Origin of the sequence: Clostridium sp. AF19-22AC (assembly GCF_003479085.1) — a bacterium.
In the GTDB taxonomy this organism is placed as follows: Bacteria; Bacillota; Clostridia; order Lachnospirales; family Lachnospiraceae; genus Faecalicatena_A; species Faecalicatena_A orotica.
The window spans coordinates 16185-110291 of sequence record NZ_QUGN01000019.1 but is presented as its reverse complement, the minus strand read 5'-3'; the positions used below and the strand labels follow the sequence as shown (position 1 = coordinate 110291).

The following is a 94107-nucleotide window of genomic DNA, read 5'->3' as shown; positions in this document are numbered from 1 at the left end:
CGTCATCGGTTCCGGTTTTTACCAGTCCCTCAAGCGACAGCCTGATTATGATACCATATCATACCAGTTTTTGTCAACATTTTTCGACACTTTTTTGTCAGCTTTTTTTGACAGTTTTTACAACCATCCGTCTACCGTACCGTCTTATCAGGCGATTGCTTCCGCATCCCTGATTCAGTCAGTCGCAGGTATTTATCAGCGACGAATGTTATAATACCATCCCCCGTCTTAATTGTCAATAATTTTTATATTTTTTATTTAATTCATGCAATTTAGACAATTTATATCTTTAAACAACGACTAAAAGCGACACATTTGTTTTTTCTAATTGAGAAGTATGACGAGATACAGTATAATCAAACGGACAGCAGGTTTATAATACAAAATATGAGGTGACTAATATGCTGCATATAGCCATATGCGATGATGAACAAAAATTTACCGAGCAGTTGCACGAACTTCTGAAGCATTATGAACAAGAGGCCGGGGAACTGTTCAGGATAACAACATTCTGTGACGGCAGTGAACTGATTGACCACTATGACACTACAATTGACCTGATTTTTCTCGATATCAAAATGAATAAAATGAATGGTTTTAAGACAGCAGAACTGATCCGGCAGAAAGATTCCCAAGTCAGCATCATCTTTCTGACCACATTGACCCAGTACGGTCTTGAAGGTTATAAGTATCAGGCAACCAATTACATTATTAAACCTATGAAATACGCCCGTCTGAAGTCTGAGATGGACCGCTGGATCGAAACCCACCGGAAAAATGATGTTTCTTCTATAATAGTAACGAATGATACCGGAAAATATAAAATCCCGCTGAAGTCTCTTCGATATGTAGAAACATTTAACCGTAATCTGCTCCTGCACACGGAAGATGAAAATATTGTCTGCTATAAAAGTATGAAGGAAATGGAGCAGGAACTGTGTGATTACAGCTTTGCCCGCTGCCATACAAGTTATATTGTTAATTTATTCTATATAAAAGGCGTAAAAAAGCTGGAAGTGGAGCTGATTACAGGACAGAAGCTTCCGATCAGCCAGCCGAAGCGAAAAAGTTTTATGGATCAGCTGACGCAATACTGGGGGGATATGTTATGATACTTGCTTTAGATATCCTGGCCGAAATATTTACATGGCTTTATGGATTTGTCTTCTATTGGATCATTAGAACTTTTTTACCGACACGCAGGTATACAGTAATAAAAATTGCTGCCTTTTTTGCATGCTCCTACATTGCTAAAACAGTTATATACGCCAATGACCTTATAAACCTTTTCGGTGCCTTAATTGCCTTATTTCTTTATCTCCTGGTCTTCCATACAGGCAGTTTTGTGGAAAAATTCTCTGCCCTGCTTGTATTTTATCCTGCGATGATCGCGGTCAACTACTTAACGCTTAATATAGGTACGCGGCTGTTTTTCGGAATCACAAATGCAAAATCCGATACTGCATTTTCTCCGGAAGTGCTTTTAATCAGTACTCTCATCCATGTAGTGGAGGTACTTTTGCGGCTGTTCTTTTGGACAGGGGCCTGGCTGGTCACGAAGAAGTTACTAAGAGGTATTACCCTGGACCTGGGAACACGTATGTGGCTGTTTGTAGACCTACTGCTTTCTGCCCCTTTTGTCGCTGTTTTTACAACTATACTTTTTATGCCGGAACAGGTCATCAGCATTTATCCCATCTGCGGTGCCTCGATTTTCACCAGCTTCGGCTGTATTTACCTCACATCGTATATCTGCCGGACTATGAAGCTGGAATTCCATGCACACGAACTGGAACTAAAACACTCTTATTATGAAGATAAGCTCAAGGAAGAAGAACGTATCCGCCGGATTTACCACGACCTAAAAAACCATCTGCTGGTTCTGCAGTCAGCCTCGTCCTGTACTCCGGAAACACAGCAATCTATTCAGGAACTCCGCTCCCAGATAGAGGGCTACGAAAATTACTATCACACCGGTAATCCTTTTCTGGATATCCTGCTCCGTGACAAAGCAAGGTCAGCCCAGGAAAACCAGATTGATTTCAGTGCACTCGTACATTTCAAAGACGGAACCTTTATCGAACCGCTGGACATCAGCGCCATTTTCGGAAACGCTCTGGACAACGCAATCGAGGCCAGTATCCTGCTTCCGCCTGAAAAACGTCTCATAACACTGAAAGCCGACCGCATCCGTGATATGCTTTCCATCCATGTGGAAAACAACATTACCGCGGATATGAAGATGCCCGAAAGGACAAGTAAAACTGACAGCCTCGTGCATGGCTTTGGTCTTACAAACATCAAAGCCGCCGTGGAAAAGTACGAGGGACAGTGCATCACCCAGATCATGAACGAGACCTTCCACCTGAAAATTGTAATTCCGGTTTCATAAAATCAATCAAATACCGGCATCTAAGAGAGGATTCCAAAAGTCTAAAACCGACTTGCGGGGCCCTCTTTTCTTTCCATCATCTTAGTTTTTTCCTCCTGAATATTAGTTTTTTCATTCTCCATTGCCTTTTTCCCCTGCAGAAATATAATAAGCTCAAGTACAGAAAACATTCGCAGAAATGAGGGAGAAAAGTTATGAGTATTTTAAAAACAAAAAATCTGAAAAAGTATTATGGAACAGAACCAAATATCGTAAAGGCACTGGACGACGTCAGCATCTCTATTGAACAGGGAGAATTTACGGCCATTATCGGAACATCCGGAAGTGGGAAATCCACGTTGTTAAATATGTTGGGAGGGCTGGACCACCCGACCTCCGGCAGTGTTAAAGTAGACAATTTTGAGCTGGGCAAGTTAAACGATGAGGACCTGACTGTATTCCGCCGCCAGCGCATCGGCTTCATCTTCCAGAACTATAATCTAGTTCCCGTTTTAAATGTATATGAAAACATTATAATGCCAATCCAGCTGGACCAGAAGAAACCGGACAGAAAATTTATCCGGGAAATCGTCGAATTACTTGGCCTCGAAAAGAAACTCGATAACATGCCGAATAATCTTTCCGGCGGCCAGCAGCAGCGCGTGGCAATCGCAAGGGCCCTTGCAAGCAAACCAGCCATCATCCTTGCAGATGAACCTACCGGTAATCTGGACAGCAAGACGAGTGACGAGGTAATTGATCTCCTAAAGAGAACAAGCCGCACATTCGGACAGACCATTGTAATGATTACCCACAATCCTGAAATTGCAGCTTTGGCTGACCGGACCATCCGCATCGAAGATGGCAGAATCCACGAATAGGGCGGTGACAATATGAAAAATAGAAATTCTATCCTAAGCACGATTACGGCGCGCAGCTTTAAGGCAAACCGTACCAGAAACAGGGTTGCGATTCTTGCAATCGCACTGACAACGCTGATGTTTACCTCACTTTTTGTATTATCACAGAGCATGACTAAAAATCTGATTGAAATGACATTCCGGCAATCCGGGTATGATGCACAGGTTTCATTTAAATCTATTACAGAAGAACAGGCAGAAAAAATCAGTTCCCACCCCGATGTGGAAGAATTGGGAAATAGTATCGTTATGGGGCTCGCCGAAAACCAAAAACTTTCAGGCCGCCAGCTGGAAATACGCTGGGGCGATGACAGCTATGCTTCACACTCCTTTGCATTTCCGACGACCGGCACCATGCCCGGGGCCGCGGATGAAGTGGCTCTGGATACGCTTGTACTGGACCGGCTGGGCATCCCGCATACGCTGGGGGAAGCAGTGACTCTGGAATGGCGCAAAGATCCGGCTTCTGATGAAATAACCTCCTCCACCTTTACACTCTGTGGTTACTGGGATGGCAACCAGTCAGCCTATGCAAGCATGGCATGGGTCAGCCGCACCTTTGCCGATGAGATGACGGCCGGTCTGGATTCCTCCGGCGAGAGCCAGATTCTGGGACTTCATATGGCACAGGTTTCTCTGAAAAGCGACAGCCATATCGAAGAAACAATGGATGATATCCTTAAGGATTTAGACCTGTCCGGCCTTCGCTATTCAATGAATCTTGCATACTCTCCGGAAATGAATGCTTCAGCGACTCAGGAAACCATACCAATGTACCTTGGAATGGTACTTGTTTTCATAGCAGGCTATCTAATTATTTATAACATTTTCCAGATTTCCGTGACCGCTGATATCCAGTTTTACGGACAGTTGAAAACACTTGGTACGACGACAAAACAGATTAAGAAGATCATATACGGACAGGCTGACAGACTGTGTCTGATCGGTATTCCGGCCGGGCTTGTGCTCGGATACCTGTTGGGCATGGTGCTTGTCCCCGTCATGCTCGGTATGATGGACGGACAGATTTCCGTCTCTGCCAATCCTTTGATTTTTATCGGCTCCACGCTCTTTGCATGGCTTACCGTGCTTATTTCCTGCCTGCGTCCGGCACGCCTTGCGGGGAAGGTGTCCCCGATTGAAGCTCTTCGTTACAATGACAGTGGTACCTCTTCCAAAAAGAAAACAAAAAAAAGCAGGAAGGGGGCCTCACTTCCCGGCATGGCCTTTGCCAATCTTGGAAGAAACAAAAAGCGCACCGTACTGGTCATAAGCTCTCTTTCTCTTGGCCTTGTACTGCTGAGCTGTTTTTATGCCAAAAATGCTTCCTTTGACATGGAAAAATATCTGTCCGGCCTGACGATTTCGGATTTTGAGCTGTCAGATTCCACACACGAAGACCGGACTGCCGGCTATAATCCCAACGGCACCACCCTGAATCAGGAGCTGTCGGCACGCGTAGAAGCACTGAATGGATTAGAAGGTATAGGGCACATGTATTCCAGCCAGCTGTCCTTAGAGATAGATCATCAGACCCTGCAAAATTTAAAAACCTATTATACAGAGGATGTCCTAAAAGAATGGGCCAGCTATGACAAACAGGGGGCCCAGGCCGCAGCACAGGCAATGGAGGATAAGAAGGCCGCGGCAGTGGTATATGGACTCGATGGGATTCCATTGGATACCATTGTACAGGAGCAGTATCTCCTGAAGGGTGATTTTGATGCCGAAAAATTCAGTACCGGGAAATATGTACTGGCACTTACACCTGCTATAGAAAAAGATTCCATTGATCAGAATACTGTACTTCCGACCGCTTCTATCGGAAGTGAAGTCATAATCGGTGATAATACTTACACCGTTATGGCAAATGTTTTTCCTGTAAATTCCATTGCTAACGGTGCAGTGGAAGACACACAAAAGCGTCAGTTCCATATGAGTTTTATCATTCCGTCCGAACACTTCAAAGAACTCTGGCCCGATCACACACTTCGTAAACTATTCTTCAATGTGGATGATCAGGAAATTGCTGCCGCACAAAAAATGCTGGATGACTACACCCGGAATGTAGATACAACCCTTCCTGTCACATCCAGAAAAACAATGGAGGAACAGTATAAAGAAGAGACCCGTGCCTCCACCGTCATCGGCAATGCCATCAGTATCGTCATTGCACTGGTTGGAATCCTGAATTTTGTAAACAGTATGGTGACCGCGATCGTATCCAGAAAAAAAGAATTCGCAATGATCCAGAGTATCGGAATGACCAAAAGGCAGCTTTGCAGAATGCTCGTTTTTGAAGGGCTTTTCTATGCCGGATTTACCCTTCTTGTTTCCTACACCCTCAGTTCCCTGACCGTGGGAACCATAATCAGGGCTATGGCCGCAGACGGATACGCAACCTTCCGCTTCACACTGTTCCCACTCTTCGTCTGCACACCGGTTATCCTTGCCCTTGCAGTACTTATACCGTACGCCTGCTTTAAGAACCTTGAGAAGCAAAGCATTGTCGAACGGTTAAGAATGGAATAGCCTTTCCTTTACATTCTGCGTATTCTATGCTAAGGTATTATTCATAAAGGTGGCAGGGCAATGGACATACATTTTATCAGAATACAGTTGGAATCAATCAGGAAAATTAAAGAATCAAAAAGCAGATGGCGAAAGTCATCTGCTTTTTTCACTTTATTCAGGTAAATTGCTACTCTGCTGCCGGATTATAGGATAAAGGGGGAAAATTATGAATACTTCTCATTTGAAAAACTTATTTTTAGTTCTGCTTGGCAATACAATCTACGCACTTGGCATTACTATGTTCATTCTGCCCGGCAAAATGATCACCGGAGGTACAACCGGACTCGCGCTTACCTTCAACCACTACTTTCAGGTTCCGATTTCTGTATTTGTATTCGGCTTTAACTTCATCATGTTTATTCTGGGTGCCGCCGTTCTCGGAAAACATTTTGCGCTGACCACATTAGTCAGTACATTTTACTATCCGGTTATCCTGGGTGTCTTCCAGAAGATTCCTGCCCTTGGGCAGGTCACTGACGACAGAATGCTCTCCACAATCTGCGGGGGGATCATGATCGGCTTTTCCATCGGACTTGTCATCCGTGCCGGGGCATCCACGGGAGGCATGGATATTCCTCCCCTTGTGCTGAATAAGAAACTGGGCCTTTCGGTTTCTGCAATGCTGTATGTATTCGACTGTTCCATCCTGATTCTGCAGATGACATTTTCTAATGCAGAACAGACTATTTATGGAATTGTACTCGTTATGATCTATTCTGTCATACTTGATAAATTCCTGATTATGGGTACTTCACAGACAGAGGTAAAGATTATCAGCACGCAGTATGATGCAATCAACCACATGATCCAGAAACAGCTTGACCGGGGAACAACCTTTCTTCAGGCGGAAACAGGTTATTTAAATATAAACCAGCCGATTGTGCTCACTGTTATCTCTAACCGCGAGCTGGTCAAGCTGAATAAGCTGGTCATGGATCTTGACCCGAAAGCATTTATTATTATCAGTCATGTGAATGAGGTAAAAGGGCGTGGTTTCTCCAGCCAGAAAATATATAAATAATAGCATGCTATATGTTTTAGGAAGAGCCGCACGGCAGATATTATTGTTATTAATACCTGTCGTGCGGCTCTTGTGCATTGTTACTGCTTCACCCCTTCTGGCATGCACAGCAACAGCATCTTCTTTACAATAGATTCATAGCATCGTTGATCGTCCTGACCCCGACTACTTTAATTCCTTTTATTTCTTTCACCATTTCCCTGCATACCTCCGGGATGATACAGGTCTCAAATCCCAGCTTCTTCGCCTCCCCGACTCTCTGTTCCGGCATGTTGACCGCCCGCACTTCACCGCTTAATCCAACTTCACCGAACACGATCATCTTCTCATCAATCGGGCGGTTTTTATAGCTGGATACAAGCGCCATGACGATTCCAAGGTCAATCGCAGGTTCATTCATCTTAATCCCGCCTGCAATATTTACATATGCATCATAATTGGAAAGGGGCAGCCCGATACGTTTTTCCAGAACCGCCATGAGCAGATTCACCCTGTTATAATCTGTACCAGCCGCAGTCCGCCTCGGCAGTCCGAAGTTGCTCTGGCAGACCAACGCCTGTATTTCTATCAGGATCGGCCTGGTTCCTTCCATCGAACACGCCACTACTGAACCGGAGGCATTTTCAGGTTTGCCGCTCAGCATATACTCGGACGGGTTTTCCACCTCCACAAGGCCGTTCTGCCTCATCTCGAACACCCCGATTTCATTCGTAGAACCAAATCTGTTCTTCACGCCCCGCAGGATACGGTAGGAGGCATGTCTGTCCCCCTCGAAATAAAGCACCGTGTCTACCATGTGCTCCAGTACTCTCGGTCCTGCAACGGTCCCCTCCTTTGTAACGTGCCCGACGATGAAGATTGATATTCCGAGCCCTTTCGCAAGCTGCATAAAAACATTTGTAGACTCCCTGACCTGCGACACACTCCCCGGTGCGGATGCAACTTCCTCACTGTACATTGTCTGGATGGAATCAATGATGACCATCTCCGGACGCTGGTTCTCAATCACAGTCCGGATCGTCTCCAGATTCGTTTCACAGAGGAGCTTCAGATTCTCCTTAAATTCCCCCATCCGGTTTGCACGCAGTTTGATCTGCGCAAGAGATTCCTCACCGGAGATATACAGTGTATGTTTCGTCTGCGACAGGTTCTGGCATACCTGCAGCAGAAGCGTCGACTTACCGATACCCGGATCACCGCCGACCAGTACAAGCGATCCCGGCACAATGCCTCCCCCCAGCACCCGGTCCAGTTCCCGGATTCCTGTCAAAACCCTTGTATGATCGTCCGCACTGACTTCTGAAAGAGAGACTACCTGGGTCTCTCTCGCTGTCTTCACCGTACTGCTCTTTGTAACACTAACCTTTTCTTCCACAAAAGAATTCCATTCTTTACATGCCGGACACTGCCCCAGCCATTTCGTTTCCTCATGACCACAGTTCTGGCAGAAAAATACGCTCTTCTTAGCCTTTGCCATGCTGCTCCTCTCCGTGAAAAAAGGGACAGATCTCCTGCCCCCTTTTATTCCTTATCCTTTTATCATCCTGTCATAAAGTCCCACCACGCCTTAAAACCGGTGCTTCTTAGCACTTTACAACTTCTACAACAACACCGTCATCGGATGTAAATTCCACACTTACGCTTAACTTTCCGCTTAAGTTCGTCATCATCTTACCTGCGGACACTTCATCAATGAACACTTCATATTCACTCTCCGGCTCGAGCTCCAGTGTAAACTGTACATCTTCCGGTGCAGATACTTTAAATGCTACGGATGTATCTGCCGCGCTGAAATTCTCTACTGTGCTTCCCGGTACGGATTCGTATACGAACATGCCATTCTTCTCCAGCTTCGTGATCTCCTTGAATGTCTTTACTTTATAAATATCGCCTTCAAATTCGAAATTATCCAGTTTTGTCTTCTTATCGAGTGTATAATCTCCAAAGCTGAGTGTTCCGTCCTCTTCTGCGCGTAATAATTCTTTTACTGTTGCCATCTTTCCTTGTCCTCCTAGGTATTTCAGATTGTTGGTTATCCTATTTGTATCCTGTCTGGTATCTATTATATAATAATTCGATTTTATTTTCTACTCATTTGTGGACTTTGGGTAAAATTTAATTTCTTTTTTAGATAATCCAACTTCGACATGGTCGCCTTCTTTCACTTCACCGTTTAGAATCGCCTCTGCCAGCTTATCCTCCAGTTCTGTCTGCATGGCCCTTTTGAGCGGCCGCGCGCCATATTTCGCATCGGTCCCTTTCTCGACAATATGCTTCTTGGCAGAATCACGCATAGTCAGGGTAATATTCATCTGACTCTTGACACGCTTCGTAAATGCTCTGCACAGCAGTGTTACAATCTGCTTCATATGTGTGCTGTTCAGGGCGTGGAATACGATGATTTCATCAATCCTGTTCAGGAATTCCGGCCGGAAGATTGTCTTAACTTCATCCATGACATTCTGCTTCATACGCTTGTAATCATCCGCCGGATTCTCTTTTGTGGCAAAGCCGAGTTTCTTTGGCTCCACAATTGCCTTTGCACCCGCATTGGATGTCATAATAATGACCGTGTTGCAGAAATCTACCTTCCGTCCCTGTGAATCAGTAATGTGCCCGTCATCCAGTACCTGAAGGAGGATATTGAACACATCCGGATGTGCCTTCTCCACCTCGTCAAAAAGAATTACCGAGTATGGATGCGTGCGCACCTGGTCACTCAGCTGTCCGCCTTCCTCATGTCCGACATATCCCGGAGGTGAACCGATCATCTTGGACACGGAATGCTTCTCCATATACTCGGACATGTCAACCCGTATCATGGACTCTTCATTGCCGAACAGTGCCTCGGCCAATGCCTTTGACAGCTCTGTCTTTCCGACACCTGTCGGTCCCAGGAATAAGAAGGAACCAATCGGGCGCTTTGGATCTTTCAGGCCCACGCGTCCCCTCTTGACAGCTCTGGCAACCGCGCTGACAGCTTCATCCTGCCCAATCACTCTTTTATGCAGGACCTGTTCCAGCTTCTTCAGACGGTCTGTATCACTCTCCGCCAGCTTCTGTACCGGCACCTTGGTCCATGCAGATACAACTTCTGCGATATCATCCTCTTTCACCTCCGGATGGTGTGCAGCCGTCTTCTTCTGGAAGCGCTTTCTTAAACCTTCCAGCTTATCCTCCACGTCCTTCTGTTCTTTATGAAGTCTGGAGGCCTCGTCAAAATTACCTGCTTTTATACTATCTTCCTTCTGCTTAATCAGGCTTTTAAGCGTCTCTTCCAGAGTCTTCAAATTCTCCGGAACCTTATATCCGCGCATACTCACCTTGGAACACGCCTCATCCAGCACGTCGATTGCTTTATCCGGGAGATTCCTGTCTGTAATATAGCGCTCAGATAAATGAACAGACGCCTCCAGCGCTTCCTTTGTAATAACTACCTTATGATGTGTCTCGTACTTATCCGCCAGTCCTTTCAGAATCTCCAGACACTGTTCTTTAGACGGTTCCTCTACGGTAATGGGCTGGAAACGGCGCTCCAGCGCTGCATCTTTTTCGATATACTTGCGGTATTCTGCGATCGTAGTTGCGCCGATTAACTGCATCTCCCCGCGGGCAAGCGCCGGCTTCAGAATACTGGATGCATCTATCGCGCCTTCCGCCCCGCCTGCGCCGATAATGGTATGCAGCTCATCAAGGAACAGGATAATATTGCCGCTTGATTTCACTTCTGAAATCAGGCCTTTCATTCTCTCTTCAAATTCACCGCGGTATTTTGATCCCGCGATCAGTCCGGGAAGGTCCAGAGTATAGATTCTCTTCCCTTTCATATTCTCTGGCACAACGCCTGTCGCAATCCTTGCCGCAAGCCCCTCAATGATAGCAGTCTTGCCGACACCCGGCTCCCCTACCAGACACGGGTTATTCTTTGTCCGCCTGCTTAACACCTGCATGAGGCGGTAAATCTCATCCTCTCTTCCAATCACCGGGTCCAGACGGCCTTCCTCCGCCTCCCCAGTCAGGTCCGTACAGAACTGCTCGACTGAACTGCTTTTCCCTCTGGAATCGTCCTGCATCTCTTCCTGGTACTCCTTCGGGTCCATTCCGACGGCATTCAGCACATCCTGCAGAATCTTCTGGAGACTGATATTTAATGTAATCAGGACCCTTGTTGCCACGCAGTCCACATCATGGATCATAGCCAGCAGAAGGTGCTCCGTCCCCACACTCCTTGTGTGCAGGTGCTGTGCCTCCTTCGCACTGTTATCCAGCAGATATAGAAGCCTCGGGCTTTCCTTTGGATTCTCCTTTTCCAGTTCCTCCGAAGCCGGCACAATCAGTTCATCCATCAGACGGAGTATCTTCTCCTCATCCACATCATTCATTGCCAGTATCTGTCCGGCAACCCCTGTAAACTCTTTCCTTAACCCGAGAAGCAAATGTTCCGTCCCAATATACGGATGCTTCAGCTTCTTTGCCATCGTCCCCGCATACTTGATCGCGCGCTCGGCCTGTTTTGTATAATTATTCAGCATGTCTTCCTCCTGTCACTTTTCCTAATTCAGCGGTCTGCTTTCTTAATTTGTAACTGTTCAGGACCATGAACAGTTACCTTAATTTTCATATTCATCAAATATCTCATCCACCAGATTATGCACTTCTTCCCTGGAAATATTCTTGCAGCATCCTTTTGCAAGTAAAATGATAAGCTGCGTCTTCATCTCTTCCATCGCCTTTATCTTGTCGATATCGAGGGCAATCACCGCCCCGCGCCTCCTGTCCAGCTGGATAAATCCTTCCTGTTTTAAGACACTGTATGCCTTATTCACAGTATGCATGTTCACGCCTACCGTATCGGCCAGCTGCCTTACGGACGGCAGAGGGTCCCCCTCGTGAATAGTGGACGTCGCAATCCCTATAATGATCTGGTTGCGCAATTGAATATATATCGCTTCATCACTGTTAAAATCTATCTCAATCAGCATAACATCACCTGCCTTTTTGTTATACATATGTTAGCACACATGGACTTGTTTTAGCAAGCCCGGATTCAGACAATACGATATCCGATTACAGATCCTGCTTTAAAGAAAGCCATTTCCAATGTAGAAAAAGTATTTTCTTTATATAAAGAAGGAAAATCAATCCCAGATATTGCATCTGAACTTGATTTTCCCCAGTCTTATATACATGATATTTTATTGTGTGCACAGTCGCTGGCAGAAGAAGATTATGTCGCCATCGCCATGCTTATGCTTGAAAATTAATCCCGGATATCCGGCCTGATCCTACAGGGCCCTCAGTTTTTCCACAAATTCATTACTCAGGCAGATCTTAGCCACATAGAATACTTCCCCAGTCATATACACATCCCAGTTTTCATCGATCTCCACCTGTAGTTCACCACCCGGCATGTGCACGATTACCTTGTTCCCGGTCAGCCCCAGTTTGTAAGCAACTCCGGCTGCGGCGCATGCCCCTGTTCCTGTAGCCATCGTGTAGCCGGCTCCGCGCTCAAAAGTTTCTATCGCAATGTTATTATTATCAATCACTTTCATGATCTCTGTGTTGATGCGCTCTGGGAAATATCTTGCTACTTCTGAATAATTACCGATCTTGCATACAAGCGGTTTGGAAATCTCACGCATCGGAATAACGCAGTGCGGGTTTCCTACTGACACACATGTTACAGGATACAGGGTCCTTCCGAATACCATATCCTCATTGATTACTTCTCTGCGCTCTCCCGTCACCGGAACCTCATCGCTCCAGAAAGACATCTTTCCCATTGATATACGAAGCCGGCTTCCGTCCTCATTGAGATATGTGATCTCAACCAGTCCGCCGTCCGTGACCAGCTTATAGTTTTTCTTCTGCACATATCCGGCATCCTTTAAATATTTTGCAAAAATGCGGACGCCGTTCCCACTCTTCTCAGCGATACTTCCATCCGGGTTCCAGATTTTTAAAGACATATGCTTCTCACCGATAAAAGGGCCTTCCAGAATACCGTCAGATCCAAGTCCCATATTTCTGTTGCAAAGCATCTCAACATTCTCTTTATTCAATTTCAGTTCATTCTTATTCGGGTCAAATACCAGATAATCATTTCCAAGTCCATGATAACGTTCCAATGTAATTTTCATACTCACGCACCTCCTGTTTCTAACATTATATCAGGCATTTTCTTCATATAATACGGAGTAAATGCTTTTCATATTGCAAATAATGCTCTATAATAAAAAAGGAATTTAGGACAGAAAGGAGCAATTATGCAGCAATATAATAAACGCGGGTACTTAAACAGCGATTTCCGTATCTTCCATATAAAAGATACTGTTTCCAGAGAGTTCGAATTTCATTACCACGATTTTCACAAAATCACGATTTTTATAAAAGGGAAGGTGCAGTATATTATAGAAGGAAAGTCCTATGCACTGGAGCCTTACGATATCGTCCTTGTAAACCGCAATGATATACACCGGGTACAGGCAGACAGTTCCCAGCCTTATGAACGGATCATCGTCTATATATCACCGGGGTTCATGGAGGACTACAAGACATCCGAGTATGATCTGAACTACTGCTTCGAAAAAGCAAGAAAAGAACACTCTAACGTGCTTCGCATCCATTCCCTCGAGAAAAGTTCTCTGTTCCGGGTGACGAACCGCCTTGAGCGTTCCTTTCTTGATGAAGAGTATGCCAGCAGTTTATACCGGCAGATCCTGTTCCTTGAGTTTATGATCCAGCTGAACCGTGCAGCAATCAAGAATCATGTGGAGTTCCTTGACACAGAACTGTATAACACGAAAATCGTTGACATTATGCAGTATATCAATACCCATCTCACGGAAAACCTCGATATCGACACTCTTGCAAAGACATTTTACATCAGCAGGTATTATATGATGCGCCTGTTTAAAGCAGAAACAGGTTACACAATCGGCAATTATATCACTTACCGGCGTCTCCTGCATGCAAGAGACCTGATTTTTGACGGTATGCCTATCACACAGGCATGCTTCGCCAGTGGGTTCCATGACTACTCCACATTTTCCCGCGCCTATAAATCGGAATTTTCCGAGGCTCCCCGGAACCTGCTCCGCCAATAATTTACCTGAAACCACTGCTTCGGTATGGATACAACAAACACAATGCCAAGAACAATCGCAAATGCCACCTTTATAGCGCCGATCCCGCGGCCGGCGGCCTCGGCCAGATTTCCCTGTACGACGTTGTATACGGTATAGTAGACCCCGGCTCCTGGTATCAGCGGGAATATCCCGGATACAAGGAATACGGTAATGGGGCACTTTTTCCACACGGCCAGTATCCGGGACATTAAAACGACCAGTACGGTCCCGAAAAATGTGGAAGTGGATACCGAAGCGCCGTTGATACAGATCAGATAACACAGCCAGCCTGCCATTCCGGTAAACCCACAGCAGATGTAGAATCTTTTCGGCACGTTAAATAGGACAGAGAATGCGATTGTCCCGAGAAAGGAACAAAACATATTAATAATAATATCCCCGATCAAATCCATCCACCTCCTGTAATCTTGTTATAGCACCCGAGCACAAATCCAACCCCGATGGCAATGTAAACAAATACCAGAAGCGCATCTACGATCCTTACAATCCCGGAAATAAAGTCACTGTTGGCAATATCACGAATCGAGTTTACAAATGCAACCCCGGGTACAAGCGGCAGAATGGACCCGATGATCAGCTTATCCATCCTGACAGGAAACGGCCACGGTATCGAAAGCGCCAGTAAAGCCATAACCGTTATGAATCCGCCTCCCACAATATTCGTAATAATCTTCGTCAGTCTGTGGTTCTCCGCAAAGATCACAAAGACATAGAGGAGGCACCCGATCAGCACTGCAATCATACTCTCCCAGAAATTCGCCTGCAAAAGGTAACAGAAACACCCGCTCCCGATTCCTGCGGCTAAAATACGGAACCGCCCCCGCTTCGGAGGCATCTTCTCTATCTCTTCCAGCCGCATGCGTGCTTCCTTCAATCCAATCTTCCCCGCCGAAATCTCTCTCGATAGGTCATTCACCTCAGTCACGATCCCCAGATGGAAGCCGGAAATCGGAATGTGCTTCACCTTCGCATAGATATCCTCTGTCTCATCCCGGGCCGTAATAAAGATCCCGTTGCTCATAACGAACGACTCCACGTCTCCGATCTTATACCGTCCGCATACATGGTCGATCGTCTCCTCCACCCGGAATATCTCGGCTCCGTTTTTCAGGAGCACCCTCCCCATATTCATGGCCAGATCCAAAACATCCCTCATGTCGACACTTTCATCCTGCGCCTTCTTATCCGTCGTGCAATCTATTCTGTCATCCATACAAAATCCCCCAAAACACCTGCATTTACACAGTTTTATTCACATTCTGCTTTCAAGTAATCTATTGTAGCACGCTTTTGTTAGAAAGTCATCGGCCATATGTTAAGTTATTTATTTAACAACAGTTCACAGACATTGTTTTCTCTCTACGGGTATCCGCGGTCATAAAAAGCGGCTGTAATCCGATGTACATATCAGATTACAGCCGCTTTTTCTTTATGCCTTAGCCTTTTTGTTCTGTCCTGTCAGTGTCCTGACTCCGTCTACTGCCAGCACTGCCGCCAGTACAATAAGCAGTACGCTGATAATCAGGCGGATATAGCACCATACGACTCCGTCTGCCCCTGCCATAATTCCGGCAAAGTTTGTTTTAATTGTCAGGCAGAGTGATGTCAGTGTCACAATCAGCATGAATGCCATCGGAAGCAGGAACATCTTGTTGTTCTTTCCGACTTTTCCGAGCCATGTTGCAACAGCCAGCAGGCCGAGTGCAGCAAGAAGCTGGTTCGCAGCACCGAACAGCGGCCATACATTTGCATAGCCTGTCATACCGAGTGCTATACCGAGCACAACTGTTATGATAGTCGCTACATATGGATTTGTCAGGACTTTCTTATACCCGGTTGCTGTCTTCACATCCTCGCCCGGCTCCAGCCAGAATTCCTGAAACATATAGCGTGCAAGACGTGTCGCTGTATCCAGTGATGTCAGGCAGAATGCAGAAACTGCAAGCACCAGCATGGAGAAGATTACACTCTCGGCACCTTTCAGGAAAGGAATGGTAGATGTCATCTTTGAAATACCGGTTGCAAATACGTTTGTCGGAACAACAAGCTCTCCTGCAGAGTAGTTTTTCCATACGTATCCAACTGCACAAAGAGAAATAATTGCCAGAGCACATTCAATCAGCATACCGCCGTATGCGATTGGGCGTGCATCTTTTTCACTGTTCAGCTGTTTTGCCGTCGTTCCGGAACCAACCAGTGAATGGAAACCAGAGATCGCCCCGCAGGCAATTGTAATAAACAATGCAGGGAACATATATCCCAGAGAGGTCCCTGTCGGCATCAGAGTATCCTTAAATCCTGTAAATGCAGGAATATCAAGGCCCGCATTTCCTGTGAGTCCGGCTCCGATTACACCAACGATAGCCACAGCCATCATAAAGTAAAGCAAAAAGGAACTCAGGTAATCACGCGGCTGGAGCAGAATCCATACAGGTGTTACAGATGCTATCAGGATGTAGATTCCAACAATAATCATCCATGTCTTATTGCTCAGGTACAGCGGATGCCAGTTCAGCCCGATTACCATGCAGGCAATAATTGCAATAACACCAACGATTGTAGATACACCAAGGGATGCATTCTTTCTATAAACCAGAAAACCAAAAACGATGGAAATCACAATAAATAAAATAGAAATCATGGCTGTTGACGCATTTGCGGAGGATGCTGCATAGTCTACTGCACCTGTCTCTGTAAATGTAGCCATAAATGTATTTGCAACAATAGATGCAAATGCTGCAACAACTAGGAGCAATGTCAGATATGAGAATATAATGAAAATCTTCTTGGACTTTGTTCCCATTGTGTCAGCGATAACCTCACCGATAGACTGTCCTTTATGGCGGATGGATGCAAATAATGCACCAAAGTCATGAACAGCACCGAAGAAAATACCTCCGATCAAGATCCATAATAATACCGGAACCCAGCCAAATACTGCTGCCTGGATCGGTCCGTTGATCGGGCCCGCACCTGCAATGGATGAGAAATGATGTCCCATCAGTACCGGTGCCTTTGCCGGGCAATAATCCATCCCGTCTTCGAGTTCGTGTGCCGGAGTTTTTCTGGACGGGTCTACTCCCCACTGTCCTGCCAGCCATTTACCGTATGTAACGTAGGCAATGACAAGAATCAGGATTCCTACTAATAAAATTACTACTGCATTCATAGTTCACACTCCTTTTTTGTTGTTTAGTAGTAGCTTTTCTATATAAAAAGGTTCATAACCTTTTCATACCCTTACTTTTTCATATCCTTTGACCAGGTCCTTCGCTGCCCGGTTGCCTAAAACTTTATGGTTCTCCCTGTCAAAGACAAGAAGCCTTGCCTCTGCATAGCCCCGGAATCCAAGCCGGTAGTTCTTGAAATATTTAAACTGCTTTACCTGCTTTTTGACTTCCCCCGGGATGCCATTCTCACAGATGAATATTCCCGTTATATATGTATACATATGATGCTCAGCCGTACAGGCTTCTCCGCCCCTTACAATCTGAGGCTCTATGAAGGTAACGATATCCTCACGGAACCTTGCCAGATCCTCCGTAGTCAGCGCAGGCCTGCACGCAAAAAACGTATGCTCAAAGCAATTTGCCCGCCATAGTTCTGCCTTCTTTACGAGGACATACTTGGCACTGGTTACATTGAAAGCCGCATACGCATCAAATTTGTCCCCATTGACATCATACGGACGGGTTATATCAAAAGCTGACTGATAAGACTGCAGAAGCTTCTCTAAAAATTCCTGTCCTGTCATATTCCTATTCTCCTTTAAGGCTCTATCACTTTACTACATGAATGTAATAAAACCGCTTTTTATAGTTTACACTATAAAAAACGGTTTTACAATGATAAATTTTATACTTTTTTAATAGTTGACATAGAAATTTTATTATTTAAAACTTAATCTCAATTCTGGTCCCTTTTCCCGGTTCACTGTCCACTGTCACTCTGGCGCCGTGAAGCAGGGCACCATGTTTCACAATGGAAAGCCCCAGGCCTGTTCCTCCGCGTTCTTTGGAATGGCTCTTATCCACCCTGTAAAAGCGCTCAAATATACGCTCCTGATGTTCTTTCGGGATACCGATCCCGGTATCGGAAACGCTCACCTTCGGCCCCTCCAGTGTATTTCCTGCCCATACGCTCACCTGCCCGCCTGAAACATTATATTTGACTGCATTTTCACAGACATTATAGATCATCTCATCAAGAATCTGGCGGATCCCGTGATAGGTTACGGATTCCCCCTCGATCATGATCTGTACATTTTTAGCCCCCGCCTGCGGAGACAGCCTGCTGACCACCTCCCTGCTCAGGGCATAGAGATCTACATCTTCTTTTTCTAACTCCACAGATTCTTCATCCAGTCTGGACAGCTTGATAATATCTTCCACCAGTGTGATCAGCCTTCTGGCCTCTTTATAGATACGTTCTGAAAAATTAGGGATATCCTGGGGTCTGACCATTCCGTTTTTCATGATTTCGGCATATCCGGATATAGAAGTCAGCGGGGTCTTCAGTTCATGGGACACATTCGCTGAAAACTCCTTTCGCATATTCGCTACTGCATCCTTTGCCTTGTTCTGCTCATCCATCGCCTGAAGGAGTGGGGACAGCTCCGGATAAATCTCATTATCCAGAGGATGTTCAAGGTCCAGTTCATTGATCGGCTTGATCAGTCTGGCCGTTTGCCATTTTGCCATCAGCCATGCAAGAAACAGCACACCTGCAGCAAGGATGCACATGACCGGAAGGACATTTAAGGCAGTGCTCACGAGATTATCCATCGTCTTCGATACACGCAGCACCGTCCCATCCTCCAGAAGAATCGCATAGTAATACATCTCTTTTCCGACAGTTCCGGACATTCTGATATCCTCACCTGCCCCCTGTTTCAGGGCTTGTAATACCTCGCTCCTTGACCCGTGATTATCGAGTGCCGCCTCATCACGGCGGGAATCATACAGCACGGTACCCGCCGTATCGATCCGGGTCACCCGTGTCCCGGTATCCACATCGTCCATCTGTTCCAAGTAGGCTGGACCTGATATATTGATAGCCGTCCTGATATAACGTGCCTCCTGCCTGACTTCGCTTTTCAGCAGTCCAAGGTTCTGGCTGTACACCACGATTGTCATGACGGCATAAGATATCAGCAGTGTAATCGTAAGTACAAGCACCATGCTTTTCTGGATTCTAGCTCTCATCTGCATCCCCCACCCGGTAGCCGACGCCTCTCACAGTCTCAATGATCTCTCCTTTATCCCCCAGTTTCTGCCGCAGTGTACGGACATGCACATCAACGGTCCTTGTTTCTCCGTCAAAATCATATCCCCATATATCCTCCAGAAGCTGGTCTCTGGTGAGGACAATATTCCGGTTCCTTACCAGTCTCTCAAGCAGTTCAAATTCTTTCAGTGTGAGTGTCACCGGTCTGCCGTCAACCGTCACTTCATGCTTTCTTACATTCACACTGACGCCCGATGCACTTAGTTCGTCCTTGTCCGGAACCCGGCCCGAACGCCGTAAAACAGCTTTCACTCTGGATACCAGCTCCATCATGCCAAACGGCTTTGTCACATAGTCGTCCGCACCGGAATCCAGTCCGATCACCTTATCATACTCTGCCCCTTTGGCCGTTACCATAATGACAGGAATATCTTTTGTTCTGGCAGAGTTTTTTAATTTTTTCAACAGCGCAAGCCCGTCTTCACCGGGGAGCATGATATCAAGCAAAATAAGCTCTGGCGTATCAAACGCCAGAGCCTCCATAAAAGCGCCTCCTTCGGCAAACCCCTGCGCTTTCAGCCCTGTAGTTTCCAGTGTATATATCACAAGCTCCCGGATGTTATCATCGTCTTCCACACAATATATCATCTTGTCACTCCTTCGCAACTGTCCGGTACAGAACTGTACATTTGATGCACGCACGGCCCGTACAAAATGTGGAACAGTCATACTTCTTTTTTATCTCCCGGCCAGTGAGATGCCGTTTTTATGAACGCCCGTGATAGAGAATTCTACCCATTCTGCAATATTCGTTGCATGGTCGCCGATGCGTTCCAGATATTTTGTTACCATGATCAGATCGAATATCCGCTTTCCATTCTCACCCTTTGCTGAGCGGATGTACTCCACAAGTTCATCACGGATCGTATTGAACAGATGATCCACATAATCATCCGCCTCCATGACATTCTTCGCCAGCTCCAGATCCTTTGTTACATAAGCAGTCACGCTTTCGCGTACCATCTTGCTGGCCGCGGCCGCCATCGTGCCGATTTCCTTAATGTCCGTGGCTGTATTATGTTTGGATGACAGCACAATCTCTGCTATATCGGCCGTCTGGTCGCCAATGCGCTCCATGTCCGTGATCATCTTCAGTGCGGCCGAAATCCTTCTCAGGTCTTTTGCCACCGGCTGCTGCTGGAGAAGCAGCTTCAGACACAGCCTCTCGATGTCTTTCTCCATCTGGTCGATCTCTTCATCTGCATCCATAATCGCTTTTGCCTGCTCGAGATTGCCTTCCTGCAGCGCCTTTGTAGCATTTGAAATTGCAATCTCACACAGCTCCCCCATATGGGTAAGCTGCTCATCCAATAACTGTAACTGTTTGTCAAATCTATTCCGCATTTTAGCCAAACCTCCCTGTGATATAATCCTCTGTCCGTTTATCTGCCGGTATGGAGAATAATTTTTCTGTATCGTTGTATTCCACTACCTCACCGAGAAGGAAAAATGCCGTATTGTCTGAGACACGAACTGCCTGCTGCATGTTATGTGTCACCATGACAATAGTATAATCTTTTTTCAGCTCCATCGCAAGGTCTTCTATCTTCGACGTTGAGATCGGGTCCAGGGCGGACGTCGGCTCATCCATCAGCAGTACTTCCGGCTCTACCGCAAGCGCCCTTGCAATGCACAGGCGCTGCTGCTGTCCTCCTGACATTCCAAGAGCACTTTTTTTCAGCCTGTCTTTACATTCCTCCCAAATAGCCGCACTGCGCAGTGACCTCTCCACAATATCATCCAGTTTTGATTTCGAATGAATGCCGTGTGTCCGTGGTCCGAAGGCAATGTTGTCATAGATGCTCATCGGAAACGGATTTGGTTTCTGAAATACCATTCCCACACGTTTTCTGAGCAGGTTCACGTCCATTCCTCCGAAAATACTCTGGCCGTCCAGCATGATTTCTCCTTCAATGCGGCATCCCTGCACCAGATCATTCATGCGGTTGATGGACTTAAGCAGGGTAGACTTTCCACACCCGCTGGGACCGATAAATGCCGTGATCTTATTTGCTTCTATCTCCAGATTTACTTTTTTCAGGGCTTTAAAATCTTCGTAATATAAATCCAGATTTTTGATGCTTATTTTTCCCATCTTTCGATTCCTTTCTACGCTTTCGTTAATTTTCTTGCGATCACGCCGGACAATGCGTTGATTCCCACTACCAGCACGAGCAGGATGACTGCTGTCGCATAGGCCTGATCCATATACAGGCCTTCATTTGACAAATTGTACATATGCAGGGCCAGGGTTCTTCCCGATCCCATCACACTGGTGGGAACTTTTGCTACTGTCCCGGCCGTATACATCAGGGCAGCCGTCTCACCGACAATCCTTCCGACAGAAAGAATAATCCCCGCCAGAATCCCCGGAACCGCTGAAGGGAGAACAATTCGAAAAACCGTCCTGAGTTTTCCCGCACCCAGACCGAAGCTGCCTTCCCGAAAAGTATCAGGTACGGCTTTCAGAGCTTCCTCAGTCGTTCTCATAATCAGCGGCAGAATCATGATCGAAAGCGTAAATGCGCCTGCCAGAAGGGAAAATCCCCACCCCAGAGTGTTTACAAAGAACAGCATTCCAAAAAGGCCATAAACGATGGAGGGAATTCCGGAAAGTGTTTCAGTCGTCAGACGGATCACGCCCATGAATTTATTTCCTCTTTTTGCATACTCTACAAGAAAAATAGCTGCAAAAATTCCAAATGGAACTGCGATCAAAAGTGACAGCAGAGTCATAGTCACCGTGTTGATCAGCGCAGGCATCAATGATGCATTCTCTGATGTATAAGTTAATGAAAACAGAGAAGGTTTGATATATGGTACTCCATGAACAAGTATATAAACGATTAAGAAAATCAAAACCGTAAACGTAAGGACTGCCCCCAGCATGACAAACAGCATCGTGATGAAAGAGCCGGGATGTTTCAAGTAATTTTTTAATTTCTGGCTGAATGTTGTTTGATTATTCACGTTCCGTCCTCCTGTTTAATAAGGCTACACTGAAGTTGATGATCAGAATAAATACAAACAGGACAACACCGGTCGCAATCAGCGCTTCTCTGTGCAGATCTGTCGCATATCCCATCTCCATAACGATGTTGGCAGTCAGTGTACGGATTCCTTTGAGAATTCCTGCCGGCATTCTTGCCTGATTTCCTGCTACCATGATAACTGCCATAGTCTCGCCGATCGCGCGCCCGATCCCAAGAACAATACCTGCAATGACGCCAGACTTTGCGGCCGGTATGATGACCCGGAAAATACTTCTCTCATGTGTTGCGCCAAGTGCCAGGGCCCCCTCATAATATTGTGGCGGAACTGAGCGGATAGCCGACTCCGTTACACCGATTATAGTAGGCAGAATCATCATTCCCAGAAGGATCGATGCGGTCAGCATACTGTTTCCGTCTCCGCTTGTCCTTGTGATTCCCAGCTGCTTTAATGTAATCCCCAGTTCTCTGACCCAGGGCACGAGCACTACTAACCCGAAGAATCCATATACAACAGAAGGGATACCTGCCAGAAGCTCCGTAGCTGCTTTCAATGGCTTGTATATCCTTTTTGGACAATACATTGCCATGAACACAGAGGTCAGGATTCCGATTGGCACACCGATGATGATTGCTCCCGCGGTCACATATATGCTGCCCACAATCATCGGGAGTACGCCGTATATGTCGTTATTCGGTCTCCACTTCTCACCTGAAATAAATTTCAAAAAACCTATCTCCTTCATCGCAGGGATACCATTTGCAAATAAAAATATGCAAATAAGAGCTACCGCCAGTACCGAAGCACAGGCGGCAATGAAGAACACTCCCTGCATGAATTTCTCACTCCATGCTTTTGATTTCATTTATTCGATTACCTCATCCCATGTAAGAGCTTCACCTGTATAGATGGATTTCACCTGCTCGCTGCTCAGATTATCTACAGAACTGTTCTTGTTCATGATTACGGCAATACCGTCTGTTGCAATAACAGTTGCCTGTAATCCTTCTGAAAGTTCTGTGTCTTTCAATTCTCTGGACGCCATACCGATGTCGTAGCTTCCGTCAACTGCAGATGTCATTCCTGTTGTAGAATCTGTTGTCTGGAGCTCAAGCTCAGCACCTGGATTCAGCTTGTTGTATGCCTCGATCAGTTTTTCCATTACCGGTGATACAGAGGATGAGCCGCCGATTACAGCTTTACCGGAAGGAGATGTTCCCTCAAACGGCTTCACATCATCAATTGCAATATAGTGGTTCTCTTCCACAACGGACTGCCCTTCTTCACTCATGATGAAGTTAATAAAATCTTTAGCTACCTCATTATCAAGACCTTCCTTTACCGCGATATTAAACGGTCTGGATACTTTGTATGTACCTGATTTAACATTTTCAGCCGTTGCCTCGGCACCGTCAATCTTAACAGCTTTTACACTGTCATCGAGTGAACCCAGTGATACATAGCCGATTGCATACTCGTTATCTGCAACGGTTGTCAGCATAACAGAAGTGCTATTTGTAATCTGTGCTTCCTCTGTTGTCATATCAACCTTTTCGTCACCGTTCTTTTCCTCAATCCCGAAAAGCTCAATGAAAGCACCTCTCGTACCTGATCCGTCCTCACGGGATACGATTGTGATATCATTGGAGCTGTCCCATTCGGAACCGCTTTGCTCTGTCTTTGTATCTGCATTTGCATCTGAAGAAGCATCTGCCGATGTATCTTTGCTGCTGCCGCATCCAGTCACTGCGACTGCAAGCATGCTGACCATAGATAACGCTGCTATTAACTTTTTCATTTTCATAATTTACATTTCTCCTTTACCCTACATTGATACGCAGGTCAAATACCTGCCTGTTTTCTTTGAATATCTTCTTCACAGTTGTAATCATAAAGGGGGAATGTAAAATATAGAATTGGCGGAATGTTAAATCTGTGTTAAATCAATACTGGGAGGAATGCCGTAAATAAAGGCTTTCTTGTATTAATTTGTTACTAACTGGTTTCTAACAATCCAATTTTATTAAATATCATTTAGCACTTATGAGGTCTAAAATACGGGATCCAATAAGCACAAATATGGACATATATTTGTTTTACGCATAAGTTTCTTCTATAATAAATGGGGCAAATTGCGCTTGGCTTCTTTATTACCAATATTTACCTGTGGTTTTCACCTGACTTTTAGCAGTATCATTTAATCAGGGGTGACTATATTGAAGAAGAAAGTAATACTTGCTCTGTGCTTAATTATCATCATAGGTATATGGCTTTTACCAGATCACGGGGCTGTTGTGGAAATGATAAATACGACAGACAATGGTAAATCTGCAAACGAGGATGTGATTGTATATAAACCGTGGAAAGAGAAAGAAATAATTCAGGAAATTCAGGACCAAAAGAAATTACTGAATGAAGTGCCTGACACAATGACTGTTCACTTGTACTACATAAACAAGGATCACGAATACAAAACTATAATCATTACATATCAAAGCCCGGAATCCTATATGGACCCGGGCTATATTTTTTCAATCATTTAGCTTTCCCATAAACATATTTAGGTGTACGGCCAACAATCATTTTACCACTCTTATCTTTATGATACGGATATACCCAATAGAAGTTGTACTCTTTCTTTGATGCTTTCTTATCCACATATGAGGTTCCCTTGGTTGTCATTCCAATATATCCATATTTTCCAGATGCTGTTTTTCCATATACAAGATACCCTTCCGATCCCACTGATGCTGTCCAAGTTAATTTGACACTACCTATTTGGCTTGCTGGCTTCAGATTAGTTACAGATGGACATATTCCCTTTGCAAAAACGTATTTCGTACATGGACCGCATATTTTCTTTCCGCTCCATGTTTCTGAATAAGGAAATACCCAATAAAAATTATACTCTTTATCTAATGCCTTTGTATCTGTAAACGTTGAACTTTTTGTGGTCATTCCGCAATAACCATATTTTCCATTTTTCTTTGCATATATTAGATATCCATCGGCATTTTTTGATGGATTCCATATTAAGCGAGTTGTATTTTTACCTGCAGGTATTGCTTTTAAATTCGTAACCGGGCTTGTTTTTTCTCCACCTGATTGGACTGTACAAGTAAATACCTCTCCGAGGTTTTGAAATATATTGTTATAGTCATAATTCCCAATAAATTCGTTATTTGGATCATTGTAGATTGTATAATGATCATCGCTTGACCATAATGATATAGTAGATAACTCAAAATCAATATCACCAATAAACCACTCATACCATCCAAAAGTTCCCCTTCCTGTATATGTTTGATTGACTGGATTATATGTAATTGGGATATACGCAGTACCACTATTCCCATTCATTTTAACTCCAAACCATGCTAACGATTCTTTATCGAAAATATATTTATTTTCCTCTAATTTGAATGAAAATACAACTTCTTGATCAGGCTTAACTATTTTTTCAGGAAAATATACCGTGTCTGTATCGACAAGAATATATCTCATTTTTAAAGCTTTTATTGGCAATGAGTCTGCTTGTCTCTGTGCTCTTTCTAGTCTTGTGTCTTCATTTTTTTTTAAATTTGGTGAATTAGGATCTTCTTCTGACACATCAATATCTTCAACAGTAAGCTCATTTTCATCTTCTAAGTTTTGATCAACATTCTCAGACTTATTTATATTAGTGGTATCTTCAATATTTGATTCTGCATTAGCTACCAAAACATTTCCAAATAAAATACCACAAGTCAATAGTATTACAATCTTTTTTTTCACTTTCATCCCCATATTCTCCTTCAATCCATAGCGTTTTACACTTAACTATATCAAAATTATACTATGATTTTAAAAAATAAAAAAGCCCCACATCTAAAGACGCGAAACTAACTCACAGTCTATCCGATCTTGATGACCTGACCCGGATGGATCACATTAGGGTTGCTGATGTTATTAATGGCTGCGAGCGACTGGTAGGTGGTCCCGTACTTAGCCGCGATCCCAGAAAGAGTATCACCGCTCTGAACAGTGTAGGTCTTCGATGCCGCCGCTGACCCTGACAGCTTAATGACTTGCCCTGCGTAGATCAGGTTAGGATTACTGATGCCGTTAATGGCTGCGAGTGACTGATAGGTTGTCCCGTACTTAGCCGCAATTCCTAACAATGTCTCACCGGACTGGACTGTGTGCGTCTTTGCCACAGCAGTAGGAGTTGGTTTGACTACAGGTTTAGAAGCGTTTACTGATCCGCCGCTGATCTCCGCCGGAAAATCCCGATAGCACTCATTCATATCCACGTTTCCGCTGATTCCTGCTACCCGGCCCGTACTGCTGTACTGCCAGATGTCTTTATTTGCCCCAGTGTAATCGCATTTGCTGTTGTACTGTGCAATCCATTTGGTAAACCGGTCCAATCCCGGCAGGTAATTGTTCCACCAGTTCAGGTTTGCGTAGATGCCGCACCAGTATCCTGCGGCCTCGATGATATCCCCAAACCTTTTAGCCCGTTCCACAGCTCCAGACTCAGTACCGGCCTGCTCTAAATCAAGATAGATCGGGTAAGACAGCTTATACCCCTTGACCAACCGCAGGACGTGCTGTGCCTCACTCTCGGCCTGCGCCATACTGGTCGCGTAACTGTAAATGTACACGCCAAATGGGATACCTAATCGTGTACACTCATCAGCATTGCGCTTCCAGTACTTATCGTCCTGAGATATGATATTATCCCCGAATCCACAGCGCAGGATTGCTCCATCCACGCCTGTTGTTTTAACCTGATCCCAATTAATCTGACCCTGATGTTCGCTTACGTCAATCAATAATTTGCTCATATCTTACTCCTTTCCTGATTGTTTAATAATTTGATTTATATATGTACTTAATCCTGCTACCAGTATGCCCTGCACAACCGCAGTAAATATCGCCATTGCAATTTCCTGCATCCCGGTAAGAGGACTGGTTGCAATTACCCAGATACCACACAGTAAGATTCCCAGACCGCCGAGGCTTACGGGGATGTACTTATCTGCAATTGTTTCTGTCTTTTTAAGTGCCATACCAACAAAATACAATACGATTGCCAGTACCAATAATTCCGGTTTTACATAATTCATAATTTCTTCCATGCTTATCTCTCCTTATTTGTCGATGATGCTTTCTAAAAGTTCATCCCTAATTCTCTTCATGTTTTCGATGCCGTTTCCTGTGATCTGATGGTTAAGCATTGCCGCAAGGCATTTTGACTGCTGTTTCTGCATTTCTTCCACAGATTTCAGTCTCTTGTAATCCAATTCATTGTACTCTTCTAACTTTTCAACCCTTCTGGATATTTTAAATGCGGGGCGTATGAGCTTAATAACCACTGCCCCCGCCCCGCCTACAATGCTGACTGCACCGCAAATACTTAATACTGTCTGTATAAACTCCAATGGATTACCTCTCCCTCCTACATTTCTGCATAAAAATAAGACCTTCCGGTCTTGCCCTGATCTCCATATTATTCCCCTACGCCAAAAACACTGTAAGCGTAACCGGGATGCTCCCTGAGTATGCTGTACCTGACAAGTATGAGCATTTTAATGTTGCAGTATTATTATCCACCATTGCTGACGTTATTACCGCCGAGCTTGCTGACTTCAGCTGTGCTGCCACATTTTCTATGTTCTTTCCATATGCATCCGCTATGCTTTTCAGGCTAACAGCTGCTGTCCCGCTGATAAAGTTCGGATTTGCGTCAGTCACAACGATCATTGCATTTTTTCGGCTCCCTATTACAACTTTATTTTGATTGTCTTCCACTAGCGTATCTATATTAAGATTCAGCGATTTAATTTTAGCATCAATCTTGCTTACAACTTTATCCCATAGCCGGCGGATTCCTTCTTCATCTAAGTAGCTATCCATTATACCTCCTTAAACACATATAGCATCGATCTGGGCATTTGTCAGTGAGGTTATCGTAAATATCTCACCCAAACTGTCCCATTTACTTCCATCCCATGCCACGTTTGCCCCCGCTGCCCCATATGCCGATGCATTTACGATGTTGTATACATCTCCCTTTACCTGTCCGGTAGCAGGCAGGTCTGATGAGTTTGTGACAGATCCTTTATATTTATAAACTCCTGCTATGTCAGCCTTTTTTGCATAAGTAGATGATAAAACATCATTGCTCGGCAAGGCATCCAGTTTCAATTTATCGCTGCTCGGCATCAGTCCACAGGCTGAAGATGATGCAGTCGGTATGTAGGCGGCAGCATTTGTAAGTATGTTGCCTTCCTGATCGGTTAGTTTAAAAGTGATTCCTAACGACACATCAGGAAAAGATTCATCATCTATTGACACACTACCAATTATATGTTGCCAGTTGCCACTCCCTGTTAAAAAGGCTTTGTCATAAGACTTATCTGGTGCAGGCACAAGTCCTGTTTTCCCGGCAGTGGATTCAGATGCACCCGTAAATTCGCTGTATTTCGTATCTGTTGGAACAGCCCATGTGCCGTCCCCCCGTAAATACGATGCCTGTTTTCCTTTCGCTGGTGCGGGTACAAGCCCCGCCTTTCCATCAGCGGATGCTGTAGCGGCCGTCATGTTACCGTACGTGGTATTGTTGTCCGCACCCCACACTGCCGTCCCGTCTGCACCCCATTTTAGAAACTGGCCGGATGCACCGCCTGACGGGATATGCTTGCTTCCTGAAGCTGTAGGATGCACGTAATTGTTTGCCCCTGAAGCAATACCAGAAAGCTTATTCTTTTCAGCTGTGGTATAATCGTTTGTTGACAGCCCTTTCCCGCTCACCTGTTTCACAAATGTACTTTTTATTTTACTCCATAGATATGCAAGTCCATTGTCTTCCAAATAATATTTATCCATTATTACCTCCACTATTTACAGATATCATCGATCATTATATTAGTTATTGAATTTATTTCATTTACACCGTCAACATACATCATACCGTCTTTCCTGATCCCTACATTGTCTCCGCCCTTTACAACGCCAACTTTATCCTCTGTTGCAATGGGGATTCCTGCGGCATTGTTCAGGTCTTCCGCAGAGACAAATGTATTTTTTATTTTCTCCCACAGCCGCTCAGCAAACACGTTAAGCGCTTCTATTATTTTCCTGTCCATACTGCGGCCTCCAATCTATTATAAATTGTCGACGATAGAAAGAATCTCTCCGAACGTGTCAGTATCATATGAGACGGTAAGCCGGATTTGGAAATCTTTTGTGATATCCTTCGCCCTCAGATAGTTTCCGCCGTTGAACAGTGATATGTAGCTGCTCCCGGAAGGCACGGCTGCTGATACATTCACTCCTGCTGCGGCCCCAGTCACAAAACTAACTGTTGCACTGTACACAAGGCCATTGGCCATCGCCGCTGGCAGATCGTTTGATGCAGTCCCCTTTATCCTCAATGCAAGGTCCCCGGTGCCGAGAGTCCCTATGTTGTTAAGCTGGAGCCAGACATCCAGGTAACACCTCTTGGCGATTATCCGGCTTGTTGCTTTCCGTACAACATATCCGCCCGCATACTTATCGTTAACCCCATCGTACGCATACAGTACAGGGGTAAATTCTTTTACAAGATTCCACGCGGATACTTTCCCCAATGCGGAGGCGGCTGTGTCGTTTGCCGCGGCCGCCACTTTTTTGGCATCATTAGCAGTTAATGCTATGGCGTCAACCTGCCTGATTGCATTTTTTATCTGATCCATAAGTTCCGCGTAACCAATACGCTGAGATGCAGACATTGTACAGTCCTCAATCGTAAGTCCATTCAATTTTACAAGTCCCAGAAGGTATTCTGCCTCAATGTCTCCTTTCCTGATGTTCCCATTTATAAGGGCCGGCTGAACAGGGGTACCGGAGCTACTGACCTCTGTCCCTTTTTTCACAATAATTGCGGCCGACTCTACCCGTGTATCCGGGTTGAACTCATACCGCACTACAATCGTATCAATCCTTTTATAATCCTGACGCCCGTTTTCAATTTCCAGATCTTCATAATCACCTTCTTCGATTACAAACCGTCTTCCGTCTATAATACCCAGACCGTCATGGACCCGGATCAGGTTGTTGTTTACGATCTCATGTTTAAAACAGCTCCCGATGTCAAAATATCCCACCTGTTTTGTTTCTCCCTCCACCGCCTCCGAGATTCCATACATAGCGTCATTGCAGATGCCGATCTGATTGGCTGTAATGTGCGCAGCTCCCCTGTGTCCGTCAATCAATTCTATTCCCATCACGCTTCCCCTTTCAGTTTGTATTCTATACTTTCAGTACCGTCTTGGATTTTCAGTATTTTCCTCACGACAGGCACCTTAACGGCAGTATTGGTTATCCGCTCCCTGCCTCCGATGATATCGCCTATTTCCATCTGGATATCCGTTGTTACGGAAGCGCTGCACTCCTTGGAATCCATGAGCTCCCGCAGACGTTTCTTTCCATCAGCTATGAGTGTTAAATCATCCTCGGCATTGGGATAGTCATAGACTGCCACACGCTCATTTTCACCTTTGTAATACTGGGTTGCCCCAACCTGCCCGCCGGGTGATGCATATAGGTGTACAACCTGTCTGTATTTCAGTTCGCCGCTTCCAAGGCAGATCAGATGGTTGATTCCTCCACGGTTTTCGGTTACATTAAACTGCATACCATCATCACCGTTGATTTCAATCCGGCTCGAGTAATCAATGATAGGGACCGCAGACAGCTGCACATATCCAACACCGTTAGGCGGTCCCTGCTGGTAGGATATCTGCATCTTGGCCCCTACGCTTTTGAGCATGCCGGTAATCCCATCCAGAAATGTTATGTACCGGGAAAACCGATAGCTCCTTATTCTATATCTGCTGATTTCATCAGATACGCTAAACATTGATCCGAATTGATCTCCCATCAGGTTTCTTATAACCTCATGGGCTTCTCCGTCGGCATATAGGTAATCAGCACCGTCGGGGGGCGAAAGAACTTTCTGCGCAAGCATCCCTCGCCATGTAGGCCCTTTTAATGTCAGCGTCTTTCCATGAGGATTCCTGAGCGTTACCTTACCGCCCCATTCCATCCCCGGGCAGATAGCAAGACAGCCTACCGAATGGATGGATGGGTTGTATGTGTCAATACCAACCTGAATCTCAAAATCATTGGTATCCCCGATTTCCATGTCAACGCTGTCGGCATCAAGGTATCCATACTCCTCACCTTTGGTGTTAGTCATGATTATGTCCATGCCGGCTCACTCCTCTCTTCATATAATGTGATATCAAAACCAAATTTCCTGTTCCAGTTTACAAGATTCCTGCCCGCCGGGATCTTCTCGAACACGTAGCTTTCCTTATTCTGTGAATTATAGATATTCTTTACTCCGCCAAGTCGGTTAACCTGATAGATGGTTCGATTTCTTGAATCCAAGACTACATATTCATAGTCGGTAAGCGTAGTAACAATCTCGTACAGATGTCCTTTTATCTCTATACGTGGAGACTCTACCGGGCCGTATATAACCATCTTGAAGCTGCATGCTGCATAATGCTCATTCAGCAGATACTCTGCCGCACTTCTTGGTGTTAGATCGTAATTGTAGTCATAATTATAGTCGAGGTACTCATACTGTTCTGGAGTGCCGTCGTATTTCCGATATGAATATTTCTTTTCTTTCATCCAGAATGGATAGTCCGTTACAATGGTAAGGTGCTGTATCTGCAATGGAATGTTGTTATATATATCAATCTTCTTAACCCCTGATATGTAGCACTGCATATACCCCCCGCCCACGTAAAGCCTCCCCATCTGCTTCGATAGAATATCTGATTCGGTTATCTGATACAATTCCTCCAGAATCTCAAAATACCGTTCCTGTGTTTCAGGGACAACCGCAACGGTTATAGGAATTGTTGCGGTATTCCGTGTGAAATCCAGAATCTTATTATTCTTTATGCATGAATCCCACGAGTAATCAAAGAATTCATGATACTGAAGAATGACTTCGTCTGTATTTAGGTCAATCCCTTTATCCTCATGGTTAACAAACCTGACTTCCATTATCTCACGCCCCTTTCCTGTAGCAGGTCTTCTATAACACGTCCCACCTCTCTCCCGGCAAAACTGAGGGTAAGTTCTTTAACGGCTGATTTCATGCACTGCTCTAATTTTGTATAATCAATGTTCATGCCCTGCGAATAGGCCTTGTTCTCTTCTGCCGTAAGTACACGTTCTCCCTGATGGAGCGTGGCCTGAAATCCATCGTAAGGTACATTATCAATACCGTTATAAAAACTACTCCTTATGCCTGCATGCTGCATCCACTTTTGTGCGCTTGTAGATTCTGTATAGTTTGGAATGAAGGTTATGGTCCTGTCCCTTGCCGCATCGTCAGCAGCGGCACTGATTTCATTTAATGCGCCTATTGTGCCATCTTTATATACTTCAATTTCATATGGTGTACCATTGATATCAATAATACCGCTTCGAGTCCCATCTGTATGTTCTTTCAGACTATCCAATGAGGCAATAGCTACGTTATTCGCATCAACAATCTGATTGCTGGCATAATCCACATAAAGACTAGCGGCTGTTACAATTCTTTGATATGACGTATCTTGTGTATCGGCCATCTTTATTGCTTCATCTGCCATGCTTTTACTGTAACCAGCAGTCATATTACTCATATTTTCATGAAACCCGATAACTTCATTTGTTTTTTTATCAACAATTACAGCTACTTGCTTATATGTTTTGTCGTTGGTATCAAACAGCTCATAACATCCACTTTCTGTAATATCATTTAAGCCCTGATAACGCGTTTTACAGCTTTCAAGTAAATCTTGGTTTTGCTTATCCTCAATGTCCAAAACTTCACCATTGTATTTATTGATGGCATCCTTCAGGTTCTTATTGCTATCCAGTGCCATATCATAAAACTTATTGTACTTATCCTGCTCTTTCTCAATCTGCTGGTTCTTTGCGTCCTCCAAATTGGCTATCTGTTTCTGATATCCTTCCTTCTCGGCCCCATCGGCATTATCCATATAGATCTTAAGCTGATTTATGCCCTCATCGTATTTCTCCTCCGTGAGCTTAATCTGCTCATCCCTCTCCTTTGCCTTCTGCGTAAGAAGTTCGCTCGCATGATCCGCGTCCATTGTCATTATCTGCGACTGGAAATCCTTCTCCGCAACAAGAAGTTCTTCCTTTGTCTGTGCTGTTGCCTGAAGCTCCAGTTGAGACACATCCTCGTAATGCTGGCTGAGTTGCTGTATCTGTTCTTGGTTCAGCTGGCCGCCCTGCTCATTCGCCTGCTGCTTTATCTGGTTTACCGCATCCACATGCTCCTGAACTTTCTTTTGCTGGTCATCATATGACTTACCCAACGTATCAAGCACCTTCTGTTCGGATTCATCAATCACGCCATCTTCTGCTATGAATAATTCTTTTAAATTCTTTTGGGCTTCTTCTTTTTTAGACTGGATTGTTTGAATTGCACTGTTACACATCTCATCAACACGGGAAATAAGCTGGCTCGATTCATCAGCAGTCACAACTCCGTCAAGGGATATTTCCGTGAGGTATGTATTAAAATCCATCATTTTATCCTTGGCATTCGCCATCGCCTCACTGAACTCTCCAGAAAGGGTGTCGCCGTAATCCTTTGTAACAATTCCTAACTTTTCCAGTTCATCACGGGACTGGAGCTCTGTACCATTAAGTGTGGCAATGACACGTTCCATAAGGGACATTTCTTCTTTGGCCTCGTTAACGCCCCTCTTTGCCAGTTTACTGCTTTCGTGTATTGCATACATCCCGACGCCAATCGCCGCGGCCCCTGCCGCAACAGGCGCGCATATACCGAGCAAACCTGTCATACTGCCGCTAAGTCCCGGAAGGCCTACAGCAGTGGACGCAGCCTCGGCCGCCTTTGCTGCCGCCTCTTGTGAAGAACCGAACACTTTAAGCCCTTCTGACGCGCCTCCTATTGCACTGGACAGTTTCGTAAATGTACTTAGACCGCCGCCCACAACTTTCAGCACCGGCCCAACGGCCGCCAGAACCAGTCCCCATTTAATGACATTATCCTGCTGTTCCTTTGATAAACTGGAAAAAGAATCTGCCACTTTTCCGAGTACTCCGGCCACTTTTTCAATTACCGGGGTAAAGGCAGATCCGAACTTGATTCCCTCATTTTTAAGTTCATTCAGGGCCCCCTTGAGCTGTTCAGCGGGGGTGGCATCTATTTTTTCAAATGCCTCCTGAGTTGCCCCTGCACTGTCCGCCATGCCCTGAAGCATCTCGTTATACTCTGCACCGTCACCTTTCGCAAGCACGAGGGCCGCAGAACCGGCCTCCACGGAACCGAACATGTCTTTCAGTGTCTTACCGTTCTGCTCAGCATAATCGCTCAACTGCTTCAGGATGTCAGCCGTTGGGACACCTTCCGCTTTCAACTGCGCGAACCCTTTACCTGTCAGCTCCCTTAATGCCTGATCTGTAATGCTCCCACTCTTCCCGAGTTCGGATAACATGGATTTCAGGTATGTCCCTGACTCAGCCGTTGCGATACCATTTTTTGTAAGCTGTGCATAAGATGCGGATAACTCATCAATCCCAAAGTTTACAGAATCGGCCACCGGTATAACAGTACCCATACTGGATGCCAGCTCATCAACCGTAGTCTTGCCTAAATTCTGTGTTGTGATTAGCATATCAGATATCTTAGTGACATCCTCTGCCTTCATTCCATATCCGTTTATGGCTGTGGTCAGCACGTCAACGGCTTTCGCACCATCCGTAAAACCGCCTTTCGCAAGTTTCATGGCCTCCGTTGTAAACCCGATTGCTTTTGTCTGGTCTACACCGGCAGAAATGGAGCTGTAAACAGCTTCCGAGAACTCCCCGACTGCAACCTTTGACTCGCTGCTCGCATCAAGCAATTGATTCTTATACTGCCCGAAGTCGACCACATTTGAATCCAACAAGGTGCTTACTTTGGCAAAGTTGCTTTCAAAATCCACCGCCATCTTCCCGACTGCTGTACCCACTCCAACGATAGGGAGGGTCAGCCCTTTTGTAAGCGCGGAACCGGTCTTCGATAATGTCTCGCCCACTTTAGCCGTTGTTGACAGCTGCTTGCTGATACGGCTGGCCTCGTTCACCCCAACGGATGCCGCCTTTTCCATATCGTTCTTAAAATTATCAATGTCCACTTTTATTTCTGTCATAAGCGGAGCTAATTTTATACCGCCACCAGCCATCTAACCACCTGCCCTTTTATTAAATTCCCTTATTGCACTCACGTCCGCCTCCGTCTGCTGCAATCTCCACAAGTTTTTCAAAATCTTCATTCCTTCTTCGCTCGTTTGGTAACTGCTGATCCAGCTTTCCCGGTTTAAAAGCAAAAAATAAGAATAAGGCAGATCCATGATTTCCTTGAAATTAAAACCAGAATACTGACTTATCCTTTTTAAAATAGACGTTTTTAAATTGTAACTCCGTTCCCAATCCTCTACCGGGAAATACTTTTGGCATATAGCCGCTCCTATTTCTCCGTCTGGGATTGGGATTTTAAGTTTGGGTCTTCATCCGCCTTCAGGCGGAATAAAGCAATTTCAGCTAACAGGCGTGTCAATCCCTCGAATGGGATCTGCTTCAATTCATCCTCTGTAAAACGTTTCCCCTGCCTGTTATGGTCCATGAGGATCTTCGCAACATCGATCCGCTTCTGGTGCATATTGCTTTCATTCAGGTCCTTTTCGATCTTGTCTATTTGCATATTCATGGCAATGGTTGGTTCTAAAATGTCGTACACCTTGCCGAGCACCTTTATTTTCATGGAATTGTCGATATATTTATCTAAATCAAGCATCCTTTTTCTCCTCTTCAAAGGGGGCCTACTGCCCCCTAAATACTACGCTGCTAAAATAGCTTCTGCTTCTTCGTCTGTGAGTTCTTCTTCAAAACTGGCAAGGAATCCGGAAACTTTCTTAATCGCAGATAATTCCGCATCAACTACCACCTCTTTGTTTTCGAAGGCAATTGCGAATCCAGATCCGCCCTGACCGATCATTGTGAATCTTAATTTTTTACCATTTTCTTTGACATGCACCGCGCGGATCAGGACGGTCTTAAGGGCCTTCCCTTCACCCGTAAAGAGTAACTTTTTCAGCTTTTTCTCTTTGTCTATTGTGTACTCTGCTGTAGACAAGAGGGAAAGCTTCTCCAGATCCCAGCTCATGAGCCCCGTCTTTGCGGAGATTTCCTCTTTTGTAATACATGACTTTACAATGTGCTCATACTGGTTTACAATGTCATATTTTGTAGGTTTGTAGTCCACGGTAAATCCGCCTGAACAATGCCCTACACTGTGCTCTGCTGTCTCGATCACCGCATTCTCAGGGATTTCCTCTCCTTCGAACATGTACATAAATACATCACATGCACCTAACAGAATGTCTTTTGCTTTATCTTCATACTGCATTCATTTTCCTCCAATCAATTACGAAATAAATGGTGTCTTCCCATCTCTGGCACCCATCGTTAAATATAATCCCCCCGCCGGCAAGGGAAGAATGGAACCTAACCCCTTCGTAAACGGCAAACGGTTCGTCCTCCTCCATGTCCAGCAGTTCAGTTAACTTTCCTTCCATTTCTTTGCACAGGTCATAATCTGCATCAATCACCTTCAATTCGAGTTGGCTCTGGCACAGGTGGCCCCCTGATACCGGGATGAACTTATAAGCCACACTGATTCTTCTGATACTCGTTGTGAACACTGGGAACAGCCGGTTCTTCAGATCTGGGATGTTTTTTTCTATATAATTCTTAATTGCGATCTCCATATCAGTCCCCCAATGCCTTTATTATCTTGTCCCGGTTAAACAACTGTGCGTAAAGGAGGAACTGCTTCGGCCGCTGGCCTACTGTGATGTGCCACCCTTTATATTTACCGGCCCTTACTTTATACTTCCAAGGGGTCTTCCTGCCGTTTCCCTCAACAGCATAGATCCCCGTACCGTTGTGGACATAAGGCGCATATTCCAGATTGCTCCCAATCCGTCCTATTACCGCATCCGTGGTCACCTCTGTTTCGCTTGTTATGGATGCCCGTAACAGGCCCATATCGTCTGGACAGTCAAGCTTCGCCTGTGTCTCTACGATCAGGCAGGCTTTATCCATTTTCTTCGACATGTCGGCAACCATCTGTACCGTGGCATCCTGCAAACTCTTTACAAAATCGTTGTTATCAGCCATCCGGGTCCACCACCTTCAGCAACAGGTTTGTCATCCGGCTTTCTGTGTTACAATCCGTAATTTCATATATAACGTCATTACGGACCAGCCTGAATGAATCAGGCTTAATTTCCTTGCAGTATGTCAACCCAGTATGCGTTGACTCGATATACTTCTCGGATGCTACAACCCTCATATCGTTCTTTTTATAAACAGCAACATCAATTTCCCTGATGTCTGTCCAATAAGCCTTATTTGCCCCGGATGGGCTCCTGACAGTCACATTTTTCTGAAGCATATACTTCTTCATATCTCTGTTTATTGACATTCCATCACCCCGGCAATCTCCGATATCTTCGGATAATACGTTTCACATTGTCTGGAAGTATATTGGTATATGTTATACTGCCCCCAGAGCTTTGTGATTCGCTCTGTAAACCTTCCGCGCCATCCTGATTAAACCGGATGAGTGCCAGCTCCTTTACTGCTGGCATACACCCCTCCGGTAACATTTCGCCGTCATCGTAGTTTAGATATCCCCTCATCTCTATGATGCTGTCATGTATCATATCCTCGAGGTCCTTCTCACGCCCCTCCATACCGGGGCGCAGGAGCAGACTTTTTAAAATACTATCTTCCATATCGCTCAACCTCTTATGCTGACGGTGTCGAAGTTACTTCCTTTGTATGTACCGGGCTGTCCTCAGTGTTGGATACTAACACGCTGATCGGTTCATCGTCCACAGAGTTTCCGATATCATAATTAAGCAAGGCAATAGCTTCTGGAATCAACACTTTAGACCCGTATCTGCACAGTCCCCTGATGCCGTCTGAAAATGAGCTCTGAAGCCTCATAGCCTCTGTCTCGCTTAACTGCTTAGCCGCACCAATCGCACCGCGGTAATGGGCCACAATCTTATTAACGGGCTTCTCTTCGGAACACATTACCTGCATTCCATTAATTTTCTGTCCTTCTACGAATCCGTTTGCAAGGACATTTGGATTAGCCGTAAACCTACGGTCTTTTGACAGCAGCCCGAGGATCTCAGCATCCACGGTCACATATCTGTCCGTCTTCGGAACTTTTTTCTTTGAAAGTAATGTTCCAAGGTCTACGATGTAATCATAAATACTCTTCTTCGTTACAACGATTTTCTTCGATGCACTTCCGATGGTGTTGCCTGTTGCCACGCCTCCTGCCAGCTCCGCGAAGAAATCCGTATCATAGACCTCTGCGAGCAATGCCGCATGTTCCTGTGTTGTAGCCGACATCACATCTGCTTTCAGCTGTACCCTGTCACAGTCGTCCAGAGCGAATGCGAAGTATTTCTTTTTAGGAAATTCCATTTCAATTGGTGTGGTCTGGATAGCATCCCAGTCAACGCTTCCCTCATAATCTTTAATGGTCCCGGCTCCGATCCGGTTAAACACAACCTTAGTTCCCTGAATACTTGCCGGTTTCGTACACATAGCATCCGCGATTGATACAGAATGGAAATTGTGGATCAAGGCCCCTTCCCATAATGTTGGTTTGAAGTTATCTACTGACATAATTAATCATCCTTTCTTATTTTGCTTCCATAGCTGCGAACTGTGCTGCCACCTCTTCGGCAGTCATCGTGTCCGCACTGTTTACAAGTGACTCGAATGCGGTGTTCCCCGTAGACTTTGTATCCGGATTCGCCGGTTCCCGGCCTGCCACAGTCTGGGTAAACATATCTTTGTATGTTTCTTTCAGCCCCTTCAGCTGCTCGTCAAGTCCCGTTACCTTCCCATCGTCTGATACCAGTAATTTCTCCCGGTCAAACTTACCGGCCAGAAGATCAGGATGTTTGGCCTTGCTGTCGGCCAGAAGCTTTGTAATAGCTGAGTCAATCCTCATCCCTTTCAGCTCCGCGTCATGCTCAACCTTAAGTTGCTTGATCGTATCTTCATGTGCCTTAATGGTCTTCTGAAGCTCCTCATTATCACCATTGTTCTTCTTCAGTTCCTTAATGGTGTCATTCGCTGTATCCAACTCTTTTACTTTTGTGTTGTACTGTTCCTTTGGGACAATGTACTTAGCCGCCTCCTCATTGATTTTCTTCATTGTGGCTGCAACATTCAATTTTCCATCATCACCATACACCGCATTATCTAAAATTTTTTGTAACCATTCCATCTTCCTTACCTCCATAGATTTTTATACCGGCTCTCCCGGTACTGGGCTGTACCGTTGTTCTTTATACCCTGCAACCCATAAAAAAGGGTAGAAAAAAAAGCACCCCGGAGGATACTTTGCACTGTTTAACCCACAGCTGGGAGATATTTGGATCACCTTATCCTTTCTTCTCAGGAATCTCTTTTTCAGTGTTGTCCTTTTTGGCTTTAACCAAAACCTGTTTGGCATCGTTGTTGGCGGATGATAACTGCTTAAACCTTCCCTGATCCAGCTCTATCTCTTCCCCGACTGTTACGGTCCTGTGTAAAACCTTGTCATAATAACTTTCAATACATACTGCTTTCATGGCCTCCCCTCCTTTCTAAATTCTGGGAATAGAAAAGCCACCGGATAACCGATGGCCTAAGTCCTGTTGTTTAATTTATCCATAGCAGTTTTTAGTTTATCCCTGTACTCCGCTACTTTCTCTCCGTCTTTCGCATTCTCAGCCTTATGTATCAGCTTCTGTAAATTCTTAGTCTCTGAATTATGCCAACAGACATGGTGTTTCTTTTTACAGATCGGGCAATTAAAATAGACCTCTATTAAATCACCCTGCATCCGGTGTTCTATCAGCATTTTATTTGTAGGATCAAACGCCTTGTTGCATCCATCACATGTTACCTTCATAATTTTCCTCCTTTTCCATCCGTTTCCCTCCGATGCAGAGGAACGTATTCCATCTTTCCACTGCGTATCTCATCATAATGGGACAGATAGTATTGCCGCTCTCTGTCATATTCTTCTGGTGTCATTCCAGACACCCAAAAGGGAGCCTCTTTTAATGTATCACTGGCCCAGTCCCTATTTCTGTCCATTTATTTCCACCAACTTTCCCGCCTTTGTGTATTTTTGAATCAGCCCGTCAACAATAATTTCCTCTCGTTTTATGTTCCTGTCAGCTTCTGAAATCTCTTTTTCCCTGATTTTCTCGGTCAGATCATCCAATTCATCTCTGAAGAGATCATCGAAATATCCTGATTTCGGAACATCCTCGCCCTTCTCTGCAACATATATGACTGCATCGTTCCGTACTGCTATCATAGCACTTATTTGTTTTTCCCTCAACAATGTACGCATGTCTGTTTCAGAAAAATACCCGTCAGTATTATGGTTATGAACGAATATAAATTTATCCTCCTTATGGCTGTCCAGAAATTTCCAGAATGCCTCTCCACCAACCTCTCCGGGAAGTCCTTTTTCATAAAAACTGCTTTCCCCTGATTCTGCATGGATAAGGTACATATGCTCGTTTCCGTCTGCCGTCCCCTTCTTTGCTACTTCTCTGGCACAACGCGATACAGCACTGTTTAAATCTTCGCTCCACGTATTAACTTTTACAGTATAATCGTAATCTTCCCTGAACTCTACGTGCTTATTTGTATTTCTTTCTGCTTCGTTTGCGGCTTTAATTAATTTTTCATCAAAACATGGAATGATCGTACATCGGCAGTTCGGATGGAACGGTAATACCGGACACTTATCAATGGGGTATACTTTCCCGTGATACCCATTGACACCGCATATCTCGCATGTCCTTTCATCCAGTGCGGCCCAGATCTGCACATAGCCTACGCCAGCGTCTTTATACCGCTGCATGGCAGCACTGTTAAGGTAATGCATAGATTCAGACCTTACAAGGCGGTGGCACTCATTGAATCCCTGTCCCATGTAATTATGGAGATTAACCGCCATCTCTGTAACAGTCTTTTCCTGTTGCAGCCCGGTTCGCAGGATGTCGTTTAGACCAGCTACCAGCTTCTTTTGATTCTTCCAGAGACGGTTCGAAAAATTCCCTCCGCGCCACGGTTCTTCCAGAAGCTTTTCCATAAGCTTTTTGTTCGGCATGGCATAATCTATATCACCCATGCCTACAGCCGTGTCTTTATACACTTCCCTGAAACCGTCCTGTAGGCTTTTTAAAGAGGTTTTTTCAGTGGACCGTCCAAGTGATAGGATAATGTCCTCAAAACGTTCCTGAAGCTTCTCGTAGTGTCTCTGGTTATACATATCCGTACGGCTAAGTACACCGTCTTTACTGTACTTTTCCGCAAGGTCATACAGCTCATTTCGTATATCCCGGCTAGCATCCTGATAGAATTCAAGAAGCTTACGGTTCCTTTCCTCCATAGAGTTGTATGTCTTCCATGTATTGGCAGCGACCCTTTCCTCCCAATATTCCGGGGATTTACTCTTCACCATTTCCTTCACCGCCTTTTACCGGAGGCACTTTATCCCATTCAGGCCCTTCTTCCTCACGCTGCCTTTTCAGCCGTTCCAGCTCGTCCTCCACATCAGACACAAATGGATGATGGGACAGGACAGTCTCGTCAGAAACCGTTCCTTTTGACTTGCTGCAGTTGTCAATCAATTCCGCTTCATTTATTGCCATGTCGCGGTTGAAGACAAGCTCTACTTCTATTTTTTCGTAATCCCCCTGCCCGGTAAGTCCGAGGTATAGGTCAACAAAATACAGCAGTGATTCAAACCCCATTTTAAATTCAGTTTCCATGAGGTTGCATTTCAAGTCTAAACCGGCATACATGAATTTAAGCGCAACACCTGACGGGGCATTCCCGAACTTATCCAGATCTTTGGTTACGGACTGCCCGTCTTCCACCAAATCCCTTTTGAGCTGTTCATAATGCTCGCGCAGTGCTGTGATATCCATTTGCGGTGTCAGGGTATCAACTCCGCCATCTTCCGGATCATCAATGGGGATCGCCCTGTCTTCGTTCAACTGCCTCATGAATTTGGAAATATCCTCTCCGCCATACCCTTTCAATACAAAGATTAAGTTCTTGACCTCATCTACATAGTTTGCCGCCTCACTGCGGCTCAGATCATACCCATCCACGAGGCTTTTAACAAACTGGATATCCGGCATCTCTATACGGTTGTTCTTAAACGGGATGAAAGGGACCTTCCCCCATGAATACCATGATCCATCTGCCTTATAATGCGCGACCGGGCCTCCATTATCGTTATTCCGTTCAAAGTCTGCTATCAGCATTTCACCCTCTAACCGGTAATACGATACCCCGTCTTCCGTCCACACCTCCACATTTGTAACCGTCTTTTTCGTGTCATATTCCCATACAATAGTCGGATATACCCTAATCAACGTGTCAAGTTCCATATGGGTCCTATCTTTCCACAAGGGGATACACTGCTCCGAGGGAATGACCATTGTCTTCAAATCGCCTTTACTGTCGATATACACCTGTAGCCACGCTATGCCCTTGTTGGATGCTTCATACCCCAGACCGGATAGCTGGTACTGGAAGTACTTTCCCAGAATGTCCTGAAGCTTGCTGACGTAGGAATTATTCTTATCCTCCGTGTCTGCCTTATATGTAACAGGCTTAGTCAGCAGATAAGCGATCTTCTCGTCCACCTGATTCTTATACTTTGCATGGGCAAGCTTGTTGTTTGCCTTGTATGTTTCCTCTACTGTACTGCCATTGCTGAGCTTCTTCGTAATCCTGCGGTTTTTGATGTCATTGTCTACACGGTAATACTGATCCCCCGTAAACATCAGCTTACGTTCCGGGGAATTTTGGAAGTCCTGTATCAGCTTCACGACCTTGTTATCTGTCAGGCTGTTGCTCTCTTTAACGGCTGCCATCCCTGCTTTCACCCCTTTCCGTAGCTTTGTTATTACGTCTTTTATCCACACTACACTTCCTCCTTTTGTGCATAAAATTAAGAGCCAAAAGTCCTAAGACCCCCGCCCTTCAAGTCTGATACCTCATAATCATCCAGCCCGTACCATATGGCTGACAATGTATGGGGATCAATATTAAATTCATCTTCTATGATTTCCTCATCCTTATCGACTGCAAACGTCAGATCCTGCAATTCATCAATTGTGTTCTGGCAATGATCGGAGCACACAATCCGTTTAAACCTCTTGACTTTCTTTGTGTACACTGTTCGGCTGCCTTTGAACTTTTTACATTTTCGCATCCTGAAGCCACGCTGCTTATAGTACTTTATGGCCTTAGGCTCTGCATTGTCAGATTTGATAAGTTCCTGAGTATCAATAAATTCCTTAATGTCTTCTGCAATCTCTGGATCAGTCTTCCCTCGCGAGTAATACTCCCATATGATGTACAGGATTTTTTCGTCATGGTCTACTACCAGTCTGAGCAATGCGTTGTAAGATACCTCAAACCCGAAATCCATTCCATTTATTTTGATTGGATTCTTAATACGTTCAACAGCCACCATAACTTTATCATGCGGCTGCACTTCAAATTGTGGGAATACCAGCCGCCCATTGACACCGAAGCGTCCCTGCCTTGCTACTCGGTGCAGATCTGGGTCATGCGTCTTTAAGTCATCCAGCTGCTCTATATAATCCTGCGGCACGAAATAGTTATCATCCACAGTACTATGATGGTAATAGGTTTTTCCAACAACCATGACGCGCTTCTGGTACAACCTTTCATCGTCCAGAACAAACACTTTATTTTTCTTGTCCTGAAAGAAATACTTATAACACCAATTACCTTTGCTGACCGGATTCGTTGACAGGATAATGTGGTTACTCATTGTCGGATGTCTTAAACGTCCGAGGATTTCCTTGAACCCGGCATACTTCACTTCCGAGCATTCTTCGATCCATACGATAGATACGCCGTTTAATGATTTCAGCTTAGCCGGCTTATCCATGCCTTTGAAGATAATCTTGCTGCCATTCTTAAACCTTATCTGCATTGGACTGGCGGTGAACTTCATGTAATCCTCAACGCCCATTGCATTTGCAACTTCCTCAAGCAGATCGTAGCAACTGTCCCGGATGGTATCAAACACCTCACGGACTACTAAAGCCTTCCGTTTCTCTGACAATAGCTTCTTGATTAACTTAACCGCTACATGGTAACTCTTCGATGATCCATACCCTCCAACAAGGAAGTAGAACTTGTGATCCCAGTCATCTACAAAATCATAGAAGTGGTCATTCAGTTCGAACTCCACATCCCTAACCTCTTCCATGCTTTTCACTCGCTTTCGTAAACGTAATGTTGATTGGTTTATCCTTGTCTGAATCTATCTTTCCTTTCAGCACATTAACCCGTGCTTTCTGCTCTTCTGTAGCAAGCTCCCAATTCTTGTGGATCTGCTCATCGTACTGCTTAATCAGGGATCGGAGTTCCGACTGTGCCCTCGCCTGTGCCTGAAGGAAGTTCCCCTGCTTATCCCATGCATACTGGATTTCCCATTTCCCCCCGGATATCTTCCCCCGCTTCTTTTCAACTTTTGACTTGGTTTTATCGTCTTTATCCTTGACGTACATAATCTGCTGTGCCCGGATGATGGCCGCATAGGCAATCAGAATCTGGTCCCAAAGGATGTCCAACGGGTCCTTCGGCATCGCCTCAATAATGGATACCGTCTCTTCTGGGAGATACTTCGAGAAGAATCCGAATTTCTCTGCGTTCTTATTTCCCGGCGGCCCTGTACCCCCGTGCCCCTGTGCATTCTTGTTTCCCGGCTGGCCTCCCACTTTCCTTTCCGAACGTTCGCTTTGTTTATCCGAGCGTTCGGAATCCCATTTATGCGTACTCTTCCAACGCCTGACTGTGCCCTCTGGCAGATTTAGTTGACTTGCAATCTCAACCAATTTCATACCGCCCAGATACAGATCCTTGGCCTGTTCAATCCTTCCGTCTGGCTTTCTTGGCACTACCACCACCTCTCAATCGTTTCGTTTTGCATGTATAGAAAAAGAGATGGCACTATCACCATCTCTCATTCGTTTTTTTTACTGAATAGAAAAGCACCCAGATATGGGTGCTTTTCTACAGTTCTTCTCTAACTACTTATTTTCACTACTCTCTTCTGAATTTGTATTATTCTCATCTTCTAATCCTACATCAAAAATTGTTTTAATATCTATTCCCATTACAAAACCTCCTTCACACACTTCTTACATTCTCAGTATATTACACTAAAACACCCTTGTCAATTCAGTTTATTCACCACTGTACCCTTAGTTACAGATTGTCTGTCTTTGATTGTGCTATTTGTTCTTTTATTTTTATACCTTTCAAACCATTTATTATATAACCCAATTACATTGGTATAATATTTCTTGTGACCTTTGCTATTTTTACATGAAATTTCAAAATATAACAATTGAATCAAATTTATGTATGTTTGGTGTAGCGATTGATACACAACTGTTTCATCAGCCGTATTATGCTCAAAATGCATTGCAAAATACTCTAAACGATTTAAAACTTCTGACACAATACAATTCCCATACCGTCTTAAAACTGCTGATGTGTTAATCTGTATTTCTTCGTCTTCTCCATTTTTTTTCATTCTCATATGACTTTTGATACCTAAATCCACTCCGAAGACCATTTCCATTTTCATTAATGCGTTAATTAAATCTGTGGAGCGATTAATGTTTCGTATCTCCTCTATCTGCTGTGGTGCTAAATTATTAAAAAGTTCTGCTTCATCAAATTCTTTCATTTTATCTGGATTTATACTTTTTATAATTTTATTCATACCAGTTTCTTGGTATACATAATTTAGTGCCTCATACAAATCTAAAATATTCGCCCGGTAATATTCAGCCAAGTCAATTGATTTTTGCACAGCCTCTGTTTTTTGTTTTATAATTTCACTTTTAGTCGACAAATAATATTGCCAAACTCCTATAACTGCACCTAGTATTAATCCAACACCTGTTATAATTTGTACTACAAAATAGAGTTTCTCTAAAACCGCTGTATCTTTAAGCAATGATTGAACAGTATACACATTATTAACATTCATTGTTTCTACTATGGCCAAAATATAAAATAGTAATACAAATATTATTACTACTACCTTTTTATTTCTCTTCATTTCGCACTCACTTTCTGCCATAAGAATATTACTTAAATATTATATTCCATATTCTACCATAATTCAACAAAAAACGCCCCACATTTTCATGCAGGACGTTCTTCTGTGAGGGAAATCATGATTCCGAGAAAACACCGAGCCGTTCAGTTTGTTACCTTTCGGCTTTATATCATATTAACACTTTGGAAGCGAACAGTGGCGAACATTTATGCAACTTTTTCAAGAAATCTATCATGTGCCATTCTACAGCTATCTTTTGTGAATGGAATGCGTTTCTTCGGAAACATATAGTTCATTTTCATGGCTACCATTTCCCACGTCAGATTATCTATGTAGTACAAGCGAAACATAGTCCGTATCCGGCTCTTATTAATCTGTTCAATGAACTCCTCCACCTTCTTGAACTACGGAACCGTTGTTCTTCTGTCTCCTCTTGCATTCTCTTCGGTTTCTTAGGGCACGTCTCCCCAACCTTATGTATCCTGCCGCAGTATTTGCATGATTTTAGCATGTTGTCACCTTCCTGTCGTGCTTTATTACATAGAAAAAAACACCTGACCGCTGCCAGATGCTTTTTCTTATTATTCCAATCTCACATTAACTAAAAATAACCATCCAAACGGCCACGCCCCCTCATTACTACTTTCTATCTTCAATGTCTTTGCACCACTTACATTTATTGGTTCTATAGGTTTAAGATTCGTTAGCTTAGTAATATTGCTCACGGTACCTGATGGAGTATCATCTAAATAGATACTAATCGTCATATCTGTATCGCTACCAGTTTCTGGAGCAGCAACAATATCTGCTGAAAAGGATGAGTATTTTCCATCTAATTTAAAAATCGCATATGCATTTTGGGATGCATCAAATTTATATGCCTTATTATATTTATTTCCATAAGAATCTTGAAAATTATTTTCGGGTTCGAATAAATCAGAATCAATTAAGTACACGCCTTCGAAATCAACTACTGATTCATCCGTATCATCTATTTTACCTTCATTCTCGTTCAGTTCTTGACCCTCGCCTGCCTTTGAGTTTAAAGATGCGTTTGCTTTTTCTTTTTCGAGCTGTGTTTGAATTGTCTCTTTTAACTCAGTATTTTCAACTTTAAGTTTTGTATTTTCATCAATAATGTATTCTATCGCTTTTTCATATCCCACATTATCAATATCTACACTTTGGCTTATCTGATTGTCAACCTTTTGCTCTACTACATTCTCCCCTTTTATGTATCCTGTTAACAAGCCTACTATTGCTGTAGCTAATCCAAATACCCCCGTAATAATTGTTTTCTTAATACCTTTTTTCATAGTCCCTCATTCTCTGTTCCTCTACACCACATCCATATTATATGACTATTTCAGGCACGATTCAACATAAAAAACGCCCTGCCACCTAAATGGCAAAACGCTTTTAATTTAAAGAGAATTCAATTCCGAGAAAAACACCTTTGAACTATCTTCCCAATAATTCTATTATAACTATATCATACCGCTGTCTGTATTACAACGGGAATCACGGGCATCATGGGAAAGTTTTATATATCTTTGAAACTTCCTAGATGCGCTCCTCCTATCCATACCTAATTCATTTCCAATCTCATCCCAACTCAGTTCATTTATCACACGAAACCTTATAATGTCTTGTTCAGGATAAGGTGCCGCCTCTATAAACGCTTTCACCTTTTTTCTGTCCTCACGTATCTTCATCTTGCATAATTCGATTTCGCCTTCTATCCTTTCCTTTTCCTCTATGTATAACTCCGCCAAATCCTTTCCCCCGCTGCCTTTCGGCATGTCCGATATGATATTATTTCTGTATGGGTTAAACTCCTCCAGATTCGCCAGCTCCATACTCAGGCTTTTTAGTTTATTCAGATCAGCCTGTACGCTGAATAACTCCTCTACTGTCAAATATATCCACCTCCCTGCTCACTTGACGAAAAACTGGTCAACCAGATTGTATAATTGCAACAATTTCGTCAAGTATCATCTACTATGTTTCCTTTTCCATATATCTCCCAGTTCATTAACCACTGCTGCTATAACAGCGTTGGCAAAACTATGACTTTCATACTTCTTCTCAAGCCCAACCGCCTCGTCATGAATTTGTTGCAAAACTTCATCGGTTAGATTCACTGAGAAATATTTTTTATATAGTTTCCAGCAGTCAGTCACCATTTCATATACTTTCCGTATATCCATCTCATTACTGCTCACTCTCCCCTTCTCCTTCCTCTTCAATATCAAATGGGATTTCATCATCAAAGTCCGTTACAAAACCATCTGTCGTTTCGGACCATCCATAAATCTTATACTCTGCTACATCGTTTCTCAGCCTCTTAGAGCCTATTTCAAAGTATAGTGGTATAAATTCATCCTGTATGCCACCATCTCTGTCCTTGCATATCTCAATTACATTCGTACAATAATACAGCGGATTCTCAGCCTTCCATTTGAACATTTCTCTTGAAAGCCTTCGGAAATCCTCATTCACCCGATGAAGAATTAGAGCGTTATCCACTCTGTTTACAATATCGTTACTGCCGGAGATGTCATCAAGCCGCAGGAAACCATGAGATTTTCTAGGGTGTGCGACAAACAGGATATGGACATTATTATTTTTTGCGAAGTTTTCAAGATATTCCACAAATTTGCTTTGCTGCTGGTATTTTTCAAGTTCCAGCATCGATATATTTAACGCCATCATGTTATCCAGAATGATCAGATCAACCTTGTGCTCTACCACACATTTCTGAAGCTTTTCCATAATGTTTTTAAAATCATTCCCATAATAGTTATTGTATACAAACACCTTTTCATCCAACCATTTAGAAATAGTTTCATCATATCCCTGTGAAACCCTGTAATAATTCTCATATTGCGTTTGCACAACATGATTCTTTCCCGCTGCCTGAAGAAGCAGCCATTTTAATAGGTTAGTGGCCGTCAGCTCCCCGCTGAACAATGCAGTACGGTATCCCTGATTCGCTGCTTCAACAGTAATTTGCGATATCAGGCTGGATTTTCCGCAGGCCCGCAGTCCGCTTAAACAGGTTACGAAGCCCTTTTTCAATCCTCTGAGCTTATTATCCAATTTATCAATACCGGTCTTGATAAATTCTTCCGGAGGCGTTTTCAACAACCTGATCTGCTCCGTTGTATAAAAGACTGGTTGCCCGTCCTCTTCCTTTATTTTCTCCACCTTTTCAACTACATAATTTTGATTTTTATAATTAGGCCTGTGAACCTCAGGCGTATAATCCCTGTCATAAGCATCCGGTTCGTAAAAAAGTCTGACATCCCTCCAGCTTTTATCTGAACAGGAATTATGAAAGCAGTGGAACCCGATTGCACCACTGGACATCTGGAATATACAGGCATCTTTGCCTTTATGATTGCTGTCAAACGGACACTGATCCAATATATATTTTGTCCCGCCGGCATAGCTTTGTGCCCTATACGCAATCCCATGCTGTGACATCCAGTCCTCCAGATCAAATTGCCGTGGATTGTAATTGTTATACCTCTGCGGCTGTTCAGGTTCAGGCAGATTTCCGGCTAATTTCACCAGTATCGCTTTACTATTCTGAACAAATTTAGCGGGGATCTTTATAATTCTGCTTAGTCTGTGCGGCCGTTCCGGCGTATCAGCACCCTTCCTCGCCATTGTTCCATATAATTTGCATATTCTGGATGGGTTAAAATTCGCCGTATCAACACTTATCCGGTCATCTGAAAAGAAAAGGCTCAATACCGCCAGACAATTCTTTATGATGGTCTGATTCTCTTTGTCCGTCTTTAACCCAATGCAATACAGGAGATGCACGCCGTTGCCACTCATGGCAACGACAGGCTCCTCGAATCCCATGTTTTTAAGATAAAGGTAAACATCATTTGCCTTTGTCTTGGCTAGTCCAATTTCTTCATCACTGGAGGAAGTGCCGGATGCCCTGACCGGATCAATGTCAACCATTAACCAGTCATAGCATTTAATATCCGTGTCTGAAGTTGTATTCTTAACATTTTTTACAAAAGAATTTCTTTGTTCTCTCGAATAACATTCTTCCCTTATGGCATTCAGTGTAATATATATCCCACTCATTTCACCACTTAATTTCCTCAGGCATGTAATCAGTGTATCCGCATCTTTAAAGTATCCACTATAGTTCGTCTTCCCTGAAAGAATCCTGATCTCAAAAAGCTGTCCATCTGGTTTTAGTGCAGAAATAGTACGCCGTATCTCTTCTTCTTCAAATATCATTCTATAACCCTCCCGTAAGCTCCTGTTTCAATATCCTGTTCATCCTCATCCAATTCTCCCAGATAGTCCTCGAACGGCTTGTTTGAACTCAGGAATGTGGACGGGAGCTGTATAAACTTTTCCTCACGGGCTGTCTCCTCACATTCTTTAGCATATTGCTGCGCGGCCTTCAATAGCTGTTCATCCGTATACCCTTCTTTCAGTCTGGCACAATAGCATTTATAAGCCCTTGGCTTTACCTTTTTTCTCGGGTACACTTTCCAGAAAGAATCAAATGCATCACTATATATATTTTCTTTCTTTACATTCTTATCTTCTTTATCATTCTTGTTAGTTGTTAGGTCTTTGTTAGGCCTTTGTGAGGTCTTTGTTAGGTCTTTGTTAGCACCTTTGTTAGCCTCATCGTCATAACCTTGGTAAGCCTCCCAGTTTACAATGGTTATCAGCCTTCCCGTCTTTGTTGACTCGTTTGTTAAAAAATTAAGTTTTTCAAATCTCTTCAAGGCTGTTCTAACATTTTGAGAACTAATATCATTTCCTGACTTCTCTGCAATTTTCGCTATACTGGTGATAAACTGCCCCTGAGCACATTCAAATTGTTCTCCATTCCACTCCCATTTTTTAGGCTTATGATTTGCCATTAAAAGGAGAGTGATAAGAATAACCTTCTGCTCTTTTGTTGACAGTTGCCAGATAGGCTTATCAAGCAGCTCTCTATATATTTTTATCCATCCTTTATTATCCGGCAATCTGTCCTCACCTCACGTTCTAATCTATATCAGGCCCGATACAAAACACCGTAGGCAGCCAGTGGTCCGTCTTATACGGATAAAATTTCTTTACAAGAGGCAGGGGCAAGGTTACCCCGTCCACAATGTATGTCAGGATGTGCGTAGGCTCCCTGTGTATCTTCCCTTCCGTAATCAGCTCGTTAAACACTTTTATGATGTCTTCGCTCCATCCGCTCCAGAACACAACATGGTCACACTTATTAGACAGGATATCGAAATGTCCCCTGAACGGGATCTTATTTTGCTGAAACAGCCACTCCAGTTCAGCATGACTTACATCGTTTTTCTTGGTGATGTAGTCCAGTATTATTTTCTTCACTTTATTTTTATTAAATTGCTCTCCCATACTTTTATCCCTCCGATTTATTTATAATTCCTTTTCCCATAAGATACCCGAGATAAAATACATACTCTTTGTCAATTCCTACAAGGTTCCTAAACGTTTTCCTCCCAGTTTTGTTTGCTGCCTGTGCTATTTCTGAAACGACGTACTCCAAATCACCGAATATAGCATCTGCCTCGTCATCATACCGATATTTGTCAATCTTTTTAAAATACTCGTCTGCAACCACCTTCGCCTTGGCTTTTCCCTGTTGTTCTTTACGCTTGGAATATATGTCTACAAGGGTACTCCATGCAGGACATCCATACTTTCCGTATACATAGTCGTTTACATCCGCTATGGGACAGGAATCGTCATTGATATAATCCCCATCATAACTGCAAATCTGGAGAAATTTTTGGACATCCTCTTCCGGCACATCCTCATTCACATACAATCTATCTTGCGCCATACTCCCTATTGCAATAAAATCCCCCAGTTCCGTCTTATATGTACAGTTCAGCCTGATAACCTGCCCTCTTGTCAGATCACACGGCTTCACCCTTACTACCTCAATCTTATCTGTCATTCTAATACCGCCTTTCTGTCATTTATCATTATTTCTGTAACAAAAATCCGCATTCCTGCTGCAACAATCTCTGTTGCGACGTCGCAAATACTCTGCCGCCGGGTTTAGGTGTTGGCGCACCGTCCCCCGGAAGACAGCCACTTTCTATATATCCAGAACATCTAAATCTTCTGCTATACGATCCAATTGCCTTGATACCCCGTATAAAGCTGTTTTTAGTGCCGCTGGCAGTAATTGGGTACAATCTTCATCGAGCGGATTCGCCAGAGCAGTAATAATCATTGATGTACTTTGGATTTCAGCACAGATATCATTTAAATCTATTTTATTCTCTTCTCTAAATTGGTTCATAGTAAACTCCCTCTCCTCCGCTCTATTTCTTCTCTGAAGATTCTCTTTGCTCCCAACGACCAGCAATCCTCTGTCAGCATAACCTCTAATTCTTCTATGGTATTCACTTCAATGCATAGGCGAATAATCTCTTCAAATTTACTCATGCTGTAACACCTTCTTTCATCTTGGCACGCTCGGCCTTGCTCCCTTGGAGATACCCCAGTCGAAACGCTGCGGCTGTAAGTTCGATTTCCCCCTGATAATGGTCTGCCAGATCAACGAGGTCCTTCACGGATACATCATAATATGTATTAATCTTGTCCCTCATATCTTCCGATGTTTTAACTACATCTTTAAATCTACTCATAAAACCTTCCCTTCCTGACTGCCCATATGGCAATATGTATGTGATCTTTCCGCATAGCTACAATTTATTTTGTTGTCGCTCTTTCTCTCGGCTTCCTCTTCTCATTCGATATAAAGAGTAAGCAGTCTTCAAGTTCTTGCTTCACTCCCAGATAACGACAATAAGATACCTCGCCCTTATTCTGAAAGTCCAACATGAGATTTACCAAATGAGTCCGTCGATACCTCATGTAAGTAGATGCCTCGTGGCTGCCTTCTTTCTCAGCATCCCATATTTTATATAGATTTTTATGCAATGTTAAAATCATGGTTCTGTGGCGATATCTCTCTTTGCTCAACATGATTCTCTGTGGACATATCATGACCTGACACGGAACCCCCGTGCATTTTGCCATACACCAGACTTCATACAAGGTAAGTTCATCTTCTCCTGCAAGGGCGGCTTCTAATAATTCCTGTGTAACATTTGCAAAATCAGCGAATGTACTGATATGGTATGGATGGTATTTTATAAGGTCGTTTAGATTCACTAAACTTAATTTCTGTTCTTCCATATCAGCACACCTCCTGATAAATCACCTTACAAGTATTGATATTCCCATTGGCTAACAGAAGCGTAATCTCCGGTGGATAGTTATGGTCTTCCAACCATTTCTTCACCTTCTGAAAGACACTGTCTGTATACTGCACTGTTACACCATCATGTCCATTCCGGCTGTATGCTGTCCTCACGATTTCGTCTTCCGATATATCAAGTTTCTGAATAATGGCACTGATTGCCTTATCATGTGGCCGGCCCCCTTTAGACATTACTCCTAATTGCTTAGCCATTCCCGTGCAGTCCCATAAGATTGGAGCTGCTACTGGAAGATGTGCATTTACTGGAAAGCCTAAATCTGTATAAATTCTAGATACCTCCGCGGCTATGTATATCGGTTCAACGCCCGCTGCCATCAATGTATCTTTAATGTTCTTCGCCATCATGTTTGCCGAGGACAGTTTTTCTCTTTTAGGTGAATCCATCTTTGGCATTTCATAAAATCCTGTCTTCCTTATAGATGGGATTACATCGAATGCAAGCCAATTCTGATATGCATCAGCGGTTGCATTGCTGGCCTTCATGCCGAGCCGATAAAACAGTGGTTCTGGTATGTAATCACCTTTCCCCAGTTTGTTGGGGAAACCTAAATCACTACAATAACCATTCAAAGTTTCCCATCTGACAGAAGTATACTGTTTGCCTCCTTTGTTTTGCGTCTGTGTCCATCCAAATCCTATGGCTGTATCTTCCGCATTAATTGAGATGCTTTCATCTTCATTCTCTATAATCCTAACCTTGATTCCTAACTCCTGATTCTCAAATACTTTTATTTCATTCTTCATACAAATTTCCTTCCTACGCCTTGTAAAAATGGCCGGAATCCCATATAATGAAGATAGGATTCCTGTTGTTGACAGGTTTCATGGGTGAGTAAATACATTGCTTTGGCGGGCGGTATTTACTCCTTTTTTGTTTCAATTTCGTTATCCGAACCATGTTGATCTCCTTCTATTCCCAAATGTTTATAAAGCTTTCTGCGGTAAATAACAAAACTATCTGTCTTTCTACCAGTTTTCTTCTTAGGGATCACTTCTCCGAAGTTCCAAATACCTGCGCGGATACGTTCTCTTACACTTTGCTGATTGCATCCTAATAATTTAGCTGCGGTACAGATGCTCACTGTCTCCTTCTCTAAATTCTTACATTCTTTTCCTTCCACTTCTCATCCTCCTTTCCACTAAAATAACATTGCTAAATCATCTCTGTTTCCGGCATCATATCACCTTCTAGGAATCCTGTAAATTCCGTGAAACCGCGGTTCTACGGCGTTTTCTTTAACTAAATTTCGATTTAGTTATGTGGCGTGCCACACTGTGCCACATGTAAATAAATCTCCATTCCTAACTTCCTGAGAAAATAGATGTGCCACGTTTTTTCCACTAAACGTCAATTTAGTTAATCAAAAATCTAATTATGAACAATTTGTTAACATTATTTATCCGTCATAATCTGCCCATCATGGAAAACATACAGCTTCTTGATCTTAAAATGATCTGTCTCCTCCAGACTAATATCATTGCAGTAAATATGATCCACGCCAACTATTTCATCCTTTTCATTCACAATCTCACTATCATAATAGCTTGTCATGCTTGAAATCTCTTTCAGATCAGCTTCCGTAACAGGGCGAAGCAGGTATTCACAACTTCCTCCGATATTATCTACCATACTTATGCTTTCACCATCTAAGCACATGTTATCCAAATACACCCTGATTTCATTATCTTCATCCTCGAAATACATAACTACATTCATATCGTTTTCGTCCGAAGTAATACCTGTAACCATTAATCCAATCAAATCTCTTAAATCTTGTCCACAATGAACCTTATAACCATGCTGAAATCCACGTTCGTAATTCTCTTTTCTTTCACCACTATTAATTTCATTTTTCATTTCACCATTTCCTCCTTCTGTTTTCTGTGCTACCTCGCACATATCCATAATTTCCCTGTGTCTGTCCATAAACTCTTTGCTGCTTAACCCCGGGGGCCCCGAAAATTTTAGGGTACCCTTACTGAGTACTCTGTCTTCCACCTGCTTATTCATGTGATATCTCTTTCCCTTCAAAAATTAACTTTATAGACCACTAACATCTCACGGATAACAGCTTCATAAACCGGCTTTAAATCTTTATCACCTTCGATAATTGATAACTTGGTTATGTTTTTAATTTGGGTTTTCGTAGCTCCTGCCTTTGCCGCTTCTCCTATCGCCCGATCAAGTCGCTGATCCAACCGACATGGCCGTTTTCGATTGAGCCGTTCATAACTTTCTTTTCTTACAGCGCGGTGCCTATCCTGCATATTTCCTAAGTATTGAAACCCTTCACTCTCTGCTATTGCTGACAGGCTGTAATTAACCCACTCGCGGAAACTTTTTTCTATTGGATTTACTAAAGCCTGTGTGATTACTTTTTGATTTTCTTTGACATCCTCCAACTCTTTCGCCTGCCGCTCCTGCTCTTTACTTTGTCGCTCCTGCTCTTTACTTTGACGCTTCTGTTCCATTTCTACGTTTATCATAAACTGTAGCTGTGGAGACATTTCCTGCATCTGAAGCACCATCTCCTTTGCTCCATCTTCCACACGGGTAAAATAGTCTCTGGCTTCTTCTCCCTTCTGATTCTTTTGGGTCATGGATAGTTTCTTTGCGAATGCCGCAGTAAGTTTAAAATCTTCCGCATAATTACCTTTTCCTTCACTCTTCACAGATGAAGAGTAATAATCTTTTCCTTCTTCTGCAAAGGGATTGTCTGTAATATTGCTTTTGCACCATCTCGCATAATTTCCTGCATTAAGCTCCAAAAATTCATATAACTTCTTTGCTGTGGTCATCCCTTTTTCATCGATTCCTAATGCAATTTCTATCGGGGTTCGATGGGATGTGTCCTTAATTAATTCGTTCATACCTTTCTCCTTCCCGCTCTATCGCGCATGTTTATTGTTGCTATTCAGTTTTCAAGGTACGCTTTAGCACCCTCTATGCTACTGATGTAAACATCCAGCGTCATCTGCTCATAAGCTGGAACCTTCACTACAAAGTCAGGCAGTTCGATGCCCGCCTGTTGAAACACACTGCGTATTACTTCTGCAATCTGATGTGGCGGCACTCCCTGACTTTTCATAACCCGCTCCAGTAACCGTCCTGCATTTGTAGCACTATCCAATGCTGCTGGATTTACAGGATATTGATATGTAATTGTGTGCGATGGTTGTGGGTTGAAATAATTAGCTTCTAACACGTCAAATTGTTTCCAAGACATATCTGTGTCCAAAATTTTGCAATGCCTACTGGCTCCACGTTCTGTCCACAGATAAAGCTGTGATGTATTTTTTGCAACCAAGTCAATATCATTGACTTGGTTCTTAAACGTTTTCAGTTCATTCCCAGTCAAATAATAATAATGCAGTTTCTCTTTAAACCTTTTTTGATTGTTAGAAAAATTATTTTGTACATTATTAACATCTGTCTCATATACATCAGCTAACTGTGCGGTTGTAATCACTCTCTGTCCTCTCCATTCAATGATGGTTAGGTTTTTACCATTTACTACTACTATCTCTTTCATCAGTTTCTCCTTTCGCTGTTTGTTGATTTACAATCATCTTTTTAACTAAAAAAAATTTCTTCTTTCTTTTCAAGGGATTTAATATCAAGCAGTTCACACAATGCTGACACTTCGCTCGTTTTAAATTCACATTTGTTGCTTATCTTCAGGGTAAGTCCGTAATTTGATAGCCCTAGATATTCAGCAACATATTTTAATTTGTATCCTTTTTCATTAATCAAATCCCTCAGTAACTTTGAGTTTGTCAATTTTTTCGCCTCCTCTCTGAATTGATTTTAAATCATCTAAATCGAAGATATCATATTGATGATTTAAAGTCAACTATTTCTTCATTTTTTTGCAAAAAATATTGATTTTAAATCTCTTCAATGTTATAGTCAATATAGACACAAGCAGGAGGTTAAAGATAATGGCGGAAATCGGTAAAAAGATACGCGAAAAACGCGAAAAGCTTGGAATGACCCAAGAAGAACTTGCATTAAAACTTGGCTATAAAAGCAAAACCACTATAGCAAAGATAGAAAATGGTACAAATGATATAGCGCAAAGTAAAGTGATTGAATTTGCGCATGCCTTAGATACTACATCTGGATACCTTATGGGATGGGAAGATGAAGACGCAGCCATTAAATCTAGAAAAATGGAGCATAGTTCAGACGGTTTATTCAGTCTTTTGGCCGCCTACTATGATAAAATTATCGAACATCAAGATGATCCAGATGGGTGTACTGAACCTTCCTACGAGCTTATAAAAGATAAGCAATCTTTTATTGTAGAGGAGCGTCTTCTATTTGAGGTTTCGAATATTCTCATAAATATTTTGCCTTCATTGATTACCTCTGTAACAAATAATTCTGATATTGATGCGATGAACTATTTTAGGTACGACATAATAAATCAAGGGGTTACGCTTGATGATGCTAACGCTCTGACAAAAAAATATGTAAGTCTTACAGAGCGTTCCCGAAAATCAATAGAAGCGTATAAAAATTTTGAAAAGGATGTTGCTTTATTGCTTGAAACAGAAAATATTTCAGATATTGATTCACAGTAAAAAACATTGAACATTCCATAATGTATGAATGAGGAAACGAACGCTGTAGGCATGAACAAATAACTGACGTTATATTAAAAACCGCCCGGTACGCCAATACCGAGCGGGACCGAAGAAACCATCAACCACGAATGGTGACAATATTCCCCAAGCAAGAATATTGTACCATTCCAAGCGTGGTTTAGTCAACTACGCTATTTTTCTGCCATTTTATAAAAGGAGTGATACAATATGGCAAGAAAGAAAAGAAAAAAATACCCCAAACTACCAAATGGATACGGCAGCATTAAATACCTCGGTTCCGGCCGGCGAAATCCTTACGCCGTGCACCCGCCCACAAAAGAATTTACGCTTGATGGGGTCCCCAAAACCCCGCCAGCACTCTGTTATGTTGACAACTGGTATAAAGGCTTTACTGTATTGACATGGTACAAAAACGGCGAATATTTCCCCGGGAGAGAGGCGGAACTGCCTTCTGATCCGAATGATCTCGATAAACAGGTACAAGAGATTTTGTCACAACACAGCCAGAGCAAAAAAGCGGCAAAGTCACTTAAAACCTTTTCTACAGTTTTTGAGGAATATTACAAGGACAAATTCAAACAGGATTACGGGCACAAAGGCAAAAAAGAAAGCATGGAAAGAAGTATGTGTGCTGCATATAAGAATTGCGCTGTCCTTCATAATCAGCCATTATCACAGCTTACTCAAAAGGATCTGCAGGATGTGGTAGATAGCTGTAAATTGAAACGCTCCTCTATCGAACTTATAGTAGTACTTATCAGACAATTGTACCTGTATGCAGAAGCCAATAACATTGTAGAAAAAAATTATGCTAAGTATGTGCGGATAAATAAAGAGGAAGATGACGAACACGGTGTTCCTTTCTCTGATGCGGAATTGAAAGTACTCTGGGATAACAAAGATAATGAGATCATCGAGATGGTTCTGATCATGTGCTATTCGGGATATAGGATTGCGGCATATAAAACAATGGAAACAAACCTAAAGGAAAAATACTTTCAGGGTGGAGTAAAAAATAAATATAGCCGCGAGAGAATTGTGCCTATTCATTCTGGTATATATGACCTCGTAAAACGCCGTTTAAGACGAGACGGAGAACTCTTGAACATTTCAGTGAATACATTCAGGCAATCCATGTATGAGGCTCTGGTGGCTTTAGGGATAGAAAAGCACACGCCGCATGACTGCCGACATACATTTTCGAAGCTGTGTGAAGAATACAAGGTATCTGAGAATGATCGAAAGCGAATGATGGGTCATAGCTTCGGGAACGATATTACAAATGAGGTCTATGGACATCGAACTGTTGATGACCTCAGGAAGGAAATCGAGAAGATAGAGATTTGTTACTAACGTGTTACTAACCATTCAATTTGAACTGATTTTTTCTAGTTCCAACAAGTACCGAAAAACACTCAAAAAAAGGCGTAAAATCAGGGATTGTAGCGGTTACCCCTGATTTTACAATGCTACACAAAATATTGTTTTTTTTAAATCTGTGTTAAATACCGGAATATCTTTTTCGTTACCGTAAAAGCGGCATGCTTCCCGTCAGTTTGTTCACTTTCTTTTTGGCCCCGCAGATTGCCACACCGAAATATTTCAGCGTTTCTTCCGGTACCTGCCCGATTTTTTCGATAAATTCATCGTACACATTGCAGCTCTGTGCTACGTCAGAAAAATCTACAACGGTCAGTTCTTCGAATTCGGGTTCGAAGAGGCGTTCTCTGATCTTCCTGATTCCATCTGCCGTACTTTTCAGTATCGGAACCGGCAGCGCAATGATCCCCAAATGCTCGTGCCCCGTCTGGTCTTTCACATCCGGGCCGACATACTCCGGTATCATTTTCCCAAGGGTAATCCCCATAATTGCAGCCGTATTTGTGATAATCCCCAGCGGCAGTTCCTCATCAATCACCATGACACATTTTTTTCCTTCAAAATTCATAACTTATACCTCTCCTATTCTTTCATATTTGCCTTGACACTTTGCTTCCAAAACAACAAAAAATCGCGATCAAGCTTATTCGGCTTTCACGCGATTTATTTTATCATCCGTTATGAATGAAAATCTTGTATGATATCTTCAATTTTCTTAGACTGCAACAGTCAGGACTTCTTCTGCAATGTTACGTGAATGGTCAGAGATACGTTCCAGACAAACCAGAGCATCAAGATATACGATACCGGCATCTGTGTTGCACTGGTTGCTTGCCAGCCTCTTCATGTGTTCTGCACGAAGTCTGATTTCCAGATCATCTGCCTGGCTTTCCTTCTCAATAACTTTCATTGCCTTTTCTTTACTATTCTCTGCGAATGCTTCTATTGCATAGATGTAGCTGTCTGTACAGACATCGATCATTTCCCGCATCTCGGCAGTTCCCGTCTCTGAAAATTCCGCCTTTCTGATCTGGAGTGTCTCCGCAAACTCGGAAATATTTTCACAGTAATCACTGATACGCTCTATGTCCGAGATAATCTGCAGGAGGCTTGCCACATGCTGATGCTCCTTTTCGTTGATAGACAGTGAACTGATCTTGATCACATAATCTGTAATACCGCTGCACAGTCTGTCAACAGTGCTTTCTTCTTCTTTGATATCAAGAATCTCCTGATAGTCTTTCGTAAACATGACTCTCTTAGATTTATCAAGGGTAGCCCTTACGATATTACCCATGCGGACTACTTCACTGACCGTTGACTGCAGTGCGATACCAGGGGTTTCCAGCATTCTGTCGTCCAGAAGTACTTTGCTTTCATCCACTTCTCTTTCATCTTCCTTCTCCAGCTTCTTGGCCAGTTTGATGATCAGGTCAGATACCGGGAAGAGAAGAACTGTTGTTCCAATGTTGAAGATCGTATGCACCGTACTGATCTCTGTCTGCGTAATGACCCCGCCGCCCGCATTTGGATAGATGACCTTGAAAAATACGATTGCCACAATACTAAACAGGACGGTACCGATAATGTTAAATAAAAGGTGCATAACTGCAGCTGTCTTTGCAGTCTTCTTCGCCCCAATACTGGACATGATCGCGGTCACACAGGTACCGATATTCTGTCCCATAATGATGTACACTGCCGCATTGAACGGAACCAGTCCCGCCGCGGCAAGACTCTGCAGGATACCTACCGAGGCTGAAGAACTCTGGATAACCGCTGTAACCACGGCTCCGGCTATGATGCCAAGGAACGGATTATGTCCCAGGGTCACAAAAATATTGCGGAATCCTTCTGAATCCTGAAGCGGTGATACCGCTGATGACATAGTCGTGATACCTACAAACAAAAGACCGAACCCAATGATAATGCTGGAAACGTCTTTTGTAGAACGCCTTGTCCCTGTCAGCATGACAATCACACCGAGCATAATCGCGATCGGGGCAAGATTACCCGGGCTTAAGAACTTCGCCCACTCCACACTGGAAACGAGCCATCCGGTAACCGTTGTACCAATATTGGCCCCCATGATAACGCCCATCGCCTGAGTCAGGTTCATAATCCCCGCATTAACAAAACCAACCACCATGACCGTTGTCGCGGAAGAACTCTGGATAACTGCCGTAATAAAAGCACCGAGCAGAACACCAAAAAACTTATTCTTCGTCAGTGCCTCCAATAATGTCTTCATCTTGCTGCCGGCCGCATTCTCCAGCCCCTGGGCCATGATCTGCATGCCGTATATGAACATACCAAGACCCCCGACAAAAGGGATAATAATGCTTACGTAATTCATACGCCTCCTCCTATAATATACAGCTGATTCAGGTATCCCGAGGCTTCTTAGGTAATCTGCCGCCTCCCATACCTGCTGCCCGCTCTCACTCCATCAGGAAAGAGCTTACTCTCTGCTTTCAGGATAAAAATCCCGTACTATTACGATAACATTTACATTTACAAAAAACAACATAATTTTTGCTCATATTTTACTTATTCTATACACAGGAAACTGTTCAGAACAACGAAATTATCCACATCCCCTGTCCTGAACAGCCAAGTAATCCACTTTTCCTTTTTATTTTTTCATCCTGGGTTCAAAAATGAAAGATGCAAGATAACCAAATATCAGCGCTGCCGAAATCCCAACCGCACTCGCCGTAAATCCCCCCATAAAAATCCCCAGGAATCCGTTGGCGTCAACAGCTTCTTTTACGCCCTGCCATAACACATTTCCAAAACCGAGCAGAGGCACACTCGCCCCCGCACCAGCAAACTTCTGAAACGGCTCATAAATATTACAAAAACCCAGCACCGCGCCAGTACAGACAAGAAGAACCATAATCCTCCCCGGCATCAGCTTCGTACGGTCTAAGAGAATCTGCACGGCAGCACAGATAAGACCTCCTATCCAGAATGCATTCAAATAGTCCATAAAACCCTCCTTTGAGGACGTAATATTTCTCAGGTTTACTACGTCCCTAATTAACGTAAGTGGTGTACCTTTTTGACTTTAGTGGTGTACCCTTTTGCTGTTTATCAGCAGTGTTCTAACACGATTGCGTGTGCAATCCCCGGCACGCTTGCGCCTTCGTTGAAGCTTACGGTCGACATGAGTGCGCCTGTGGGCACGAATAAGATGCGTTTCCACTCGCCTTTTTTGATTTTGGGCAGGATATAGGCGGCCAGTGTGACGGCAGCGCATCCGCATCCGCTGCCCCCGGCGTGGGTGTCCTGCTCTTTCTGGTCGTATATGGTCATTCCGCAGTCTATATGTTTTGTTCTGATATCGTAGCCTTTTCCCTGCATCAGGTCAAAGAGGATGTCCTGCCCTACGTATCCGAGATCGCCGGTTACTATGCGGTTATAGTCCTCTGCCGTGCGGCCGAAGTCTTTGAAGTTCTGTATGATGGTGTCGGCTGCGGCGGGTGCCATGCATGCCCCCATATTCTGGGAATCTTTCAGCCCGTAATCCACTATTTTCCCTACGGTCACGCCGCTGATCCTGATATGGCTTTTTTCTGTCCCTACAAGGAATGCCCCGCTACCTGTCACGGTCCAGTGTGCAGACAGCGGCCGCTGGTTCGCATATCCGAGTGGAAAGCGGAATTCTTTTTCAGCGCTGCCGAAATGACTGGAGGTTACTGCCAGCATATAGTCCCCATAACCTGCCGCCACACTCATTGCGCTGAGTGCCAGTGCCTCCCCCGAAGTGGAACACGCCCCATACAGGCCAAACATCGGAATCTGCAGAGCTTCCACCCCCATAGAAGTGGCGATTCCCTGGCGTAGCAGGTCACCCCCAAAAAGGTACCGGACCTTTTCCGGTGATACGTGTGCCTTTCCAAGCGCCAGAACGCATGCTTCTTTCTGCATGTTACTCTCCGCCTCTTCCCAGGTCTTTGCCCCGAAAAGATCATCATGATTCGCCATATCGAATAGTTTCGCGAGCGGACCTTCTGATTCTTTGCTGCCTACTACAGAACCGCTGCTGATAAGATAGGGAGATTCTCCAAAACCGATACTCTGGCTGCCTATTACCTGATTCATATCTTTCCCTCATTTCATAATATTATTTCAGACTTTTAATGCTTAGTATATCTTGCTTTTTTAAAACTATTCATCTTGACATTTACTTAATTTCTGTTATACTGTACTTATCAAACAAGTACAGTATATATACAGTAAGTACACCCATAAAAATACAGGTAGCTTGTTATTGAATACAGGTGTTTCTGTGAACAGTAACGGGGGGATTGATATGAGAATATTCGTAAGGCAAAAGGCGGTGATATTTTGGAAATTATATTAAGCAATAGCAACAGCAAACCAATCTACGAACAGATCACCACGCAGATCAAAGGCATGATCATGAGCAATGAACTGAAGACCGGCGATGCGCTCCCTTCCATGCGAAGCCTCGCCAAAAGCCTTCATATCAGCGTAATCACGGCACAGCATGCCTATGAAGATTTGCAGCGCGACGGATTTATAGAAACTATCGCCGGCAAAGGCACATTTGTTGCGGCGCAGAACAAAGATTTTATACGAGAAGAAGAACTGCGCAATGCCGAGGAAAAGCTACAAGAAGCTGCTGATATTGCCCGGCGCAGCGGCATTTCCCTTTCAGAGCTCGTTCAAATTCTAACACTGCTTTACAAGGAGGTCTAACACATGGAAAACACACTAACCGTCAGCCATCTGACAAAGACTTATAAGGACTTCACGCTAGACGATGTTTCTTTTCAGGTCCCACGAGGCTCCATCTGCGGCCTGATCGGCGAAAACGGCGCCGGCAAGACAACCGCCATTTCTGCGATGCTGAATATCATCACACCGGACAGTGGAGACATCCGGATTCTGGACATGGATTACAGAGAAGACGAGAAAAAAATCAAGCAGCGTGTCGGCGTCGTTCTGGATGAACTGAACCAGATTCCCCACCTTTACTGCAAAGATATCGATACTATCATGAAAAAAATATACACCAGCTGGGACAGCAGGCTTTTCTTCCAGTACCTAGAAAACTTCAAGCTGCCGCAGAAGAAAAAAGTGAAAGAGCTGTCAAAAGGAATGAATGTAAAACTGAATTTTGCGGTTGCTCTTTCCCACAATGCAGAATTCCTCATACTGGATGAGGCAACTTCAGGACTTGACCCGGTCATGCGGGATGATATACTGCAGCTTCTCCAGGAATTTGTCCTAGATGAAAACCACTCTGTCCTCCTATCCACCCACATTACAAGTGACCTTGATAAGATTGCGGATTATATCATTTTTATGCATGAAGGGAATATTCAGTTTATCAAGTCTAAAGAGGATATAGAAAATAATTACGGAGTCCTTCAGTGCAGAAACGACTTCTTTGAAGCACTCTCACCGGATGACTACTGTGCATACATAAAAGAAGAATATTCTGTAAAAGTTCTGGTCCACCACAAACAGGAGCTGCTCAGGCATTTTCAGGATCTGGTCATCGAGCGGGCTTCTATCGAAGATATCATGTTATTTTATATAAAGGGGGTTATCATATGACAGGATTAATACACCGGGATTTATTAATATCCTTTAGAAGGCTGGGCAAGATGTCCTATATTATGGAAGCAGTTTACTTTTTCTTCTTCCTCTTATTTTTCAAAAATGCATACGGTGCGCTCACATTCTTTTTGCTCCTCGCCCCGATCAATATGTCAGGTCTTCCTAATACGATGAAGGAGATTGATTCCAATTATAAAGGGATGAGGGCGGCAAGGCTTCTGCCATATAGTAAGAAAGACCTTGTGAAAGGAAGATTCCTGTCCGCCTTATTTAACCAGTTATTTTATGTTGCGGAGATGGTTTTGTTCGCAGTATGCCATCACTTTATAAAAGGTGGGATTTCCTGGGTTACTTATCTTCTTTTCATAGCAGGTGGCTGGCTGGTCGGGATTTTCATGACTGCTGTTAACCTGCTCGTCAGTTTTACAACAGGATTCAACGCCAGTGCAATTATATATTTAATTACAGTTATAGCGGTGGGTGCGGGATATGTGCTTTTTCTATTTACCGGTATTAAGACAGGGATTCTTGCACAGATTTCTTCATTAAATACAGCATGGATATTCATAATTGCCTGTTGCTTTGATATCCTGATCCTGCTTGCCAGTTATATAATTTCCATAAAATGCTTTGACAAAACCTTATAAAATACTTTTCTGTGGTATATTTTTTCTTCTTTTCCAGATACTATCCGTAATCACGAATTTAAAGGAGATTTTGTTATGGATAAGGTTGAAAAGATGAAACAGGAAAAGCAGTATGAACAGTATGTGAAGCAGAAGACCCCTGTCCATAATGTTTATGTGGATATGGCAAAAGCCTTTATTACCGGGGGAATCATCTGTACGATAGGTCAGTTTATCTATAATTACTGTGAACTGCAGAACCTGTCTAAAGATGAATGCAGCGGCTGGACTTCTATGCTCCTCGTCCTGCTTAGTGTTATTCTGACCGGTATTAATCTCTATCCGAAGATTGCAAAATGGGGTGGTGCAGGCGCGCTGGTTCCTATCACGGGATTCGCGAATTCGGTTGCCTCTCCTGCTATAGAGTATAAAAAAGAAGGACAGGTTTTCGGAATCGGATGCAAAATTTTTACAATCGCCGGACCTGTTATCCTGTATGGAATATTTACGAGCTGGGTTCTGGGATTCGTTTACTGGATTTATAAACTGCTCTGATATTTGAAACAATTAATCCCTATGAAATCAAGAGAACAGCTGCACCGGAAAATATCTGGCTGCAGCTGTTCTTTTTTATCACCTGTTTCTCCACACAGAAAGCCATTTCCCGATATAGGGAATATGGAACACGACTTTTCCGCATATGTCTCCGTATGATACAGTATCCTCGTCCCACTCTACATTCTCCGTCCCTTTTGTCCTGAATCCCGGACCATATTCATCATAATCCGGAACCACTTCGACGATGACATGTGTGACTGAAATGTCTTCGCTGTTATGAAATGTAATCATATCCTTCACTTTCAAATTCTCTGCTTTTGTTTTATATACAAACAAGAAGCTGCCCTTTGGTATCACATGCTCCATGCTGGTTGATTCCATATAATAGTAAGTGATCCCAACTTTGTCCAGATTCAGCAGAACTACAACAACAAGAACAAGAACCAGCAGAAATCCTGCCGAAAAACGTCTTACGGCCCTGAAACGGGGAACCGGCTTCCTCTTTTTCTCAGGCACTGTAATGTAATCATCCTGCGATTCTGTATGAAATAACTCTTCCGGCGATGGAATTTCTTCTGGCACCGGGTCCAACCGTTCCTCTTTCATTCTTTGATCTTACTGCCTTTCTTTCCGCCGGCTTTTCTGAGCTGCTTCTTAATCAGCTTTTCGATCTTCTTGACATGTTCGCCACTGTCCTGAACCTTCAGACCTTCCACTTCCTGAAGCATCTTATTCATCCTGCTTTCCAGACGTTTCATGATGCCTTCCTGTGCAGTGATCTGCTCATCCCGGCTTTTTAAACTTTCTTCCTGTACTTTCATCTGTGCTTCCCAGTTTCTGATCGTCTCTTCCTGATTTCTAATCTGCGCCTCACAGTTGCTGATCGTCTCTTCCTGATTTCTAATCTGAGCCTCACAGTTACTGATCGTTTCTTTCTGGACCCTGACCTGTTCCTCCCAATTATTGATTGTCTCTTCCTGATTCTTTATCTGAGCCTCACAATTGCTGATCGTCTCTTTCTGGGCTTTCACCTGCGCTTCCCAGTTTCTGATCGTTCCCTCCTGGGTCTTAATCTGCGCTTCTCTGCGCCTGATATTCTCCTCCTGCTGGCGGATCGTCTTTTCCTGAGCCTTAATCACCTCATCCTGCCCCTTACTCCGTTCCCAGAGGTTCTTATAGCAGTTCTCTGCCTTCACAATCTTCTGGTTCAGCTTTTCCTTCTCAATCCGTTCTTCCTCCGCTTCCTTCTGGAGCTCCTCAATCATACCCTGAAGCTCCTGAATGTAAGCATCCATCTGTTTTTTATTATATCCGCCAATGATACTGCTTTTTACCTCAAACTCACTTATCTCCTGCATAATAATCTCCTAATAATCACATTATCTTGTGTATTGAAATACCTATCTAAATTTTACCACACTTCCGTTAAAAAGTCATTTGTATTCTCAAATCAATTACACCGGATATCTCTTCTGAGATACGTTCAGTAACGATTAGGGAGCTGCGAAAACCCCGCAGCTCCCTAATCAATTCTTTCTCTTTATGCAAATTTAATCATCCTGCTTCCTATCTCTCTTCACGGAAGTAGTTTAATCCGCAGCTCTTTGGCTGTGCATGCTCTTTACTCTGTCTCATGCTCGTTACGACAAGCACGATAATCGTTGCCACATAGGGGGCCATATCGTATATTTGTGCAGGAAGCCCCGGTATCTTGATATACATGCGCATGATTGTAAGTCCGCCGAATATCAGCGCGACAAGTATGCCTCTTGCAGGACTCCATGTTGCGAAGATAACCAGCGCAACCGCCAGCCAGCCATATCCGCTTACGCATCCGTGCACCCATACACCTTTTGTTGTTACCATACTCATGTACATACCGCCGATCCCGCAGATTCCACCGCCCACGATCGTTGCAATATATTTATATTTCGTGATATTAATTCCTGCCGCATCCGCGGTTGCCGGGTCCTCCCCAATCGCACGCAGATTCAGACCTACCCGCGATTTATTAAAGAACCATGCCATTACAACAGCAAGAATGATCGCAAAATATACGAGCCAGTTATACTGGAACAATAATTTCCCTAAAACCGGAATATCCGATAAAACCGGAATATGGAGCTTTGAAAATGCATCCTTTGTAACGCCGCTAACCGTTACATATCCGCCTGCCTTTTGACCGATATATTCTCCGAAGAAGTTTCCAAAACCTGTACCAAAAATGGTCAGTGTCAGTCCGGTTACGTTCTGATTCGCCCTCAGCGAAATTGTGAGGAAGCTGTAAATCAATGCACCGAACGAACCCGCTATAAAAGATACGAGAAGGGCGAGGACCGCAGACACTGCCCCGTTTGGCGTACCTCCGGATTTCGTAACTGCCTGTTCATAATAGTAGGAACCGGCAAGTCCGGTAATGGCGCCCATGAACATCATACCTTCCACACCAAGGTTTAAGTTACCGGATTTCTCTGTGAGGATCTCTCCGAGTGCCCCTAGAAGCAGCGGGGTCCCGGCCAGCACGGCGGCAATAAACAAACTATTTAATGTACTAAGCATGATGTTCCTCCTTTCCTCTGAAAATCAGCCTGTAGGTTATGAAGAACTCACATCCCAGCATGAAAAACAGTATGATACCAATCAGCAGGTCAGATGCAGACGCAGGTATCTTGAAGTTTGTCTGGATGGTATTGGAGCCTCTCTCAAGCATCGCTATAAACACAGATACGATCAGCATTCCGTATGGATTCATTTTGGCAAGCCATGCAACAGTGATGGCTGTAAATCCGACACCGCCTGCGGTTCCCTCTGTTATCGTATAATCGGCGCCGGCAAACTGCAGCATTCCCACCAGTCCACAGAGCGCACCTGACAGGAACATCGTCCGTTTGAATACCCTGCTGACATTGATACCCGCATAACGCGCGGTATTGTTACTTTCACCTACAACAGCAATCTCATATCCCTGTTTCGTCTTATTAAAGTAAATCCATGACACAACAACAAGGATCAGTGCCAGAATCCAGCCCCAGTGAACCCCCAGCACCTTACTGAGCCTTGCCCCCGGCACCAGCATGGCAATTTTCGGGAAACTGCTTCCCGGCGCCTTCCACGGTCCGTTCATCAGATATTTGATGAATGCCAGCGCAATATAATTGAGCATCAGGGTAAACAGTGTCTCATTCGTCCCCCATTTTGCCTTGCAGACTGCCGGAAGAAGCCCGTACAGGCCGCCCGCCACCATACCTGCAAGCATCATAAGGATAACCAGCGGCAGTTTCGGGAAGATATGTGCAGTAAACAATCCGAACGCGCCTGCCGCCACCGCACCTACCAGAATCTGTCCTTCAGCACCGATATTCCAGAATTTCATCTTAAAGGCAAATGAAATTCCAATCGCAGTAATCAAAAGCGGGACCGCTAATTTTACAGTCTCATGTATAACCGTCCTGGACCCCCATGACCCGACAACCATCGCCTTATAAACAGCGAGCGGATTATGTCCAAGGACGAATATCAGGAGTCCCCCGGTAATCAGGGAAAGTATGAACGCAGCCGCCCGGATCCCCCACGCCTTCTGTTGGGAAATCGCGTCTCTTTTTACCATACGGATCAGGGGCTCTTTGGCCTGCATTGAATGTCTGCTCATACGTTCACCTCCTCTTTCTCTTCTGTATCTTTCTCATCTACATGGATCATCATAAGGCCAATATCCTCTTTCGTTACCTCCCGCGGATCTACAATTCCGCTCACTTTTCCGCCGCACAATACCATGATGCGGTCCGAAAGTTCGATCAGCACATCAAGGTCCTCCCCGATGAAAATAACCGCAACTCCTTTTTTCTTCTGTTCATTCAGAAGCTCATAAATACGGTAGGAAGAATTGATATCCAGTCCGCGGACCGGATACGCTACAATCAGGACAGACGGGCTTAATGCAATCTCCCGCCCGAGCAGTACTTTCTGGACATTTCCGCCGGAGAGTCTTCCCACCGGTGTTTCTACACCCGGAGTCACGATCTCAAGCTCCTCGATCAGCTGTTCTGCAAGGGCTTTTGGCGTCTTCCTGTCTGTGAAAATCCCCTTTTTATTCTTATAGCTGCGCAGCATGACATTATCCGTCATATCCATTCCGGCAACAAGCCCCATACCAAGCCTGTCCTCCGGCACAAACGCCATTGAAATTCCCTTTTTTACGATTTCATCCGGTCTGAGTCCTAAGATTCTCTCTTTGATGGGCTCACCGTCATGTTCTCCGGTATACAGGACAGAACCTCCGATTGTCGGATACAGGCCGGCAATTGCCTCACAGAGCTCCTTCTGCCCGCTTCCCGCGATTCCTGCCACGCCTAAGATTTCCCCTCCATATGCCGAAAACGAAACATTATCCAGCGCCTTCACCCCGTCACCGTTCAGGCAGGTCAGTCCGATCACCTGCAGTCTCTCGACCTTATCTTCCATTTCAGGACGTTCTATCTCCAGACTAATCGGCCTGCCGACCATCATCTCAGTAAGCTGTGCCTGACTGGTCTTTTCCGTATCCACTGCACCTATGTATTCCCCTTTCCGCAGGATAGCCACACGGTCAGAGATCGCAAGCACCTCATATAGTTTATGTGTGATGATGATAATCGACTTTCCGTCTTTCTTCATATTACGAAGCACGGCAAACAGTTTTTCCGTCTCCTGTGGGGTCAGAACCGCCGTCGGCTCATCCAGAATCAGAATATCCGCCCCCCGGTAAAGCACTTTCAGAATTTCAACCGTCTGTTTTTCAGATACCGCCATGTTATAGACTTTTTTTGCAGGATCAATCTCGAATCCATATCTGGATGCCAGGTCTTTTACCTTCTGATTAATCTCTTTCCGGTTCACCGTAGCCTTTCCGTCCAGCCCTAATACGATATTCTCTGCTGCCGTCAGTACATCCACAAGTTTAAAATGCTGATGGATCATACCGATCCCCAGATCGAACGCATCCCTCGGGGAACGGATCGTCACCGTCCTGCCATGCACTTCAATTTCCCCATGATCCGGGAAATAGATTCCGGAAAGCATATTCATCAATGTTGTCTTCCCGCTCCCGTTCTCTCCGAGAAGTGCAAGAATCTCTCCGTCCTTTAATTCCAGGTTAATGTCCTTGTTGGCAACAACCTTACCGAATGTTTTAGTGACATGCTGCATACGAACCGCATATCCTGTAGTCTCACCCAAATCTTCACCCTCCTTCTTATGTCTTCCCCCTATTCAGGTACCCCGTAATATATGCCTTGATTTGCAGCACAGGCTGCAGAATAAGGTATACCCTAAAGGGCATACCGTAACTCATGCCCTGCGGGCGGATCTGTAGCGCAGGCTGCAGAATAAGGTACATATTACGTGATGCCCGAAAAGGTTTTAGCCTGCTGCGGGCCCTGTAACTTTAAAAACAGAGCCGTCATACAACGGCTCTGTCAATGAACTGAACTTCTCTCAGTCTGAAGCTTTACTTATTCAACCACATTGCATCCTTCGATAATGTAGCTCCAGGATGGTGCGGATGCTTCTTCCTGCTCAGGGTAATGATCGCCATCTGCAACTTCAATTGTCTCGCCGTCAGGGCTTGTACCCTTCAGCGGTCCTGCAAATACATAGAGTTCTCCTGATTTCAGTGCGTCTGAAGCCTTATCAATCGCTTCCTGTGTTCCTTCCGCTGCAATGTCGGTATTCAGAGGTGACAGATAAACTGCGCCGTCTGCAAGTCCCTTGCACCAGTCTACTGGAATCTCTTTTCCGTCGATCAAATTCTGTACGGCTTCTGTTACATAGATGCCCCAGTCGATACGTGCAGAAATCAGGGAAGCCTTCGGAGCTGCTTCAATCATGTCATTGTTATATCCAACCTGGAAAGCGCCGTTCTCTTCTGCTGTTGTTGCCGGAGCTGTAGAGTCGGAATGCTGGGAAATTACATCACATCCGCGCTCGATCAGTGCCTTTGCAACCTGTGACTCAACAGTTGGGTCATTCCATGAGTTTGTATACATGATATCCATAGTTACGTCAGGGTTCACACTCTTTGCACCAAGATAAAATGCTGTGTATCCGCTGATAACCTCTGCAAACGGGAATGCAGCTACATATCCGAGCTTGTTGGATTCTGTCTTCATACCTGCTGCGATACCTGCGAGATAACGCGCTTCATAAATAGATGCGAAATAGTTATGCATGTTGTCAAGTCCGGAATCTTTTGCCTGATATCCTGTTGCGTGGCAGAACTGAATGTCCGGATACTCTGCCGCTACTTCTTTTACATAATCCTCAAATCCAAAACTGGTTGCAAAGATGATATTGCAGCCTGCATCTACGAGTTCCCTTAAAGCAGTATCACACTCTGCTCCCTCTGGAACATTGAACTTATTGACGATCTGGTCATCACTTAAGCCAATTGCTTCCTGCATTTCCTTTGTCCCAAGGTCATGGTTGTATGTATATCCCATGTCACTCGCGTCGGATACATGCACAAATCCGACTTTAATGTCTTCCTTGGCAATCCCCTTTGTACTCTCTGTCTTTGTGTCGTCACTCGTGGACTTGTCCGCTTCCGCTGCCGGTTTGGAACCACATCCGGCCAACATACCGATGACCATTGTCGCGCACAGTATTGCGCTCAAAATCTTCTTTTTCATATCTTCTCCTCCTACAAAAAAACTGGCTACCCTTTTAAGAAACATATTCCTTCATTGGATAGCCGATTACTATATTTAAATATTACACTGACCGCAAAAATAAGTCAAGATATCTGTAGTATTTTTTCAGAATATTTAACACGTTGTGCTTGCAATTCTACCAATTTCCTGCCTGATATCGGTTCCTACCATCTCTTGAAAAAGAACAGCAGGGAACCGAGCCCTTTCCCCAACGCCATACTAACTACAAAAACAGATATATACCTTACTATTTTAAGCCTCCTGACAAAGATTGGAAAAACATTCAGTATTTCCGCCAGCGCCATTGACCAGCATCCTACAAATATTCCTGCAAGCAGGCCAAACACGGGAAGCAGCCATGCCCCGTTCGGGATATGGATCTGAAAAACAGAAATCAAATTCCCTGCGATTCCACCGATAGCCACACAGTCTTCATAGAGCAGGATATGTTCCGCCGTATGGGTCCTGTCTGCAAAATCCGCGACCACCCCCAGCTCGATAATGAATGAAAACAAGCCTCCCGCAACGACAAGTCCGCCGCTAAGTCCGATGACTGCTAATATGATTTGATTTACCCACATCAAGTTCCTGCTCCCTTCTGGATGCATCTTCAATCAGAGTTGTCTGAATATCATTCTCATAAAGGCGCATCTGTACTTCCATCGGCGTCGGGTCAACCGTAAAACGCTTTTTCCCGAAATGGTTGAAAAAGACAAGTATGCCGACAGTAATCCCGATCGAATATGTGACTTCCATAATTGTAAAGCCATTCGACTTTGTCCCTGTCACAAATTCGTAAATTTGTTTAAACAGTTTGGCTGACGAAACGTCATTATTGAATGCCATAATTGAAAAAGCCGCACCACAGAACGTAATCAGCACGACAATGCCTGTTTTTAAAACATGATAAAACATGCCGGGAGTTTTCTGCTCTTCATAAGTGATAATAATATCCTGCTCACCCAGATTCTGAACCTCGAGTCCCGGATATTTTTCGTGTATACAGGCAATAATCTTTAATATAGAAATGACAAAACGCTGTTTCCCATTATCCGGGATCTTCAGAATTTTCAGAGTCTTCAGTTTTGGAATGATATCCTTGTTGCTGCATTCCAGAGCTACGATATCCCCGAGAGTGATATCCTTTTTCTGGACCTCCACATCCCGGTCGCCTTTCAAATAAACAGTATCATGATTAACAGCCATAGTATTCCACCTCAGGCCCTTTGATTAAAGTCCCCTCACTGCTCCTGACCTGTCCGCTGCCACTGAAATAATAGTAAAAGATTCCAACCACAACCGCCGCAAGCACGATCCCGAATAAACAAATACGAATCTTCCTCCTGCCGTTCTCCATAAAAACCACCTGACCTTTCCTGAAATAAAAATCGCTTAATGCTAGTATCCGAAATTTCCGGAAAACTATGCATGCAATTCCGAAAAGGAGGCAGTATACTATATAAAGATAGCAACCCGGAAAATGGAAAAGGACCGTCAGACGGTCCCCAGTTTCCTCATATTTTCTATAATCCGCTTCTCCATACGCGAGACTTGTACCTGTGAAATTCCAAGTTTTTTCCCAACCTGTGTCTGCGTTTCATCTGCAAAATACCGCAGATAGATCAACTGCCGTTCCTCCTTATCCAGACTCTCCAGCAATTGTTTCAGAAGCATATGGTCCAGAATCTTGTCTTCTTTCCTGTCTTTCTCTTCAAGCTTGTCCACGAGCCGGATCTCATTGCCCTCCTTCTGGTGGATCGGCTTGTACAGTGATTCAACTTCACCTCCGGCCTCCATTGCCTGTACGATCTCCTCTTTATCAACCTCCATCGTCTCCGCCAGCTCTTCCAGCGTAGGCTCCCGGTCCAGTTTAGCTATGAGTGCCTCTCTTGTCTGGAATATCTTGTAAGACAGTTCTTTTAAAGAACGGCTAACTTTTATCATACCGTCATCCCGCAGGAAACGTTTGATTTCTCCTGAAATCATGGGGACCGCGTAAGTGGAAAATTTCACGTCATAGGACAGGTCGAATTTATCGATCGCTTTCAATAAGCCGATGCTTCCGATCTGGAACAGGTCTTCCGCATCTGTACCCCTGCCGTAGAATCTTTTCACAACACACCAGATAAGTCCCACATTCTCTTCTACTAACTGTTCTCTCGCTTTTTTATCCCCATCGTGTGATTGTCTGATTAAAGCGATTGTGTGGTCCATAGCTCCCTTCCTTTACCGATGGTTTTCTTCATCCGCACCGTTGTGCCTTCACCCGGGGCGGACTCGACTTCTACTGAATCCATAAAGGCTTCCATGAACGCAAATCCCATTCCGGAACGTTCCAGCTCTGGCTTGCTTGTATATAAGGGAGTCATTGCCTGTTCCACATCTTCGATGCCGACCCCGTTATCTTTTACTTCCACCGTAATCTGCTGTCCTTCAATCCGGCAGCGGATGGAAACCTTATGTATCTCATTTTCGTAGCCGTGGATGACTGCATTCGTCACTGCCTCTGATATCGCGGTCTTTACATCTGCCACTTCTTCAACTGTAGGATTTAACTGGGTTAAAAATGCCGCCACTGATACTCTCGCAAACCCCTCATTTGACGAATGGCTGTCAAAAATGATCTCCATTTCATTTGTGTTTTTCATGCCTCGTCCTCCTCATATATCTGCATTATTTTTGTCACCCCCGACATGGTCAGGATCTTCTTAATTCTTGCATTTGCATGAACCGCCCAGACTTCCCCGCCGATCAGGCGGATAATCTTATATCTTCCCATTATGACGCCGATTCCCGAACTGTCCATGAAATCTGTCATCCCAAAGTCAAAAATGACATATTTGATATGGTTTTTCTCAATTAATGTGTCTGCGTTTTTACGCATTTCCTCCGCATTATGATGGTCTACCTCTTTGGGCAGGTAGATCGTCAGGCAGTTCTCCTGCACCTGATACTTCATAGTACTCCTCCTCTATTTTAAATCATATCGTTCCGGTCTTCAAGGTGCTCCCCACCAGTTACTGTGCACGCCCTTCGGACGTGCACAGTAATCCTCGCCAGTCCCGTTTCAGGTATCAGAAAAAGGATATGTAATATCCTACATATCCTTATCCTGTGTAAATCAGACTAAAAAAACTTATTGCCCTGCTTTTCCTGTCTCTTATGTATGTTCCATATCTGTGCTGTATCTTTATCTTTCACTAATTTGGACCCTGCTTTAATAACCGTCTTCTGCACCGGTATCCTGTACCGGAGCATCGGTATCCCCCGAATCGGTATTGCCTGCATCCGTACTGCCGGTATCAGAATTCTGGCCATCTGCATTCTGGGTGTCCGCACCGCCATCGGTAGTACCGCCCTGGGAAATGCTGCTCAGACCGTTCTGGGCCTCCTGCGCATTATCTGTATCCGGAAAGAGCTCAATTACACGCTTCAGATACTTTACTGCGTTGTCATTATCTCCGTTCCTCATATATGCCAGACCGAGATTCAGAAGCGCGCCTCCGCTGTCATAGTTTTCATCCATACGGATTACCTTGCCAAGAGAGGCGATGGCCGTGTCATAGTTGGCTACTTCCAGAGATGCGGTTCCACCTGAATATAAAGACTCGCTTGCCCCCGGGAATACATCTGCGGACATCTCGTCATAAAGTGCCTTTCCGCCGTCTCCTAGAGAATCTCTGTTTACATTCAAAAGGGAGTCTGCCATCACATCATCGGTATAACTCTGGGATGTCCACTGGTTATACGCCGTCAGCAGATTTTCATAGCTGTCAGCAGTACTTGCCGCGCTTTGGGCATTATTCTCAGTATCCGTATCGTTCTTGCGGTATTCATCCAGTGTCCTTGTTTGGGCGCTGATCTGTGCCTCAAGGGCATTGATCCGCTCACTGTATTCGACAATCTGCTGGTTCACCTTCTCATTCTTTGTCTGGTCGACCGCCGGAACAATCAGAAACCAGATGATCGCGGCCCCTATAAACGCCCCTACAACAATATTCATCACTGTAAACTTACTCGCGAGCGCTTTTGCCACCGAGTGCTTCGGCTGAATGATCGTCTCATTTCCAAGATTATACTCAACCGCTTCCTCTTTCTTCGGTTTATCATCCTTGATCTTCTGGCCCCTTAAGTTTGTCAGCTCATGCATGTACCGCAGCGTCATCTCATTGGTCGTATCCAGCTTTCTTGCTGTCCTTAAGGCCTGCCTCGCCTTCGCGTACTGCTCCGTGTGCAGATACAGAAGTGCCAGCAGCTGATAGGCTTTCAAAAATGACGGGTGGGCTGCAATCACCTTTTTCAGCTGTATGATTGCCAGATCTTCCCCGTTCTGCTCACAGTAAACCAGACACTGGTTGTATCTTCTGATCGCCTGATTCACCACATCCAGCTCACTTGCTGATGCCTGCACCCTGCTGATAAAGTAACTTGCTATATTATCTCTCGGCTTTAAATTCTTGCTGATGATCCACTCTACCAGTCCTTCTGCCACTTCTCCCCGTCCGTAATAAACTAGCCCCAAAAGATTCCTGGCTGCAATATTCTCTCTATTATATTGTAAACTCCGCCGAAGGGAGGTAACCGCGCCGGACATATCCCGTATCTGTGCTTTCCTCAGCCCATCATTATACCAGTAGTTCGACTGGTACAAGATCTTCTTCGTATAGTCCATCTATGCTCACCATAATCTTTCCTGTATCTGTTCAGAAGCATGAACAGCTACTCTTACTTTTACTTCGTCTGATCCATAACTTCCCGAAGCAGGTCCGTCATGTCTGATAAATCTTCCTGATAAACTGCATCTTCTATGTCTTCCACTTCCAGACTCGGCTTAAACTTCTTAAGTTCCTCTTCATAATCAAGCATCATGCGGCCTCCTTTTCTTAATCAGTTCATTTATCGTTACTGTTCACCGGAGTTACAGTACCCTTTCATCATTCCTGCCAGATAAAGAGAACCCAGACAGTATATTTTCCTGCCATGCTGATGTTCGAGTGCAAAGTCAATTGCCTCTTCCAAAGATTCTCTCACAAAAACAGGTTTATCTGTGTATGTTTCAAAAATATGCTGCAGCTCCTTAGTATGTGCTGCTCTTTTGTCTTCAATCCGGGTAATGATATAAAAATCCGTATCCACATTCCTGCACAGGCAGGCGATCATTTCTTCGTAGTCTTTATCATTTACCGCAGAAAAAAGGATGATATTCGCCTCTTTCTCCGGAAGACTGCGCAAAAAACCTTCCACTGCACTGACATTATGCGCCCCGTCCACGTATACATCCTTAAGGACTTCTTCCATGCGCCCTTCCCACTTGAGTTCATGCAGGGCCTCTCTCCAGAGATCAGGACGTCCTTCCTCTCCAAAGACAAACCTCATGATTTCCAAAGCCAGTACGGCATTGCCCGGCTGGTAAATCCCTATATTATTCAGACTCCATGTGGTATTTCCATAATACGCATTTACGCAGGAAAATGCAATATGTTTGTCCCTGATTCCGAGAATTTCGTACGCGTCTTTCCCTATTTTTTTACAGGGTGCCCCAAGTTCTGCGGCCCTCTGTTCGATCACACGGTTGCTCTCTTCCGTGGTATCTGCATAGAAAACAGGCACACCCGGCTTTATGATCCCTGCTTTTTCAAATGCAATAGCTGCAAGGGTGTCACCGAGGATCGCCATATGGTCCAGACCGATTGACGTGATAGCCGTAACAAGCGGATGCTGAACTGAATTTGTCGCATCCAGACGTCCGCCAAGGCCTGTCTCCAGCACGGCATATTCCACGCCGGCCGATGCAAACGCCGTCACCGCCATGCCGAACAGAAACTCAAAGAAGGTCGGATGGGGCAGTCCTTCCGCCTCCATCTCCTTCACTTTTCCCAATACAAATTCAAAGATATCCAGAAAGGCATCATCGCTGATCTGATCTCTGTTTATTACGATTCTTTCATTAATTTTTACAAGGTGCGGCGAGGTAAACAGCCCTGCCGTCTTCCCCTGTGCAAGCAGCATGGCATGGAGGTATGCACAGACTGAACCTTTCCCGTTCGTTCCGGCTGCATGCAGAACTTTGACGCGCTCCTGCGGCTCTCCGAGAAAAGAAAGAAACGCACGGGTATGCTCCGGTTTATTTTTTGTCGTAAACTTCGGTATATTCAGGATATATTCTGCTGCTTCCGTGTATGTCACTTTTCCTCACCTGCATTCTGCGTCGTAAACGCATTTGTTCCCTGTGCAGGTGCATCCGGATCAGCCGGCAGTTCCGTCAGCTTCCCTTCCTTATACTCATACTCTGCGGAAGTCCTGAAGATCGTGCTGCTGGAGCCCACCTGGTTCACCTGTATGATATCGCCGTCTGACAGGGTGGCGTCCTTCAGGTCAATTCTTGTATTATTGAGGAAACTGCTGCTCTGTTTCTCGCCATTGATATATACTTTACTCTGCTTCGTAAAGTTCTCTCCATATATACTGTAAGTTCCATCAAGCTGTGACACCAGTTCTGTAATGACCGCATCCTTTACCCCCATCGCCATATGGCCTTCCGTGATCGGCTGCCCGCTGTCCTTATAGACGTATTGCTTGCCATACAGGATGTCATACTGAAGAAGTTCGAGGTCGGACAGGTAATTCTTCGTCTGTCTTCTCTGTTGGTGATAATTGAATACCGTACCTGAATGAATATCAAGCCGCTCAAAAACGTCTGCCATTATCTGATATGCCGGGATGTTCCTGTCTTCTTTCTTCAGTCCGATGTTGTCCCAGATAACATAATTTGTATTATAGAGATATCTGCTCTTCAAGTCCTTCGCTTCCAGTCCCATCGTCGGCAGATGGTCACCGTAAAATACAATGACTGTCGGCTCTCCTCGTTCTTCGATTGCCTTCACAAGATTGCCGGCAAATTTATCCATCTCGTGGACTTCATTGACATAATATTCCCATGAATTGCGTTTTCCTTCATCCTCTACGCCGCTGACAACAATCTCCGGGTTCTCTATCATTTTCTCCGTCGGATAATCGCCGTGTCCCTGGACACTGATCGTAAATACAAAATCCTGCTGTTCTGTCGTATCCATAGATTCCAGAATATTAGGGATCAGGATATCATCCGTTGCCCAGCCCTTCGGCGTGGTCTGCAGGATATTCATAAACTCCTTGCTTGTATAATGGTCAAATCCCATATGGTTGAACACCTGTGCACGGCTGTAGAAGTTACCGCCATTGTTATGAAGTGCTTCTGCCCCATATCCCAGACTGCCAAGAGCCGTCGCCGCACTCTCCAATACTTTCGTCTTTGCATAAGTCTTATACGGATATTCTCCCGGTCCAAAGAAACGCATGCTCATACCGGTCAGTACTTCAAATTCGGTATTCGCTGTTCCTGCGCCGACTGATGGCACCTTGAAATAGCCGGCCGAATGCTCACTGTACATTTTCCTCAGATTCGGGATCGGGTCCTCGGAAAACTGAAGCCAGTCTACTTCTGTCGGGTCAAAATAAGATTCCAGCTGCACAAAGATGATATTAGGAAGTTCATCTTCGGACCTGCTAGTCTCACTTTTGGTGATATCCCCGTTATTACTGATTTTATCCATCGCAGCCTCACTGTATCCGGCCGGTTCTGATATCCCGGTGTTAAAAATACTCGCTGTGAAGCAGTACGGGAAACCATAGTCTTCATATGCAAATGCGATGTTCCCGAAGTAGTTTGATACCACTCTCTTGTCAATTGCTATATTTGTCAGGACCACGTAGGCCCCCAGCCAGAACACAACACCGATCAGAGCGATAATACGGTGCATCTTCCCTGTAAACTGACCGCCCCTGCGCCACATGGAGATTACCCACAGTACAACTGCCACAATACCCACAATCAGAAGGATCAGCTCAAATGTATTGAAATAATTCCCCGTCAGTGCCAGTGCATCCGACAATACTTTCAGGTCCTGGGCATTAAAAGGCGTAACCCTCTTTAACAGCAGGTATCCGTTACATGTCCCAAGGAACAGCCAGAATACACTTAACAGGATTCTGGCAAACACTCTCCGCCTGACCATATATACAATGGAAAATGTGGCAAATATCAGGAATGCATTAAACAGGAACACTTTTGGAGTCCCAACCATATAATCCCATGCCTCGAACAGAGAATGTCTGGATATGATTTCGATGATAAAGTTCAGCACACAGGCAAGCAGATAGTGGAAAACAAGTGAAAATCTGTCCATGAACCTATAGACCGGCTGCATCTTCTTCGCAAACCTGCTGTTGCGGCGCTGTTCCAGTATCCGCTCGCGCCGCTTTTTTCTCTCCTCCCAGTGTGCTTTTATATCTTCCTTTTTCAAGTTCTTGATCTTGTGAAAAAATCCTTTAATATCAGGTTTCTTAATTTGAATGTGTTTCATTTAAGACCTCTCTATGCTTTCTTTAAGCCAGCCATTCTCTCCTGAACCTGGGCAAGCATTTGTGTATACTTCTCCAGTTTTTCCTTTTCTTCCTGAACCTTTGCCTCAGGAGCCTTGCTGACAAACTTTTCATTCGCGAGCATTCCTTTTGCCCTCGCAATTTCTTTGGTCAATTTTTCTTCTTCTTTTTTCAGACGTTCCATCTCCTGCTCGAAATCAACCAGATCTTCCAGTGGAAGATATACTGAAGCATCCGGAACAACGATGGAAACCGCATCCTCTGCAATCCCCTGCTTTTCCTTACTGATAAATATCTCTGAGGCATTCATCAGAGGCCTTACAGAATCAGTCAGCGTTTCGAACCCGCTGCATAATTCACTGCTACCTGTTACAATATAAACCTTCGTTTTGCGTCCGTTTTCTACATTCATCTCTGCCCTGATGTTACGGATTCCACGGATGACTTCCTTCATATGGTCCACAATATTCTCGGCTGATTCAAAACAGAATTCCTCCTGATATACCGGCCAGCTTGAAATCATCAGTGATTCCTCCTCCGGAACAAGGGCGCTGTAGATTTCTTCCGTTACAAAAGGCATAAATGGATGCAGCATCTTCAGTGCCTGACCCAGAACCGTCTTCAGGGTCCAGAGTGCACAGTTTGCGGCCTGAGGGTTTTCCTCTTTGTGATAGATACGGAATTTAGCCATCTCAATATACCAGTCGCAGAATTCATCCCATATGAAATCATAGACCTTCTGTACTGCTATACCGAGCTCGAATTTATCCATGTTCTCTGTCACATCTTTTGCCAGAGTGTTCACTTTCGATAAAATCCATTTATCAGCTTCTGCAAGATCAGATAACTCCGGCCGTGTCAGCTGTTCATTTTCAATGTTCATCAGAATAAATCTGGATGCATTCCATACCTTGTTTGCAAAGTTTCTGCTCGCCTCCACTCTTTCATGGTAGAAACGCATATCATTACCAGGAGCATTCCCTGTAACAAGTGTAAGACGCAGGGCATCGGACCCGTACTGGTCTATAACCTCCAGAGGATCGATCCCGTTTCCGAGAGATTTACTCATCTTACGTCCCTGTGAATCTCTGATAAGGCCGTGAATCAGAACTGTGTGGAATGGAGATTTCCCTGTATGCTCATAGCCGGAGAATACCATGCGGATTACCCAGAAGAAGATGATGTCATACCCTGTTACGAGTACGTCTGTCGGGTAAAAATAATCCAGATCTTCTGTTTTCTCAGGCCATCCCAGTGTGGAGAACGGCCACAGTGCTGAACTAAACCATGTATCCAGTGTATCCTCATCCTGTGTAAAATGGGTACAGCCGCAATGCGGGCATTTTTCCGGAACTTCTTTTGCTACAACAAATTCACCGCACTCATCGCAGTAATATGCCGGGATTCTGTGTCCCCACCAGATCTGCCTGGATATACACCAGTCTTTGATGTTCTCAAGCCAGTGCAGATAGATCTTATCGAATCTCTCCGGTACGAATTTCAGTTCGCCGGTCTTTAAAGCGTTGATTGCAGGTTTTGCCAGTTCTTCCATCTTCACGAACCACTGCTGCTTGATGAGCGGCTCGACCGTTGTCTTACAGCGGTCATGTGTTCCTACATTATGAGAATGCGGCTCAATCTTAACAAGATATCCCTGTTCTTCTAAGTCGGCAACAATTGCCTTTCTCGCCTCATAGCGTTCCATTCCCGCATATCTGCCGCCCTTTTCATTGATGGTAGCATCATCATTCATGATGTTGATTTCCGGCAGGTCATGGCGTTTTCCCACCTCGAAGTCATTCGGGTCATGTGCTGGTGTGATCTTTACCGCACCTGTTCCAAACTCCTTATCTACATAATAATCTGCTACAATAGGAATCTCTCTGTTTACCAGCGGAAGCAGTGCTTTCTTTCCTACAATGTCTTTATAACGTTCGTCGTCGGGGTGAACCGCAATCGCCGTATCCCCCAGCATAGTCTCCGGCCGTGTCGTAGCGATCTCAAGGAAACGGTCTGTTCCCACGATCGGATACTTGATATGCCAGAAATGTCCGTCCTGCTCCTCATGCTCAACCTCTGCATCTGATAATGACGTCTTACATACCGGACACCAGTTGATAATTCTGGACCCTTTGTAGATATATCCCTTTTCATATAATTTAATGAATACTTCCTCAACAGCCTTGGAACACCCCTCGTCCATTGTGAAACGCTCTCTGTCCCAGTCACAGGAGATCCCCAGTTTCTTCAGCTGGTTCTCAATCGTTCCGGCATATTCTTCCTTCCACTGCCATGTTCTCTCCAGAAATCCTTCACGTCCTAATTCTTTTTTATCAATGCCTTCTTCTTTCAGCTGGTTCGTAACCTTGACTTCTGTGGAGATTGCAGCATGGTCCGTTCCCGGAATCCACAGTGCATTGTATCCTTCCATTCTTTTATAACGGATCAGGATATCCTGCAGTGTATTATCCAGCGCATGTCCCATATGCAGCTTGCCTGTAATATTCGGAGGAGGCATTACCGTTGTAAACGGCTTCCTGCTCCTGTCCACTTCTGCATGAAAATACTTGTTCTCACACCATTTGTCATACAATTTTTCTTCGATTTCTTTTGGATTATAAGTCTTAGCCAATTCCTTACTCATAGTGTCCTCCTTGCTCTCCCTCATAAGAATAATAAATTTTCCGTAACTGCCCGGGGTCCGGCCAGTTATGTTTTCACTGTTTTTTCACACTTTTGAACATTTAAAAAGCCCTTTACAAATATGTAAAGGGCGTGTTCTACGCGGTACCACCTTAATTTTCATGCCTCATATGCTTCCTGCCTGTGGCATTTCTTAACAGTCCTTTAACGCGAACAACTCCGGGACATCCTATTACCCGCTTCAGATATCCGGTTCAGAAGCTACCTTCCATAATCCTTTCTTGAAACCACCTTGCAGCCAATGGATGGTTCTCTCTGGCAAGAGTCATTATGTACTCCTCTTCATCAGCACCTTTATACATATGAATAAATTGTTAACTTTATATTAACTACAGAATATCATATCTTTGAAGTGGCGATTTGTCAAGGATGTTTAAAGAAACTTAAGATTTTTCAATAAAACGTATGCAGCCAGGTGCAAAGATATCTATACAAATTTTCCTGTTTGTATTTTTCACCTTATCTTAATCTATTTTTTAAAGTTTCAATCATTCTATTCGTTTCTTGTGTATTTTTCAAAACAAACTTATTTAAATTTTCATATTTATCTAGAGTATCCAGCATTAAAGGTCTTGTATCCTTGGGGAACCTCCAAATATATTTCAAAAAATCCCACTCCATTTTTTCATAGCATCCGTCCGCCACGTCTGGTCTTAATCTGCCCCGAAACTTCATCCAGCGTTTCAGCACTCTCCAAATACATATGTATCTATTATAATCCAAAAAAATCACAGTATCTGCTTTCGCCAGTCTAAGTTCAAAACTTGAAGCATAATTACCATCAACAATCCACCGCTCTTTTCTTAAACATTTTATCTGTTCATTTCTAAATGCGTCCTCAGAAATACTTATCCAATCAGCCTGCCAATATATTCTGTCCAAATGAATAACTTCTATGCCGCTAATCTCACTAAGAAGATTACTAAGCGTTGTCTTCCCGCTTCCGCACGAACCTACAATTACAATCTTTTCACCTAATTTCATTTTTAAAGCCTTTCTTTAATATCGGTGACAGCCTTCTGGTCTCATGCCATTTTTTTGATATTGGGAACTAATATCACTGTTGATATAATGACAAGTGTAATTCCACTACATATCCACGTCATCTCTATCGTGAAAATTGTTGCTAATTTTCCCATTAAAATCATGGAGACATAGTTAAATAAACTTGCAACTAATGAATTAAACGATAAAATAGTAGCACGATTTTCACTCTCAATTCCTACATTTAAAACAGTTTCTTTCAGTGGATAAATTAACCCTAATAGAAATTCAAATAATAGTATACCTAGAAACAATAACCAAAATTTCTTAAAAAATGCTAATCCAATAATACACAGGCCACATGCAACAGAAACTGCAGAAAGTGTAAGAAATGATTTATGCAGCCATTTTTCCAATACAATATTTCCCACTAACATAGCTGCCCGCATAAAAACCCACGCCAATCCTATTAGAGTATAGTTGACATTTTCAAAATTGTGCAACGCCGGCGACCAAAAAACAAATACTGGCGAAAATGCAAATGTCAAAACACTGTTGAATAAAATAATGTTTCTGATACTTTTGTCCTTAACACAATAGTGAAAACTATCAATTACAATTTTTTTCATTCCATTAACATTATCCAAAATGCTATATTTCTGTTCTCTTGCAAAGCTCCCTTGTAACTTAGGCATAGTAAAAACACTAAGGCCGACAAATAATAAAGATGCTATTAATGCAAACAGGAAAATTCCCTTCAAACAAAAATCTGCAATAATACCACCCATAAATCCAGCCACGATCATTATAATAGAAATGAATTTATTCTTTTTTATAAAAATATGTTCACTTTCTTTTTGAGAAGTATTTTCTATAACCCAGGCATCCAATGTTCCTGATTCAAATGCACTGGCTAAACCAAGACTAATTTGAGCCACAACAAACAACGGTATCGTATTACAAAACAGAAAAATTATATTCGTGATACATAATAATATCCCCGTAAGAATCGATGTTTTTACATAGCCTAAATAATCAGCCAAAGCCCCTGTTGGTATTTCCACAAAAAACGTTGTAATAAGAGAAACTGCAACAATGATATTCGTTTCCATTGTATCAAGATGATTACTGTATAAGAATAGTATAAAGGTTGCTCCAGTAATTCCCGCATAGAATTCAAACAGGCAATTCAAATACAAATAAATTTTTTAACTCTATCTATTTTTTTTGCTTCTGTTCTTTCTATCATATGAATACCTTTCTTATCGTCAAAAAGCTAATATCAAATGTTATATTTTTTATACTAACATATTATTTACTGCTTTTAAATATTATTTAACGTAAAATGTTACTGTTCACAGACAAGCCTGTAAACAGTAACGCGCCTGCTCATTTTAAGTCGCCTGCGGCGAGGAGCAGGCTTATTGGCTACTTTACGTGCTTCCTCCCAGCCTATCAGCGTAGTGATAGGCTGGGAGTGAGCAGTAACCGTAAAATGCTTTTAGTAAAATTTTTTATCTAAGTATCTGGTGAAAACTGCTATTTTTCCCAATCTAATTATGCTAAAATGAAAGGAAGGAACATATGAAAAACGTATTAATTAAAAGGTTCAGGAAATTCAGCCGCAAGTATCGAATAAACAGGACATATAAAGATCAGCTCTTCCGGTTAATCTTTCATAATAAGGAAGACCTTCTTGCTTTATACAACGCGATTAACTCTACCTATTACACAAATCCAGATGAGCTGATCATAACTACAATCAGCGATGCAGTTTACCTTGGTATGAAAAATGATCTGTCTTTTCTCATTGCCAATGTTTTGAACCTGTATGAACATCAAAGCACACTGAATCCAAATATGCCGCTTAGGGGACTATTTTATTTTTCAGACGTCCTGAGGGCCTATGTAGATTCCAAACAGATTAACATTTATGGAAATAAATTAATTTCCCTGACGGCCAGATTCCTGCATTGGAGTGCCGGGCCAAAATGCTGAACGTTAATCTGGGACATAATAAAGAACTGATGGGACGCTGCCAGAAACTCAACGAGTATGCCAGCTTCATTGCACGCATCCGGGGATATCTGGATCGAAACTACAATCTAGAAGATGCCGTGAACAGAGCGGTCGATGAATGTATAGAAGAGGGGATACTGGCTGATATTCTCAGAAAGAACCGTAACGAGGTGATGGACATGATACTCTCTAATTTTAATGATAAGCTTCACTTTGAAGCACTGCGTAAAGAGGGATATGATGAGGGCTACGAAAGTGGCTTTGAAGATGGTTTTGAAGATGGAAATATCGCTCATTTAAAAATCCAAATACAGAAAAAGTTGAAAAAAGGCTGCTCAGCCGCACAAATCGCAGATTTGCTGGACGAGGATCCTGCTGTTATTGATAGGTTAATCGAGGAACTACAGTCAAATCAGGACTAGAGTCTATTTCATACTTGCCATTCTGTGCAGAAGTGTTATACTTTTCTCATGGGGTATTAGCGCAGTTGGGAGCGCGCAACATTCGCATTGTTGAGGCCACGGGTTCGAATCCCGTATACTCCATGTGAAGGGGCATAACTTTCTATCTTTAAAATAAGAAGTTATGCCCCTTTTGGTTTACTTCATTTCTTTTAATTTTGAAATCATATCTACAATGGAATATCCATAATTATCCGCAGTGGCCCATCCATATCCCTCCGGGTTCTCCTGCTGTCCGAGCCATTCTACATAAGGTGCACATCCCTTTGTAACATATTCATAGCGGTCATCCACGCACTCCTGTGTCAGTGAGTCTGCCGTCGCATATGCTTTCAGATGCTGGATCTGGGCCCGTATTCCTGTCTTTACGTCAGGGTATGAATTTCCCGCCACCCCGCCGCCTGTTGTGCCGAGTCCGGCGAAATTAAACTGTTCTATGGATGCATCCCCGCCATACTGGAGCCATCCGGTCTCTTTCATAGTCTGTACGAAAGCCACTTCTGGGCGTACGCCCTCTGCCACTGCCTCATCATAATACATCTGGCAGAAAGTCTCTATGCTGTCGGCCCCGCCTTTTCCCAGTGCACTCTCCGGGTACTTTTCACCGCTGGAGTTGAAAAAATCCACCATCTGTTCTACAGTGACAGAACTCTTACCCATAATCGGGTACTGGCCTTCTGCTATCACTTCTTCTGTCTCACCTGTATCTGATTTTTTGTTCTTTTCCCCGGATGCATCCTTGTCCGCCGTGCCTTCCGTTTTAGCCGCCTCATTTTCCTTCTCGGCATTTTTAAGTGCTTCGGCTTCCTTTGCCTGAACCGTTTCTGCCGCCTTGGCAGACTTTTTGTCAAACACACCTTTGTTCCCGGCGATCCCCACTACTGCCACAAGTACAACTGCAAGGAAAATCTCCAGCCATATTTTTAGCTTATCTTTATTAAAATCCTTAAATTCCATTCGCTCACCCTTGTCCTAAGATTAAGTTCCTATTACTTTACAATATATGCAAAAAAAATGCAAGTATGAGGAAATTTCGTGAGCATAAAAAATAAATCACATTTCGGCCACAGCCATCTTTTCCATCTTCCAGTATTTTATTTCCGCTTTACCTTCCGACAGGCTGAAGCAGCTTCTTCCACCCTCCGGATAAAAGCGTGTTGTAAATACTTCTTCGCCTTTGTTCAGGTATATTTCTATACAGGAGGTATCCACAAGAACCCGGATATTCCGGCATTCCTTTATATTGACTGCGCGGCCGCCCCTTCCGTATCCCAGATTTTTATCCTGCCGGAAGGAAATGCCAAATTGTCCGGTTTGACTGCTGTAAGCAAGGTCGATTGCGTCACTAATCGTTATAGTAATGTCTTTACTTAATACAGTTACTTCTATATCATATGTTTCCATTTCTTCGGATGACTCTGACATATCCAATATTCGTTCCTCCTGACGGAGTCTTTCTAATTCTTTTACCGGATACTGTAAAAGCCTTCCGTCTTTTTCCAATATTTCTCTCGGCACTGTCAGGGCATTCTGCCATCCCCATTCCACCGTCGGATTCGACTGTGACGGTTCATCCGGCATTCCGACCCAGCCGATCAGGATTCTCCTGCCGCTTTCATCCAGAAATGTCTGTGGGGCATAAAAATCAAACCCCCGGTCCCATTCCCTGAAATTCTTCAATTCATATGACTGATCAAACTCTCCTGTCAGCTCGTAGTACCCTGACTGATAGAGGTTCTGATAATCCACACCACTTTGTTCCACACCCTGGGGCGAGACGCTCAGGAATTTCCTGCCTCCGGCTGTAAATGCATCCGGACATTCCCACATATATCCAAAGGGGACTTTTGATTTCAGGATGTTGACAAGTTCCCAGTCTCTCAGGCCGCTGCTTTTGTATACAAGCACTTCTCCCACATCACTCTGAGTCCTTGCACCGAGAAACATGTAATAGTTTTCGTCATCTTTACCTATACTCTTCCCTGTCACTACCTTTGGGTCCCGGATATGGCATGTGAGACCGGACGGGTAATCTGCATTCGTCATCAGGCATTCTTTTCTGCCAAACGTAATCCCGTCCTCACTGCTGACCAGTACCGTATTTCCCTGACGTCCGTCTGTGATATAATTATAGTCCCCCTTCAGTTTTACATTTCCCGTATAATACAGGTTCATCTTCCCGTCTGCAATCAATGCTGATCCGGAATATACTCCATTGCTTTCGAAGTCCTCCTCCGGAGAGAGTGCAATTCCCTCATATTTCCAGTTCAGGAGATCCGGGCTCGTATAATGTCCCCAGTACTTCATTCCGCCATTTGGGTCATCCGGTGCATATTGAAAAAACACATGATAGACACCCTTGAACTGGCACAGTCCGTTCGGGTCGTTAAGCCAGCCTGCAGGAGGCATCAGGTGGAATCCCAGCCTCCACTTATCATTCCCTTTTATTCCTGCCATAAATACCATCCTCTATTATGAATCCTCATTTTAAATACCGCCCGGCTGCTCCTTATCTTTGTGTGATATGGACCTCCTGATAGCTTCCCTGGTTTGTGATAATAATCGGACTGACAGTTTTCAGTCCCGCATTCAGGATCTTTTCCATGTCAAATTCCGCAAGCAGTTCCCCTTTTTTCACCTGCTGGCCCGTTTCCACGTGTACTGTAAATGGTTCCCCATTTAATGTGACCGTATCGAGACCTACATGGATCAACAGTTCCATACCAGCTGCCGTTTCAAGGCCGATAGCATGTTTTGTATCAAAAACCGTGGCTACTGTACAGTTAAACGGAGCATATACTTTCCCCTCCTCCGGCTTCACACCAACACCGTCACCCAGCACGCCTGATGCAAATGTCTCATCCGGAACTTCTGATAGTGGTATCACCTCACCCTGAATCGGGCAGGCAAACGTAAATTCTTCTGTATTATTGCCTGATTGAACTGTGACTGACTCCTCTGTCTGATCCTCTGTAACAGTTTCCTCTACAGATAGAGCCTTATCGGATTCCTTGTTTTCCGTCACAGCATCTGATTCATCCGTCTCTTCTTTAAATCCCAGAATTCCTGTCAACACAAAAGCCACACCGAATGCGATTGCCATCGCTATGATATAGTGAATTGGGCTGTGAAGATGCAGAAGAATTCCGAAAATACCTGTAACACCTGTTCCTGTTGCCCCGAGATTTACAATGGATGCATATAACGCACCGCATGCACCTCCGACTGATGCCGCAATAAATGGTCTGACAAGGCGTAAGTTTACACCGAAAATGGCAGGTTCTGTAATACCCATGCATGCACTTAATGCAGATGGCAGGGCAACAGATTTCATCTTCTTGTTTTTACTTTTCAATGCAACTGCGAGAGCCGCACCACCCTGTGCCACGTTAGCTGCAGAAGCGAGAGGAAGCCAGAATGTGAGTCCGTATTTGGCAAGCTGTCCGATGTCTATGACTGTGTACATATGGTGGATGCCGGATACAACCGTTGTCGCATAGGCACCTCCCATGATGAAACTTCCAATTCCAAACGGCAGTGTCAGCAGACTCTGAATCCCATTTAACAGGCCGTTCTCAAGGAAAACGAAAACTGGTCCGATCGCTGCAAGGGTAAGGTACCCTGTTACAAATACACTGACCAGAGGCGTAACAAACAGATCAAACATAGGTGGTACGATCTTGTGCAGCTTCTTTTCTATGATACTCAGGACAAATACAGCAATGATAACCGGGATGACATGACCCTGATAGCCGACCATATCAACCTTCCACAGTCCGAAGAATACTTCCTGCGTCTTCTGGACACCTTCCGTAGCAACGGTCCAAGCATTCTGCAGGTCCGGGTGTATCATAATCATACCGATGACCGCACCGAGAAACGGATTCGCACCGAACACTTTCGCCGCACTGAATGCAATCAAAATTGGCAGGAACACATAGGCTACATTGCTGAACAATACTGCAAACTGGTAAATAGAACCATTTGTATTAATATTCAGGAAGCCGTTATTCACCATGAAATTCAGCGCTTCCATAATTCCCATTAAAAATCCGCTTGCAACAATGGCCGGTATAATGGGAACAAAAATGTCCCCGATCGTCTTGATCACTCTCTGGAACGGGTTCGCTTTCTTCGCGGCCTCCCTCTTCACATCTTCTTTGCTCGCCTCGGATATACCGGCGATCTTAATGAACTCATCGTATACTTTGTTGACAGTCCCTGTACCAAGAATAATCTGCATCTGGCCGGATGCAAAGAATACTCCTTTCACTGCGTCAATATTCTCCACTGCCTTGCTGTTACACTTTTCGTTGTCAGCAATGACCAGTCTGAGCCTTGTGGCACAGTGAGCCGCTGAAATTAAATTCTCTTTCCCGCCTACATTCTCCAAAATCTGTCTGGCGATTGATTGGTAATCCATAACTTCCTCCTTTATGATAACGTTATCAGTTATTAATTCATTGATTTCACTATGTTTTTCACATTATATGCTTTTTCTGTGTGAAATCGTTTTCACTTTATATTTATATATTATCACTTTTTCTAGATTTGTAAATAGGAAGATAATACAAAATTGCCTTATATTTTTTGTATATAATCCACAAATCATTTGCCAGTTTACGAAATAGAAAACCGGGAATTCCGTAGAAGCATTACACTTCTATGAAATTCCCGGTCCCTGCCGTTATACATCTGCCTTTTTAAACACTCTCTGCCTTTATTACTTCATACCCCAGTTTCGTCTGCTTTGCCACATGATCCTGATTTTCTATCATCTCAAGCAGCATATTGGCAGCTTCTATGCCGCTTGTCTTGTAAAAAAGATGCGCTGTTGTCAGCTTCGGGGTCACTACTCTGGACATCCTGTTATGTCCGACCCCCGCAATGCTTATCTCATCCGGTACTTTTTTCCCCATGTCCCGCAGACAGGTCATAGCCCCCACAGCCAGCGTATCCGTCGCACAGAATACAGCATCCAGACGAGGCGCCCTCTTCAGCAGCTTTTTCATACAGTCATAACCCGCATCCATCGTAAATCCAGCCGTTACAATCATATTCTCTGCCGGCTCAATCCCCCTGTTTTGCAGGGCATCCCGATATCCCTGCGTCCGGCTCTTTCCGGCAGCTTCGTCACTTTGTGTGACGGCAATATGGGCCACATTTCGTTTCCCGCTGTCCAGTAGAAGCTCTGTCATCGCCTTTGCCGCCCCGTAATCATCATGGTAAACGCAGGCAAGGCCGTCAAACCGCTGGCTGATGACCACCACCGGAATCTGCATCTTCTTCAGCGCCTCCTGATGGGCTTTGTCATAAACAGATGCAGAAAACAGTATCCCATCCACCGGGTTATTCTGCAGCAGATTCAAATATTCAAGCTCCTTCTTCGGACTATTCTCGGTACTTGCAAGCAGCATCTGGTAACCTGCCTTAGAAAGGACTGAACTGATCCCGTCCGCAACCCTCGCGATAGACTCAGAACTAATCTTAGGAAGAATCACACCAATAACCTTCGACTTTTTCGTCCTTAAAATCTGGGCCTGCTTGGACGGCTTATACCCCGTCTTATCAATTACAGCTTTAATCTTTTTTCTCTTTTCCTCACTGATATAACCGTCATTCAAATATCTGGATACCGCAGAAACCGATACCCCTGCCATCTTAGCAATCTCTGTAATAGTCATATCCCTGCCCTCTTCTCCTTCATTCTCCGAAAACACCACCACTATCAAATCCCGGTAACCGCCAGAAAAACGGACTGCCCCGCCAATTATAAATTATTGTAGCATCATCCCTATGCCGATTCAAGTACAGATCAACTTATCAGAGGTATTTCGTAGGATGAAAAAGGTTACTGGTTATTGTTCTCAGGCACGCCTCCTTACTTTACAAAATTTTGGTATAAAATTCATACAAATTTTATGGATTCAAATAGTAATCTATGATAGGGTATATGTACTTGAAAAGATCTGGTGTATTTCATACATTCTTAGAATCTAATCAAATCATTCCAACAATCCATGTTTCAACATCGGACAAACAACAATCATTTAAAAAATTCAAACAATAAGGGCTGGTGATGTCTATTGAAAGTATAAACTTGTCTTGGGAACACTCACTTCATTTTGAAATATCCAAAAAC

Annotated in this window: 103 protein-coding genes, 1 tRNA gene and 1 other annotated feature; of the genes, 17 read left to right on the top strand and 87 right to left on the bottom strand. The window is 43.9% G+C overall.

Features of this window, described 5'->3' with window-relative positions; all coding sequences use genetic code 11:
• From DWX43_RS27195 to DWX43_RS19405, 6 genes are all read left to right on the top strand, one after another.
• Nucleotides 1–214: hypothetical protein (locus tag DWX43_RS27195; RefSeq protein ID WP_207666099.1), on the top strand; the 214-nt coding region annotated here is incomplete at its 5' end.
• Between the two features lie 187 nt (nucleotides 215–401).
• Complete coding sequence (locus tag DWX43_RS19425; protein WP_109731129.1) at nucleotides 402–1112, top strand: LytTR family DNA-binding domain-containing protein; 711 nt, start codon at nucleotides 402–404, stop codon at nucleotides 1110–1112.
• Nucleotides 1109–2392, top strand: a complete 1284-nt coding sequence (locus DWX43_RS19420) for a sensor histidine kinase (protein ID WP_118621524.1) — start codon at nucleotides 1109–1111, stop codon at nucleotides 2390–2392. The genes DWX43_RS19425 and DWX43_RS19420 overlap by 4 nt, the downstream gene beginning before the upstream one ends.
• A 194-nt stretch (nucleotides 2393–2586) precedes the next feature.
• The gene (locus DWX43_RS19415; RefSeq protein ID WP_109731131.1) at nucleotides 2587–3252 is read left to right on the top strand and encodes an ABC transporter ATP-binding protein; all 666 of its coding nucleotides are present in this window, start codon (nucleotides 2587–2589) and stop codon (nucleotides 3250–3252) included.
• 12 nt (nucleotides 3253–3264) lie between these two features.
• Nucleotides 3265–5823 carry an ABC transporter permease gene (locus tag DWX43_RS19410; RefSeq protein ID WP_118621523.1) on the top strand — a complete coding sequence of 853 codons (2559 nt, stop codon included), beginning with the start codon at nucleotides 3265–3267 and terminating at the stop codon, nucleotides 5821–5823.
• A gap of 208 nt (nucleotides 5824–6031) precedes the next feature.
• A complete protein-coding gene (locus tag DWX43_RS19405) occupies nucleotides 6032–6886 on the top strand; it encodes a YitT family protein (RefSeq protein ID WP_118621522.1) in 855 nt (284 codons plus the stop codon).
• 124 nt (nucleotides 6887–7010) lie between these two features.
• On the opposite strand, the gene radA is transcribed toward DWX43_RS19405, so the two are convergent.
• The 5 genes from radA to dapF all read right to left on the bottom strand — a co-directional run bounded on the left by radA (nucleotide 7011) and on the right by dapF (nucleotide 13029).
• Nucleotides 7011–8363: a DNA repair protein RadA gene (gene radA / locus DWX43_RS19400; RefSeq protein ID WP_109731134.1), complete on the bottom strand. Its 1353-nt coding sequence runs from the start codon at nucleotides 8361–8363 to the stop codon at nucleotides 7011–7013.
• A gap of 106 nt (nucleotides 8364–8469) precedes the next feature.
• A complete protein-coding gene (locus tag DWX43_RS19395; protein WP_109731135.1) occupies nucleotides 8470–8883 on the bottom strand; it encodes an endosialidase in 414 nt (137 codons plus the stop codon).
• A 90-nt stretch (nucleotides 8884–8973) separates the two neighbouring features.
• A complete protein-coding gene (locus tag DWX43_RS19390) occupies nucleotides 8974–11418 on the bottom strand; it encodes an ATP-dependent Clp protease ATP-binding subunit (protein ID WP_118621521.1) in 2445 nt (814 codons plus the stop codon).
• Nucleotides 11419–11496: 78 nt separating this feature from the next.
• Nucleotides 11497–11868 carry a GntR family transcriptional regulator gene (locus tag DWX43_RS19385; RefSeq protein ID WP_109731137.1) on the bottom strand — a complete coding sequence of 124 codons (372 nt, stop codon included), beginning with the start codon at nucleotides 11866–11868 and terminating at the stop codon, nucleotides 11497–11499.
• 303 nt (nucleotides 11869–12171) lie between these two features.
• The gene (dapF, locus tag DWX43_RS19380; RefSeq protein WP_118621520.1) at nucleotides 12172–13029 is read right to left on the bottom strand and encodes a diaminopimelate epimerase; all 858 of its coding nucleotides are present in this window, start codon (nucleotides 13027–13029) and stop codon (nucleotides 12172–12174) included.
• Between the two features lie 126 nt (nucleotides 13030–13155).
• Here dapF and DWX43_RS19375 point away from each other — a divergent pair, with 126 nt between their 5' ends.
• Nucleotides 13156–13995, top strand: coding sequence for a helix-turn-helix domain-containing protein (locus DWX43_RS19375; RefSeq protein ID WP_109731395.1), 840 nt, complete (start codon nucleotides 13156–13158; stop codon nucleotides 13993–13995).
• Here DWX43_RS19375 and DWX43_RS19370 read toward each other — a convergent pair.
• The 11 genes from DWX43_RS19370 to DWX43_RS19320 form a co-directional block, all read right to left on the bottom strand.
• A complete protein-coding gene (locus DWX43_RS19370; RefSeq protein WP_330405328.1) occupies nucleotides 13947–14429 on the bottom strand; it encodes a threonine/serine exporter family protein in 483 nt (160 codons plus the stop codon). The genes DWX43_RS19375 and DWX43_RS19370 overlap by 49 nt on opposite strands.
• Nucleotides 14420–15250 (bottom strand): threonine/serine exporter family protein, encoded by an 831-nt coding sequence (locus DWX43_RS19365; protein ID WP_109731140.1) that lies wholly within the window; start codon nucleotides 15248–15250, stop codon nucleotides 14420–14422. Before DWX43_RS19365 ends, DWX43_RS19370 begins: the two co-directional genes overlap by 10 nt.
• Nucleotides 15251–15466: 216 nt before the next feature.
• The gene (locus DWX43_RS19360) at nucleotides 15467–17206 is read right to left on the bottom strand and encodes a carbon starvation protein A (protein WP_118621519.1); all 1740 of its coding nucleotides are present in this window, start codon (nucleotides 17204–17206) and stop codon (nucleotides 15467–15469) included.
• 63 nt (nucleotides 17207–17269) lie between these two features.
• A complete protein-coding gene (locus tag DWX43_RS19355) occupies nucleotides 17270–17791 on the bottom strand; it encodes a hypothetical protein (protein ID WP_109731142.1) in 522 nt (173 codons plus the stop codon).
• 139 nt (nucleotides 17792–17930) lie between these two features.
• Entirely contained in the window at nucleotides 17931–19241 is a 1311-nt protein-coding gene (locus DWX43_RS19350; protein WP_109731143.1) for an ATP-binding protein, read from the bottom strand.
• A complete protein-coding gene (locus tag DWX43_RS19345; protein WP_109731144.1) occupies nucleotides 19231–19911 on the bottom strand; it encodes a response regulator transcription factor in 681 nt (226 codons plus the stop codon). The genes DWX43_RS19350 and DWX43_RS19345 overlap by 11 nt, the downstream gene beginning before the upstream one ends.
• Before the next feature lie 90 nt (nucleotides 19912–20001).
• On the bottom strand, nucleotides 20002–20667 hold the full coding sequence (gene phoU, locus DWX43_RS19340; protein ID WP_109731145.1) for a phosphate signaling complex protein PhoU: 666 nt from the start codon (nucleotides 20665–20667) through the stop codon (nucleotides 20002–20004).
• 1 nt (nucleotide 20668) lies between these two features.
• A complete protein-coding gene (pstB, locus tag DWX43_RS19335; protein ID WP_109731146.1) occupies nucleotides 20669–21418 on the bottom strand; it encodes a phosphate ABC transporter ATP-binding protein PstB in 750 nt (249 codons plus the stop codon).
• Nucleotides 21419–21432: 14 nt separating this feature from the next.
• The gene (gene pstA / locus DWX43_RS19330) at nucleotides 21433–22293 is read right to left on the bottom strand and encodes a phosphate ABC transporter permease PstA (RefSeq protein WP_109731147.1); all 861 of its coding nucleotides are present in this window, start codon (nucleotides 22291–22293) and stop codon (nucleotides 21433–21435) included.
• A complete protein-coding gene (pstC, locus tag DWX43_RS19325) occupies nucleotides 22286–23179 on the bottom strand; it encodes a phosphate ABC transporter permease subunit PstC (protein ID WP_109731148.1) in 894 nt (297 codons plus the stop codon). The genes pstA and pstC overlap by 8 nt, the downstream gene beginning before the upstream one ends.
• Nucleotides 23180–24118 (bottom strand): substrate-binding domain-containing protein, encoded by a 939-nt coding sequence (locus DWX43_RS19320; protein ID WP_118621518.1) that lies wholly within the window; start codon nucleotides 24116–24118, stop codon nucleotides 23180–23182. It lies immediately after the preceding gene.
• Between the two features lie 412 nt (nucleotides 24119–24530).
• Here DWX43_RS19320 and DWX43_RS19315 point away from each other — a divergent pair, with 412 nt between their 5' ends.
• Nucleotides 24531–24857: a hypothetical protein gene (locus DWX43_RS19315; RefSeq protein WP_118621517.1), complete on the top strand. Its 327-nt coding sequence runs from the start codon at nucleotides 24531–24533 to the stop codon at nucleotides 24855–24857.
• Here DWX43_RS19315 and DWX43_RS19310 read toward each other — a convergent pair.
• The 44 genes from DWX43_RS19310 to DWX43_RS19095 all read right to left on the bottom strand — a co-directional run bounded on the left by DWX43_RS19310 (nucleotide 24850) and on the right by DWX43_RS19095 (nucleotide 57702).
• Nucleotides 24850–26094, bottom strand: a complete 1245-nt coding sequence (locus tag DWX43_RS19310; RefSeq protein ID WP_118621516.1) for a hypothetical protein — start codon at nucleotides 26092–26094, stop codon at nucleotides 24850–24852. The genes DWX43_RS19315 and DWX43_RS19310 overlap by 8 nt on opposite strands.
• Before the next feature lie 113 nt (nucleotides 26095–26207).
• Nucleotides 26208–27143 carry a LysM peptidoglycan-binding domain-containing protein gene (locus tag DWX43_RS19305; RefSeq protein WP_118621515.1) on the bottom strand — a complete coding sequence of 312 codons (936 nt, stop codon included), beginning with the start codon at nucleotides 27141–27143 and terminating at the stop codon, nucleotides 26208–26210.
• Between the two features lie 3 nt (nucleotides 27144–27146).
• Nucleotides 27147–27437, bottom strand: a complete 291-nt coding sequence (locus DWX43_RS19300; RefSeq protein ID WP_118621514.1) for a phage holin family protein — start codon at nucleotides 27435–27437, stop codon at nucleotides 27147–27149.
• A 12-nt stretch (nucleotides 27438–27449) separates the two neighbouring features.
• Nucleotides 27450–27740 carry a CTP synthase gene (locus DWX43_RS19295; RefSeq protein WP_182440765.1) on the bottom strand — a complete coding sequence of 97 codons (291 nt, stop codon included), beginning with the start codon at nucleotides 27738–27740 and terminating at the stop codon, nucleotides 27450–27452.
• Between the two features lie 76 nt (nucleotides 27741–27816).
• Complete coding sequence (locus tag DWX43_RS19290; RefSeq protein ID WP_118621513.1) at nucleotides 27817–28215, bottom strand: hypothetical protein; 399 nt, start codon at nucleotides 28213–28215, stop codon at nucleotides 27817–27819.
• Nucleotides 28216–28224: 9 nt separating this feature from the next.
• On the bottom strand, nucleotides 28225–29187 hold the full coding sequence (locus DWX43_RS19285) for a hypothetical protein (RefSeq protein ID WP_118621512.1): 963 nt from the start codon (nucleotides 29185–29187) through the stop codon (nucleotides 28225–28227).
• Between the two features lie 11 nt (nucleotides 29188–29198).
• Nucleotides 29199–29447 (bottom strand): hypothetical protein, encoded by a 249-nt coding sequence (locus DWX43_RS19280; RefSeq protein ID WP_118621511.1) that lies wholly within the window; start codon nucleotides 29445–29447, stop codon nucleotides 29199–29201.
• Nucleotides 29448–29465: 18 nt separating this feature from the next.
• Nucleotides 29466–30566, bottom strand: a complete 1101-nt coding sequence (locus DWX43_RS19275; protein ID WP_118621510.1) for a hypothetical protein — start codon at nucleotides 30564–30566, stop codon at nucleotides 29466–29468.
• Nucleotides 30566–31552, bottom strand: coding sequence for a hypothetical protein (locus DWX43_RS19270; protein ID WP_118621509.1), 987 nt, complete (start codon nucleotides 31550–31552; stop codon nucleotides 30566–30568). The genes DWX43_RS19275 and DWX43_RS19270 overlap by 1 nt, the downstream gene beginning before the upstream one ends.
• Nucleotides 31543–32364, bottom strand: a complete 822-nt coding sequence (locus DWX43_RS19265) for a hypothetical protein (RefSeq protein WP_118621508.1) — start codon at nucleotides 32362–32364, stop codon at nucleotides 31543–31545. The genes DWX43_RS19270 and DWX43_RS19265 overlap by 10 nt, the downstream gene beginning before the upstream one ends.
• Complete coding sequence (locus DWX43_RS19260) at nucleotides 32364–35570, bottom strand: phage tail tape measure protein (protein WP_118621507.1); 3207 nt, start codon at nucleotides 35568–35570, stop codon at nucleotides 32364–32366. The genes DWX43_RS19265 and DWX43_RS19260 overlap by 1 nt, the downstream gene beginning before the upstream one ends.
• A gap of 284 nt (nucleotides 35571–35854) precedes the next feature.
• Nucleotides 35855–36181, bottom strand: a complete 327-nt coding sequence (locus DWX43_RS19255; protein ID WP_118621506.1) for a hypothetical protein — start codon at nucleotides 36179–36181, stop codon at nucleotides 35855–35857.
• Between the two features lie 42 nt (nucleotides 36182–36223).
• The gene (locus tag DWX43_RS19250) at nucleotides 36224–36793 is read right to left on the bottom strand and encodes a hypothetical protein (protein WP_118621505.1); all 570 of its coding nucleotides are present in this window, start codon (nucleotides 36791–36793) and stop codon (nucleotides 36224–36226) included.
• A complete protein-coding gene (locus DWX43_RS19245; protein ID WP_118621504.1) occupies nucleotides 36783–37154 on the bottom strand; it encodes a hypothetical protein in 372 nt (123 codons plus the stop codon). Before DWX43_RS19245 ends, DWX43_RS19250 begins: the two co-directional genes overlap by 11 nt.
• A 1-nt stretch (nucleotide 37155) precedes the next feature.
• Nucleotides 37156–37566, bottom strand: a complete 411-nt coding sequence (locus tag DWX43_RS19240; protein WP_118621503.1) for an HK97 gp10 family phage protein — start codon at nucleotides 37564–37566, stop codon at nucleotides 37156–37158.
• Complete coding sequence (locus tag DWX43_RS19235; protein WP_118621502.1) at nucleotides 37559–37873, bottom strand: phage head-tail adapter protein; 315 nt, start codon at nucleotides 37871–37873, stop codon at nucleotides 37559–37561. Before DWX43_RS19235 ends, DWX43_RS19240 begins: the two co-directional genes overlap by 8 nt.
• Nucleotides 37874–37877: 4 nt before the next feature.
• Nucleotides 37878–38186: a phage head-tail connector protein gene (locus tag DWX43_RS19230; protein WP_118621501.1), complete on the bottom strand. Its 309-nt coding sequence runs from the start codon at nucleotides 38184–38186 to the stop codon at nucleotides 37878–37880.
• A 13-nt stretch (nucleotides 38187–38199) separates the two neighbouring features.
• Nucleotides 38200–39096, bottom strand: a complete 897-nt coding sequence (locus DWX43_RS19225; protein WP_118621500.1) for a phage capsid protein — start codon at nucleotides 39094–39096, stop codon at nucleotides 38200–38202.
• Nucleotides 39097–39112: 16 nt separating this feature from the next.
• On the bottom strand, nucleotides 39113–39706 hold the full coding sequence (locus DWX43_RS19220) for a phage scaffolding protein (protein ID WP_118621499.1): 594 nt from the start codon (nucleotides 39704–39706) through the stop codon (nucleotides 39113–39115).
• 157 nt (nucleotides 39707–39863) lie between these two features.
• Nucleotides 39864–40052: a hypothetical protein gene (locus DWX43_RS19215; protein WP_118621498.1), complete on the bottom strand. Its 189-nt coding sequence runs from the start codon at nucleotides 40050–40052 to the stop codon at nucleotides 39864–39866.
• A gap of 56 nt (nucleotides 40053–40108) precedes the next feature.
• Nucleotides 40109–40375: a hypothetical protein gene (locus tag DWX43_RS19210; RefSeq protein WP_118621497.1), complete on the bottom strand. Its 267-nt coding sequence runs from the start codon at nucleotides 40373–40375 to the stop codon at nucleotides 40109–40111.
• Nucleotides 40372–40563, bottom strand: a complete 192-nt coding sequence (locus DWX43_RS19205; protein ID WP_118621496.1) for a hypothetical protein — start codon at nucleotides 40561–40563, stop codon at nucleotides 40372–40374. Before DWX43_RS19205 ends, DWX43_RS19210 begins: the two co-directional genes overlap by 4 nt.
• Nucleotides 40550–41947 (bottom strand): minor capsid protein, encoded by a 1398-nt coding sequence (locus tag DWX43_RS19200; protein ID WP_118621495.1) that lies wholly within the window; start codon nucleotides 41945–41947, stop codon nucleotides 40550–40552. The genes DWX43_RS19205 and DWX43_RS19200 overlap by 14 nt, the downstream gene beginning before the upstream one ends.
• Entirely contained in the window at nucleotides 41934–43424 is a 1491-nt protein-coding gene (locus DWX43_RS19195) for a phage portal protein (protein ID WP_118621494.1), read from the bottom strand. Before DWX43_RS19195 ends, DWX43_RS19200 begins: the two co-directional genes overlap by 14 nt.
• Before the next feature lie 26 nt (nucleotides 43425–43450).
• Nucleotides 43451–44746: a PBSX family phage terminase large subunit gene (locus tag DWX43_RS19190; RefSeq protein ID WP_118621493.1), complete on the bottom strand. Its 1296-nt coding sequence runs from the start codon at nucleotides 44744–44746 to the stop codon at nucleotides 43451–43453.
• Nucleotides 44733–45437 (bottom strand): phage terminase small subunit, encoded by a 705-nt coding sequence (gene terS / locus DWX43_RS19185; protein WP_118621492.1) that lies wholly within the window; start codon nucleotides 45435–45437, stop codon nucleotides 44733–44735. The genes DWX43_RS19190 and terS overlap by 14 nt, the downstream gene beginning before the upstream one ends.
• A gap of 278 nt (nucleotides 45438–45715) precedes the next feature.
• Nucleotides 45716–46612: a hypothetical protein gene (locus DWX43_RS19180; protein ID WP_118621491.1), complete on the bottom strand. Its 897-nt coding sequence runs from the start codon at nucleotides 46610–46612 to the stop codon at nucleotides 45716–45718.
• Nucleotides 46613–47193: 581 nt separating this feature from the next.
• On the bottom strand, nucleotides 47194–47928 hold the full coding sequence (locus DWX43_RS19170; RefSeq protein ID WP_118621489.1) for a hypothetical protein: 735 nt from the start codon (nucleotides 47926–47928) through the stop codon (nucleotides 47194–47196).
• Between the two features lie 171 nt (nucleotides 47929–48099).
• The gene (locus DWX43_RS19165) at nucleotides 48100–48531 is read right to left on the bottom strand and encodes a sigma-70 family RNA polymerase sigma factor (protein WP_118621488.1); all 432 of its coding nucleotides are present in this window, start codon (nucleotides 48529–48531) and stop codon (nucleotides 48100–48102) included.
• Nucleotides 48532–48606: 75 nt separating this feature from the next.
• Nucleotides 48607–48837 carry a hypothetical protein gene (locus tag DWX43_RS19160; protein WP_118621487.1) on the bottom strand — a complete coding sequence of 77 codons (231 nt, stop codon included), beginning with the start codon at nucleotides 48835–48837 and terminating at the stop codon, nucleotides 48607–48609.
• Nucleotides 48827–50881, bottom strand: coding sequence for a DnaB-like helicase C-terminal domain-containing protein (locus tag DWX43_RS19155; RefSeq protein ID WP_118621486.1), 2055 nt, complete (start codon nucleotides 50879–50881; stop codon nucleotides 48827–48829). Before DWX43_RS19155 ends, DWX43_RS19160 begins: the two co-directional genes overlap by 11 nt.
• Nucleotides 50878–51630 carry a hypothetical protein gene (locus tag DWX43_RS19150; protein ID WP_118621485.1) on the bottom strand — a complete coding sequence of 251 codons (753 nt, stop codon included), beginning with the start codon at nucleotides 51628–51630 and terminating at the stop codon, nucleotides 50878–50880. Before DWX43_RS19150 ends, DWX43_RS19155 begins: the two co-directional genes overlap by 4 nt.
• A 19-nt stretch (nucleotides 51631–51649) precedes the next feature.
• A complete protein-coding gene (locus DWX43_RS19145; protein WP_118621484.1) occupies nucleotides 51650–52018 on the bottom strand; it encodes a hypothetical protein in 369 nt (122 codons plus the stop codon).
• A 4-nt stretch (nucleotides 52019–52022) separates the two neighbouring features.
• Nucleotides 52023–52583, bottom strand: a complete 561-nt coding sequence (locus tag DWX43_RS19140; protein WP_118621483.1) for a hypothetical protein — start codon at nucleotides 52581–52583, stop codon at nucleotides 52023–52025.
• Between the two features lie 144 nt (nucleotides 52584–52727).
• Nucleotides 52728–52934, bottom strand: a complete 207-nt coding sequence (locus DWX43_RS19135) for a hypothetical protein (RefSeq protein WP_118621482.1) — start codon at nucleotides 52932–52934, stop codon at nucleotides 52728–52730.
• Nucleotides 52931–53080, bottom strand: coding sequence for a hypothetical protein (locus DWX43_RS27060; RefSeq protein WP_182440764.1), 150 nt, complete (start codon nucleotides 53078–53080; stop codon nucleotides 52931–52933). The genes DWX43_RS19135 and DWX43_RS27060 overlap by 4 nt, the downstream gene beginning before the upstream one ends.
• Nucleotides 53077–53283, bottom strand: a complete 207-nt coding sequence (locus DWX43_RS19130; RefSeq protein WP_118621481.1) for a hypothetical protein — start codon at nucleotides 53281–53283, stop codon at nucleotides 53077–53079. Before DWX43_RS19130 ends, DWX43_RS27060 begins: the two co-directional genes overlap by 4 nt.
• Nucleotides 53284–53347: 64 nt before the next feature.
• Entirely contained in the window at nucleotides 53348–53836 is a 489-nt protein-coding gene (locus DWX43_RS19125; RefSeq protein ID WP_118621480.1) for a hypothetical protein, read from the bottom strand.
• 1 nt (nucleotide 53837) lies between these two features.
• Entirely contained in the window at nucleotides 53838–54665 is an 828-nt protein-coding gene (locus tag DWX43_RS19120; RefSeq protein ID WP_118621479.1) for a hypothetical protein, read from the bottom strand.
• A gap of 116 nt (nucleotides 54666–54781) precedes the next feature.
• Nucleotides 54782–55042: a hypothetical protein gene (locus DWX43_RS19115; protein WP_118621478.1), complete on the bottom strand. Its 261-nt coding sequence runs from the start codon at nucleotides 55040–55042 to the stop codon at nucleotides 54782–54784.
• Between the two features lie 272 nt (nucleotides 55043–55314).
• Nucleotides 55315–55779 carry a hypothetical protein gene (locus DWX43_RS19110; protein WP_147356318.1) on the bottom strand — a complete coding sequence of 155 codons (465 nt, stop codon included), beginning with the start codon at nucleotides 55777–55779 and terminating at the stop codon, nucleotides 55315–55317.
• A 170-nt stretch (nucleotides 55780–55949) separates the two neighbouring features.
• Nucleotides 55950–56792, bottom strand: a complete 843-nt coding sequence (locus DWX43_RS19105; RefSeq protein ID WP_118621476.1) for an antA/AntB antirepressor family protein — start codon at nucleotides 56790–56792, stop codon at nucleotides 55950–55952.
• A gap of 44 nt (nucleotides 56793–56836) precedes the next feature.
• Nucleotides 56837–57454, bottom strand: a complete 618-nt coding sequence (locus DWX43_RS19100) for an ORF6N domain-containing protein (protein ID WP_118621475.1) — start codon at nucleotides 57452–57454, stop codon at nucleotides 56837–56839.
• Nucleotides 57455–57495: 41 nt separating this feature from the next.
• Nucleotides 57496–57702 (bottom strand): hypothetical protein, encoded by a 207-nt coding sequence (locus DWX43_RS19095; protein ID WP_118621474.1) that lies wholly within the window; start codon nucleotides 57700–57702, stop codon nucleotides 57496–57498.
• Nucleotides 57703–57863: 161 nt separating this feature from the next.
• Here DWX43_RS19095 and DWX43_RS19090 point away from each other — a divergent pair, with 161 nt between their 5' ends.
• A complete protein-coding gene (locus DWX43_RS19090; RefSeq protein WP_118621473.1) occupies nucleotides 57864–58508 on the top strand; it encodes a helix-turn-helix transcriptional regulator in 645 nt (214 codons plus the stop codon).
• A 231-nt stretch (nucleotides 58509–58739) separates the two neighbouring features.
• The gene (locus tag DWX43_RS19085) at nucleotides 58740–59885 is read left to right on the top strand and encodes an integrase (RefSeq protein ID WP_118621472.1); all 1146 of its coding nucleotides are present in this window, start codon (nucleotides 58740–58742) and stop codon (nucleotides 59883–59885) included.
• A gap of 172 nt (nucleotides 59886–60057) precedes the next feature.
• Here the strand turns inward: DWX43_RS19085 and DWX43_RS19080 are convergent, their stop codons facing one another.
• The 4 genes from DWX43_RS19080 to DWX43_RS19065 form a co-directional block, all read right to left on the bottom strand.
• The gene (locus DWX43_RS19080; RefSeq protein WP_109731150.1) at nucleotides 60058–60480 is read right to left on the bottom strand and encodes a DUF2000 domain-containing protein; all 423 of its coding nucleotides are present in this window, start codon (nucleotides 60478–60480) and stop codon (nucleotides 60058–60060) included.
• Between the two features lie 147 nt (nucleotides 60481–60627).
• Entirely contained in the window at nucleotides 60628–62268 is a 1641-nt protein-coding gene (locus DWX43_RS19075; RefSeq protein WP_109731151.1) for a Na/Pi cotransporter family protein, read from the bottom strand.
• A gap of 279 nt (nucleotides 62269–62547) precedes the next feature.
• The gene (locus DWX43_RS19070; RefSeq protein ID WP_109731152.1) at nucleotides 62548–62904 is read right to left on the bottom strand and encodes a SpoVA/SpoVAEb family sporulation membrane protein; all 357 of its coding nucleotides are present in this window, start codon (nucleotides 62902–62904) and stop codon (nucleotides 62548–62550) included.
• Between the two features lie 104 nt (nucleotides 62905–63008).
• A complete protein-coding gene (locus DWX43_RS19065; RefSeq protein ID WP_118621471.1) occupies nucleotides 63009–64019 on the bottom strand; it encodes a stage V sporulation protein AD in 1011 nt (336 codons plus the stop codon).
• 246 nt (nucleotides 64020–64265) lie between these two features.
• Here DWX43_RS19065 and DWX43_RS19060 point away from each other — a divergent pair, with 246 nt between their 5' ends.
• From DWX43_RS19060 to DWX43_RS19045, 4 genes are all read left to right on the top strand, one after another.
• Complete coding sequence (locus DWX43_RS19060) at nucleotides 64266–64640, top strand: GntR family transcriptional regulator (RefSeq protein ID WP_118621470.1); 375 nt, start codon at nucleotides 64266–64268, stop codon at nucleotides 64638–64640.
• 3 nt (nucleotides 64641–64643) lie between these two features.
• Nucleotides 64644–65504, top strand: a complete 861-nt coding sequence (locus tag DWX43_RS19055; protein ID WP_118621469.1) for an ABC transporter ATP-binding protein — start codon at nucleotides 64644–64646, stop codon at nucleotides 65502–65504.
• Nucleotides 65501–66154 (top strand): ABC-2 transporter permease, encoded by a 654-nt coding sequence (locus DWX43_RS19050; protein WP_118621468.1) that lies wholly within the window; start codon nucleotides 65501–65503, stop codon nucleotides 66152–66154. Before DWX43_RS19055 ends, DWX43_RS19050 begins: the two co-directional genes overlap by 4 nt.
• 75 nt (nucleotides 66155–66229) lie before the next feature.
• Nucleotides 66230–66688, top strand: coding sequence for a SpoVA/SpoVAEb family sporulation membrane protein (locus DWX43_RS19045; RefSeq protein ID WP_118621467.1), 459 nt, complete (start codon nucleotides 66230–66232; stop codon nucleotides 66686–66688).
• A 78-nt stretch (nucleotides 66689–66766) separates the two neighbouring features.
• On the opposite strand, the gene DWX43_RS19040 is transcribed toward DWX43_RS19045, so the two are convergent.
• The 19 genes from DWX43_RS19040 to DWX43_RS18960 all read right to left on the bottom strand — a co-directional run bounded on the left by DWX43_RS19040 (nucleotide 66767) and on the right by DWX43_RS18960 (nucleotide 86678).
• Complete coding sequence (locus tag DWX43_RS19040; protein ID WP_118621466.1) at nucleotides 66767–67297, bottom strand: signal peptidase I; 531 nt, start codon at nucleotides 67295–67297, stop codon at nucleotides 66767–66769.
• Entirely contained in the window at nucleotides 67294–68049 is a 756-nt protein-coding gene (locus DWX43_RS19035; protein WP_118621465.1) for a hypothetical protein, read from the bottom strand. The genes DWX43_RS19040 and DWX43_RS19035 overlap by 4 nt, the downstream gene beginning before the upstream one ends.
• Nucleotides 68050–68257: 208 nt before the next feature.
• Nucleotides 68258–69250, bottom strand: coding sequence for an ABC transporter permease (locus DWX43_RS19030; RefSeq protein WP_109731160.1), 993 nt, complete (start codon nucleotides 69248–69250; stop codon nucleotides 68258–68260).
• Nucleotides 69243–70340, bottom strand: coding sequence for an ABC transporter permease (locus DWX43_RS19025; RefSeq protein WP_109731161.1), 1098 nt, complete (start codon nucleotides 70338–70340; stop codon nucleotides 69243–69245). Before DWX43_RS19025 ends, DWX43_RS19030 begins: the two co-directional genes overlap by 8 nt.
• Entirely contained in the window at nucleotides 70337–71875 is a 1539-nt protein-coding gene (locus tag DWX43_RS19020) for an ABC transporter ATP-binding protein (protein WP_182440766.1), read from the bottom strand. Before DWX43_RS19020 ends, DWX43_RS19025 begins: the two co-directional genes overlap by 4 nt.
• 305 nt (nucleotides 71876–72180) lie before the next feature.
• Nucleotides 72181–73356: a BMP family ABC transporter substrate-binding protein gene (locus DWX43_RS19015; protein WP_109731163.1), complete on the bottom strand. Its 1176-nt coding sequence runs from the start codon at nucleotides 73354–73356 to the stop codon at nucleotides 72181–72183.
• 185 nt (nucleotides 73357–73541) lie between these two features.
• On the bottom strand, nucleotides 73542–73958 hold the full coding sequence (locus DWX43_RS19010; RefSeq protein WP_118621463.1) for a stage V sporulation protein AB: 417 nt from the start codon (nucleotides 73956–73958) through the stop codon (nucleotides 73542–73544).
• Complete coding sequence (locus DWX43_RS19005; RefSeq protein ID WP_118621462.1) at nucleotides 73918–74583, bottom strand: stage V sporulation protein AA; 666 nt, start codon at nucleotides 74581–74583, stop codon at nucleotides 73918–73920. The genes DWX43_RS19010 and DWX43_RS19005 overlap by 41 nt, the downstream gene beginning before the upstream one ends.
• Nucleotides 74573–74734: a hypothetical protein gene (locus DWX43_RS27055; RefSeq protein ID WP_181368658.1), complete on the bottom strand. Its 162-nt coding sequence runs from the start codon at nucleotides 74732–74734 to the stop codon at nucleotides 74573–74575. The genes DWX43_RS19005 and DWX43_RS27055 overlap by 11 nt, the downstream gene beginning before the upstream one ends.
• A gap of 137 nt (nucleotides 74735–74871) precedes the next feature.
• Entirely contained in the window at nucleotides 74872–75591 is a 720-nt protein-coding gene (gene sigF, locus DWX43_RS19000) for an RNA polymerase sporulation sigma factor SigF (RefSeq protein WP_109731166.1), read from the bottom strand.
• Nucleotides 75570–76025, bottom strand: a complete 456-nt coding sequence (gene spoIIAB / locus DWX43_RS18995; protein WP_109731167.1) for an anti-sigma F factor — start codon at nucleotides 76023–76025, stop codon at nucleotides 75570–75572. The genes sigF and spoIIAB overlap by 22 nt, the downstream gene beginning before the upstream one ends.
• Nucleotides 76022–76336, bottom strand: a complete 315-nt coding sequence (locus DWX43_RS18990; protein WP_109731168.1) for an anti-sigma factor antagonist — start codon at nucleotides 76334–76336, stop codon at nucleotides 76022–76024. Before DWX43_RS18990 ends, spoIIAB begins: the two co-directional genes overlap by 4 nt.
• 258 nt (nucleotides 76337–76594) lie before the next feature.
• The gene (locus DWX43_RS18985) at nucleotides 76595–78049 is read right to left on the bottom strand and encodes a tetratricopeptide repeat protein (RefSeq protein ID WP_109731169.1); all 1455 of its coding nucleotides are present in this window, start codon (nucleotides 78047–78049) and stop codon (nucleotides 76595–76597) included.
• Nucleotides 78050–78108: 59 nt separating this feature from the next.
• Nucleotides 78109–78246: a hypothetical protein gene (locus DWX43_RS27050; protein ID WP_181368680.1), complete on the bottom strand. Its 138-nt coding sequence runs from the start codon at nucleotides 78244–78246 to the stop codon at nucleotides 78109–78111.
• Nucleotides 78247–78279: 33 nt separating this feature from the next.
• Entirely contained in the window at nucleotides 78280–79563 is a 1284-nt protein-coding gene (locus DWX43_RS18980; RefSeq protein WP_118621461.1) for a bifunctional folylpolyglutamate synthase/dihydrofolate synthase, read from the bottom strand.
• Nucleotides 79560–81779, bottom strand: a complete 2220-nt coding sequence (locus DWX43_RS18975; RefSeq protein WP_109731171.1) for an LTA synthase family protein — start codon at nucleotides 81777–81779, stop codon at nucleotides 79560–79562. Before DWX43_RS18975 ends, DWX43_RS18980 begins: the two co-directional genes overlap by 4 nt.
• Before the next feature lie 11 nt (nucleotides 81780–81790).
• Complete coding sequence (locus DWX43_RS18970; RefSeq protein ID WP_118621460.1) at nucleotides 81791–84442, bottom strand: valine--tRNA ligase; 2652 nt, start codon at nucleotides 84440–84442, stop codon at nucleotides 81791–81793.
• Between the two features lie 122 nt (nucleotides 84443–84564).
• Nucleotides 84565–84799, bottom strand: a binding site (T-box leader).
• A gap of 161 nt (nucleotides 84800–84960) precedes the next feature.
• Entirely contained in the window at nucleotides 84961–85485 is a 525-nt protein-coding gene (locus DWX43_RS18965) for an ATP-binding cassette domain-containing protein (protein WP_118621459.1), read from the bottom strand.
• Nucleotides 85486–85526: 41 nt separating this feature from the next.
• A complete protein-coding gene (locus DWX43_RS18960) occupies nucleotides 85527–86678 on the bottom strand; it encodes an MFS transporter (protein WP_279220801.1) in 1152 nt (383 codons plus the stop codon).
• A gap of 391 nt (nucleotides 86679–87069) precedes the next feature.
• On the opposite strand from DWX43_RS18960, the gene DWX43_RS18955 reads away from it, so the two are divergent.
• From DWX43_RS18955 to DWX43_RS18945, 3 genes are all read left to right on the top strand, one after another.
• Nucleotides 87070–87483 carry a hypothetical protein gene (locus DWX43_RS18955; protein ID WP_118621457.1) on the top strand — a complete coding sequence of 138 codons (414 nt, stop codon included), beginning with the start codon at nucleotides 87070–87072 and terminating at the stop codon, nucleotides 87481–87483.
• Nucleotides 87477–87926 carry a hypothetical protein gene (locus DWX43_RS18950; protein WP_118621456.1) on the top strand — a complete coding sequence of 150 codons (450 nt, stop codon included), beginning with the start codon at nucleotides 87477–87479 and terminating at the stop codon, nucleotides 87924–87926. The genes DWX43_RS18955 and DWX43_RS18950 overlap by 7 nt, the downstream gene beginning before the upstream one ends.
• 50 nt (nucleotides 87927–87976) lie before the next feature.
• Nucleotides 87977–88049, top strand: a tRNA-Ala gene (locus tag DWX43_RS18945).
• Nucleotides 88050–88103: 54 nt separating this feature from the next.
• Here DWX43_RS18945 and DWX43_RS18940 read toward each other — a convergent pair.
• From DWX43_RS18940 to DWX43_RS18925, 4 genes are all read right to left on the bottom strand, one after another.
• Nucleotides 88104–88922: a glucosaminidase domain-containing protein gene (locus DWX43_RS18940; RefSeq protein WP_118621455.1), complete on the bottom strand. Its 819-nt coding sequence runs from the start codon at nucleotides 88920–88922 to the stop codon at nucleotides 88104–88106.
• A 96-nt stretch (nucleotides 88923–89018) separates the two neighbouring features.
• A complete protein-coding gene (locus tag DWX43_RS18935; protein ID WP_118621454.1) occupies nucleotides 89019–90422 on the bottom strand; it encodes a glycoside hydrolase family 32 protein in 1404 nt (467 codons plus the stop codon).
• Nucleotides 90423–90474: 52 nt separating this feature from the next.
• Nucleotides 90475–92388: a PTS transporter subunit IIBCA gene (locus DWX43_RS18930; protein ID WP_118621453.1), complete on the bottom strand. Its 1914-nt coding sequence runs from the start codon at nucleotides 92386–92388 to the stop codon at nucleotides 90475–90477.
• A 280-nt stretch (nucleotides 92389–92668) separates the two neighbouring features.
• A complete protein-coding gene (locus DWX43_RS18925; protein WP_109731178.1) occupies nucleotides 92669–93649 on the bottom strand; it encodes a LacI family DNA-binding transcriptional regulator in 981 nt (326 codons plus the stop codon).
• Between the last annotated feature and the right edge of the window lie 458 nt (nucleotides 93650–94107).

Bases quoted from the DNA above. Each gene is read 5' to 3' on its own strand.
- DWX43_RS19425 (WP_109731129.1), top strand. From the start codon at position 402: ATGCTGCATATAGCCATATGCGATGATGAACAAAAATTTACCGAGCAG.
- DWX43_RS19420 (WP_118621524.1), top strand. From the start codon at position 1,109: ATGATACTTGCTTTAGATATCCTGGCCGAAATATTTACATGGCTTTAT.
- DWX43_RS19415 (WP_109731131.1), top strand. From the start codon at position 2,587: ATGAGTATTTTAAAAACAAAAAATCTGAAAAAGTATTATGGAACAGAA.
- DWX43_RS19410 (WP_118621523.1), top strand. From the start codon at position 3,265: ATGAAAAATAGAAATTCTATCCTAAGCACGATTACGGCGCGCAGCTTT.
- DWX43_RS19405 (WP_118621522.1), top strand. From the start codon at position 6,032: ATGAATACTTCTCATTTGAAAAACTTATTTTTAGTTCTGCTTGGCAAT.
- radA (WP_109731134.1), bottom strand. From the start codon at position 8,363: ATGGCAAAGGCTAAGAAGAGCGTATTTTTCTGCCAGAACTGTGGTCAT.
- DWX43_RS19395 (WP_109731135.1), bottom strand. From the start codon at position 8,883: ATGGCAACAGTAAAAGAATTATTACGCGCAGAAGAGGACGGAACACTC.
- DWX43_RS19390 (WP_118621521.1), bottom strand. From the start codon at position 11,418: ATGCTGAATAATTATACAAAACAGGCCGAGCGCGCGATCAAGTATGCG.
- DWX43_RS19385 (WP_109731137.1), bottom strand. From the start codon at position 11,868: ATGCTGATTGAGATAGATTTTAACAGTGATGAAGCGATATATATTCAA.
- dapF (WP_118621520.1), bottom strand. From the start codon at position 13,029: ATGAAAATTACATTGGAACGTTATCATGGACTTGGAAATGATTATCTG.
- DWX43_RS19375 (WP_109731395.1), top strand. From the start codon at position 13,156: ATGCAGCAATATAATAAACGCGGGTACTTAAACAGCGATTTCCGTATC.
- DWX43_RS19370 (WP_330405328.1), bottom strand. From the start codon at position 14,429: ATGGATTTGATCGGGGATATTATTATTAATATGTTTTGTTCCTTTCTC.
- DWX43_RS19365 (WP_109731140.1), bottom strand. From the start codon at position 15,250: ATGGATGACAGAATAGATTGCACGACGGATAAGAAGGCGCAGGATGAA.
- DWX43_RS19360 (WP_118621519.1), bottom strand. From the start codon at position 17,206: ATGAATGCAGTAGTAATTTTATTAGTAGGAATCCTGATTCTTGTCATT.
- DWX43_RS19355 (WP_109731142.1), bottom strand. From the start codon at position 17,791: ATGACAGGACAGGAATTTTTAGAGAAGCTTCTGCAGTCTTATCAGTCA.
- DWX43_RS19350 (WP_109731143.1), bottom strand. From the start codon at position 19,241: ATGAGAGCTAGAATCCAGAAAAGCATGGTGCTTGTACTTACGATTACA.
- DWX43_RS19345 (WP_109731144.1), bottom strand. From the start codon at position 19,911: ATGATATATTGTGTGGAAGACGATGATAACATCCGGGAGCTTGTGATA.
- phoU (WP_109731145.1), bottom strand. From the start codon at position 20,667: ATGCGGAATAGATTTGACAAACAGTTACAGTTATTGGATGAGCAGCTT.
- pstB (WP_109731146.1), bottom strand. From the start codon at position 21,418: ATGGGAAAAATAAGCATCAAAAATCTGGATTTATATTACGAAGATTTT.
- pstC (WP_109731148.1), bottom strand. From the start codon at position 23,179: ATGAAATCAAAAGCATGGAGTGAGAAATTCATGCAGGGAGTGTTCTTC.
- DWX43_RS19320 (WP_118621518.1), bottom strand. From the start codon at position 24,118: ATGAAAATGAAAAAGTTAATAGCAGCGTTATCTATGGTCAGCATGCTT.
- DWX43_RS19310 (WP_118621516.1), bottom strand. From the start codon at position 26,094: ATGAAAGTGAAAAAAAAGATTGTAATACTATTGACTTGTGGTATTTTA.
- DWX43_RS19305 (WP_118621515.1), bottom strand. From the start codon at position 27,143: ATGAGCAAATTATTGATTGACGTAAGCGAACATCAGGGTCAGATTAAT.
- DWX43_RS19300 (WP_118621514.1), bottom strand. From the start codon at position 27,437: ATGGAAGAAATTATGAATTATGTAAAACCGGAATTATTGGTACTGGCA.
- DWX43_RS19290 (WP_118621513.1), bottom strand. From the start codon at position 28,215: ATGGATAGCTACTTAGATGAAGAAGGAATCCGCCGGCTATGGGATAAA.
- DWX43_RS19285 (WP_118621512.1), bottom strand. From the start codon at position 29,187: ATGGATAAATATTATTTGGAAGACAATGGACTTGCATATCTATGGAGT.
- DWX43_RS19280 (WP_118621511.1), bottom strand. From the start codon at position 29,447: ATGGACAGGAAAATAATAGAAGCGCTTAACGTGTTTGCTGAGCGGCTG.
- DWX43_RS19275 (WP_118621510.1), bottom strand. From the start codon at position 30,566: ATGGGAATAGAATTGATTGACGGACACAGGGGAGCTGCGCACATTACA.
- DWX43_RS19270 (WP_118621509.1), bottom strand. From the start codon at position 31,552: ATGGACATAATCATGACTAACACCAAAGGTGAGGAGTATGGATACCTT.
- DWX43_RS19265 (WP_118621508.1), bottom strand. From the start codon at position 32,364: ATGGAAGTCAGGTTTGTTAACCATGAGGATAAAGGGATTGACCTAAAT.
- DWX43_RS19260 (WP_118621507.1), bottom strand. From the start codon at position 35,570: ATGGCTGGTGGCGGTATAAAATTAGCTCCGCTTATGACAGAAATAAAA.
- DWX43_RS19255 (WP_118621506.1), bottom strand. From the start codon at position 36,181: ATGCTTGATTTAGATAAATATATCGACAATTCCATGAAAATAAAGGTG.
- DWX43_RS19250 (WP_118621505.1), bottom strand. From the start codon at position 36,793: ATGCAGTATGAAGATAAAGCAAAAGACATTCTGTTAGGTGCATGTGAT.
- DWX43_RS19245 (WP_118621504.1), bottom strand. From the start codon at position 37,154: ATGGAGATCGCAATTAAGAATTATATAGAAAAAAACATCCCAGATCTG.
- DWX43_RS19240 (WP_118621503.1), bottom strand. From the start codon at position 37,566: ATGGCTGATAACAACGATTTTGTAAAGAGTTTGCAGGATGCCACGGTA.
- DWX43_RS19235 (WP_118621502.1), bottom strand. From the start codon at position 37,873: ATGTCAATAAACAGAGATATGAAGAAGTATATGCTTCAGAAAAATGTG.
- DWX43_RS19230 (WP_118621501.1), bottom strand. From the start codon at position 38,186: ATGGAAGATAGTATTTTAAAAAGTCTGCTCCTGCGCCCCGGTATGGAG.
- DWX43_RS19225 (WP_118621500.1), bottom strand. From the start codon at position 39,096: ATGTCAGTAGATAACTTCAAACCAACATTATGGGAAGGGGCCTTGATC.
- DWX43_RS19220 (WP_118621499.1), bottom strand. From the start codon at position 39,706: ATGGAATGGTTACAAAAAATTTTAGATAATGCGGTGTATGGTGATGAT.
- DWX43_RS19215 (WP_118621498.1), bottom strand. From the start codon at position 40,052: ATGAAAGCAGTATGTATTGAAAGTTATTATGACAAGGTTTTACACAGG.
- DWX43_RS19210 (WP_118621497.1), bottom strand. From the start codon at position 40,375: ATGAAGGTAACATGTGATGGATGCAACAAGGCGTTTGATCCTACAAAT.
- DWX43_RS19205 (WP_118621496.1), bottom strand. From the start codon at position 40,563: ATGGACAGAAATAGGGACTGGGCCAGTGATACATTAAAAGAGGCTCCC.
- DWX43_RS19200 (WP_118621495.1), bottom strand. From the start codon at position 41,947: ATGGTGAAGAGTAAATCCCCGGAATATTGGGAGGAAAGGGTCGCTGCC.
- DWX43_RS19190 (WP_118621493.1), bottom strand. From the start codon at position 44,746: ATGGAAGAGGTTAGGGATGTGGAGTTCGAACTGAATGACCACTTCTAT.
- DWX43_RS19180 (WP_118621491.1), bottom strand. From the start codon at position 46,612: ATGAAGAGAAATAAAAAGGTAGTAGTAATAATATTTGTATTACTATTT.
- DWX43_RS19170 (WP_118621489.1), bottom strand. From the start codon at position 47,928: ATGAAAAAAGGTATTAAGAAAACAATTATTACGGGGGTATTTGGATTA.
- DWX43_RS19155 (WP_118621486.1), bottom strand. From the start codon at position 50,881: ATGATATTTGAAGAAGAAGAGATACGGCGTACTATTTCTGCACTAAAA.
- DWX43_RS19145 (WP_118621484.1), bottom strand. From the start codon at position 52,018: ATGGGAGAGCAATTTAATAAAAATAAAGTGAAGAAAATAATACTGGAC.
- DWX43_RS19140 (WP_118621483.1), bottom strand. From the start codon at position 52,583: ATGACAGATAAGATTGAGGTAGTAAGGGTGAAGCCGTGTGATCTGACA.
- DWX43_RS19135 (WP_118621482.1), bottom strand. From the start codon at position 52,934: ATGAACCAATTTAGAGAAGAGAATAAAATAGATTTAAATGATATCTGT.
- DWX43_RS27060 (WP_182440764.1), bottom strand. From the start codon at position 53,080: ATGAGTAAATTTGAAGAGATTATTCGCCTATGCATTGAAGTGAATACC.
- DWX43_RS19130 (WP_118621481.1), bottom strand. From the start codon at position 53,283: ATGAGTAGATTTAAAGATGTAGTTAAAACATCGGAAGATATGAGGGAC.
- DWX43_RS19125 (WP_118621480.1), bottom strand. From the start codon at position 53,836: ATGGAAGAACAGAAATTAAGTTTAGTGAATCTAAACGACCTTATAAAA.
- DWX43_RS19120 (WP_118621479.1), bottom strand. From the start codon at position 54,665: ATGAAGAATGAAATAAAAGTATTTGAGAATCAGGAGTTAGGAATCAAG.
- DWX43_RS19110 (WP_147356318.1), bottom strand. From the start codon at position 55,779: ATGAAAAATGAAATTAATAGTGGTGAAAGAAAAGAGAATTACGAACGT.
- DWX43_RS19105 (WP_118621476.1), bottom strand. From the start codon at position 56,792: ATGAACGAATTAATTAAGGACACATCCCATCGAACCCCGATAGAAATT.
- DWX43_RS19100 (WP_118621475.1), bottom strand. From the start codon at position 57,454: ATGAAAGAGATAGTAGTAGTAAATGGTAAAAACCTAACCATCATTGAA.
- DWX43_RS19090 (WP_118621473.1), top strand. From the start codon at position 57,864: ATGGCGGAAATCGGTAAAAAGATACGCGAAAAACGCGAAAAGCTTGGA.
- DWX43_RS19085 (WP_118621472.1), top strand. From the start codon at position 58,740: ATGGCAAGAAAGAAAAGAAAAAAATACCCCAAACTACCAAATGGATAC.
- DWX43_RS19080 (WP_109731150.1), bottom strand. From the start codon at position 60,480: ATGAATTTTGAAGGAAAAAAATGTGTCATGGTGATTGATGAGGAACTG.
- DWX43_RS19075 (WP_109731151.1), bottom strand. From the start codon at position 62,268: ATGAATTACGTAAGCATTATTATCCCTTTTGTCGGGGGTCTTGGTATG.
- DWX43_RS19070 (WP_109731152.1), bottom strand. From the start codon at position 62,904: ATGGACTATTTGAATGCATTCTGGATAGGAGGTCTTATCTGTGCTGCC.
- DWX43_RS19065 (WP_118621471.1), bottom strand. From the start codon at position 64,019: ATGAATCAGGTAATAGGCAGCCAGAGTATCGGTTTTGGAGAATCTCCC.
- DWX43_RS19055 (WP_118621469.1), top strand. From the start codon at position 64,644: ATGGAAAACACACTAACCGTCAGCCATCTGACAAAGACTTATAAGGAC.
- DWX43_RS19050 (WP_118621468.1), top strand. From the start codon at position 65,501: ATGACAGGATTAATACACCGGGATTTATTAATATCCTTTAGAAGGCTG.
- DWX43_RS19045 (WP_118621467.1), top strand. From the start codon at position 66,230: ATGGATAAGGTTGAAAAGATGAAACAGGAAAAGCAGTATGAACAGTAT.
- DWX43_RS19040 (WP_118621466.1), bottom strand. From the start codon at position 67,297: ATGAAAGAGGAACGGTTGGACCCGGTGCCAGAAGAAATTCCATCGCCG.
- DWX43_RS19035 (WP_118621465.1), bottom strand. From the start codon at position 68,049: ATGCAGGAGATAAGTGAGTTTGAGGTAAAAAGCAGTATCATTGGCGGA.
- DWX43_RS19030 (WP_109731160.1), bottom strand. From the start codon at position 69,250: ATGCTTAGTACATTAAATAGTTTGTTTATTGCCGCCGTGCTGGCCGGG.
- DWX43_RS19025 (WP_109731161.1), bottom strand. From the start codon at position 70,340: ATGAGCAGACATTCAATGCAGGCCAAAGAGCCCCTGATCCGTATGGTA.
- DWX43_RS19020 (WP_182440766.1), bottom strand. From the start codon at position 71,875: ATGCAGCATGTCACTAAAACATTCGGTAAGGTTGTTGCCAACAAGGAC.
- DWX43_RS19015 (WP_109731163.1), bottom strand. From the start codon at position 73,356: ATGAAAAAGAAGATTTTGAGCGCAATACTGTGCGCGACAATGGTCATC.
- DWX43_RS19010 (WP_118621463.1), bottom strand. From the start codon at position 73,958: ATGTGGGTAAATCAAATCATATTAGCAGTCATCGGACTTAGCGGCGGA.
- DWX43_RS19005 (WP_118621462.1), bottom strand. From the start codon at position 74,583: ATGGCTGTTAATCATGATACTGTTTATTTGAAAGGCGACCGGGATGTG.
- DWX43_RS27055 (WP_181368658.1), bottom strand. From the start codon at position 74,734: ATGGAGAACGGCAGGAGGAAGATTCGTATTTGTTTATTCGGGATCGTG.
- sigF (WP_109731166.1), bottom strand. From the start codon at position 75,591: ATGGACCACACAATCGCTTTAATCAGACAATCACACGATGGGGATAAA.
- spoIIAB (WP_109731167.1), bottom strand. From the start codon at position 76,025: ATGAAAAACACAAATGAAATGGAGATCATTTTTGACAGCCATTCGTCA.
- DWX43_RS18990 (WP_109731168.1), bottom strand. From the start codon at position 76,336: ATGAAGTATCAGGTGCAGGAGAACTGCCTGACGATCTACCTGCCCAAA.
- DWX43_RS18985 (WP_109731169.1), bottom strand. From the start codon at position 78,049: ATGGACTATACGAAGAAGATCTTGTACCAGTCGAACTACTGGTATAAT.
- DWX43_RS27050 (WP_181368680.1), bottom strand. From the start codon at position 78,246: ATGATGCTTGATTATGAAGAGGAACTTAAGAAGTTTAAGCCGAGTCTG.
- DWX43_RS18975 (WP_109731171.1), bottom strand. From the start codon at position 81,779: ATGAAACACATTCAAATTAAGAAACCTGATATTAAAGGATTTTTTCAC.
- DWX43_RS18970 (WP_118621460.1), bottom strand. From the start codon at position 84,442: ATGAGTAAGGAATTGGCTAAGACTTATAATCCAAAAGAAATCGAAGAA.
- DWX43_RS18965 (WP_118621459.1), bottom strand. From the start codon at position 85,485: ATGAAATTAGGTGAAAAGATTGTAATTGTAGGTTCGTGCGGAAGCGGG.
- DWX43_RS18955 (WP_118621457.1), top strand. From the start codon at position 87,070: ATGAAAAACGTATTAATTAAAAGGTTCAGGAAATTCAGCCGCAAGTAT.
- DWX43_RS18950 (WP_118621456.1), top strand. From the start codon at position 87,477: ATGCTGAACGTTAATCTGGGACATAATAAAGAACTGATGGGACGCTGC.
- DWX43_RS18940 (WP_118621455.1), bottom strand. From the start codon at position 88,922: ATGGAATTTAAGGATTTTAATAAAGATAAGCTAAAAATATGGCTGGAG.
- DWX43_RS18935 (WP_118621454.1), bottom strand. From the start codon at position 90,422: ATGGCAGGAATAAAAGGGAATGATAAGTGGAGGCTGGGATTCCACCTG.
- DWX43_RS18930 (WP_118621453.1), bottom strand. From the start codon at position 92,388: ATGGATTACCAATCAATCGCCAGACAGATTTTGGAGAATGTAGGCGGG.
- DWX43_RS18925 (WP_109731178.1), bottom strand. From the start codon at position 93,649: ATGACTATTACAGAGATTGCTAAGATGGCAGGGGTATCGGTTTCTGCG.